107 protein-coding genes (1 of these 107 running past the window's edge) are annotated in these 115,343 nt (G+C 54.8%); 83 read left to right on the top strand and 24 right to left on the bottom strand.

Annotated elements, in window-relative coordinates:
- The 4 genes from CXF87_RS07710 to lpxC form a co-directional block, all read left to right on the top strand.
- Positions 1–713, top strand: the 3' portion of a protein-coding gene (locus tag CXF87_RS07710) for a cell division protein FtsQ/DivIB (RefSeq protein ID WP_101146220.1). Its footprint begins 1 nt before the window's first position; the window shows 713 of its 714 coding nt (coding positions 2–714); the start codon is cut by the window's left edge — 2 of its three bases fall inside, at positions 1–2; the stop codon is at positions 711–713.
- A gap of 314 nt (positions 714–1,027) precedes the next feature.
- Positions 1,028–2,317, top strand: coding sequence for a cell division protein FtsA (gene ftsA / locus CXF87_RS07705; RefSeq protein WP_101146219.1), 1,290 nt, complete (start codon positions 1,028–1,030; stop codon positions 2,315–2,317).
- A gap of 34 nt (positions 2,318–2,351) precedes the next feature.
- Positions 2,352–3,527 carry a cell division protein FtsZ gene (ftsZ, locus tag CXF87_RS07700; RefSeq protein WP_101146218.1) on the top strand — a complete coding sequence of 392 codons (1,176 nt, stop codon included), beginning with the start codon at positions 2,352–2,354 and terminating at the stop codon, positions 3,525–3,527.
- Between the two features lie 133 nt (positions 3,528–3,660).
- A complete protein-coding gene (gene lpxC / locus CXF87_RS07695) occupies positions 3,661–4,572 on the top strand; it encodes a UDP-3-O-acyl-N-acetylglucosamine deacetylase (RefSeq protein ID WP_101146217.1) in 912 nt (303 codons plus the stop codon).
- 182 nt (positions 4,573–4,754) lie between these two features.
- Here lpxC and CXF87_RS07690 read toward each other — a convergent pair whose 3' ends face one another.
- Entirely contained in the window at positions 4,755–5,219 is a 465-nt protein-coding gene (locus CXF87_RS07690; RefSeq protein ID WP_101146216.1) for a DUF721 domain-containing protein, read from the bottom strand.
- Positions 5,220–5,331: 112 nt separating this feature from the next.
- On the opposite strand from CXF87_RS07690, the gene CXF87_RS07685 reads away from it, so the two are divergent.
- The 4 genes from CXF87_RS07685 (at position 5,332) to CXF87_RS07670 (ending at position 10,887) form a co-directional block, all read left to right on the top strand.
- The gene (locus tag CXF87_RS07685) at positions 5,332–5,694 is read left to right on the top strand and encodes a hypothetical protein (RefSeq protein WP_101146215.1); all 363 of its coding nucleotides are present in this window, start codon (positions 5,332–5,334) and stop codon (positions 5,692–5,694) included.
- A 104-nt stretch (positions 5,695–5,798) separates the two neighbouring features.
- Positions 5,799–8,525 carry a preprotein translocase subunit SecA gene (gene secA, locus CXF87_RS07680; protein ID WP_101146214.1) on the top strand — a complete coding sequence of 909 codons (2,727 nt, stop codon included), beginning with the start codon at positions 5,799–5,801 and terminating at the stop codon, positions 8,523–8,525.
- Between the two features lie 54 nt (positions 8,526–8,579).
- Entirely contained in the window at positions 8,580–9,809 is a 1,230-nt protein-coding gene (gene argJ / locus CXF87_RS07675) for a bifunctional glutamate N-acetyltransferase/amino-acid acetyltransferase ArgJ (protein WP_101146213.1), read from the top strand.
- Between the two features lie 121 nt (positions 9,810–9,930).
- Positions 9,931–10,887, top strand: a complete 957-nt coding sequence (locus CXF87_RS07670) for a Nudix family hydrolase (protein ID WP_101146212.1) — start codon at positions 9,931–9,933, stop codon at positions 10,885–10,887.
- A 92-nt stretch (positions 10,888–10,979) separates the two neighbouring features.
- On the opposite strand, the gene CXF87_RS07665 is transcribed toward CXF87_RS07670, so the two are convergent.
- Both CXF87_RS07665 and CXF87_RS07660 read right to left on the bottom strand, forming a co-directional pair.
- Positions 10,980–11,882, bottom strand: coding sequence for a carbon-nitrogen hydrolase (locus CXF87_RS07665; protein WP_101146211.1), 903 nt, complete (start codon positions 11,880–11,882; stop codon positions 10,980–10,982).
- Between the two features lie 10 nt (positions 11,883–11,892).
- On the bottom strand, positions 11,893–12,960 hold the full coding sequence (locus CXF87_RS07660; RefSeq protein ID WP_101146210.1) for an agmatine deiminase family protein: 1,068 nt from the start codon (positions 12,958–12,960) through the stop codon (positions 11,893–11,895).
- 180 nt (positions 12,961–13,140) lie between these two features.
- Here CXF87_RS07660 and CXF87_RS07655 point away from each other — a divergent pair, with 180 nt between their 5' ends.
- Positions 13,141–14,382, top strand: a complete 1,242-nt coding sequence (locus tag CXF87_RS07655) for a lipoprotein-releasing ABC transporter permease subunit (RefSeq protein WP_101146209.1) — start codon at positions 13,141–13,143, stop codon at positions 14,380–14,382.
- 25 nt (positions 14,383–14,407) lie between these two features.
- Positions 14,408–15,136: an ABC transporter ATP-binding protein gene (locus tag CXF87_RS07650; RefSeq protein WP_101146208.1), complete on the top strand. Its 729-nt coding sequence runs from the start codon at positions 14,408–14,410 to the stop codon at positions 15,134–15,136.
- Between the two features lie 23 nt (positions 15,137–15,159).
- Here CXF87_RS07650 and CXF87_RS07645 read toward each other — a convergent pair whose 3' ends face one another.
- Positions 15,160–15,711: a DUF2062 domain-containing protein gene (locus CXF87_RS07645; protein ID WP_008956819.1), complete on the bottom strand. Its 552-nt coding sequence runs from the start codon at positions 15,709–15,711 to the stop codon at positions 15,160–15,162.
- A gap of 97 nt (positions 15,712–15,808) precedes the next feature.
- On the opposite strand from CXF87_RS07645, the gene CXF87_RS07640 reads away from it, so the two are divergent.
- From CXF87_RS07640 to murB, 7 genes are read left to right on the top strand one after another with little or no spacing between them, the layout of a single operon-like run.
- Complete coding sequence (locus CXF87_RS07640; protein ID WP_101146207.1) at positions 15,809–18,076, top strand: DNA internalization-related competence protein ComEC/Rec2; 2,268 nt, start codon at positions 15,809–15,811, stop codon at positions 18,074–18,076.
- Positions 18,077–18,132: 56 nt separating this feature from the next.
- A complete protein-coding gene (gene msbA, locus CXF87_RS07635) occupies positions 18,133–19,869 on the top strand; it encodes a lipid A export permease/ATP-binding protein MsbA (protein WP_101146206.1) in 1,737 nt (578 codons plus the stop codon).
- Positions 19,866–20,894 carry a tetraacyldisaccharide 4'-kinase gene (lpxK, locus tag CXF87_RS07630; protein WP_101146205.1) on the top strand — a complete coding sequence of 343 codons (1,029 nt, stop codon included), beginning with the start codon at positions 19,866–19,868 and terminating at the stop codon, positions 20,892–20,894. The genes msbA and lpxK overlap by 4 nt, the downstream gene beginning before the upstream one ends.
- A 13-nt stretch (positions 20,895–20,907) precedes the next feature.
- A complete protein-coding gene (locus tag CXF87_RS07625) occupies positions 20,908–21,153 on the top strand; it encodes a Trm112 family protein (RefSeq protein WP_101146204.1) in 246 nt (81 codons plus the stop codon).
- On the top strand, positions 21,153–21,929 hold the full coding sequence (gene kdsB / locus CXF87_RS07620; RefSeq protein ID WP_101146203.1) for a 3-deoxy-manno-octulosonate cytidylyltransferase: 777 nt from the start codon (positions 21,153–21,155) through the stop codon (positions 21,927–21,929). Before CXF87_RS07625 ends, kdsB begins: the two co-directional genes overlap by 1 nt.
- Positions 21,930–21,947: 18 nt before the next feature.
- Positions 21,948–22,412: a low molecular weight protein-tyrosine-phosphatase gene (locus tag CXF87_RS07615; protein WP_101146202.1), complete on the top strand. Its 465-nt coding sequence runs from the start codon at positions 21,948–21,950 to the stop codon at positions 22,410–22,412.
- Between the two features lies 1 nt (position 22,413).
- The gene (gene murB / locus CXF87_RS07610; RefSeq protein WP_232774781.1) at positions 22,414–23,442 is read left to right on the top strand and encodes a UDP-N-acetylmuramate dehydrogenase; all 1,029 of its coding nucleotides are present in this window, start codon (positions 22,414–22,416) and stop codon (positions 23,440–23,442) included.
- Between the two features lie 103 nt (positions 23,443–23,545).
- Here the strand turns inward: murB and rne are convergent, their stop codons facing one another.
- A complete protein-coding gene (rne, locus tag CXF87_RS07605; RefSeq protein WP_101146200.1) occupies positions 23,546–26,809 on the bottom strand; it encodes a ribonuclease E in 3,264 nt (1,087 codons plus the stop codon).
- A gap of 732 nt (positions 26,810–27,541) precedes the next feature.
- Between rne and CXF87_RS07600 the strand changes: the two genes are divergently transcribed.
- The 3 genes from CXF87_RS07600 to sppA are packed head-to-tail and all read left to right on the top strand — an operon-like array spanning position 27,542 to position 30,315.
- Positions 27,542–28,483, top strand: coding sequence for an RluA family pseudouridine synthase (locus CXF87_RS07600; RefSeq protein WP_101146199.1), 942 nt, complete (start codon positions 27,542–27,544; stop codon positions 28,481–28,483).
- Between the two features lie 35 nt (positions 28,484–28,518).
- Positions 28,519–29,172: an HAD family hydrolase gene (locus tag CXF87_RS07595; RefSeq protein WP_101146198.1), complete on the top strand. Its 654-nt coding sequence runs from the start codon at positions 28,519–28,521 to the stop codon at positions 29,170–29,172.
- A gap of 24 nt (positions 29,173–29,196) precedes the next feature.
- Positions 29,197–30,315 (top strand): signal peptide peptidase SppA, encoded by a 1,119-nt coding sequence (gene sppA, locus CXF87_RS07590; RefSeq protein ID WP_101146197.1) that lies wholly within the window; start codon positions 29,197–29,199, stop codon positions 30,313–30,315.
- 42 nt (positions 30,316–30,357) lie between these two features.
- On the opposite strand, the gene CXF87_RS07585 is transcribed toward sppA, so the two are convergent.
- Positions 30,358–30,975 carry a Maf family protein gene (locus tag CXF87_RS07585; RefSeq protein WP_101146196.1) on the bottom strand — a complete coding sequence of 206 codons (618 nt, stop codon included), beginning with the start codon at positions 30,973–30,975 and terminating at the stop codon, positions 30,358–30,360.
- A gap of 231 nt (positions 30,976–31,206) precedes the next feature.
- Here CXF87_RS07585 and CXF87_RS07580 point away from each other — a divergent pair, with 231 nt between their 5' ends.
- The 15 genes from CXF87_RS07580 to CXF87_RS07510 all read left to right on the top strand — a co-directional run bounded on the left by CXF87_RS07580 (position 31,207) and on the right by CXF87_RS07510 (position 44,352).
- Positions 31,207–31,737: a YceD family protein gene (locus tag CXF87_RS07580; protein ID WP_008956806.1), complete on the top strand. Its 531-nt coding sequence runs from the start codon at positions 31,207–31,209 to the stop codon at positions 31,735–31,737.
- Between the two features lie 36 nt (positions 31,738–31,773).
- Positions 31,774–31,944, top strand: a complete 171-nt coding sequence (rpmF, locus tag CXF87_RS07575) for a 50S ribosomal protein L32 (RefSeq protein ID WP_008956805.1) — start codon at positions 31,774–31,776, stop codon at positions 31,942–31,944.
- A gap of 43 nt (positions 31,945–31,987) precedes the next feature.
- The gene (plsX, locus tag CXF87_RS07570; protein WP_008956804.1) at positions 31,988–33,040 is read left to right on the top strand and encodes a phosphate acyltransferase PlsX; all 1,053 of its coding nucleotides are present in this window, start codon (positions 31,988–31,990) and stop codon (positions 33,038–33,040) included.
- 108 nt (positions 33,041–33,148) lie between these two features.
- Positions 33,149–34,108: an ACP S-malonyltransferase gene (fabD, locus tag CXF87_RS07565; RefSeq protein ID WP_101146195.1), complete on the top strand. Its 960-nt coding sequence runs from the start codon at positions 33,149–33,151 to the stop codon at positions 34,106–34,108.
- 58 nt (positions 34,109–34,166) lie between these two features.
- The gene (gene fabG, locus CXF87_RS07560) at positions 34,167–34,910 is read left to right on the top strand and encodes a 3-oxoacyl-ACP reductase FabG (protein ID WP_101146194.1); all 744 of its coding nucleotides are present in this window, start codon (positions 34,167–34,169) and stop codon (positions 34,908–34,910) included.
- A gap of 124 nt (positions 34,911–35,034) precedes the next feature.
- A complete protein-coding gene (acpP, locus tag CXF87_RS07555; protein WP_008956801.1) occupies positions 35,035–35,268 on the top strand; it encodes an acyl carrier protein in 234 nt (77 codons plus the stop codon).
- A gap of 192 nt (positions 35,269–35,460) precedes the next feature.
- Complete coding sequence (fabF, locus tag CXF87_RS07550; RefSeq protein ID WP_008956800.1) at positions 35,461–36,699, top strand: beta-ketoacyl-ACP synthase II; 1,239 nt, start codon at positions 35,461–35,463, stop codon at positions 36,697–36,699.
- A 6-nt stretch (positions 36,700–36,705) separates the two neighbouring features.
- Positions 36,706–37,518: an aminodeoxychorismate lyase gene (pabC, locus tag CXF87_RS07545; RefSeq protein WP_101146193.1), complete on the top strand. Its 813-nt coding sequence runs from the start codon at positions 36,706–36,708 to the stop codon at positions 37,516–37,518.
- Positions 37,519–37,565: 47 nt separating this feature from the next.
- Positions 37,566–38,573 (top strand): endolytic transglycosylase MltG, encoded by a 1,008-nt coding sequence (gene mltG, locus CXF87_RS07540; protein WP_101146192.1) that lies wholly within the window; start codon positions 37,566–37,568, stop codon positions 38,571–38,573.
- A 58-nt stretch (positions 38,574–38,631) separates the two neighbouring features.
- The gene (gene tmk, locus CXF87_RS07535; protein WP_198556023.1) at positions 38,632–39,285 is read left to right on the top strand and encodes a dTMP kinase; all 654 of its coding nucleotides are present in this window, start codon (positions 38,632–38,634) and stop codon (positions 39,283–39,285) included.
- Positions 39,276–40,262 (top strand): DNA polymerase III subunit delta', encoded by a 987-nt coding sequence (locus CXF87_RS07530; protein WP_101146190.1) that lies wholly within the window; start codon positions 39,276–39,278, stop codon positions 40,260–40,262. Before tmk ends, CXF87_RS07530 begins: the two co-directional genes overlap by 10 nt.
- Before the next feature lie 43 nt (positions 40,263–40,305).
- Complete coding sequence (locus CXF87_RS07525; RefSeq protein WP_101146189.1) at positions 40,306–40,641, top strand: PilZ domain-containing protein; 336 nt, start codon at positions 40,306–40,308, stop codon at positions 40,639–40,641.
- A gap of 69 nt (positions 40,642–40,710) precedes the next feature.
- A complete protein-coding gene (locus tag CXF87_RS07520; RefSeq protein ID WP_101146188.1) occupies positions 40,711–41,541 on the top strand; it encodes a TatD family hydrolase in 831 nt (276 codons plus the stop codon).
- Positions 41,542–41,578: 37 nt separating this feature from the next.
- Positions 41,579–42,142: a DUF1285 domain-containing protein gene (locus CXF87_RS07515; RefSeq protein ID WP_101146187.1), complete on the top strand. Its 564-nt coding sequence runs from the start codon at positions 41,579–41,581 to the stop codon at positions 42,140–42,142.
- The gene (locus CXF87_RS07510; RefSeq protein ID WP_101146186.1) at positions 42,139–44,352 is read left to right on the top strand and encodes an ATP-dependent helicase; all 2,214 of its coding nucleotides are present in this window, start codon (positions 42,139–42,141) and stop codon (positions 44,350–44,352) included. Before CXF87_RS07515 ends, CXF87_RS07510 begins: the two co-directional genes overlap by 4 nt.
- Positions 44,353–44,457: 105 nt before the next feature.
- Here the strand turns inward: CXF87_RS07510 and CXF87_RS07505 are convergent, their stop codons facing one another.
- Positions 44,458–46,122 carry an electron transfer flavoprotein-ubiquinone oxidoreductase gene (locus tag CXF87_RS07505; RefSeq protein ID WP_101146185.1) on the bottom strand — a complete coding sequence of 555 codons (1,665 nt, stop codon included), beginning with the start codon at positions 46,120–46,122 and terminating at the stop codon, positions 44,458–44,460.
- A gap of 473 nt (positions 46,123–46,595) precedes the next feature.
- Here CXF87_RS07505 and CXF87_RS07500 point away from each other — a divergent pair, with 473 nt between their 5' ends.
- From CXF87_RS07500 to CXF87_RS07425, 17 genes are all read left to right on the top strand, one after another.
- Positions 46,596–47,345, top strand: a complete 750-nt coding sequence (locus tag CXF87_RS07500; RefSeq protein ID WP_101146184.1) for an electron transfer flavoprotein subunit beta/FixA family protein — start codon at positions 46,596–46,598, stop codon at positions 47,343–47,345.
- 56 nt (positions 47,346–47,401) lie between these two features.
- The gene (locus CXF87_RS07495) at positions 47,402–48,328 is read left to right on the top strand and encodes an electron transfer flavoprotein subunit alpha/FixB family protein (protein ID WP_101146183.1); all 927 of its coding nucleotides are present in this window, start codon (positions 47,402–47,404) and stop codon (positions 48,326–48,328) included.
- A 201-nt stretch (positions 48,329–48,529) separates the two neighbouring features.
- Positions 48,530–49,141 (top strand): superoxide dismutase, encoded by a 612-nt coding sequence (locus CXF87_RS07490; RefSeq protein ID WP_101146182.1) that lies wholly within the window; start codon positions 48,530–48,532, stop codon positions 49,139–49,141.
- 253 nt (positions 49,142–49,394) lie between these two features.
- Positions 49,395–49,616 (top strand): glutaredoxin-like protein NrdH, encoded by a 222-nt coding sequence (gene nrdH, locus CXF87_RS07485; protein WP_008956787.1) that lies wholly within the window; start codon positions 49,395–49,397, stop codon positions 49,614–49,616.
- 9 nt (positions 49,617–49,625) lie between these two features.
- Positions 49,626–50,060, top strand: coding sequence for a class Ib ribonucleoside-diphosphate reductase assembly flavoprotein NrdI (gene nrdI, locus CXF87_RS07480; protein ID WP_083832196.1), 435 nt, complete (start codon positions 49,626–49,628; stop codon positions 50,058–50,060).
- On the top strand, positions 50,042–52,222 hold the full coding sequence (nrdE, locus tag CXF87_RS07475) for a class 1b ribonucleoside-diphosphate reductase subunit alpha (RefSeq protein ID WP_269801094.1): 2,181 nt from the start codon (positions 50,042–50,044) through the stop codon (positions 52,220–52,222). Before nrdI ends, nrdE begins: the two co-directional genes overlap by 19 nt.
- Positions 52,223–52,302: 80 nt before the next feature.
- Positions 52,303–53,274, top strand: coding sequence for a class 1b ribonucleoside-diphosphate reductase subunit beta (nrdF, locus tag CXF87_RS07470; RefSeq protein ID WP_035566164.1), 972 nt, complete (start codon positions 52,303–52,305; stop codon positions 53,272–53,274).
- A gap of 138 nt (positions 53,275–53,412) precedes the next feature.
- Positions 53,413–54,000: an HNH endonuclease gene (locus CXF87_RS07465; protein ID WP_101146181.1), complete on the top strand. Its 588-nt coding sequence runs from the start codon at positions 53,413–53,415 to the stop codon at positions 53,998–54,000.
- A gap of 90 nt (positions 54,001–54,090) precedes the next feature.
- The gene (locus CXF87_RS07460; RefSeq protein ID WP_101146180.1) at positions 54,091–54,285 is read left to right on the top strand and encodes a hypothetical protein; all 195 of its coding nucleotides are present in this window, start codon (positions 54,091–54,093) and stop codon (positions 54,283–54,285) included.
- Between the two features lie 4 nt (positions 54,286–54,289).
- Positions 54,290–54,490: a hypothetical protein gene (locus CXF87_RS21560; RefSeq protein WP_157826476.1), complete on the top strand. Its 201-nt coding sequence runs from the start codon at positions 54,290–54,292 to the stop codon at positions 54,488–54,490.
- A gap of 118 nt (positions 54,491–54,608) precedes the next feature.
- On the top strand, positions 54,609–55,013 hold the full coding sequence (locus CXF87_RS07455) for an NUDIX hydrolase (protein WP_101146179.1): 405 nt from the start codon (positions 54,609–54,611) through the stop codon (positions 55,011–55,013).
- Between the two features lie 209 nt (positions 55,014–55,222).
- A complete protein-coding gene (locus CXF87_RS07450) occupies positions 55,223–56,005 on the top strand; it encodes a DUF3450 domain-containing protein (RefSeq protein ID WP_101146178.1) in 783 nt (260 codons plus the stop codon).
- A complete protein-coding gene (locus CXF87_RS07445) occupies positions 56,002–57,348 on the top strand; it encodes a MotA/TolQ/ExbB proton channel family protein (RefSeq protein ID WP_101146177.1) in 1,347 nt (448 codons plus the stop codon). The genes CXF87_RS07450 and CXF87_RS07445 overlap by 4 nt, the downstream gene beginning before the upstream one ends.
- Position 57,349: 1 nt before the next feature.
- Positions 57,350–57,892 (top strand): MotA/TolQ/ExbB proton channel family protein, encoded by a 543-nt coding sequence (locus CXF87_RS07440; RefSeq protein ID WP_101146176.1) that lies wholly within the window; start codon positions 57,350–57,352, stop codon positions 57,890–57,892.
- Positions 57,885–58,292, top strand: a complete 408-nt coding sequence (locus tag CXF87_RS07435) for an ExbD/TolR family protein (RefSeq protein ID WP_101146175.1) — start codon at positions 57,885–57,887, stop codon at positions 58,290–58,292. Before CXF87_RS07440 ends, CXF87_RS07435 begins: the two co-directional genes overlap by 8 nt.
- The gene (locus tag CXF87_RS07430; protein ID WP_101146174.1) at positions 58,289–59,062 is read left to right on the top strand and encodes an energy transducer TonB; all 774 of its coding nucleotides are present in this window, start codon (positions 58,289–58,291) and stop codon (positions 59,060–59,062) included. The genes CXF87_RS07435 and CXF87_RS07430 overlap by 4 nt, the downstream gene beginning before the upstream one ends.
- A gap of 4 nt (positions 59,063–59,066) precedes the next feature.
- Positions 59,067–60,128 (top strand): hypothetical protein, encoded by a 1,062-nt coding sequence (locus CXF87_RS07425; RefSeq protein WP_101146173.1) that lies wholly within the window; start codon positions 59,067–59,069, stop codon positions 60,126–60,128.
- A gap of 149 nt (positions 60,129–60,277) precedes the next feature.
- On the opposite strand, the gene xthA is transcribed toward CXF87_RS07425, so the two are convergent.
- Positions 60,278–61,105, bottom strand: coding sequence for an exodeoxyribonuclease III (gene xthA / locus CXF87_RS07420; RefSeq protein WP_101146172.1), 828 nt, complete (start codon positions 61,103–61,105; stop codon positions 60,278–60,280).
- Positions 61,105–61,359 (bottom strand): hypothetical protein, encoded by a 255-nt coding sequence (locus tag CXF87_RS07415; RefSeq protein ID WP_101146171.1) that lies wholly within the window; start codon positions 61,357–61,359, stop codon positions 61,105–61,107. The genes xthA and CXF87_RS07415 overlap by 1 nt, the downstream gene beginning before the upstream one ends.
- 144 nt (positions 61,360–61,503) lie before the next feature.
- On the opposite strand from CXF87_RS07415, the gene rhlB reads away from it, so the two are divergent.
- Both rhlB and dinG read left to right on the top strand, forming a co-directional pair.
- The gene (rhlB, locus tag CXF87_RS07410) at positions 61,504–62,778 is read left to right on the top strand and encodes an ATP-dependent RNA helicase RhlB (RefSeq protein WP_232774769.1); all 1,275 of its coding nucleotides are present in this window, start codon (positions 61,504–61,506) and stop codon (positions 62,776–62,778) included.
- Between the two features lie 5 nt (positions 62,779–62,783).
- Positions 62,784–64,913, top strand: a complete 2,130-nt coding sequence (gene dinG, locus CXF87_RS07405) for an ATP-dependent DNA helicase DinG (protein WP_101146169.1) — start codon at positions 62,784–62,786, stop codon at positions 64,911–64,913.
- A 56-nt stretch (positions 64,914–64,969) separates the two neighbouring features.
- On the opposite strand, the gene CXF87_RS07400 is transcribed toward dinG, so the two are convergent.
- Entirely contained in the window at positions 64,970–66,046 is a 1,077-nt protein-coding gene (locus CXF87_RS07400) for a 3-deoxy-7-phosphoheptulonate synthase (protein ID WP_101146168.1), read from the bottom strand.
- A 389-nt stretch (positions 66,047–66,435) separates the two neighbouring features.
- Here CXF87_RS07400 and rpoE point away from each other — a divergent pair, with 389 nt between their 5' ends.
- From rpoE to CXF87_RS07375, 5 genes are all read left to right on the top strand, one after another.
- The gene (gene rpoE, locus CXF87_RS07395) at positions 66,436–67,035 is read left to right on the top strand and encodes an RNA polymerase sigma factor RpoE (protein WP_008956771.1); all 600 of its coding nucleotides are present in this window, start codon (positions 66,436–66,438) and stop codon (positions 67,033–67,035) included.
- A gap of 297 nt (positions 67,036–67,332) precedes the next feature.
- A complete protein-coding gene (locus CXF87_RS07390; protein WP_101146167.1) occupies positions 67,333–68,058 on the top strand; it encodes a sigma-E factor negative regulatory protein in 726 nt (241 codons plus the stop codon).
- Between the two features lie 55 nt (positions 68,059–68,113).
- Entirely contained in the window at positions 68,114–69,151 is a 1,038-nt protein-coding gene (locus tag CXF87_RS07385; RefSeq protein ID WP_101146166.1) for a MucB/RseB C-terminal domain-containing protein, read from the top strand.
- Positions 69,135–69,635, top strand: coding sequence for a SoxR reducing system RseC family protein (locus CXF87_RS07380; RefSeq protein ID WP_332870628.1), 501 nt, complete (start codon positions 69,135–69,137; stop codon positions 69,633–69,635). The genes CXF87_RS07385 and CXF87_RS07380 overlap by 17 nt, the downstream gene beginning before the upstream one ends.
- 133 nt (positions 69,636–69,768) lie before the next feature.
- A complete protein-coding gene (locus CXF87_RS07375) occupies positions 69,769–71,181 on the top strand; it encodes a DegQ family serine endoprotease (RefSeq protein WP_101146164.1) in 1,413 nt (470 codons plus the stop codon).
- Positions 71,182–71,321: 140 nt separating this feature from the next.
- Here the strand turns inward: CXF87_RS07375 and CXF87_RS07370 are convergent, their stop codons facing one another.
- On the bottom strand, positions 71,322–71,822 hold the full coding sequence (locus CXF87_RS07370; RefSeq protein WP_101146163.1) for an MgtC/SapB family protein: 501 nt from the start codon (positions 71,820–71,822) through the stop codon (positions 71,322–71,324).
- 284 nt (positions 71,823–72,106) lie between these two features.
- Between CXF87_RS07370 and lepA the strand changes: the two genes are divergently transcribed.
- The 7 genes from lepA to acpS all read left to right on the top strand — a co-directional run bounded on the left by lepA (position 72,107) and on the right by acpS (position 78,432).
- Positions 72,107–73,921 carry a translation elongation factor 4 gene (gene lepA, locus CXF87_RS07365; RefSeq protein WP_101146162.1) on the top strand — a complete coding sequence of 605 codons (1,815 nt, stop codon included), beginning with the start codon at positions 72,107–72,109 and terminating at the stop codon, positions 73,919–73,921.
- A gap of 15 nt (positions 73,922–73,936) precedes the next feature.
- Positions 73,937–74,740 (top strand): signal peptidase I, encoded by an 804-nt coding sequence (lepB, locus tag CXF87_RS07360; RefSeq protein WP_101146161.1) that lies wholly within the window; start codon positions 73,937–73,939, stop codon positions 74,738–74,740.
- A gap of 67 nt (positions 74,741–74,807) precedes the next feature.
- Positions 74,808–75,500, top strand: coding sequence for a ribonuclease III (rnc, locus tag CXF87_RS07355; RefSeq protein ID WP_101146160.1), 693 nt, complete (start codon positions 74,808–74,810; stop codon positions 75,498–75,500).
- On the top strand, positions 75,497–76,396 hold the full coding sequence (gene era, locus CXF87_RS07350; protein WP_101146159.1) for a GTPase Era: 900 nt from the start codon (positions 75,497–75,499) through the stop codon (positions 76,394–76,396). Before rnc ends, era begins: the two co-directional genes overlap by 4 nt.
- 8 nt (positions 76,397–76,404) lie before the next feature.
- Complete coding sequence (recO, locus tag CXF87_RS07345) at positions 76,405–77,100, top strand: DNA repair protein RecO (protein ID WP_101146158.1); 696 nt, start codon at positions 76,405–76,407, stop codon at positions 77,098–77,100.
- Positions 77,101–77,152: 52 nt separating this feature from the next.
- The gene (gene pdxJ, locus CXF87_RS07340; RefSeq protein ID WP_101146157.1) at positions 77,153–77,989 is read left to right on the top strand and encodes a pyridoxine 5'-phosphate synthase; all 837 of its coding nucleotides are present in this window, start codon (positions 77,153–77,155) and stop codon (positions 77,987–77,989) included.
- A gap of 62 nt (positions 77,990–78,051) precedes the next feature.
- Positions 78,052–78,432 carry a holo-ACP synthase gene (gene acpS / locus CXF87_RS07335; protein ID WP_101146156.1) on the top strand — a complete coding sequence of 127 codons (381 nt, stop codon included), beginning with the start codon at positions 78,052–78,054 and terminating at the stop codon, positions 78,430–78,432.
- A 54-nt stretch (positions 78,433–78,486) separates the two neighbouring features.
- Here the strand turns inward: acpS and CXF87_RS07330 are convergent, their stop codons facing one another.
- On the bottom strand, positions 78,487–81,219 hold the full coding sequence (locus CXF87_RS07330) for an ATP-binding protein (protein WP_101146155.1): 2,733 nt from the start codon (positions 81,217–81,219) through the stop codon (positions 78,487–78,489).
- A gap of 91 nt (positions 81,220–81,310) precedes the next feature.
- On the opposite strand from CXF87_RS07330, the gene cysM reads away from it, so the two are divergent.
- The 8 genes from cysM to CXF87_RS07290 all read left to right on the top strand — a co-directional run bounded on the left by cysM (position 81,311) and on the right by CXF87_RS07290 (position 91,488).
- Complete coding sequence (cysM, locus tag CXF87_RS07325; protein WP_101146154.1) at positions 81,311–82,219, top strand: cysteine synthase CysM; 909 nt, start codon at positions 81,311–81,313, stop codon at positions 82,217–82,219.
- Between the two features lie 2 nt (positions 82,220–82,221).
- Complete coding sequence (gene rlmD / locus CXF87_RS07320; RefSeq protein ID WP_101146153.1) at positions 82,222–83,625, top strand: 23S rRNA (uracil(1939)-C(5))-methyltransferase RlmD; 1,404 nt, start codon at positions 82,222–82,224, stop codon at positions 83,623–83,625.
- A gap of 77 nt (positions 83,626–83,702) precedes the next feature.
- The gene (gene relA / locus CXF87_RS07315) at positions 83,703–85,979 is read left to right on the top strand and encodes a GTP diphosphokinase (protein WP_008956755.1); all 2,277 of its coding nucleotides are present in this window, start codon (positions 83,703–83,705) and stop codon (positions 85,977–85,979) included.
- Positions 85,979–86,818: a nucleoside triphosphate pyrophosphohydrolase gene (gene mazG / locus CXF87_RS07310; protein ID WP_101146152.1), complete on the top strand. Its 840-nt coding sequence runs from the start codon at positions 85,979–85,981 to the stop codon at positions 86,816–86,818. Before relA ends, mazG begins: the two co-directional genes overlap by 1 nt.
- A 38-nt stretch (positions 86,819–86,856) precedes the next feature.
- A complete protein-coding gene (ppc, locus tag CXF87_RS07305) occupies positions 86,857–89,505 on the top strand; it encodes a phosphoenolpyruvate carboxylase (protein WP_101146151.1) in 2,649 nt (882 codons plus the stop codon).
- Positions 89,506–89,548: 43 nt separating this feature from the next.
- Positions 89,549–90,088, top strand: coding sequence for a DUF924 family protein (locus CXF87_RS07300; RefSeq protein ID WP_101146150.1), 540 nt, complete (start codon positions 89,549–89,551; stop codon positions 90,086–90,088).
- A gap of 36 nt (positions 90,089–90,124) precedes the next feature.
- On the top strand, positions 90,125–91,186 hold the full coding sequence (gene rluF / locus CXF87_RS07295; protein WP_101146149.1) for a 23S rRNA pseudouridine(2604) synthase RluF: 1,062 nt from the start codon (positions 90,125–90,127) through the stop codon (positions 91,184–91,186).
- A 26-nt stretch (positions 91,187–91,212) separates the two neighbouring features.
- Positions 91,213–91,488: a DUF1294 domain-containing protein gene (locus tag CXF87_RS07290; protein ID WP_101146148.1), complete on the top strand. Its 276-nt coding sequence runs from the start codon at positions 91,213–91,215 to the stop codon at positions 91,486–91,488.
- Between the two features lie 30 nt (positions 91,489–91,518).
- Here CXF87_RS07290 and CXF87_RS07285 read toward each other — a convergent pair whose 3' ends face one another.
- Genes CXF87_RS07285 through CXF87_RS07275 form a run of 3 tightly spaced genes read right to left on the bottom strand, consistent with a single transcriptional unit; the run spans position 91,519 to position 93,907 of the window.
- Positions 91,519–92,199: an anthranilate synthase component II gene (locus CXF87_RS07285; protein WP_101146147.1), complete on the bottom strand. Its 681-nt coding sequence runs from the start codon at positions 92,197–92,199 to the stop codon at positions 91,519–91,521.
- Positions 92,196–93,614 (bottom strand): anthranilate synthase component I family protein, encoded by a 1,419-nt coding sequence (locus tag CXF87_RS07280; protein WP_101146146.1) that lies wholly within the window; start codon positions 93,612–93,614, stop codon positions 92,196–92,198. The genes CXF87_RS07285 and CXF87_RS07280 overlap by 4 nt, the downstream gene beginning before the upstream one ends.
- Entirely contained in the window at positions 93,611–93,907 is a 297-nt protein-coding gene (locus CXF87_RS07275) for a Trp family transcriptional regulator (protein WP_101146145.1), read from the bottom strand. The genes CXF87_RS07280 and CXF87_RS07275 overlap by 4 nt, the downstream gene beginning before the upstream one ends.
- A gap of 126 nt (positions 93,908–94,033) precedes the next feature.
- Here CXF87_RS07275 and CXF87_RS07270 point away from each other — a divergent pair, with 126 nt between their 5' ends.
- Positions 94,034–95,926, top strand: a complete 1,893-nt coding sequence (locus CXF87_RS07270; protein WP_101146144.1) for a monovalent cation:proton antiporter-2 (CPA2) family protein — start codon at positions 94,034–94,036, stop codon at positions 95,924–95,926.
- On the opposite strand, the gene CXF87_RS07265 is transcribed toward CXF87_RS07270, so the two are convergent.
- The 9 genes from CXF87_RS07265 to CXF87_RS07225 form a co-directional block, all read right to left on the bottom strand.
- Complete coding sequence (locus CXF87_RS07265; protein WP_101146143.1) at positions 95,923–96,486, bottom strand: hypothetical protein; 564 nt, start codon at positions 96,484–96,486, stop codon at positions 95,923–95,925. The two genes, CXF87_RS07270 and CXF87_RS07265, sit on opposite strands and share 4 nt — an antisense overlap.
- Before the next feature lie 60 nt (positions 96,487–96,546).
- On the bottom strand, positions 96,547–97,371 hold the full coding sequence (locus CXF87_RS07260) for a class I SAM-dependent methyltransferase (RefSeq protein WP_101146142.1): 825 nt from the start codon (positions 97,369–97,371) through the stop codon (positions 96,547–96,549).
- A gap of 6 nt (positions 97,372–97,377) precedes the next feature.
- Positions 97,378–99,081 carry an AMP-binding protein gene (locus tag CXF87_RS07255; RefSeq protein ID WP_101146141.1) on the bottom strand — a complete coding sequence of 568 codons (1,704 nt, stop codon included), beginning with the start codon at positions 99,079–99,081 and terminating at the stop codon, positions 97,378–97,380.
- Positions 99,082–99,170: 89 nt separating this feature from the next.
- Entirely contained in the window at positions 99,171–100,076 is a 906-nt protein-coding gene (locus CXF87_RS07250) for a hydroxymethylglutaryl-CoA lyase (RefSeq protein WP_101146140.1), read from the bottom strand.
- 10 nt (positions 100,077–100,086) lie between these two features.
- Positions 100,087–102,168 carry an acetyl/propionyl/methylcrotonyl-CoA carboxylase subunit alpha gene (locus CXF87_RS07245; protein WP_101146139.1) on the bottom strand — a complete coding sequence of 694 codons (2,082 nt, stop codon included), beginning with the start codon at positions 102,166–102,168 and terminating at the stop codon, positions 100,087–100,089.
- Positions 102,165–102,989 (bottom strand): enoyl-CoA hydratase/isomerase family protein, encoded by an 825-nt coding sequence (locus CXF87_RS07240; protein ID WP_101146138.1) that lies wholly within the window; start codon positions 102,987–102,989, stop codon positions 102,165–102,167. Before CXF87_RS07240 ends, CXF87_RS07245 begins: the two co-directional genes overlap by 4 nt.
- Before the next feature lie 12 nt (positions 102,990–103,001).
- Positions 103,002–104,609: a carboxyl transferase domain-containing protein gene (locus CXF87_RS07235; protein ID WP_101146137.1), complete on the bottom strand. Its 1,608-nt coding sequence runs from the start codon at positions 104,607–104,609 to the stop codon at positions 103,002–103,004.
- Positions 104,610–104,619: 10 nt separating this feature from the next.
- Positions 104,620–105,789 (bottom strand): isovaleryl-CoA dehydrogenase, encoded by a 1,170-nt coding sequence (locus tag CXF87_RS07230; RefSeq protein WP_101146136.1) that lies wholly within the window; start codon positions 105,787–105,789, stop codon positions 104,620–104,622.
- Between the two features lie 87 nt (positions 105,790–105,876).
- A complete protein-coding gene (locus CXF87_RS07225; RefSeq protein ID WP_008956736.1) occupies positions 105,877–106,344 on the bottom strand; it encodes a MerR family transcriptional regulator in 468 nt (155 codons plus the stop codon).
- A gap of 351 nt (positions 106,345–106,695) precedes the next feature.
- Here CXF87_RS07225 and CXF87_RS07220 point away from each other — a divergent pair, with 351 nt between their 5' ends.
- The 8 genes from CXF87_RS07220 to mmsB all read left to right on the top strand — a co-directional run bounded on the left by CXF87_RS07220 (position 106,696) and on the right by mmsB (position 115,026).
- Positions 106,696–107,502 (top strand): ABC transporter ATP-binding protein, encoded by an 807-nt coding sequence (locus CXF87_RS07220; protein WP_101146135.1) that lies wholly within the window; start codon positions 106,696–106,698, stop codon positions 107,500–107,502.
- Complete coding sequence (locus tag CXF87_RS07215; RefSeq protein ID WP_008956734.1) at positions 107,499–108,242, top strand: ABC transporter ATP-binding protein; 744 nt, start codon at positions 107,499–107,501, stop codon at positions 108,240–108,242. Before CXF87_RS07220 ends, CXF87_RS07215 begins: the two co-directional genes overlap by 4 nt.
- 170 nt (positions 108,243–108,412) lie before the next feature.
- Positions 108,413–109,636 (top strand): ABC transporter substrate-binding protein, encoded by a 1,224-nt coding sequence (locus CXF87_RS07210; protein WP_101146134.1) that lies wholly within the window; start codon positions 108,413–108,415, stop codon positions 109,634–109,636.
- A 90-nt stretch (positions 109,637–109,726) separates the two neighbouring features.
- On the top strand, positions 109,727–110,614 hold the full coding sequence (locus CXF87_RS07205) for a branched-chain amino acid ABC transporter permease (RefSeq protein ID WP_101146133.1): 888 nt from the start codon (positions 109,727–109,729) through the stop codon (positions 110,612–110,614).
- Positions 110,615–110,616: 2 nt separating this feature from the next.
- Positions 110,617–111,609, top strand: a complete 993-nt coding sequence (locus CXF87_RS07200) for a branched-chain amino acid ABC transporter permease (protein ID WP_101146132.1) — start codon at positions 110,617–110,619, stop codon at positions 111,607–111,609.
- A gap of 185 nt (positions 111,610–111,794) precedes the next feature.
- Entirely contained in the window at positions 111,795–112,949 is a 1,155-nt protein-coding gene (locus CXF87_RS07195) for an acyl-CoA dehydrogenase family protein (protein ID WP_101146131.1), read from the top strand.
- 17 nt (positions 112,950–112,966) lie between these two features.
- Positions 112,967–114,082 (top strand): enoyl-CoA hydratase/isomerase family protein, encoded by a 1,116-nt coding sequence (locus CXF87_RS07190; RefSeq protein WP_101146130.1) that lies wholly within the window; start codon positions 112,967–112,969, stop codon positions 114,080–114,082.
- 35 nt (positions 114,083–114,117) lie between these two features.
- The gene (gene mmsB, locus CXF87_RS07185) at positions 114,118–115,026 is read left to right on the top strand and encodes a 3-hydroxyisobutyrate dehydrogenase (RefSeq protein WP_269801096.1); all 909 of its coding nucleotides are present in this window, start codon (positions 114,118–114,120) and stop codon (positions 115,024–115,026) included.
- Positions 115,027–115,343 lie beyond the last annotated feature (317 nt).

The raw sequence follows: 115,343 nt of genomic DNA, 5'->3' as shown, positions 1-115,343 counted from the left end.
TGAAAAGGCGTAATGCTTGGTTGGGCGTTATTCTATTAGCCTTGCTGATGGGCGCCGGTGGCCGGGCGCTTTGGCTGTGGCTAGACCGCCCGATTGAGCGGGTTTCAATCCGCGGTGAATGGGAGTATGTCAGCGCTGACTATCTGCGTACCCAGCTGGCGCCCTTGGTGGTCGATGCCACTTGGCTTTCGGCGGATCTGGGTGAGCTGCGCGACCGCGCTCTAAAAGTGGGCTGGTTGAATGAAGTGCGTATTACCCGTGAGTGGCCCAATGCACTAGTCTTTGAACTAATTGAACAACAGCCGGTCGCACGCTGGAATGATGATTTTTTACTTAACCCAGAAGGGGAGCCTTTCGCATTTGCCCCCTTAAACCCGCCCTCAGGTTTGCCTGATCTGGCTGGCCCCGGCGGTAGCAGTGAAGAAGTGTTAACCTACTATCATCGGCTTAAACGTCACTTTGAGCAGCTATCACTTGAGCTTACACAACTTCGTTTAGAGCCGCGCGGCGCATGGAGGCTGCAGTTAAACGAAGGCGCTTGGGTGATGTTAGGACGTCGGCAGCATGAAGTCCGTTTGGCACGTTTATCGGCGTCATGGCAACGCGAGTTGAATTCGCTAAGCGAGCAAATTCGCTATATAGATCTGCGTTACCCTAATGGTGTCGCTGTTGCTTGGCACGGAGAAAGTGAATTTGCTGTGCAAGATGAGTAACTCTTCTATTACTTGACGCAAATAAGGTGTAAAAGTGAGTGACTGCCATCGTTGAAAAAGCCAGTAATCGGCTTTAAATTGCTTTCTATGCCTATTATTGTGGGTTCGTGCTAGTCGTATTGCGACTATTGTTTCTATACTATGGGCCAGACGCTGGTTAAGTGGTTTTTAATTTCAGCTATTTGTACTTAGTGAGTGTCAGAAAACAACCACTGTTTATTTTGGATAGCACGCTTTCAATGTTAAGCGTTGGATTAAGCGGCTCCCAATTAATATTTATTTTTTAACAATGACGCAAGGAGATTTCCCGACTCATGGCAGGCTCACCCAACGCATCCAATATGGTGGTCGGGCTGGACATTGGAACGTCCAAGGTCGTCGCGATAGTCGGTCAACCCACCGATGACGGCGGAATTGAAATTGCCGGTATTGGTTCGCACCCTTCGCGCGGTATGAAGCGTGGTGTTGTAATCAATATTGAATCAACGGTGCAGTCTATCCAGCGCGCAGTTGAAGAAGCCGAGTTGATGGCTGGCTGTGATATCCATTCAGTGTATGTTGGCGTGGCTGGTAGTCATATCAGTTCAATGAACTCTGACGGTGTTGTGGCTATTAAAGAGCGTGAAGTGACACCTTCTGATATTGAACGCGTTATTGATTCTGCTCGGGCGCGTGCTATTTCTGAAGGCCAGCGTGTATTGCATGTATTGCCTCAAGAGTTTTCGATTGATGCTCAAGGGGGGATACGCGAGCCACTAGGCATGTCTGGGGTGCGCTTGGAAGCTCAAGTGCATTTAGTGACGGCCGCCTTAAACGCGGTGCAGAATATAGAAAAGTGTGTACGTCGCTGTGGGCTGGAGGTAGATGCTATTATTTTAGAGCAGCTAGCCTCAAGCATGGCGGTGCTGACCGAGGATGAGCGTGAGCTGGGCGTCTGTATGGTGGATATTGGCGGCGGCACTACTGATATGGCGATTTTCAGTGAAGGCGCCATACGTCACACGGCGGTTATACCTATTGCCGGTGACCAAGTCACTAACGATATTGCCATGGCCCTGCGTACGCCGACCCAACACGCTGAAGAGATTAAAGTTAAATACGCTTGCGCGCTCACTCACTTAGCGTCAAGCGATGAAATGATTAAAGTACCTAGCGTAGGTGATCGACCTGCGCGTGATCTATCGCGCCAAGCACTGGCTGAAGTGGTAGAGCCGCGCTACGAAGAACTGTTTACGCTAGTAAGAGATGAGTTGCGCCGAAGTGGCTATGAAGACATGGTGGCTGCTGGGATTGTGCTTACCGGTGGAACCTCGCGCATGGAAGGGGTTAGTGAATTGGCGGAAGAGATTTTTCATATGCCAGTTCGCATCGCATGTCCACAGAATGTAAGAGGTTTGGCGGACGTCGTACGCAACCCAATTTATGCGACGGGCGTTGGGCTGCTGCATTATGCCTTGCAAGAAACGCGTCATGGGCAAGGCCTAAAAAGCCACGGGGGAGTGGTTGCTGCCCATAAGGGCCGCAATGAGCTTGCCCGGCGTGATATCAAGGAAGACCATTCGGCGCTAGCTAGAATTAAAGGCTGGTTCAAAGGAAATTTCTGACAGGGCCGCAAGCGCGGTTCAGGAGACGGGGCTTATGTTCGAATTGGTAGATAACGCACCCTCGAGCAGTGCGGTCATCAAAGTGGTTGGTGTTGGCGGCGGTGGCGGCAATGCTGTTAACCACATGGTCGAAAGCAATATTGAAGGCGTTGAGTTTATCTGCGCTAACACTGACGCCCAGGCGCTTAAGCGCTGTTCAGCAAAAACCGTGTTGCAACTGGGTAGCGAAATCACTAAAGGATTGGGCGCAGGTGCCAATCCCGACGTGGGTCGTCAGGCAGCAATGGAAGACCGCGAGCGTATTGCGGAATTGCTGGTAGGCGCTGATATGGTGTTTATCACTGCCGGTATGGGCGGTGGGACCGGCACCGGTGGTGCTCCTGTAGTGGCACAGGTCGCCAAAGAGCTAGGGATTCTCACCGTCGCGGTGGTGACTCGCCCCTTCCCATTTGAAGGGCCGAAGCGAATGCGTGCCGCCGAGGAGGGTATGAAAGAACTCTCCGAGCATGTTGATTCGTTGATCACGATCCCCAACGAGAAGCTGCTTTCTGTGTTGGGCAAAAACGCCACACTGCTAACGGCTTTCAGTGCGGCTAATGACGTGCTGCTAGGCGCTGTACAAGGTATCGCAGAGCTGATTACCAGCCCAGGTATCATCAACGTCGATTTTGCTGATGTGCGCACCGTGATGTCTGAAATGGGCATGGCGATGATGGGTACCGGTGGGGCGACGGGCGAGAATCGTGCTCGTGAAGCTGCCGAGAAGGCCATCCGCAGCCCGTTGTTGGAAGATATCGATCTTCATGGCGCGCGGGGTATTCTGGTCAACATCACTGCTGGTCCTGATTTGTCCATCGGCGAATTCAATGACGTCGGTGCCACTGTTCAAGAGTTTGCGTCTCCGGATGCGACTATCGTGGTGGGCACCTCCATTGATATGGAAATGTCCGACGAGCTGCGTGTGACCGTTGTGGCTGCTGGTTTAGATGGGCAAAAACCTAAGACGGCCGCGCGCGAGCCTGCCCGCCGGTCAGCTGCAGAATCCTCGGATTACCGCAAGCTGCAACAGCCAACGGTAATGCGTCAGCAGGCGACAGCACGCGCTGAAGCAACCGAAACAGCCGCTAAACCTCGTCCTGAAAAGCGTCGCTCTACTGAAGCCGATGACTATTTGGACATCCCCGCGTTTTTACGCCGTCAGGCGGATTGATTCTACAAAACAGCTTTATTGCAACAGTCGGCGAGCGTTTTATTGGCTAAAACGCTCGCTTGCTGTTAAAGTGAACACTGTTTGATAACTTTTTTCTACGGTCACTACCGTCACCAGAGTACGATTACTGCCCATGATCAGACAACGCACCCTACAAAACGTCATACGCGCCACCGGAGTGGGCCTGCATTCTGGCAAAAAAGTCCACTTAGCGCTGCGTCCGGCGCCCGCCAATACTGGGATTGTGTTTGTTAGAACCGATCTGGATCCTGTCGTACACGTGCCAGCGCGCGCTGAATTGGTTGAAGATACCAAGCTATGCACAGCACTCTCCAGTAACGGGGTTAAGGTCGCTACCGTTGAGCACCTTATGTCGGCTTTTGCAGGGTTGGGCATTGATAACGCTTATGTGGACGTAAGCGAACCTGAAGTGCCGATTATGGATGGTAGTGCTAGTCCATTTGTTTTTTTGATTCAGTCAGCGGGTATTTTGGAACAGAATGCCGCGAAGAAATTTATTCGCATCAAGCATCGTGTAGCCGTTACCGATGGTGATAAAGAGGCCGTTTTCTTGCCCCATCAAGGGTTTAAAGTCTCGTTTGCGATTGATTTTGACCACCCCGTTTTTGAACAGCAGAAACAGACGGCGTTGATCGATTTTTCGACCACATCTTTTGTCAAAGAAGTGTCACGTGCGCGTACCTTTGGTTTTATGCGTGATTTAGAGTTTTTACGCTCTAACAATTTGGCATTAGGCGGTAGTTTGGATAATGCGATCGTGGTAGATGATTACCGCATTGTTAACGAAGGTGGTTTGCGCTACGAAGATGAATTCGTCAAGCATAAAGTATTAGATGCCATCGGGGATTTATACCAGTTGGGCTATAGCTTGATTGGCGAGTTTCGTGGTGTTAAGTCAGGTCATGCGCTGAATAATCAGCTGTGCCGTGAGCTGATGGCTCAGCCTGACGCTTATGAAATAGTGACGTTTGAAGAAGATAAGGCCGTGGCGCCGATTTCTTATGCTGCACCCGCAATGGCATAGTACAGCCGCTAATAGACAAGCTGTTATTGGCTAATAGGGCAGACCGAAGGGTTGTCGTAGCAATGGTAATATCAATAAAGCATCGCTTAGGCGGTGCTTTATGCATTTTGCCGCCAGCATTCACTTTACGCCTAGAGCGTTAATAGCCGGTAAGTTTGTTTGCCTAACCCTTATGGCAGCTATTACTCGTTGGGTGGCCGAGCATGAGAGGCAAGCCGTTCAAGGGCGCGCTTTAACGTGGGATTGGTCGTATCTTCAGCGCATTCAGCCAGGGTTTTGCCTGCATCTGCTGAAAGACTGCGTGTATTACGTGGCGGGGCGACGATAGGGTGCACAGGGCGCACTTTAAAGGTAAAACCGCTCACGCTTTCAAAGCCAGGCAACTGATGAAGCAGCTCTAATAGGCGACGCTGCTCAAAACGTAACCAGGTTAGCCAGCCCGCTTGACCACTGATCAATGTTAAGCGACCTTCGCGAAAGCCACCGACAAAAATATGTTCTCGCATCTCTTCGGGCAGATGCGCGCGAAGATGCTGCTGCGCCTGGTCAATTAAACGAGATAGGCGCATTAACTGACTAATATCGCCCGACTTTGAGAGTAGGCGGGCAATGGGCTGTGCGCGAGAACGCTTAACCTTTATACTCATACGCTTAATTCCTAGGGCACCGCTATCCTAGGGTGCCGCTAATGATGATGTCGGAGACATTAATCGATCTCACTTTAGCAGATTTTACCACGCTCAGGAGCCGGTCTACAGCATGTCACCTACGCTTGATGTTCAATCAGCTTTGCCGCGGCGCCATCGCCGGTATGGCTTAGCGCGTTGGTGGCTGGCCGGCTTATTAGTAAGTTGCCTATTACCCGCGAGTTTAAGCCCTGCGGATGCTTTTCGCAGTGGCGAACGCAGCGTTACTATCTGTTTATGGGTACCCGCGATTTTACGTGCGCAGTCGCACTGGATTGCTAAACGGCAGCGCGCTCTGCGCCGTTGGGCTCAACGCCCTAGGCGCTTTGCCCCGATGCGGCGTCTCAGCAGTTGGCTTGCGCCGATGGCCCTGCTGGTGGCGGCGCGTGATGTTTTGACCCAGCGCGGCCCTCCTGCCCATCAAGTATGCCGTTAAGATACTTACTTTGTCCCTACGCTGGTAGGTAGAAGACCTGCAGAAAAAGGTCTGCCGTATATAGGCAAAGTCCGATGGGTTGTTCGTGAATACTTGGATATTTCATGCTTAATAATTTATTACGCAAAGTCGTTGGTTCTAAAAATGACCGCGATGTAAAACGCATGCATAAAAATGTGCCTCAGATTAATGCCCTAGAAGCAGAATTTGAGGCATTAAGTGACGCTGATTTGCAGCAAAAAACAGCGCAATTGCGCGAACGTCTCGCGTCAGGTGAGTCCCTAGATGCGCTGTTAGCTCCCGCCTTTGCAATCGTCCGAGAGGCCAGTAAGCGCGTGATGGGCATGCGTCACTTTGACGTGCAGATGGTGGGTGGTATGACCCTGCACCGTGGCCGTATTGCAGAAATGAAAACCGGTGAAGGTAAAACCCTGGTGGCAACGCTGGCGGTGTATCTGAATGCGCTAACGGAGAAAGGCGTTCACGTGGTGACCGTGAACGACTATTTGGCCCGTCGTGATGCTGAGTGGATGCGCCCGCTGTATGAATTTCTAGGCCTTTCCATTGGTGTTATTTTCTCCGGTCAGTCTGGCGAAGAGAAGCGCCATGCCTATCAGTGCGATATTACCTACGGCACCAATAACGAGTTTGGCTTTGATTATCTACGCGATAACATGGCGTTTTCGTTAGAAGACAAAGTGCAGCGTGGCCTGCATTTTGCGATTGTCGATGAAGTTGACTCGATTCTTATCGATGAAGCGCGTACACCGCTGATTATTTCGGGCGCGGTAGACGAAAATACGGATCTCTATAAAGTCGTTAATCAGTTGGCCCAGCAGCTTGAGAAAGGCGAAGAGAGTGAAGATGAAGATGCCCCGGTGGTCGGCGACTTCTTAGTTGACGAAAAGCAGAAACAGGTAGAGCTAACGGAGCAGGGTCATAACAAAGTTGAAGAGCTAATGCGCGGCGAGGGTTTATTGGGTGATGAAGAATCACTCTATGCCGCACAAAACCTCAATTTGCTCCAGCATATGCATTCGGCCCTGCGCGCCCGCTACCTCTATAATCGTGATGTCGATTACATCGTTTCTGAAGGTCAGGTAGTCATCGTCGACGAACACACTGGCCGTTCGATGCCAGGGCGCCGCTGGTCGGAAGGCTTGCACCAGGCTGTAGAAGCCAAAGAGGGCGTTACGGTACAGCGCGAAAGCCAAACGCTTGCCTCCACCACCTTCCAGAATTATTTCCGTCTGTATGAGAAGTTAGCCGGTATGACCGGTACAGCGGATACTGAAGCCTTTGAATTTCGTCAAATTTATGGCCTCGACGTGGTGGTTATTCCTACCAACCGTCCATTGGCACGTAAAGACCTGAACGATCTAGTCTATTTGAGCGCTGAAGAAAAATACGAAGCGATCATTAAAGATGTCAAAACTGAGACGGAAGCTGGGCGCCCTGTGCTGGTTGGTACGGCCTCAATTGAAACATCGGAGTACCTTGCCAATCTGATGCGAGAGGCAGGCCTCGCGTTCAACGTGCTTAACGCCAAACAGCACCAGAGTGAAGCCGAAATTATCGCTCAGGCAGGCCGCCCAGGGGCAATTACCATCGCCACCAACATGGCTGGACGGGGTACCGATATCGTGCTGGGCGGCAATTGGGAGGCTGAATCGGCCAAGCTACAAAACCCAAGCCAAGAGCAGGTTGATGCGTTAAAGGCTGAGTGGCAGGCACGCCACGATGCTGTGTTGGCCGCCGGCGGCTTACATGTGGTGGGGTCTGAGCGCCATGAGTCTCGGCGTATCGACAATCAGCTGCGTGGCCGTGCTGGTCGCCAGGGCGACCCTGGCTCCACGCGGTTCTTCTTGTCGCTTGAAGACAGCCTAATGCGTCTGTTTGGCTCTGATCGCGTTAAACGCTTGATGCAGGCGTTAGGGCTTGAGCATGGTGAAGCCATTGAGCATAAAATGGTCTCCAATGCGGTTGAGCGTGCCCAGAAAAAAGTCGAAGGACGTAACTTCGATATTCGTAAGCAGCTGCTTGAGTACGATGACGTTGCCAACGACCAGCGACGGGTGATCTACGACCAGCGTAATGAAATTCTCGCCGCAGACGATGTGGCTGATGCCGTTATCGGTATTCGTGAAGAGGTAATGGAAACGGCAATTAGCAGCTATGTTCCTCCTCAGAGCCTGCCCGAGCAGTGGGATTTGCCCGGTTTGGAAGCGCACCTGAAAACAGAGTTTAATCTTGATGCGCCCGTGGTTAAGTGGGCTGCTGAGGATGATCGCTTTAGCGAGGAGCAGTTGCGTGAGCGGCTGCAGACCATGCACCGTGAAGCCTATGCGGCAAAAGTGGCTGCAGCGGGCGAGAAACTGATTCGTCGCTTTGAGAAGCAAGTCATGCTGCAGGTGCTGGATACGCGTTGGAAAGAGCACCTTCAGTCAATGGATCATCTACGCCGTGGTATTCACCTGCGTGGCTATGCCCAGAAAAACCCCAAGCAGGAGTACAAGCGTGAATCGTTTGAGCTCTTCCAACACCTGCTTGACCATATTAAAGAAGATGTAACGCGCATTCTGAGCCACGTTCAGGTTCGCCAGCCCGAGGAAGTGGATGCCCTTGAGCGTCAACGCCGAGAAGCGCTGGAGCGTGAAACCGCCGCCAGCCGCCATGACGCCCCGGCCCCTGAGCAATCTGAGAGCGATCAAGAAGCGCCTGGCAATGAAGGGCGTCCAGTGCGCCGCGAAGGCCCCAAAGTGGGCCGTAACGATCCCTGTTTTTGTGGTTCAGGTAAAAAGTACAAGCAGTGCTGTGGAAAATTAAGCTAACGGCGATTGTGTCTGAGATAACGTCTGATCAAGGTTTGCCTAAAGGAGAGAATCATGGCGGTGGGAAATACTCCCTTTCCAGAGTTGCCACCCCTGCAAGGGGTGCGCCTTGGGGTTGCAATGGCGGGTATCAAAAAGCCGGATCGCCGTGATGTGGTGGTGATTGAACTGCCCGACACAGCGACGGTATCGGGGGTTTTTACCCGTAATGCCTTTTGTGCAGCGCCGGTAGTAGTGGCCAAGCAGCACCTTGAACAGTGCCGTGCGGAGCACCGCTCGCCGCGTTATTGGTTGATCAATACCGGCAACGCGAACGCGGGCACTGGCGAGGCAGGCTTGCGCGATGCGCGGGCATGCTGTGCTGAGCTTGCCAAACAGGTTGGAGTTGCGGCTGAAGATATAATGCCATTCTCAACCGGTGTGATTGGTGAACCGCTGCCAATGGAAAAACTGCTAGCGGGATTGGCACCGGCGCTTGAAAGTTTGTCCAGCGACAGTGTTGCCTGGGAACACGCAGGCCAAGGCATTTTAACCACCGACACCCGGGCCAAAGGGGCCAGTGTCACGGTTGAAATAGGTAATCAGCAGGTAACAATTAACGGCATCACGAAAGGGTCTGGCATGATCAAGCCCAACATGGCGACCATGTTGGGCTTTGTGGTGACCGATGCAGCTATCGAGGCACCGCTACTGGATCGGCTACTGCGTGAAACCGTCGATCGCTCTTTTAACTGCATCACGGTGGATAGCGATACCTCTACCAATGACGCCTGTATGTTGGCGGCGACTGGTACAGGTCCTCGAATCGCCGATGAAGCGCAGATAGCCGCGTTCAGTAACGCTTTACAACGGGTAATGACCGAGCTGGCGCAAGCGATCATTCGCGATGCTGAAGGGGCGACTAAGTTCGTTACTCTGCAGGTTGGCGAAGCGCAAAGTCGTCAAGAAGCACTTGATGTAGCCTTCACCGTTGCTCATTCGCCCCTGGTCAAAACAGCGCTGTACGCTTCTGATGCCAACTGGGGGCGAATACTAGCAGCCGTCGGGCGGGCGCCAGTGAACGATTTTGACGTTAACCGCGTGGTGATTGATCTGGGCGATGTGCGTTTAGTCGAACAAGGCGGGCGCGCGGCTGGCTACACTGAAGCAGCGGGAAGTGCTGTGATGGCACAGTCAGAAATTACCATTCGCATTAGCTTGGGGCGCGGCGAAGAGAGTGCCACGGTGTGGACCTCTGACCTCTCTCATGACTATGTGTCTATCAACGCGGATTATCGTAGCTAATCAGTCGCTCTCAGTTGGGGGCGTTGGTTGGTAGGGGTAATGGACACACGCAGCGAGATAGCGCCGATGGCAGAAGCGTTGGTGCGCGCAGTGGATCAAGACGTAACGAGTATATGAGTATATGAACATAAAGGTAAAACGACGGGTTCATGTCGCGGCAGCTGCGATTATCAGCGCCGATCAACAGCAAGTACTGATCGCTCGTCGGCCGTCAAACGTTGATCATGGCGGACTGTGGGAGTTTCCGGGTGGCAAACTAGCACCTTATGAGACCGGTCTTGAAGGATTAAAACGTGAACTGCATGAAGAGCTAGGCGTCGAGATTGTTTGTGCTCAGCCATTGATTCGCGTTCACCATGAGTATCCTGACAAGCATATTCTGCTTGATGTGTGGCAGGTGCATGAGTTTGCCGGAGAGCCTTTTGGCCGTGAAGGTCAGGCCGTGCGCTGGGTGCCTATGAGCGAACTCTCCAACTATCCTTTCCCGGCAGCAAATTTACCGATACTGCAGGCAGTAAGGTTGCCTACCGAGTATTTGATCACCGGTGAAGAGACTGATGAAGCGCGTTTTGATGCGTTTCTGGAGCGCGCGCTGCGTGAAGACAAGATTCGCTTGGTGCAGCTGCGTGCCAAGCAGCTGGACGAAGCGGCTTATCTCGCCCGTGCTCGGCGAGCTCTGACGCTATGCCGTGAGCACGGCGCACGGCTGCTGCTTAATGGTGAACCCACCCTGCTGGATCATATTGACGCTGATGGCATTCATTTGACCAGCGAGCGTTTGATGCAGCTTGAGCGTCGTCCGATTGCTGAAAATAAATGGCTTTCCGCATCGACGCACAACCAGAAGCAGCTTACCCAAGCAGCCGTATTAGGCTGTGACTTTGTCAGCCTGTCGCCGCTGCGCACCACGCCTTCACACCCTGAAGTCGCTCCGCTCGGTTGGCATGACTTTCAACAGTTGGTCGAACGTGCCGGTATGCCGGTGTTTGCATTAGGCGGTATGACGCGCTTTGATGCCAATCACGCCCGTGCCGTAGGCGCTCAAGGGATCGCCTCCATTCGTGATTTCTGGAAGTAATACGCTGCGTTAATCGGTCGTGGGTCATCAAAAACGCCTGCCTGAGTATTTATCCCAGGCAGGCGTTTTGTTTTCTTGGGGGGGATGGGGGGTTAGTCGCGGTAACGACGAGTTAAGTCCCCATAGGCATCTACTCGACGATCCCTCAGGTAGGGCCAAATGCGGCGGGTGTTTTCACTGCGCGCCATATCAAGCTCAACGACTAACTGCTCGGTCTCTTCCCCCGCATGGGCCAATAGCTCACCTTGCGGCCCACAGACAAAACTACCACCCCAGAACTGAATGCCATCGCCGACTTCGGAGTGATCCGCCTCAAAACCAACCCGGTTAGCCACCAGCACAGGTAAGCCGTTGGCGACACCGTGGGCGCGCTGAATCACCGTCCAGGCATCTTTCTGACGTGCCTTTTCAGCGGCATCGTCATTGGGATCCCAACCAATCGCAGTGGGGTAGAGCAGTAAGTCCGCACCGGCCAGGGCCATCAGCCGGGCGGCTTCTGGATACCACTGATCCCAGCAGACCAGCACGCCGAGACGACCTACGGATGTCTCAATGGGCGTAAAGCCTTCTCCGCGGGAGCTGTCATGATCGCCTGGCGTAAAATAAAACTTCTCATAAAACCCAGGATCATCGGGGATATGCATTTTACGGTACTGCCCAACGCGCCCTTTGGCGCGGTCATAGACCACAGCGGTATTGTGGTAAAGCCCCGGTGCGCGACGTTCAAACAGTGAACCGACCAGGACAATGTCCAGCTCCTTAGCGAGTGCTGCAAGACGCTGCCCGGTCGGGCCATCCAACGGCTCTGCTAGATCAAACAGCGAAGGGTCTTCGAACTGGCAAAAGTAGTGAGTGGCATGCAGTTCTTGCAGTAGTACCAACTGAGCGCCTTGTTCAACGGCACTGCGGATACCTGCTTCACTGGCGGCTAGGCTTTGCGCTTTATCAGGCCACGCGGGTTGCTGCACAACAGCGACGGTTAGCGTTGTCGACATGGTGACTCCTTTAGCAAATAGCGGTCGCGGAAAGCGTACCCTGGGTAAGCGTGCCTTGTGGAAGCTGCATCGTTAAGCAGTGCAGGCTGCCATGTTGGCGAATAACGCTAACGCACTCAATCGGAATTAGGGTGTGTTCTGGAAATGCACTTGCCAGTGCGCGTAGCGCGGTGACATCCGCCGGGTCGCCGTATGTAGGGACTAGTACGGCTTGATTGATGATCAAAAAGTTCGCATAGGTGGCGGGTAGGCGGTGGCCGTCATCAGGGTCGAAGCAGGCCTGGGGCCAAGGCAGCGCGATCAAACGGTAGGGTTCACCATTGCGTTGTCGAAACGCCTGTAACTCCTGCTCCATCGCCGCCAGTGCCGGATAATGAGGATCATTGGGATCATCGCAGCGTACATAGGCGATGGTGGTTGGGTCGCAAAAACGGGCAAGCGTATCGATATGGCTGTCGGTATCGTCGCCTTCTAAATGCCCATTGGCCAGCCATAATACGCGGTCAACGCCAAAATCTTGGGCGAGCTGTACTTCTATATTCTCTCGCGATAGCGTGGGGTTACGGTTGGGATTAAGCAGGCATGCTTCTGTAGTGAGTAGTGTGCCTTCTCCGTCGGTTTCGATACCCCCACCTTCCAGCACTAAATTCCGTGTCGCTACCGGGCAAGCCCAAACGCCCGCCTCGGCAAGCCACTGGGTAAGCCGATTATCACGCTCAGCGGGGAACTTACCGCCCCAGCCGGTAAAAGTGTAATCGAGCATCATCATCTGGCCCTGCTCATCGATAACACTTATCGGGCCATGGTCTCTCGCCCAGGTATCATCAGTGGGTGCGACAATAAGCTGCAGCCGGGAAGCAGGCACGCCGTAAGCGTCAAATGTAGTGGCTAAGCGTTGTTGTGTTGACTCATCGGGCACGCAAATCAGCACGCGCTGAAAGCGTGTCGTGGCGATCACAATACGTTCCAGGGTGGCTTCGATGCGAGCAAGCATGGGCGCCCAATCGCCATCAGGCCGCGGCCAGGTCAACTGTATCCCGTCTTGGGGATACCATTCGGGTAGCAAACGATAAGTCATAAAAGCGCAGGCCCACGGTCAGCAGTAAATCGGCGCAATGTAGGTGGTGGCGGGGCAAGTTGCAAGCGTAACGTTTTTAATCTGAACGCTCGCAGGGCTGATCGCTCTAATGGCCGTTTGGAACATGCAGTGAGACTAAAAAAACCGTACCATGAGCGCTTATTGATAAGGAATGACGCCATGCTTGATCGTTTGCCTTTTCTGGTGGGGCTGCGCTACGTGCGCGCTAAACGCCGGAACCATTTTATTTCGTTTATTTCGCTTACCTCAATGCTGGGGTTAATGTTAGGGGTCGCCGTACTTATTCTGGTGTTGTCGGTAATGAACGGCTTTGACCATGAGCTGAGGACGCGCATTTTAGGCATGGTTCCCCACGCTAAAATTGAGTCCCGTGTGGGAATGGTCGAATGGGAGTCTCTGGCCGAAGAGTTGATGCAGCGAGAGCGGGTCATTGGCGCGGCGCCTTTTGTCGAACAACAGGGCATGTTCTCGGTCGGTGGCCGCAATCAGGGGGCCATGGTTAATGGCATCAACCCTGACTGGGAAGACCGAGTCTCTATCATTGGCGAACACATGACGCAGGGGGAGCTAGCTGATCTCGTACCCGGCGAGTGGAATGTGGTGCTGGGGTCGATGTTGGCGCGCAGCCTGGGCGTTGGGGTTGGGGACCGGGTGACGCTTTTGGTGCCTGAGGCTTCGATTACCCCGGCGGGGGTGTTTCCTCGCTTAAAGCGCTTCACCGTGAGCGGTATTTTTAGCGTCGGCGCTGATTTAGACGCTAACTTGGCCTATGCCAATATAGAAGATATGCAGACGCTTGCCCGCTTGGGCGAGGCCATTGGCGGGCTTCGCCTTCAGCTCGACGACCTGTTTGCTGCTAGTAGCGAAACTCAGGCCATTCTCAACGAACTTGGCCCTGAGTACCTCGGCAGCGACTGGACGTTCTCTCATGGCAATTTGTTTCAAGCAATACAGATGGAAAAGCGCATGATTGCGCTGCTTTTAACCGTCATTATCGCCGTGGCAGCATTTAATATCGTCTCCACGCTGGTCATGGTAGTGACTGACAAGCGCGCCGATATCGCTATTCTGCGCACCATCGGGGCCACGCCGCGCTCTATCATGGGCATCTTTATTGTTCAGGGCATGGCCATTGGCTTGATTGGCATTGCGATTGGTGTGGCGGTGGGCGTGCTGCTGGCACTCACTATCGCTGATCTGATTGGCTGGGTCGAAGGGACATTGGGCATTCAGTTCTTGGATGCTGGGGTTTACTTCATTAGCGATTTACCTTCTCGCTTACAGTGGGATGATGTTAGCCGTATCGTATTGGCAGCCTTTGGGCTGACATTCCTGTCCACGCTCTATCCTGCTTGGCGTGCGGCGCGGGTTCAGCCAGCGGATGTATTGCGCTATGAATAATGGCTTCAGGAATAAGGATGACATGATGTCTACGAATACGGTGTCTACCCACGCACAACCAGACGCAGCCATTATGCTCGATTGCCAAGCGCTGACTAAGACTTACAGCGAAGGCCCACAGGATCTAACGGTGCTCGATAAGCTCAGCCTGCAAGTGCGCGCTGGAGAGCGGGTGGCTATCGTCGGCAGTTCGGGCTCCGGTAAGACCACATTGCTGAATCTGCTGGGAGGGCTCGACCGCCCCAGCGAAGGCAGTGTGGTGATCGCTGGTGAGCCGCTATCGGGTTTGAATGAAGCGGCGCTGGGCAGCTTTCGGAACCGCTACATTGGGTTTGTGTATCAGTTTCACCACCTGCTGGCGGAGTTCACCGCCGTAGAAAATGCGGCGTTGCCGCTGATTATTCGCGGCCAGTCGAAAAAGGCGGCCGAGCAGCGGGCGATGCAGATATTGGAGCGAGTGGGCATGCAGCCGCGTGCCGACCATAAGCCAGGTGAGCTTTCTGGTGGTGAGCGTCAACGCGTGGCGATTGCCCGGGCACTGGTTACCGACCCCAGCTTGGTGCTGATGGATGAACCCACGGGCAACCTTGATCAGACCACTGCAGCGACTATTTTGGCGCTGATGGATGAGCTGGCCAAAGAGAGCGCCTGTGCCTTTGTGATTGTGACCCACGATGTGAGCCTTGCCGCTCATCAGGATCGTGTGCTTAAGCTGGATGCAGGTAGGTTGGTCGAGCAAACGCCAGCGCGTTAACGATGGAGATAGGCTCTTAAAGCTTAATCATCAAATTCTGCTTCAATCTGCGCACGCCGCTGCCGACGTTTTTGGCGGCGGCGTTTCCAATTATGGGAGACGTGCCAGCGCCAGATTAAGCGGATACCGATATTGACGACGATCGCTAATATCAACGCTGTCACCAGCGAGCCAACGATCAGAGGCGGCATAATGTCGTGCATCTGTTCGGCAATCCAGCGCGTTGAAATACGCGAGGGGGCTTCTCGTACAGGCGCACCGAGTATGAAAGTGCCAATCCGATAATTGCCGTAAAAAATGAGCGGCATTGTTAAAGGGTTAGTGATCCATACCAAACCGATTGAAAGGGCTAAGTTGCAGCGCGTTAAGCGAGCACCCAGCGCAGCGACCACCATCTGAAAAGGGATGGGGAGCATGGCGCAAAACACACCCACGCTAAACGCATTGGCAACGCTTCGGCGAGTTAGTAGCCACAAACCCGGGTCTGCAATCAGCGGTGCCATAAAGCGTAGCGAGCGCTGTTTTCTGATGGTGTCGGGTTTGGGCATGTAGCGCTGCAGGAACCTGCGCGGCATGACGGATACTCTTACCTATCGATGCTGCCCATTATCCATATAGCGCTGCCCTTCGGCTATGCTAGGCCATCAATGAACATTCGCCAGGGAGAGTTCTATGCGGTTAGGGGTCGCCATGCCCGCTGCACTTGCAGCTCTCGCTGGAGGGATTTTGGCATGGTACAGCCATGCTGTAGGGATGACCTCAAATGCGTTTGGGTGGGTGCTGGTCGCCGCGTTGTTGATAGTGGCGTGGCAACCCCGCCGAGGTATATGGCTACTGATGGGTCTATGGGTATTTGCAGGCGTTCAGCATGAATGGGCGAGCCGTTTGCCGACAGGCCTGAGTGGTGAGGATATAGTCGTTGAAGCCACTGTGCTGAACGCTCAGCCGTCGGGAGACGCAACGCGTCTGATGCTGCGTGTTGATAGCTGCCAAGGCCCGGCACAACGACCACGTTGCTCGGTGATAAACAAGGTGCGGGTAACGGCTTATAGCGATGAAGCTTTTTATCCCGGTGAACAGTGGCGAATGACGCTACGTTTGCGGCCTCCCAGTGGTTTTGCCAACCCCGGTACGTTTGATTATGAGCAGTGGCTATGGCGTGAGGGAATTCACGCCACTGGGTATCTGCGCCAAGATCCACCGCCGGTTCGGCTAGCTTCCGCCGGGCCATCGCTGCGTCAGTTGGGGGTGGGTTTTTTAGCCCGGCAGGCGCTGGATGAGCGCACTAAACGCTGGTTGGCGGCGCTGACACTGGGTGATAGCGAACAGCTTACCCAAGATGACTGGTCATTGTTGAATGCGACCGGTACAACCCATCTGGTCGTTATTTCAGGCTTACATGTTGGGCTGGTGACATCATTTGTATTGATGCTTGCCAAGCTCGGAGCGCGCTTAACGACGCCTACCAACTGGCGCATGCGCGCTTGGCCTTGGTGGGTGGCGGCGGTAGCCTGCATCAGTTACGCCACGCTTGCCGGGATGGCACCGCCCGCTATGCGTGCCATGGTGATGACGTTGATTGGCCTGTGGGTGCTTAGTGGTCGACATGCACCAAGCCCATGGCAAGGATGGTGGCTGGCCATTGCGCTGGTGCTTCTCGTTGATCCGTTGGCTCTGTGGCGGCCCGGTATGTGGCTTTCCTTTTTGGCGGTGGCATGGTTAATCACTATTTGGCAGGGGCGGCGGCGGCCCCAGGGTATTAAAGGCTGGTGTTGGGCGCTGGTCAGATCGCAGTTGCTGCTTGCACCGCTAATGGCCGCCGCTGTGCTGGTAGCATTTGGGCGCATAGCGCCCGCCGCTCCACTGATTAACCTGGTGGCCGTGCCGTGGGTGAGTTCCATCATGGTGCCTACGGCGTTACTGGGTTGGTTATTATCGCCGGTGCCTTTTCTAGGTCATGCTTTGTGGTGGCTGTTTGAGGCCGCACTTAATATTTTCCATTTACTGTTGAGCCTCTCTGTTCAGCATTGGCCGCTATGGGAGCCTGATCGGCCATTAACCTATCCGCTGGCCTTTGCGCTGTTGCTACTGTCACTCTGTTGGGGATTGCCTGCGGTGCTGCCGGGGATGCGGCTAGCCGCTACAGCATTGGTGGTGGCGCTGCCTTGGTGGTCGCTATCGTCGATGACTCCCCAGCAGGGGCTTCGAGTGAGTGTGCATGATGTGGGGCAAGGGCAGCTGATAGAGCTGCGCAGTGAACATTATCGACTGCTTTATGACACTGGACCGCGCTTTCGCGGCGGTTTTATGCCGCTGGAAACGCTGTGGTCGCCGGGTCAGCGCTTTGATCAGGTGATCGTTAGTCACGCCGATAACGACCATGCGGGTGGCGTTAATGCGCTATTAGCGGAGCATCAGGTTACTCAGTGGACTGCCCCTGCGGGTGAAACGCTGCCAATAGCGAGTCGGGCGTGCCAACAAGGTCAAACTTGGCAGCGTGATGGTGTTAATTATCGCTTTTTATGGCCGCCAGCAGGCGCTAATGCGTTATCACCCAATGATCGATCCTGCGTATTGGAAGTCAGTGTAGGCGAGCATCGGCTGCTCATCACGGGGGATGTAAGTACCGAGATAGAGCGACGCTTTTTGCTAGAAGTGGATTCGCCTGTTTCTATGCTTGTCGCGGGGCATCACGGCAGTGGAACGAGTTCGGGTATTCAGTTCGTACGTCATACCGCCCCTGAACATGTTGTTTTTAGCGCAGGACGTGATAACCCTTTTCAGCATCCGGTAGATGCCGTCGTGCGCCGTTTTCGTGATCAGGAAAGCTGTTTGTGGAGTACGGCTCAAGACGGCGCACTGCGTTTCTGGCTGGAAGCTGCTCGTCCTTTAGAGGTTAGAACGACGCGACCAGGGTCAAGTCGACGCAATCGGTGTTGAACCACGTCGCCATCAGGTAGAATTCACCGCATTGCACACTATTGCCGGGAGCGCGTGTGGCTGATTCAAGTTGGGGTATTTACAAGCGGTTATTGGGCTATGTTAAGCCACATTGGCGCGCGTTTTCGTTGGCGCTGGTGGGGTTTGTGGTATACGCCGCGTCGAGTACCGCACTGGCGGAAATGATGAAGCGGCTGATTGATGGCATTCAAAACCCGGATGCGGCCTTCCGGTTCTTCTTGCCACTGTTTGTCATTATTATGTTCTCCGCCCGCGGGGTAGGTACTTTTTTAAGTACTTACTTTATGGCTTATGTGGGTCGCTACGTGATTCATACTCTGCGCTGCGATGTATTTGCTCATCTTCTTCATCTGCCTGGCCGGTTTTTTGACCACCACTCCAGCGGTCAACTGGTATCGCGGGTGACCTACCACGTCGAGCAAGTGGCAGGGGCGGCCACCAAGGCGGTGACGATTATTTTGCGTGAAGGCTTGTTCGTCGTCGGCCTGGTGCTTTATCTGCTCTGGACCAACTGGATGCTCACGCTACTGTTTTTAGGCGTGACGCCGATTATTGCTGTCGTAGTGAGTTACGTCAGTAAGCGCTTTAGGCGTATCTCCAAGCGCATTCAGCACTCTATGGGCGATGTGACCCATATTGCGTCGGAAGCGTTGTCTGGCTATCGCGTAGTGCGCACCCATGGCGCAGAAGATTATGAAAAGCACCGCTTTGAGCGAGTGAGTGAAGAGAATCGTCGCCAAAGTATGAAAGAGGCCATGACCCGGGCGGTTAGCTCGCCGGTAATTCTGATGCTGGTGGCGATCTCAATGGCGCTGCTGGTATGGCTGGCGATGGCGCCCTCCCTGATGGAGAACATGACCCCCGGTGAGTTCGTCGCCTTTATTACGGCCGCCGCCCTGATGATCAAACCGGTGCGCCAATTGACTGAGATTAACGGTGAGATTCAGAAGGGGTTGGCGGCAGCTTCAGAGCTTTTTGGTCTACTGGATATGACGCCGGAGCAGGATAACGGTAAGCGTATTGCCAGCCGTTTAAGCGGTGAGGTCGTTATCGATAAGGTTAGCTTCCGCTACGCCGACGACCAACCCGAAGTACTGCATGAAATTAATCTACGGCTGGCGCCAGGTGAGCTGGTGGCGATAGTCGGTCGCTCGGGAAGTGGCAAATCTACGCTGGTGAGCCTATTGCCGCGCTTCTACCGGCCTAGCCAAGGCATTATCACCATTGATGGCGTCAATGTTGATGAGTACGCGCTTGGGCCGCTGCGCCAGCAGATTGCCTTGGTCTCCCAGCAGGTGACGCTATTTAATGCCTCAATTGCCGATAACATTGCCTATGGGGTGGCTAATCCTGACCCACAGGCTATTCAAGCGGCGGCTGAAGCGGCCTATGCCCACGAGTTTATCGATAAACTACCCGATGGTTATGCGACCACCGTAGGCGAAAACGGCGTGATGCTCTCGGGTGGGCAACGTCAGCGGCTAGCGATTGCCCGAGCTATCTTCAAAGATGCACCGCTGCTGGTACTGGATGAGGCCACCTCGGCGCTGGATACGGAATCCGAGCGCTATATTCAGAAAGCGCTGGAACGCGTTTGTGAGGGGCGCACTACATTGGTGATTGCCCACCGCCTGTCCACCATCGAACGGGCCGACCGGATCGTGGTGATGGATCAGGGGCGTATTATTGAAGAGGGCACCCATCAGGCCTTGTTGGATGCCGATGGCGCCTATGCAGCGCTGCATCAGTTGCAGTTTCAAGAAGCATTATGACCTTGCCTAAAAAAGGGCAACAGAGCCGGACACTGGCAGAGCGTTGGCTGCAAGGAGCCTATCAGGGCAGCCGTTGGCTTTGGCCGCTGAAGCCCTTAGGGGCGCTTTATCAATGGGGAATGGCCCGCCGTGAACAGGCCTACCAGCGTGGTAAGAAGGCTACGTGGAAGGCCCCCGTGCCGGTAATTGTGGTCGGCAATATTACCTTAGGCGGGACCGGGAAATCGCCGTTAGTGGCGTGGTTGGGCAATTGGCTGGTGGCGCAGGGCTGGTCGCCAGGTATTGTTACCCGCGGCTATGGCGGAACATCCTCGCACTATCCCTTGTTTGTCACCGCCGCCACTAATGTTACCGAAAGCGGCGATGAACCCTTGATGCTCGCGCAGCAGACAGGGCTACCGGTAGTGGCAGACCCCAAACGGTCACGCGGCGTGCAGGCGCTAGTGGCGGCGGGTTGCGATATTATTTTGAGCGACGATGGCTTGCAGCACTTGGCACTGGCGCGGGATATTGAGCTAGTCGTGGTTGATGGTGCCCGCGGTTTAGGTAATGGTCGCTGCTTACCCGCCGGGCCGCTGCGCGAATCGCCCAGCCGGTTGCAACGCGTTGATGCCGTGATTGTCAATGGTGATTCACAGCAGGCGTTGCCGGTTGGCTCTGTTACCACTATGCAGTTAGCACCGCGATATTGGCGCCGCTTAGATGACGGTGCTCGGTTTTCGCTAGCGCCGCTGCCGTTTACGCTGCCAGTGCACGCAGTGGCGGGGATTGGCAATCCCGGGCGTTTTTTTCGCACGCTTTCCAATTTGGGGGTCAGTGGTGACTGGCACCCGTTGGCCGATCATCAGCATTACAGCGCTGACGCGCTAAAATTTGCAGATATCCGTCCGATTATCATGACAGCCAAAGATGCCGTTAAATGTTATGCCCTGGCACCGCCGAATAGTTGGGTACTAGATGTGGAAGCAGCGCTTCCACCCGAATTTGAACACTGGCTGGCAGCGCGGCTGTCGGCACTTTCCTAAAGGAGTCACGCGCATGGATAAGGAACTGCTGGCAATGCTGGTCTGCCCGTTGTGTAACGGCAAGCTGAAATATGACCGCGATGCCCAAGAGTTGCGTTGCCACTACGATGGCCTGGCCTATCCCATTCAAGAGGGGATTCCCGTCATGCTGCCGGAAGAAGCCCGTGCCATGGATGCCGATGAGAAGCTGCCTACTTCCCCTGGTCGCGCGCCAGGGAGCGCTTCGGGACGCGCTTCAGGACAATCCGGAGGCGTTTAATGGCTTCTTCTGACGTCGCCGTACCTGAATTTACGGTTGTAGTACCCGCACGCTATGGCTCCACCCGCTTGCCCGGCAAGCCGCTGTTAGAAATTGCCGGTGAGCCGATGGTCGCCCACGTATGGCGTCGCGCATGCCAAAGCCATGCCAGCCGGGTTGTGGTGGCCACGGACGATAGCCGCATTCGGGATGCCATGCTGCCCTATGGTGCTGAGGTGATCATGACGCGCGACGATCATCCTTCGGGCACTGACCGCTTAGCCGAAGTGGCTGATATCTTAGCGCTAGCGGATGACGCTCTGTTGGTTAATGTGCAGGGCGATGAGCCTTTGATTCCGCCTGCCTTGATTGATCAAGTGGCCCTTCGCTTGGCCGATGACCCCGAGGCATCGATTGCCACGCTGGCGGAGCCGATCAACGATGTCGACACGCTGTTTAATCCCAACGTGGTCAAGGTGGTGCGCACCCTGCAGGGTCGAGCGCTGTATTTCTCGCGTGCACCCATTCCCTGGGATCGGGAGCATTTCAAACAGGCGCCCACGCTACTGGCGACCGATGCTTGGCTGCGCCATATCGGCCTCTATGCATACCGCGCGGGTTTTCTAGCGTCTTACCGTGACTGGCCCGCCTCTAGCCTGGAGCAACTTGAACAGCTTGAGCAACTGCGTGCGCTACAAAACGGCCACGCGATACAGGTAGCCTTAGCCTGTGAGGTAAATCCCGCGGGTATTGATACTGCCGGGGATTTAGCCCGTGTGCGTGCGCTGTTTGTCTAGCGCCTAAGGAGATTTGTTGTGAAAGTGTTATTTGTGTGTCTAGGCAATATTTGCCGTTCGCCCACCGCAGAAGGTGTTTTTCGCCGAGCCCTTGAGCAAGCAGGGCTAGTCGACGACGTTGAAATAGACTCCTGCGGGGTCGGCAGTTGGCATGTTGGCAAAGCGCCGGACTCGCGCGCCCAGCAAGCGGCCTTATGCCGTGGTATCGATTTAAGTGGCCTGCGTGCCCGCCAGTTAAATGTACAGGATTTTGCTGAATTTGATTACGTGCTGGGTATGGATCAGAACAATTTGCGAGCCATACTTGAACTGAAACCCGCCAATAGCCAGGCTCATGTCGGCCTGTTTTTAGATTTTGCCGGGACGCCTGGTACAGAGGTGCCTGATCCTTATTATGGCGGGGATGAGGGCTTTGAAAACGTTCTAAATATGATTGAAGCCGCATCAAACGGGCTCATTCAACACCTCAAACGTGAGCGCTGAGGTGGCGGCTTTTAATCTGCAGACCAATATTGATTTAACCCTTGCCAATACGCTGCGGCTACCTTGTCACGCCGAGCACTATGCAGCGCCGGGCACGCTGTCAGCACTGCGCACTGCACTCGCTTATGCGCACGCTCAGGGCTGGCCCGTGACGTTGCTGGGCGGTGGCAGCAATGTACTGCTGCCTGAGCAGTTGCCGGGCCTGGTGCTACGCCCAGCCTTAAAGCAATGGTGGTTGAGACATCCAAAAGGCGCTCAACAAGGGGATGTGTTTGCCCAAGTGGGCGCTGGGGTTAATTGGCACGCCTTAGTCATGGCGACTGCCGCACGGGGGTTGTGGGGAATCGAAAACTTGGCGCTAATTCCTGGTAGTTGCGGGGCGGCACCGGTGCAAAATATTGGCGCCTACGGCGTTGAGCTTGCTGACACGCTGCAAGCGGTGCAGGTCATGGAGCTCGCCACTGGACACTGTTATTGGTTAAGTACTCAAGAGTGCGCGTTTGCTTACCGGGACAGTATCTTTAAAGGCGAGTTAGCCGATAGTGTTGTGATTACCCAGCTAATATTGCGTTTATCACGCATGCCAGCGCCGCAACTGAATTACGGCGACCTTGCCGCGCGGTTATCTGCCACACCCTCGCCGCTTGAGGTTGCTGAAGCCGTTTGTGCTATTCGCCGCGAGAAGCTACCCGACCCTGAGGTGCTTGCCAACGCGGGAAGCTTCTTCAAAAATCCTCTAGTAAGTGATGAGCAGGCAGCACAGCTTTCGCGTCAGTATCCTGCGATGCCCCATTTTCCCCAGGCGGGAGGGCAAACAAAGTTAGCGGCAGGTTGGTTGATCGACCAGTGCGGTTTAAAAGGAATGCGCGACGGCGCCTTTGGCGTACACCAGCATCAAGCGCTGGTGCTGGTGCATTTTGGTGGCGGTGATCGCCTCGGCTTGATGAAAATCGCCAACTATATCGCCGCTCAAGTAAAAACACGCTTTGGCGTGCTGTTAGAACCCGAGCCACGTTTTATTAATCCTTAACACCCTTTTCCAGCGAATCCTTCTGCCGTTTTTAAAAGGCGTCTCCTAAACAGCAAAATCCCCGCTTAAGCGGGGATTTTGCTGTTGCAACACGCTACCGATTTTACTCGGAGTGGGTGTCCTGTTGCGCCTGTTTACGCTTTTCACGCGGATCGTTGTGAGCCCGTGTGCGACGGCGACGTGGCTTAGGTGTTTCTTCAGTGACTGCGTCTTCAGCGGGTGCTTCGCTAGCAATCGGCTGAGCAGGCTGAGGCTCTGCTTCAGTCGCCTCTAGGTCGCCGCTATTCTGTGCGACGCTCTTTTCTTCCTCGTCTTGCTTTTCCTCAGCTTGCTTTTGCTCGCTGCTGGATGGCTCTTCAACTGAAGAGGCCGCATCGTCACGCTCAGAAGCGCTCTCAGAAACGCTTGGTGTTACTGCTTCCTGGCGAGTTTCCTGGGCGTAAGTTGACGCTTCAGGCTGGCGCTGTTCGCTGCTTTGATCCGTGTCAGCGCTACTGAGAGGCTCAGCGGCAGCTTCTTCAATAGAGGCCGCCGGATCGACCGCGTTGGCCGCAGGCGGTTCGATAGCTTCAGGTGCTACCGATTCGCTAGCACTTGGCTGGTTATCAGCAGTTTGCTCAGTTTCAGCAGGCTCCGAGTTAGCTTCGGTTGTTTCTGAGTTCACCTCAGGTGGCGCTGATGTAGTCTTACGCTCTTCAGAATGAGGTTCCGTTGTTTCAGAGGCAGCAGCAGGTGCGGGCTCTTCGCTGGTGACGGGTTCACTCGGCTTGGCAGCGGCTTCCTGCTCAGCGGTCTCAGAAGCAGGTTGAGTGGATTCATCGGCAGAGGCGGCGACGTCAGCATTCTGTGTCTCGGCAGTTGGTGCTTCTAAAGCCGGTTTTTCTGAAGCTGGTGCTTCTACTTCCGGTGCCGAAGCTTTCGCGTCTGACGCTTCGGTTGTCGGTGCGACAGGCGCTTCATCCGCAGGTTCAGCGGTTTCTGGCGCTTCATTTGCCACTTCTGCCTGCAGCTTTAACTGCTCGGCTTCTGCTTTTGGGTTGATCGCCTGGGTACGTGTGCGGTTACGCGGGTTGTTACGCGTACGCTTCGGCTTGCCGTCATCCTGCTTGGCTTCTGGCTGTTTGGCAGTTTCATCGGGTTGGCTGTCTTGGCTAGCCTCGCGACGCGACTCTTTCGGCGCTGCACTTTTGCCGTTATTGCTCTTTTTAGAGCTGTCTTTTCCAGAACTGTCTTTGCCAGAGCTATCTTTGCCAAAACTATCCGACTGGCTCTCTTTACGAGGCGCTTTGTTGGCCGACTCTTCGGTGGCATCGTCTTGCTGGGGATGACGACGACGATTGCGGGTGCGGCTGGGGCCGCTGCGCTTGTCGCTGTTATCGTCACCGGCAGGACGCGGAGCAGTGGTGCGTTGCTCGCTTTTTTGCTCGGCTTTTTGTTCAGTTTTTGGCTCAGACCGGGCGCTGTTATCGCTGCGCGACTCGTTACGGCTAGTGTTGTCGCCGCGCTCATTGCGTGAGGGCTTCTGCCGCGACTCGCTGCTGCGCTGATTGGTTTTACGCTCGCTTGGCTTGCGCGGCGCCGGGGTTTCAGTTTTGGGCTCTGGCGTAGCTTCAGCATTACTTTCGTCGCTGCCTAGCAACTTAGCGAAGCCACGGATAAAGCGGCCAATGACGCTGGGTTGCTCGCTGGTCGTCGGTGCTACTTTCGCCGCCGGGGCAGCAGCAGGCGCTTTCTCTTCGGTTTGCAGCGATGCCGGCGCGGGGGCGTTATGCGTAACGCTTTTTACCGCTGCTTCAGCGCGTTGAGCGGGCGGTACGAAGCTGGGTGTCGGCTCTTTACCAACTTCGGTATCCGTGGAGAGTTCAAAGCTCGAAAGGCTTTGAGTGTCATCCTCGTCTAAATGATCATCTCGTAGGCGCTGAACGTCGTAGTGGGGCGTATCCATATCAGGATTGGGTAGCAGAACGACGCGAACATTTTGGCGGGACTCGAGATCCGCCAGTACGCTGCGTTTTTCATTGAGCAGATACGTAGCGACGGGTACCGGCAGAATAGCGCGAATCTGCGCGCTGTTCTCTTTCATCGCCTCTTCTTCAATCAGGCGCATGATGGACAGAGACAGCGAACGTACATCGCGAATAGTGCCTTGGCCGTTACAGCGCGGGCAGACCACGCCGCTGGTTTCACCCAGTGAAGGACGCAGGCGCTGACGGGACATTTCCATTAGGCCAAAGCGTGAGATGCGACCAATCTGCACCCGCGCGCGGTCTAGCTTAAGCGCATCGCGCATGCGGTTTTCAACTTCACGCTGGTTGCGCGCTGGCCCCATGTCGATAAAGTCAATGACGACTAACCCGCCGATGTCGCGCAGGCGAAGCTGGCGGGCGATCTCGTCGGCGGCTTCAGAGTTGGTCTGTAGGGCGGTTTCTTCGATATCGCTGCCGCGGGTGGCGCGGGCCGAGTTGATATCGATGGAGACCAGTGCCTCAGTGTGATCGATCACAATCGAGCCACCGGAAGGAAGCTTTACTTCGCGCTGGTAGGCCGTTTCGATTTGCGATTCGATCTGAAAGCGCGAGAACAGCGGTACTTCATCAGCATAAAGTTTAATCTTCTGCTGATACGAGGGCATGACCTGGCGAATAAAGCCCAGCGCTTCGGCGTGAATCTCAGGGCTGTCGATCAAGACTTCGCCGATGTCCTGGCGCAAGTAGTCGCGCATGGCGCGAATGATGACGTTGGATTCACGGTAGATCAGGAACGGGGCAGGGCGCTTAGCGGCTTCGGTGGTAATGGATTCCCACACCTGAACCAGGTAATCCAAGTCCCACTGCAGCTCTTCTGGGTTACGGCCAATGCCAGCAGTGCGCACGATCAGGCCCATTTTGTCCGGCACGGTCAATTGACCCATGGCATCTTTGAGCTGACTACGCTCATCGCCTTCGATACGGCGAGAAATGCCACCCGCACGCGGGTTGTTGGGCATCAATACCAAAAAGCGGCCAGCCAGGCTGACGAAGGTGGTAAGCGCGGCGCCTTTATTGCCACGCTCTTCCTTGTCGACCTGAACGATGACTTCTTGGCCCTCTTTGAGTACTTCTTTAATGCTGGGACGTCCGGAAACGTCTTTTACAAAGTACTCTTTTGAGATCTCTTTGAGCGGCAAAAAGCCGTGGCGGTCCGCGCCGTAATCGACAAAGGCAGCTTCAAGTGAGGGCTCTACGCGAGTGATTTTACCGCGATAGATATTGGCTTTTTTCTGTTCTCGAGCGCCGGATTCGATATCTAAATCGTAAAGGCGTTGTCCATCAACTAAGGCGACGCGCAGCTCTTCGGGCTGTGTCGCGTTAATAAGCATCCGTTTCATGTTGTCTCGCATAGCGTTGCGTACCGGCGAACTGCCTATGGGGTGACGTAGGCGAACCGCTGGGTGCTGCGTGCTTGTGCTCGGCGCATTGCAATGCTGACGCGTCAAGCCGGGAAGGCATCATAGCCAACCCGGCCAGTAGGGCGTTGAGTACGTGGCGGAGGCAGGACGTGTTCCGGTGGTTGTCACATCCATCCGGCCCTGCTGACACCGCCGACACCTGGCATTCATCGATTCACCAACGCCGGCCACCGGCACAGCGTTGAACTTGTCGCCCGGAGTCAGCCAGCGCCTTGTGACGAGAAAGGAGGGGGCTGCTCAGGGCGTGGCGTTGTTAAGTTACTGCCTGCCGTTAAGGGCTAGGCTTACCTTCATCTGCCGGCATAAAAAACGGGCGGCAGATTTACTGCATTTTTTTAGATCAGATGTTGATACTGGAAAAACGGGCAATGCGTACACTGGCGTCGTTTTTCGTGTTCAGGCCTGCGTGTTAGTCGGGCAGGCGCATTAACCGAGCTCAGCGTTGACGTTTTCTGCTAACCAAATTAACGAATTAGCTATCTATTAGCTAGGTCACTAGCGGTAGACAAGAAAGCTTTCTGTGCTTGGCTGGTGAACGTTTTGGAATATAACAGTAAAGACAACGACCAGCAATTGACGCAATGCCCTTGGGTCTACGCTAGAATGCCGTTTTTAGCTGATGTCACCGAATTACAGCAGGAGCAAGCGGCAATGTCCGAAGGGCGTGAAGTACAGTGGGTGGATATTGCCCCAGAGCAGGCTGGGCAGCGAATTGATAATTTTCTCATGACGCGGCTCAAAGGAGCGCCACGGGCGCTTATCTATCGCATCGTGCGTAAAGGCGAAGTGCGCGTTAATAAAAAGCGCGTAAAGGTGGATTACCGTTTGCAAGCGGGCGATTTAGTTCGTGTTCCACCGCTGCGCTTGGCGCCCCGTGAGGCGGTCAAGGAAGTGAGTGATAATTTACGCGACCTGTTAGTGGGCAGCGTTATCATGGAAGGCCCTGATTGGATGGTGCTCAACAAGCCTTCAGGCTTGGCGGTGCATGGTGGTAGCGGGGTTAAAATCGGTTTGATCGAGGCACTGCGCCAGGTGCGCGATGATTTGAGCTTCCTGGAGTTGGTTCACCGTTTAGATCGCGATACGTCTGGTTGCTTGTTGCTGGCCAAATCCCGCGATTCGTTGGTGACGCTTAATGAGTCACTGAAAAAACACGGCATGGATAAGCGCTATCTGGCCTTGGTGAGCGGGCGCTGGCCAGCGCGTAAAACCTACGAAAGCGCGCGTTTGGATCGCTTTGATGCGGGCAATGGCGAGCGTCGGGTAAGGGTTGATCCCAATGGTAAAGTGTCGCGTACTCATTTCTCGGTGGTCGAGACGTTCGAAAAAGCCACCTTGATTGAAGCCGAACCAGTGACAGGGCGCACCCACCAGATTCGTGTGCACGCTGCCCATGCAGGCCATGCACTGCTGGGCGACGATAAATACGCCACCCGTGAAAGCGGTTTTCTTACCAAGCAATTAGGGCTGGGGCGTTTGTTTCTGCATGCGCGTGCGCTTACCTTTCCCGAGCCCACCAATGGTCGACCGGTGACCGTCAAAGCGCCACTGCCAGAGGCGCTGGAAGAAGCGCTTAAGCGTGCTCGCCAATAAGCCGTTTACTAATCCGCCCTTGATAAGGAGCTGCCATGCAGTACGAGCTGATTATATTTGATTGGGATGGCACCTTGATGGACTCGGTGCCGCGGATAGTGTCGTGCATGCAGGCGGCTGCGCTGGAGGCCGAGTGGGGAGAACTCTCTGCGGCGGAGGTGGAAGATATTATTGGGTTAGGGCTGCCTGAGGCCATTGCCCAGCTTTGCCCAGGTATTTTACCAGCTCAGGCCGAACGCCTACGTGAGCGTTATTCGCACCATTTTGTGACGGCGGATGCGACGCCGATGCTGTTTTTTGCCGGGGTTGAGGCGCAGATCGCCCGTTTGCGCGGTCGTGAGCAGCAGCGGCTAGCGGTAGCGACCGGCAAAAGTCGCCGTGGCCTCGACCGCATTTTTGCTGAGACCGACAGCGGTGCCTGGTTTCACGCCAGCCGCACGGCGGATGAAACCCGCTCGAAGCCACATCCTCAAATGCTTACGGAGCTGTTGACTGAGCTTGAAGTGCCCGTCGAGCGAGCGGTGATGGTCGGCGATACAGAATACGACTTGGAAATGGCGCGAGCGATTGGCATGGATCGAATAGGCGTGACTTACGGTGTGCATACGCCAGAGCGTTTGGCACTGAGTCGCCCCAAATGGATTGCCCATAGCATCGATGAGCTTTTTGATCGGTTGTACAGTGAGTAGCCAGCGTTTACATAAGGACATTTTATGAGCGACGACCCAACCCGCCCCGGTGGCACAAACGACGGACGTGACGGCCCGACCAATGATGATCGCAATGAGGTGAGGGAGGATCGTTGGACACAGGGATCAGAAGTGCCTCCTAGTAAGGGCGCTAAGCCGATGTCGGGTGCGCCAGACGATGATGCCGAAACCCTGCGCGAACGCCAACGGCTGGCGCAGCTGGAAATGATGGATCACTGGATAGGCGGCGTGTTAACGGAACAGCGACGCACTCGCCGCTGGAAGCTGTTTTTCCGCCTGATGATGCTCACTATTGTGTTGGTGACGCTATTTACCATCCTTTATAGTCTGTTTTGGGATTCGCCTAGTGCTACCGCGCCCACACAGCGACACTTAGGGATTGTGGAGGTCAGCGGGGTAATTGCCAGCGATTCGCCTGCCAATGCCGAGCGTATCATTGAGGGGTTGAATAACGCCTGGGAGGCGGAAGGCGCTTCCGCTGTGGTGCTGCACATTAATAGCCCTGGTGGTAGCCCGGTGCAGTCTCAGCGTATCTATGCAGAAATTATGCGTCTACGCGAGCAGGGCGATAAGCCAATTATCGCAGTGATCGAAGATATCGGTGCCAGCGGCGCTTATTATATTGCGGCGGCGGCGGATGAGATCGTTGCGTCGCCGGTGAGCCTGGTGGGTTCTATTGGCGTTATTTACGCGGGCTTTGGTTTTGAAGAGGCAATAGCGCGTATTGGTGTGGAGCGCCGCGTGCTGACTGCTGGTGAAAATAAAGCCTTTCTTGACCCGTTTAAGCCGCTGGATGAAGAGGCGGAGCAGTTTTGGCAGGGAGTGCTCAGCCAAACTCACCGTCAGTTTATTGATGATGTGCGTGCGGGAAGAGGTGAAAGGCTTAGCGACAGCCCCGATATATTTTCAGGCCTGGTCTGGAGTGGTGAGCAGAGCGTTGATCTAGGCTTGGTTGACCAGTTAGGCAGCCTTGAGCAAGTGGCGCGTGACCGAGTGGGTGACACCCATTGGGTCGATTATACGCCGAGTCTTGATCCATTTGAGCGCCTGACGCGCCGCTTTACCCAGGTCGTCGCTGAGGTGGTAGGCGTCAGAGCGCCCGCTACCCCGCTGCGCTTCTAAGCGCTTAGTTGTCAGGCCCTTGGTTGTCAGCTCTATTGATAATCAGGAGGCGCCAAGCGGGTCTAAGCCCGCTTGGCGCAGCATGTCGCAAAGCGCAATCAGTGGTAACCCAATCAATGCGTTAGGATCGCGGCCTTCAAGCTTCTCAAACAGCGCTATGCCTAAGCCTTCCATTCGAAAGCTGCCAGCGCTGTCGAGTGGCTGTTCTTTGGCGACATAGTTTTCAATTTCCTGGGTGCTCAAGTGGCGGAAAACCACCTCGAATGGCTCGACGTGTACCTGATGACGCTGGTGGCGTGTATCCAGCAGCGCTAAACCGGTCAAAAAAGTGACACGCTGGCCGGAAAAGCGGCTTAGGTTAGCGCGTGCCTTGCCTTCCGTATGCGGTTTGCCAAGAATGTCGCCTTCAAATACTGCTACTTGGTCAGAGCCGATAATGCAGTGGTGGGGGAAATGGTGCGCAACGGCGTTAGCTTTGCTGAGCGCTAGTCGATGGACCAGAGCGTGGGGTGTTTCGCCACTATGGGGTGTTTCATCAATATCCGGCGAATAGCATTGGTAGGGGAGCTGCAGTCGATCCAGCAGCTCGCGTCGCCAACGCGAGCTGGAGGCCAGTACCAGCTCGGTCGTTGATGCCTGACTGCTTGATGGCTCGGTCATTGCGGATGAAGTCACAAATAGCTCCTGGCTGGGTAGTGGCGCATGTCTAAGGGATGTGTGTGCAACGTGGCGCAAATGCAATTTCAAAGCAGTAGAGTGTAGCGAAAGCAGCTAAACCTGCCTATGTTGGCCGTTTATTGAGGCCGCGGTTGGTTATTTATTGAGGAAGGCATGAAGAAATATACCGACAGCTTTGACACCAGCAGGGGGAGTGCCTATCATTGCGCGCCTATGTTGACCTCACAACTCCCCAGTCGGGTTGAGCCTTATAAGCTCGCAGCCCGCCACGAACGAATCGAAGGCTTGGTAGCGCTGGATAAACTGCCACGTCTTGCCGAAGAAGCGGGTGTCCAAACCGGCGACTGTCATGTCGTGCTTGAGTTTGGCGTCGATGCTCAAGGTCGTCGTGAAATTCGTGGCCACTTGCAAGCGACGTTGGCGCTTGCCTGCCGACGCTGCCTGGTGCCGCTGCCTCAAGAGGTGAGCAGTGACTTTTTGCTTGGAATGGTCACTGACGAAGCCTTAGCGGCCGAGTTGCCTGCTAGTCATGAACCGGTGCTGGTGGAAAAGGAACAGCTGGATCTTTTGACGGTGGTTGAGGATGAATTGATTCTTAGCCTGCCTCAAGTGGTCTATCACGATGAAGCCGAATGTCATGTCTCGGCGGAGCAGCTGGTCAGCAAAACAGAAGGCGCGGCGGCAGAAACAACGCCAGCGACGAATCCATTCGCGGTGCTCAATGTCTTAAAAGGCAAAAAATAAGCACCCTTTACCTTAAATACCTTGGAGTAAACACCCATGGCAGTTCAACAGAACCGTAAAACTCGTTCCAAGCGCGGCATGCGTCGTAGCCACGATGCACTGACCGCTCCGACGCTGTCTCAAGACAAAGAAACCGGTACGACTCACCTGCGTCACCACATTTCTCCAGACGGTTTCTACCGTGGTCGTAAAGTGATTGAGGTATAAACCTCAATTGCGTTATTAAGCGGCTAAACGGACTCAGTGCGGTATGCGCCTAGCGATAGATGTGATGGGGGGTGACCAAGGCCCTCATGCGATTATCACAGGTGCTGCAAAGGCAGTGGTGGAACACCCAGACCTTGAGCTGATTCTGTTTGGCCCGCGTCAGCAGATTCTTGCTGAGCTTTCACGCTTGCCGCAGCCTCTGGCTGCGGCAACGTCACGTTTGGTGGCGCGTGAAGCACCTGACTGCATTATGCCATCGACAACCGCTGCCTGGGCGCTGCGCAGGGGGCAGGCGACCAGTATGGTGCGCATGCTGCGAAGTGTCGCCCAGGGCGAGGCGGTTGCCGGTGTAAGTGCGGGTAATACGGCAGCGCTTGTGGCATTAGCAAGGCGCGAGCTGGGGATGGTCGAGGGTATTTCTCGGCCAGCGATCAGTACCGCGATTCCAGCGCGCCAAGGGCGTCGCTGTTATTTGCTGGACTTAGGCGCCAATGTGGACTCTCCCGCTCATCGGCTGGTGGATTTTGCGCTAATGGGCGCGGCGATGGCGCAGTGTGTCGATGGCACGGCTATGCCACGTGTCGCGCTGCTCAATGTTGGTGCTGAGGCTACTAAAGGATGCGCCAGCGTTCGCGAAGCTGATCGTTTGCTGCGCGAGCATGCCAATAGTGGTGCTTTTGATTATCAAGGTTATGCCGAGGGTGGTGACCTGTTTAAAGGCCAGCTTGACGTAGTGGTATGCGATGGCTTTGTGGGTAACGCTGTGCTCAAGGCAAGCGAAGGGTTGACAAGTATGTTGGTTGAACGCGTGCAGATGGCGTTTGAATCGCGCTTAAGTGGTCGTCTAGCAAGCCTACTGGCCAAGCCTGTGTTGAGGCGTTTAAAGCAGGAGTTAGATCCTGTGCGCTATAACGGGGCCAGTTTGTTGGGGTTGCGCGGTATCGTGGTGAAAAGTCACGGCAGTACCCATGCCGATGGTTTCTACTACGCTATCCAGCGTGCTCTTCAGGAAGTAGAACATAATTTACCTGCGCGGATCGCAGGCCGTTGGCAGGCGCCATTAAGTGAAGCAGTGGCACCTGCGAGCCATGATTAGATAATAAATAGTTTATTTTTTGCGAGTTTATAGGTGGCATCAGGATGTGCCAATAATCTCGCCTATCGCTCATATGAGCAAATGCCTACAAGTGCAAAGGTGAACGACATGTCTCAACCCCTTGCCCTCATTTTCCCCGGGCAAGGCTCTCAGCAGGTTGGAATGCTGCGAGAGCTGGCCGAGCGCTATAGTGTGGTGGGAACGACATTTGAGGAAGCGTCGGATGCTTTGGGCTATGACTTATGGAAAGTCGTCCAAGAGGGTCCTGAAGCATCGCTTAATGCAACCGCGTGCACCCAGCCCGCATTACTTTCTGCCAGCGTCGCTATTTGGCGCGTTTGGCAGGAGCTAGAAGGGCCTCGGCCTACTGTAATGGCGGGCCATAGCTTGGGCGAATACAGCGCGATGGTGTGCGCTGGCGTCATGAGCTTTGCCGAAGGCGTTAACTTAGTGCGTCTGCGCGGTGAGGCCATGCAGGAGGCCGTTCCCGCGGGTGAAGGTGGTATGGCAGCCATCCTTGGTTTGGCAGACGAGGCGGTTGAAGCCGCCTGTGAAAAAGCCGCCCAGGGCGACGTGGTGTCTGCTGTCAACTACAACTCCCCTGGGCAGGTCGTAGTGGCAGGCTCAAAGGCGGCCGTGGAGCGGGCTATCGTTGCCTGCCAAGAAGCGGGGGCCAAGCGCGCTATGTCATTGCCCGTTTCCGTTCCTTCGCATTGTGCGTTAATGCGCCCGGCCGCCGAGCGTCTAGCGGAGGCTATGCAGGCGATTGAATTGCGAGCGCCACGCTATACCGTGATTCAAAATGTTGACGCCAAGGCGCATGCTGATACCGCTACACTGCGTACACGCCTCATCGAACAGCTTTATCAGCCAGTGCGCTGGAGCGCCTGCGTTGAGGCAATGGCCAGTCAAGGTGTTGAAGTATTTATTGAGTGCGGGCCTGGAAAGGTGTTGACCGGTCTCAATAAGCGTATCGTGAAGGGTAGCAAGGGGTTGGCAGTGAATGATCCTGACAGCCTGAATGCTGCGCTTGAGCTGGCGCGTGAAACGTTAGCTGATAAAGCGTGACCAAGGGTTGTGTTATTCCGCTATCCTTGCTTGATTACACGGTTAGAGGCAGAACGTTATGACCCAAGAAAGTAGAGTTGCCCTGGTAACAGGGGCCAGTCGCGGTATTGGCCAGGCCATTGCTCGTGAGCTAGGCCGTCAAGGCCGTATCGTCATTGGCACAGCGACCAGCGAATCCGGTGCTGAGAAAATTGATGCTGATTTAAAAGAGAATGGCATTGAAGGCGCAGGTCTGTGTCTTAACGTGACCGACCAGGCCAGCATTGACAGCGTATTGAAAACCATCACTGAGCGCTTTGGTGCGCCGACCATTTTGGTTAACAATGCCGGTATCACGCGAGACAATTTGCTGATGCGTATGAAGGAAGATGAGTGGGACTCCGTGATGGATACCAACTTAAAATCTGTCTATCGTGTTAGTAAGGCGTGTTTGCGGGGTATGACCAAGGCGCGTTTTGGGCGTATTGTGTCGATCAGCTCTGTAGTGGCAACCATGGGCAACCTGGGCCAAACTAACTATGCTGCAGCAAAAGCGGGTATGGAAGGTTTTAGCCGTGCTTTAGCGCGTGAGGTGTCTTCTCGCGCCATTACGGTTAACGCGGTGGCGCCGGGTTTTATTGCCACCGATATGACCGAGGCGCTGCCCGAAGCCCAGCATGAAATGTTACTTAAGCAAATTCCGTTGGCTCGCTTAGGGGCGCCGGAAGAGATCGCCGCAGCGGTTGGCTTTCTGACCAGTGATGCAGCCGGTTACATCACCGGTGAGACGCTTCACGTGAATGGCGGCATGAATATGCGTTGATGGCCTTGGGGATGGCGGTTGCGTCGACCCAAGGGCGTCTATAAACTACCCCGCAGCTTTTGGCTTGCGGTTTCCAAATAGCTGGTTATCAAAAACGGCTAATGTGAACGACTGGAGTACGTTAATGAGTACTATTGAAGAGCGCGTTAAGAAAGTGGTAGCAGAGCGCCTGAACGTTAAAGAAGAAGACATCCAAAACAGCTCTTCTTTTACAGAAGACTTGGGTGCTGATTCGCTCGACACCGTTGAGCTGGTCATGGCTTTGGAAGAGGAATTCGATACTGAAATTCCTGATGAAGAAGCTGAGAAAATCACCACGGTTCAAGAAGCCATCGATTACGTGAACGCCCACCAGTAAGGGCTGCGTCGATGCATCGAACCAGGGTGGGGTGCTAGTCACCCGCCTTAAGAGCCGTCCTTTCGCAGGGCGGCTTTTTTGCTTTGCTGCCACAATGCTTATAACGTTCAATCTCCGTTATACTGTTGACCAAATTTAAGCAGCGAATGACCCAAGTGGGTCGCGTCACCATGGATGCCTGGAGGAAAGCTAATGGCACGGAAAAGGGTAGTGGTAACTGGGTTAGGCCTGGTGACCCCAGTGGGCAATAGCGTAGATGAATCGTGGGCCAACATTGTTGCTGGTAAAAGCGGTATTACGCCTATTGAGCATTTTGACACCAGTGGCTTTAACACGCGTTTTGGTGGGTCGATCAAGAACTTTGATATTAGTCCGTACCTGAATCCTAAAGATGCTCGCAAGATGGATCTCTTTATTCAGTACGGTATGGCGGCGGGCGCTCAAGCGGTTGAAGATTCCGGTATCGAGTGCACTGAAGAGAATGCGGATCGTATCGGTGTGGCTATCGGTTCAGGCATTGGCGGTCTACCCATGATTGAACATAACCACAACGCGCTCAACAAGGGTGGGGCCCGTAAGGTGTCGCCGTTCTTTGTGCCGGGTTCCATCATTAATATGATTTCGGGCAATATGGCGATTCAGCACGGCTTTAGAGGGCCGAATATCGCGATTACCACTGCCTGTACCACCGGTACCCATAATATTGGCTACAGTGCGCGCACGATCGCCTATGGCGACGCAGACGTCATGGTCTGTGGTGGTGCCGAGATGGCGACAACCCCGCTAGGTCTGGGCGGCTTTTCAGCTGCACGCGCGCTCTCAACGCGTAATGATGACCCTCAGGCGGCCAGCCGCCCGTGGGATACTGATCGCGATGGCTTTGTGTTATCGGACGGTGCGGGTGTGTTGGTGCTAGAAGAGTATGAGCATGCCAAAGCGCGCGGCGCTCACATCTATGCCGAGCTGGTCGGTTTTGGCATGAGTGATGATGCTTACCACATGACATCGCCACCGGAAGACGGCCGTGGTGCAGCGCTCTCAATGCGCAATGCGATCAAAGATGCCCAGGTTGACGTTTCTGAAGTGCACTATATCAATGCCCATGGCACTTCAACCGCGGCAGGTGACCTGGCAGAAAGTCGAGCCATTGAGAACGTACTGGGTGATGCAGCCAATAATGTGGCCGTGAGCTCTACCAAGTCGATGATCGGCCACCTGTTGGGTGCCGCTGGTGCGGTAGAGGCAGTGTTCAGCATTCTGGCAATTCGTGACCAGATCGCACCGCCGACCATCAACCTGGATAACCCGCAGCCGGGTTGCAATCTGGATTATGTGCCGCATACCGCGCGGAACATGCGGATTGATATGGCGCTTTCCAACTCCTTTGGCTTTGGTGGTACTAACGGTTCGCTGTTATTCAAGAAGGTGTAATTGACGATGTTGCCGCCCGCTTTATCTGACGAACAAACTGTGCCGTTTGATGATCGCGGGCTAGCGTATGGCGATGGTCTCTTTGAAACGGTACTGTTGCGTGCAGGTGCACCGGTGCTGTGGCGCTATCACACAGACCGTCTAGCGAAGGGGTGTCAGCGCCTAAATATACCGTTACCTTGCCAAGCAGCACTAGATGCCACGTGGCAGGATGATTGCACCGCTGAGCTTGAAGTCCTCAAGCTTATCCTGACGCGTGGCAGTGGCGGGCGGGGTTATGCGCAGCCGGATGAAGTAACACCGCGTTTACTTAGTCGTCGAACGCCATTTCAGCCCTCGATCCACCGCTGGCAGCAGGGGGTAACGGTGCGGCTTTGTGATTTGCGTCTTAGCCGCCAGCCGCGGCTGGCCGGTATTAAACATCTTAATCGGCTGGAGAACGTACTGGCCCGCCAGGAGTGGAGCGATCCCTCGATCGCCGAAGGTGTGCTCGCTGATAGCGAAGACGGGGTCATAGAAGCCACCAGTATGAATATTTTTTGGCAGGAGGCGGGGCAGGTGTTCACGCCTTTTGTTGACCAATGCGGCGTAGCAGGCACACTGCGCGCTGGATTAATTGATCAAGGTGTCGCTGCCCAGGGGGCGCTGTCGCTGGATCGCCTTGCAGAGGTAGAGCGGCTATGGGTGGCAAACTCTGTTCAGGGAGTGTGGCCTGTGACGACGCTGCTAGCAGCGGATGGTTCGTTGCTGCAGCGCTGGGCTGTGAGTGACTCTGATCCCTTCCAGCGCTTGGCCCATCAGTTGTTAGGCTTTGCCTAAACGTCAACCTTTGTATCAATATCGCCCCGCAATTATTTTGAGGTGTCATGGTGAAACGGTTATTAACCGCTTTGTTAGTCGTAGTCATAATCGGGGCTGCCGGTGCAGCAGGCGGTTATTTTTATTGGCAGAGCCGCTTAGAGGCACCGCTAGCGCTTGATGAGCCAACGCTTTACCAAGTGCCTTCTGGTGCGGGGTTTAATCAGGTGGTGGCGGAGTTGGAATCCCAGGGCATACTGGAAGATGCTTGGGCGTTTCGCTTATTAGCGCGGGTGGAGCCTGCGCGCGTGCCGCGACTGCGTACTGGCGAATATCAGCTTTTGCCGGATATGAGCGGGCTGGAAATGATGGCGCTGCTAGGTAGTAATAACGTTGTCACCTATCCGCTGACGATTCCTGAGGGGTGGACCTTTCGTCAAATGCGCGACTTGCTCAATGCCGCGCCAAAACTTGACCATCGCACGGCTGATTTGAGCGACGAAGAGGTGATGACGCTACTTGATCGCGAAGGCACCTTTCCTGAAGGATGGTTCTTTCCCGATACTTATCGCTACCACCTGGGAATGAGCGACGTCGATCTACTACAGCAGTCGCTTGAGCGTATGGAACGAATTCTGGACAGTGTCTGGGAAGAGCGTGCCGACGACCTGACCATTGAGTCACCCTATGAGGCGCTTATTATGGCCTCTTTGATTGAGCGCGAAACGGGGGCGCCGGAGGAGCGTCGTGAAATCGCCGGGGTGTTCAAGCGACGCATGGAGCAGGGCATGCGCTTACAAACTGATCCGACGATTATTTATGGCATGGGCGAGCGCTATGAAGGTCGCATCACCCGTGCTGATCTACGTGAAGCGACGCCCTATAACACTTATGTGATTGATGGCATGCCGCCCACGCCGATCGCTTTGCCGGGGCGTGCGTCATTGGAAGCGGCGGTAAACCCGCTACCCGGCGAAACGCTCTATTTTGTTTCCCGGGGTGATGGCACGCATCACTTCTCGCGTACATTACGGGAGCATAATAATGCCGTTAATCGCTATATTCGCAACCGGTAATCGCCATGACCTATCATCAACGTCATCACCACATTGATCACCACAGTAAGGGAGCATGATGAGTAAGCGGGGACGCTTCATTACGCTGGAAGGCGGCGAAGGCGTGGGAAAGTCTACCAATGTGGGCTTTGTCGCCGAGTGGTTGGAAGCCCAGGGGCTGGAAGTGGTGCGCACACGTGAGCCGGGGGGGACTGAGCGAGGCGAAGCTATTCGAGCACTGCTGCTGGACCCCGCCCCCCAAGAGCCGCTGCATGTGGACGCAGAACTGCTGCTTATGTTTGCCGCTAGGGCGCAGCATTTAGCGGAGAAAATTCTGCCTGCCCTGGCAAGAGGGGCTTGGGTCGTGTGTGATCGTTTTACTGACGCTACCTTTGCCTATCAGGGCGGTGGCCGAGGCGTTGCCAAGGAACGTATTGCCGTACTGGAAGATTTTGTTCAGCAGGGATTCGCGCCCGATTTAACGCTTTTGCTCGATATGCCCAAAGAGGCGGCCAAGCAGCGGTTAGAAGCCCGCCTGCGCGATCGTCACGAGCAGCGTGACCGTTTTGAGCAAGAGCAGGCCGATTTTTTCCAGGCTGTACGCGACGCCTATTTGGCGCGAGCGGAAGAAGACCCCGAACGTTTTGCGGTGATTGATGCTCAGCATCACCTTGAAGAAGTACAAGCGCAGCTTCGTAAGACCCTTTCGGCGCGAGTAACCGCATGGCGTTAAGCGGCGTTATGCCGTGGCACCTTGCCACTTGGCATCAGCTAACCCGTCTGGCCGATGGAGGGCGGATGCCCCATGCGCTGCTCATTCATGGCGCCCATGGGGTAGGTAAGCAACAGTTGGCGGAAGCGTTAATCGCCCGGACACTATGCGCCGCCCCCGCAGACCAGGCCTGCGGGCATTGCCATAGCTGCGCGATGTTGGCATCGGGATACCATCCTGATTTGCTGCGGGTCTCGCCGGAAGATGGCAAGCGCCAGATTCGTATTGACCCTATTCGCGAGGTTAACCGCTTTGTTTCACAAACGGCTCAGCAGGGGGGATACCGGGTCATCGTCATTTCACCGGCTGAGGCAATGAACGTTGCCGCTGCTAATGCGCTGCTCAAAAGCCTTGAAGAGCCCGGCGATAAGACGCTATTTATCCTACTTTCTGATGTGCCTTCACGGATGCTGCCAACGATCCGCTCGCGCTGTCAGCAGTGGTCCCTGCCCAGTGTTGCCTTTGAAGCGTGTCGTGGTTGGCTGATTGAGAAACTCAACAGTGCCGACGAAGCCTACTTCTGGTGGCAGGTAGCGGGTGGCCTGCCGCTACTGGCGGTGGAATTGGCCGCGCCCGAAGAGCGCGCTTTGCGCCACCAAATTCACGACAGTTTTGAGCAGTTGGTGCGTGGCGCAGAGCCTGTCTCTGAGGCCGCGCGGCTGGATCGCCAGGCGATTGATGCCATCTTGTGGTACGGTATCGCCTGGCTGGAAGACCTGATTCGTCTCGGTTTATCCGGTGAAGCAGCAGTGCTGCACAACCCCGATCTTGAGCCGCTTTATCGCCAGGCGGTCAAAAATGGCCGGGTGCAGGATTGGTTTCGCCTGCTGGATTATGCCCGTGAACAGCGGCGTCTGTTGGCGGTGGGAGCTAACCCAAATCCCCAGTTGGTGCTTGAGGCGTGGTTGGTTCGCTGGGCGGCTCTGCTGCGCTCCTAGCGGAATGTGTTCTCCCTATTTACAGCAATCTAGCGAGGTTGTTATGGCAGCCCAAAAAGCGCTCTCTCTTAACATTCCCGATGTGCCGACACTGCTCTCCGCCTATATGCCATTTCTGGACCGTGGGGGGATTTTCGTGCCCACTCAGACTCCCTATGCACTGGGCCAGCAGGTGTTTTTACTGCTGACGCTGCCGGGTGAAAGCGAACGTCTTTCAATCACCGGCCAGGTGGTGTGGGTCTCGCCTGAGGGTGTCAGCGGCCGCCGCATACCTGGTATTGGTCTACATTTCAGCCAGCAAGATTACCCTGTGCGTGACCGCATTGAGACGCTGCTTGCCGGACAGTTGGATAAGGCAGCCCCGTCGTTCACGCTCTGATTAAACCGTCGTTGATACCTTTAAAGTAAGCACCATGGTGTTAACGGCCTACCCGTTGTCGAGACCTGCATGTTTGTTGATTCGCACTGTCACCTAGATCGTTTATCTGACCAGACTCACGGGGGCGACCTCGCTGCCACGCTGATGGCTGCGCGCGCGGCCCACGTTAGCCAATTTCTTGCGGTCGCCGTCACTTTGGAGGAGTTGCCGCAACTCGCAGCCATTGCTCGAGCGCATCACGATGTGGCGATCTCTGCTGGTTTGCATCCTTTGCATCACAGTGAGAGCGAGCCCAGCGTTGAGGATATAAAAGAGGCTGCCGAGCAGTATGACGTGGTAGCCATTGGTGAAACCGGACTGGATTATCACTATCGAGACAGCGTGCCGGTAGATGTGCAACACGAGCGTTTCAAGCGTCATTTGATCGCCGCGCGTGAGTTAGAGCTGCCAGTGATTGTACATACCCGTGAAGCCAAAGAAGAAACACTGGCGCTGCTGCGTGAATATAGCGACCCTCGCGTGGGCGGTGTATTACACTGTTTTACTGAAGACTTAGCGATGGCCCGTGAAGCCGTAAGACTGGGCTTTTACATTTCGTTATCGGGGATTATCACCTTTCGTAACGCTGCACCGCTGCGCGAGCTAGCCCGCCAGCTGCCGCTGGATCGCTTGCTAATCGAAACCGATAGCCCTTACCTTGCTCCTGTTCCTTATCGCGGCAAGCCCAACGAGCCGGCCTGGGTAGTGGAAGTGGCGGAGTGCATCGCTAACGAGCGGGGGATCAGTGTTGACGAGGTCGCCATGCAGACCACAGCCAACTTTTATCAGCTCTTTCTTGCCGCCGCGCCTGATGCTCCGCACCATGTCAAAGAGGCGTTAGAGCAGTCTGGACTTCTATAACCGTGTGAGTTGAATGCGCTTAAGCAAGGAGGGCGAGATGAATATCGATAGATTGCTGCTGCAGCGTGACGAAGTGGGAGGCACTATTCCTCCCCTTGACCAATGGCAGCCTCCGCTCTCTGGAGATATGAACCTGCGTATTCACGCCGATGGCAGTTGGTGGCACGAAGGGCGGACCTTTGCCCGTCCCAAGGTGGCGCGTTTATTGGCCACGCTGCTACGCCTTGACGAAGATGGTTACTGCTTAGTCACGCCGGTAGAGCGTTGGCGGATAGAGGTGGAAGACCTACCGCTGGTCGCGGTAGAGGCTGACTTTCACGACGATGCCTGGTGGTTCACCACCCAGTTTGACGATGTCGTTCGCTTGGATGCTGAGCACCCGCTTTCCGTCACTTTAACGCCTCAAAGCGAGGCAGTCCCGCAACTGCCGGTACGCTTTGGGCTGGCCGCCAGGCTGCACCGTAATGTGTATTACCAGCTTGTTGACGCAGCCGAAGCCCGTGAAAACGACAATGGCACTACTGAGATTGGGTTAATGAGTGCCGGTCAGTGGTTTGCGCTCGGTCAGCTTGACGATGAAGCATCAGGCGAGACGCCGTGAAGTTAACTGCTGAACAGCAGGCCGTTGTGAATCATACCGCCGGTCATGCGCGGGTGGCGGCCGTCGCAGGCGCAGGTAAAACCACCACTATGGCCGCTCGGGTGCTACACCTGTTGGCCAGTGGTGTGCCGCAAAAGCGCATTCTGGTGTTGATGTTTAACCGTTCCGCCAAGGATGATTTTCAGCGCCGTTTAGCGTCAATGGCGCCTGCCGGGCAGGCGCTGCCGGATGTGCGCACGTTTCACTCGCTGGGCCACCGCTTAACCCAAAGCCTATGTCGCTGGGGGGCGCTTGCGCCTCGTCAGCTATTATCCGCCGATTGGCAATTAGAGAGGCTGCTTCGTCAAGCGAGCCTTAATGTGCTGCGCGACTCGGTTGAGCGCCGCGATGCTGCTCTTGAAGGTGATAGGCTTGAAACCTTGGCCCACTTCTGCGGCTTGGTTAAAGCAGAGATGATTACCCCTGAATCGCTCCATGAGCGACTCAATTTTGACCCGGATACCGACTATTTTCCGGCCGCTTTTGCCGAGGCGGAGCGGCTACTAGAGTCGGAAGGGGTGATGACCTACGCTGATTTACTTTATCGCCCTTTGCAGGCGTTAGAGGAAGATAGCGCCCTGCGTGGTCGCGTCGAGGGGTTTCTGGATCATGTCATTATTGACGAGTATCAAGATATTAATGCCGCTCAGCAGCGTCTTTTATCTGTGCTGGTGGGCAGCCGTGCCGAGGTAATGGCGGTCGGCGATGCTAACCAATGCATCTATGAGTGGCGTGGCGCCAAACCCGATACGATGCTGGAAAATTTTACCGCCACCTTTGGCGAGGCCACCGACTACCCGCTATCTACCACGTTCCGTCATGGCCATGCCTTGGCGCTTACCGCTAATCATGCCATTGCCGCCAATCAGCGCCGCCCCAATCAGCTGTGTCTGGCCGCGCCCAATAACCCTGAGACGCGCGTTTCGGTAGGGCAGGGCAGTCGGCTGTTACTGGATGCCCTGATGGATTGGCAGGCCCAAGGACGTGCGTTTAACGAGGCCAGTTTACTGGTGCGTAGTTGGGCGCTATCGGTGCCGTTTCAACTGGCGCTTTTGCAGGCGGGCATTCCATTTCGACTTCAGCGTGAGGATCGTTTTGTCTTTCGTCTGCCGTTGGTACAGGCACTCGCCGGGTACTTGAAGCTGTCGCGTCGTCCCGATCTGCTACGCGATCCACAGCAACTATTACTATTGCTTTCCCAGCCGACTCCCTTTGTTGCTCGTGAGCGACTGCAGCGATTAGCCTATCAGCTGGCGACTACCCAGCAGTGGCCTGAGCGGCATGACCCTATGTTGACGGCATTAAAGCCGATCCAACGGCGTACGCTTAAAAAACGCTGGTTGCTGCTATGTGAATTGCCGCAGCTGAGTGCATGGCCGCCCGCCAAGCTGTTAAGGCATGTAGTGGAAACCATTGAGGCGGAAAAAACACTTAAACGGGCAGCGGCGCGGCGGGATAAAGGCGAAGAGGATGTACGCTTACTTGATGTATTAATCGAACAAGCCCAAAGCGTTCAAGATCCAGATGCCTTCATCGAGCTGCTGGAGCGTCCGGTTGAAAACCAGGCGGGCGGCGTGCTGATTAGCACAGTGCACGGTGCCAAAGGGCTTGAGTGGCCACTGGTCGCAGTAGCCGGTGTCAATGAAGAGGATTTTCCCCACTACAGCCGCGATAATCCGCTTAGCGATGAGCGCTTGGAGGAGGAGCGGCGGTTGTTCTACGTAGCCATCACTCGTGCCCAAGAACAGCTATTAGTGCTCCATGACGGGGGCGCGCATCGTCCTAGTCGCTTTATTGCCGAAAGTGCCTGGCAAGACAGTATGCGTGTGGCCTCTTGTCTAGCTAACCCCAGTGCACCAGAAGCATCGCTGCAAGTGACATCGGTGGGACTAGTTGAGCGTTATCTGGCGCGTTTAGGACGTGAAGACATTGTGCTTGCAGCGGCACACGTGGAAGAGTATAAGGCAACTTATTCGGCCGATACGCGCTTTTATCCCGGTCAGCGTCTGCACCATGCGGTATTTGGTGAGGGTGAAGTGGCGGCAGTAGAGGGAAATGCGAGCGACCCAGTGATTGATGTGCGCTTTGATCAGGCTGGCCGACGCAGGCTTATTGCCCGCCGAGCGCCCATTCAGCTATTGGAAGGCTCACAAAGCGCTATTCTCTCGTAGCGTATAAGTTGAATGTGAAAGGGGGGATGCTACGGCCAGTAGGAATGCTTGCTCCCTTCTAGCCGTAACATTCATGCGGCTGACTTACATATTAGAGTGGTTGGCTTACATATTAGGATAGTTGGGGCCGCCGCCGCCTTCCGGTGCTACCCAAGTGATATTTTGCGCTGGGTCTTTAATATCACAAGTTTTGCAGTGTACGCAGTTCTGGAAGTTAATCTGAAAACGCGGCTGTCCTTCGCTATCTTCAATCACTTCGTACACACCCGCCGGGCAGTAGCGCTGTGCTGGTTCTGCATATTTAGGCAGGTTCTCACGGATCGGTAGCTCCGGATCTTCCAGGCGTAAATGGCACGGCTGGTTTTCTTCATGATTGGTATTCGACAGAAACACTGATGACGGTTTGTCGAAGGAAAGCTTTCCATCCGGCTTGGGATAGTTAATCTTTTCAAACTCGTCCGCAGGCTTCAGGGCGCCGTGATCGGTAGTGGTGTCATGCACGTTGGGTAACTTGTTGCCCAGCAGCTGGTGGGCAAAGTTATACGCGCCGCCACCGATGGTGCCATATTTATGGATAGCCGGACCGAAGCTGGCGCTCTCTTTAAGCTCTTGATACGCCCAGCTGGCTTCCCACTTCTGATTAAAGCTTGTCAGTTCCTGAGCGCCCTCATCACCTCCTTTAATTGCCTCAAACACGCTCTCGGCAGCTACTAAGCCCGACTTCATAGCGGTGTGTAAGCCCTTAATTTTGGAAAAGTTGAGCGTGCCCGCATCGCAGCCGACCAGCAAACCGCCGGGAAAGGTCATTTTTGGCAGGCAGTTGAAGCCACCTTTGGTAATGGCCCGGGCGCCGTAAGCAACGCGTTTGCCGTCTTTAAGGTATTGGCTAATAGCCGGATGATGTTTCATGCGCTGAAATTCATCAAACGGTGAAAGCCACGGGTTTTGGTAGCCAAGATCCATAATAAGACCCACCACCACCTGCTGATTTTCCGCATGGTATAAAAACCACCCGCCGTGGGTGTTTTTATCTAAAGGCCAGCCTGAACCGTGAACTACCAAGCCAGGCTCATGCTGCTCGGCAGGTACATCCCACAGCTCTTTGAGGCCAATACCGTAGTGCTGGGGGTCGCGACCTTCATCCAGCGAGAAGTCTTTAATTAAGCGCTTCCCAATATGGCCGCGCGAGCCCTCAGCAAATAGCGTGTATTTGGCACGCAGTTCCATACCCGGCATGTAGCCATCTTTGGGTGTACCATCGGCGGCGACGCCCATATCACCAATCAGAATGCCGCGCACAGCGTTGTCTTCAATGATAACGTCCTGGGCGGCAAAGCCTGGGAAGATTTCAACGCCGAGTGCTTCTGCCTGCTCAGCCAGCCAGCGGCAGAGGTTACCGGCACTGATCACGTAACGTTGCTGATCGCCGCTGGTGTTGTGCATACTTTTCGGCACAAGTGCGTTAGGCACTTTTTGCGCTTTTTCAGCGTCCTTAAGTAAAACAACGTCATCGCGAATGGCGGGCGTATTGAGCGGCGCGCCGCGTTCTTTCCAGTCAGGGAAGAGTTCGGTCAGTGCGCGGGGCTCAAAAACCGCTCCTGACAAGATATGAGCGCCAACTTCTGAGCCTTTCTCAACCACACAGACCGTTAACTCTTGCTCCGCCTCGTTAGCTTGCTGCATGAGTCGGCAGGCGGCGGAAAGCCCGGATGGGCCAGCGCCGACAATGACGACATCAAAGTCCATTACATCGCGTTCAACAGTTTCCACCCGGCTTCTCCTTATTCTCTTTAAGCGCCAATATCTGCAAAAGCTAGTGAATGCCTACGTTTTAGGTACTAGCTTATAAACAGATGGCCTTAATTTAAAACGGTCGTTTGCTTCTGGTTATGCCCCATGATAGGCATAATACCTGTGTCAGGTCACGCCTACGATGGTGCAAACCGCATTTCTTGGCTGTATGTGTTGCTAGCGATAGATCAATGCTAAGACCAAGGCAGTAGCTAGCAAGTATTGTCACTAACTGGCAGGCTATGGCAAATTGATAGGGTTTTTCAATCAGGTACCTATCAAACGCTTGAATGAATTTGACGGCACTGCCAATTTGGGCAGTGCCCAAGCAAGACTTTTTGCTCATAACGTATGCAGTAATTCTATTATTAGTCGCTATTTAATAAGGGGTACTCGCGAAGCGGGTGCCGTCCCAGGTTAACGGCTTTTATTACAAGCCAAGCGAGGAACCTATGAAAGTACTCGTCGCGGTGAAACGCGTCATCGACTACAACGTCAAAATCCGCGTGAAAGCGGACCACTCCGATGTGGACTTGACCAACGTCAAAATGGCCATGAACCCTTTCTGCGAAATTGCTGTGGAAGAAGCGGTGCGCCTGAAAGAGAAGGGCGTGGCGACCGAAGTCGTCGCCGTCACGGTCGGCCCTAAAGCCGCCCAAGAGCAGCTGCGCACCGCGCTGGCGCTGGGCGCGGATCGCGCCATCCATATTGAAACCGACGAGCGCGCCGAATCGCTGGCCGTGGCCAAACTGCTGGCGAAGGTAGTGGATGAAGAACAGCCCGGTCTGGTGATTCTCGGCAAGCAAGCCATCGACACCGACAACAACCAGACCGGCCAGATGCTTGCCGCGCTGACGGGCCTGCCACAAGGTACTTTTGCCTCGGAAGTGGCGGTGGACGGGGAGAAGGTTAATGTTACCCGTGAAATCGACGGCGGCCTGCAAACCATCGCTCTCACGCTCCCGGCGATTGTCACCACCGACCTGCGCCTGAACGAGCCGCGCTACGCCAAGCTGCCGGACATCATGAAGGCCAAGAAAAAGCCGCTGGATGTAAAAACTCCTGCCGACTACGGCGTGGAAGTGGCCTCTAAGGTGAGCCTGCTCAAGGTGGAATCCCCTGCCGAGCGCAAAGGCGGTGTCAAAGTGGCCTCGGTCGACGAGCTGATCGACAAACTGAAAAATGAAGCCAAAGTTCTTTAAGGTCGGTTCTTGACTCTCCGTACTTTGAGATAAACGCTTTGAAAGGAGCTGATGCTATGAGCATTTTGGTACTTGCCGACCTACATGAAGGCCAACTGGCTGGCGCCACCGCCCACGTCGTGGCGGCCGCCCAGGCCATTGGTGGCGATATTGATATTTTGGTCGCCGGTGAAGGCGTTCAAGCGGCAGCAGACGCTGCGGCGAAACTCGACGGCGTTAATAAAGTACGCGTGGCGGACAACGCTGTTTACGCCCACCAGCTTGCCGAGCCCATGGGCGCGCTGCTGGTAGAACTGGCCGATGGCTACAGCCACGTACTGGCCAGCGCTTCTACCACCGGCAAGAACGTTCTGCCGCGCCTAGCCGCGCTAAAAGACGTCAGCCAGCTATCGGATGTGCTGGGTGTCGAGAGTGCCGATACCTTCCTGCGTCCGATTTACGCCGGTAACGCCATTGCAACGGTGAAAAGCGATGATGCGCTGAAAGTGATCACCATTCGTACCACCGGCTTTGATGCCGTCGGTGAAAGCGGCAGCGCCACGATTGAAGCGGTGGATTTTGTCGCCGAAAACAGCCAATCCAGCTTCGTCAAAGAAGAGCTGGCCCAGAGCGACCGTCCAGAACTAGGCGGCGCCAAGGTGGTGATCTCCGGAGGCCGCGGCATGGGCAACGGCGAGAACTTCAAGCTGCTGGACGGCATTGCCGACAAGCTGGGCGCTGCTATCGGCGCCTCCCGTGCAGCGGTAGACGCCGGTTTCGTACCCAACGACATGCAGGTGGGTCAGACTGGTAAGATCGTCGCACCCGACCTGTACATTGCGGTGGGTATTTCAGGCGCGATTCAGCACTTGGCGGGCATGAAGGACTCCAAAGTCATCGTCGCTATCAACAAAGACGACGAAGCACCGATCTTCCAGGTGGCCGACTATGGCTTGGTGGGGGATCTGTTCGAGATCCTGCCGGAGCTTGAGAGCAAGTTGTAAGCATTTGAATGATCTATAAACATTGAGCCGACTTCGCCAGAAGTCGGCTTTTTTGTGATGGGTACATTAGGTAAACTGCCAATAGTTGACTAAAGTACTGGGGCAAAGGGTAAGAAAAACCACCCCGGTGGTTGAAAAAGCTGCGGGCTGACCGCACATAGGTAAATGAACGCAACGAAAGCCACTCAAGGAGATGATGATATGGCACATACACTACCCGAACTGCCGTACGCATATGACGCTCTCGAACCACACATTGATGCAATGACGATGGAAATTCACCATTCTCGTCACCATCAAACCTACATCAACAACCTGAACGCCGCGCTGGAAGGCACAGGTCTTGAAGATGTACCTGTCGAAGAACTCATCGCTAATCTGGATCGTGTTCCGGAAGCCAAGCGTCAAGCCGTTATCAATAACGGCGGTGGTCACGCCAACCACTCCATGTTCTGGCAGATGATGTCGCCCAACGGCGGTGGTAATGCTCAAGGTGATGTTGCAAAAGCAATTGATGCCGAGCTCGGCGGCCTTGAAGCTTTTAAAGAAGAATTCAAAAAAGCGGCCGTTGGTCGTTTTGGTAGCGGTTGGGCATGGCTCTCCGTTACACCTGAGAAAAAGCTGGTCGTCGAAAATACCCTGAACCAAGACAGCCCGCTGATGCACGGTAATACGCCGCTACTCGGTTTGGATGTTTGGGAACATGCGTACTACCTGAAGTATCAAAACAAGCGTCCTGACTATATTGCTGCGTTCTTCAACGTGGTCAATTGGGAAGACGTAGAGCGTCGTTATCAGGCAGCGATTAGCTAATACGGCTATGACCCGCTAATGGCGCCAGTTCTAGCGCTGTGAAAAAAACCGCCCGCTTTTTTAGTGGGCGGTTTTTTTATTGACTGGGATAGCCTTGGGCATTAGCTGTCAATATCCTGTGGGTAAAAAAATACCACATATGCTTGAATTGATTTTCCAATGGTCTATATATAGTATGCGTTGTGTCTTTTAGTGAGGGCGGGCACTAGATGTGCTCTACCCGAAAAATGCCGCTATGAAAAGGGAATTACCCATGGAAATTCAGATTTATAGCAAGCCAGCTTGTGTTCAATGCACCGCTACTTACCGTGCGCTCGACAAGCAGGGGCTCGATTACACCGTTATCGATATTACCGCAGAGTCCGGTGCCCAAGAAGAAGTAGAAGCGCTGGGCTATCGGCAGCTTCCCGTCGTAGTCGTCGGCGAAGATCACTGGTCGGGTTTCCGTCCGGATCGTATTCAAGCCCTGGCGTAAGCCGACAACATGCTGGCAAGTTGCTCACACACACCGATGGCCGGCAATTTGGTGTACTTCTCTACTAAATCAGGTAACACCCATCGTTTTGTAGAAAAGCTTGGTTTTGTCGCGACGCGGCTGCCGCTAAATCGAGATGAGCCTGCGCTACGTGTTTCCCAGCCTTATATTTTAGTTACCCCTACGTATGGTGGGGGAAGTTCACAGGGTGCCGTACCCAAGCAGGTCATTCATTTTCTCAACGACACGCATAACCGGAACCTCCTGCGGGGAGTCATTGCTGCGGGAAACACCAATTTTGGCGAAGCATATGGTCTTGCTGGCCGCATCATTGCGAAAAAATGCCACGTACCGCTGCTGTATCGATTTGAATTATTTGGCACTGACGATGACGTGGTCAACGTGCGCAAAGGAGTAGAAGAGTTTTGGAAACGACTAACGTAGCTACCCAGAATGTGTCAGAAACAAAACGGCCTGCGGCGGCTCCTGAGGCGCGTACGCTGGATTACCACGCCCTCAATGCCATGCTCAATCTATACGGGGCCAACGGCGAGTTACAGCTGGATAAAGATCGCGAAGCGGCTCGCCAGTACTTTTTACAGCACGTTAACCAGAACACGGTGTTCTTCCACTCGTTAGAAGAGAAGCTCGATTACCTCGTGGAAGAGCAGTACTACGAAGCGGAAATGCTGGGCCAGTACAGCTTTGCCTTTATCAAAGCGTTGTTCGAGCAGGCCTATGCGTATAAATTTCGCTTCCCAAGTTTTTTGGGCGCTTTCAAATACTACACCAGCTATACGCTGAAGACGTTTGACGGCAAGCGCTATTTAGAGCGCTATGAAGACCGTGTCTGCATGGTCGCGCTGACCTTGGCGCGGGGCGATGAAACGCTGGCCAAATCACTGGTCGATGAAATCATCTCCGGCCGTTTTCAGCCTGCGACACCGACCTTCTTGAACTGTGGCAAACAGCAGCGCGGCGAACTAGTATCTTGCTTCCTGCTACGCATCGAAGACAATATGGAGTCGATCGGTCGCTCCATTAACTCGGCGCTTCAGCTTTCCAAGCGGGGCGGTGGCGTTGCCTTCCTGCTCTCCAATATTCGAGAGTCTGGCGCGCCCATCAAGCGCATCGAAAACCAGTCCTCGGGCATTATCCCGATCATGAAACTGCTGGAAGACGCGTTCTCCTACGCGAACCAGTTGGGCGCACGCCAGGGCGCGGGTGCGGTCTACTTGAATGCTCACCACCCGGACATTCTGCGCTTTCTCGACACCAAGCGGGAAAATGCCGACGAGAAAATTCGTATCAAAACGCTCTCATTGGGCGTGACGATTCCGGATATTACCTTTGAACTCGCCAAGCGCAACGACGACATGTACCTGTTCTCGCCCTACGATGTCGAGCGGGTTTACGGTGTTCCGTTTGGTGATATCAGCGTTACCGAGAAATACCAGGAGATGGTCGCGGATGCGCGCATTCGCAAGCACAAGATCAATGCGCGCGCCTTCTTCCAAACGTTGGCAGAGCTGCAGTTTGAGTCGGGTTACCCGTATATCATGTTTGAAGATACGGTAAACCGCGCTAACCCGATTGCTGGCCGTATCAATATGAGCAACCTGTGCTCGGAAATCCTCCAAGTCAACACACCGACTGAGTATGACGACGACCTCGGTTATCGCCATATCGGCCAGGATATCTCCTGTAACCTGGGCTCGATGAACATTGCCAAAGTGATGGACGCAGGGGATATCGGTACCAGCGTGGAAATTGCCATCCGCGGTCTTACCGCTGTTTCGGAAATGAGCAACCTGCGCAGTGTGCCTTCTATTGCCGAAGGCAATGCCCAGTCGCGGGCGATTGGCCTTGGCCAGATGAACCTGCACGGCTATCTGGCGCGTGAGCACATCTACTACGGCTCCGACGAGGGGTTGGATTTTACCAATCTCTACTTCTACTGCGTTGCCTTTCATGCGATCCGTGCGTCGAACCGCTTAGCGATTGAGCACAAGGAGTCGTTTGCGGGCTTTGCAGATTCTACCTACGCTTCGGGTACCTTTTTCGATAAGTACACCGACCAGGCGTGGCTGCCGCGCACCGATAAAGTACGTGGGCTGTTTGAGCGCAGCGGTATCGCGCTGCCGACCCAGGATGATTGGCAGGAGCTGAAAGCCTCGGTCATGGCCCACGGTTTGTATAACCGTAACCTGCAGGCAGTGCCGCCGACGGGGTCGATCTCCTACATCAATAACTCCACCTCCAGCATTCACCCGGTGGCGGCGAGAATCGAGATTCGTAAAGAGGGCAAGTTGGGGCGTGTTTACTACCCGGCGCCTTTTCTGGATGAAGCGAATTTTGACTACTTCCAGGACGCCTACGAAATCGGTCCGGAAAAGATCATCGATACCTACGCGGAAGCCTCGCAGCACGTCGACCAAGGCTTATCGCTAACGTTGTTTTTCCCAGACACCGCAAGCACGCGCGATATCAATAAAGCGCAGATTTACGCCTGGCGCAAAGGTATCAAAACGCTTTACTACATTCGTCTGCGCCAGAGTGCGTTAGAAGGTACCGAGGTAGAAGGCTGCGTTTCTTGCACGCTGTAATCAGCAAGCGCTTTGTAACTGTTATTGAATGCCCGGTGTTGATCGCCGGGCATTGAACGCTACGTTTTGAGAGCAATGCCATGAACACCATGCAACGTTTATCGCGAGTAGATGCGATTAACTGGAATCGACTCCAGGATGATAAAGACCTGGAAGTGTGGAACCGTCTGACCAGTAATTTTTGGCTACCCGAAAAGGTGCCCTTGTCTAATGATATTCAGTCCTGGAACACCCTGACTGAAAAAGAAAAGCAGCTGACGATTCGTGTGTTTACGGGGCTAACGCTGCTGGACACTATTCAAAGCAGCGTGGGCGCGCCGGTATTAATGGAAGATGCGCGCACTCCCCACGAAGAGGCTGTTTACACCAACATCGCCTTTATGGAGTCGGTGCATGCGCGCTCCTACAGCTCGATTTTCTCGACACTCTGCACCACACGTGATGTAGATGATGCCTTTCGCTGGAGCGAAGAGAACCCTACGCTGCAGGCAAAATCGCAGCTGATCTTAGAGCGCTATCGCTCTGATGATCCACTGATGCGCAAAGTGGCCAGCGTTTTTCTTGAGTCGTTTCTGTTCTATTCCGGCTTCTACCTGCCGATGTACTGGTCAAGCCATGCCAAGTTGACTAACACCGCCGACCTGATCCGCTTGATCATTCGTGACGAAGCTGTGCATGGCTACTATATTGGCTACAAGTTCCAACAGGCACTGGCGGAAGCGACGCCAGAGCGGCAGCAGGAAGTCAAAGATTACGCCTACGAGCTGCTACTAGAGCTTTACGACAACGAAGTGCGCTACACCGAGTCACTGTATGACGAAGTTGGCCTAAGTGAAGACGTGAAGAAATTCCTTCACTACAACGCCAACAAAGCGCTGATGAACCTTGGCTACGAGCCACTATTTCCCAGCAGCGTTACCGATGTGGATCCAACTATCATGGCGGCGCTTTCACCCAACGCCGATGAAAACCACGACTTCTTCTCCGGCTCCGGCTCTTCCTACGTGATCGGCAAAGCCGTCGCCACCGAAGACGACGACTGGGCGTTTTAAGGTAAATATAGTTTATTACCATTAAGCGCGGTGAGAGGGGTTTACTCATCGCGTGCTTTAAGACTGCTTAATCAGATGACAGATTTATTCAATATTAAATTTTTTGTCTAGCTTGCTGTTACTGATAAGGAGATTCGTATGCCTCGAGAATCAATTCCTAAAGGCCTGAGGGAAAAGGTTCTTAATGAATACGATCATCGGTGTGCATTTTGTGCAGGTGATAGGCCTCATCTGCATCACGTTGATGAGGATGCGACAAATAATACACAAGAAAATCTCCTTCCTCTTTGTCCGAATTGCCATCTCAGAGATCAGCACAACCCAACAAGAAAAGTTGATATTCCGAAGTTAAAGCTATTCAGGGAGCATAAAGATCCGAGTATTCTTAAGCCACAGTTTCATCCAATATATCTTCGTCAGGCGTTCCTAGATGATATTCAGATCAATATTGACTCTGTCGATTCATTGGAGAAGAAGGCAGGTGAGTTGATTGAATTTGTGGCAACTTTGGAAATGGGAGGTTTCTATAGTAAGCGTTTAAATGAATTAATTGGGCGACCAAGTATGGCCTTTATGTTTAGTCTTTCTAGTGGTCATAATCCTGAGTTTGAACGACAGATGAACAGATCTAGGGAGAGCTACCGAAAGCAATTGGTAGAAAATAATAAACATGCAAAGAAGCTTTTGATTGAGCTTTTAAGATATCAGTCGTGGGCAAATGGTTAACGATATTAACTGCATGGAATTTGTTCATTTGACTCTGTATTCTAGCAAGATATATGTGATGGCTCAGTTAAGAGCTATCGGGGGCCACTCATGAATAGATTTGATGTCGAAATTGAGAAAGACGGAAAATTCTTCATAGGGCAAGCATCCATTTTAGGGGGAATATTGACTGTTAACTCTATTGAGCTTGGCTCAAAGTCAGCGTCAATATCTTCAAATAATGAGTTTTTAGCTAAAATTCTCTTGTATGAGCTACTGAATAACACACTCAATAAGGGTTGGTAATGTTATGTCTGCAGAAATAACAAATCTAGAAAACCTCATCAAGAAAAAAGAAGCAGATCTCAGTCGTGCGGAAGGTGAAAGCCAGTCACTTAGTTTCGGAAAGTACAAGTCTTCATCAAACTCAGCAATATCAAAAATTCTTGTTAATTCTCTGCGTAGAGAAATCAACGATCTATATAAGCAGCTTGAGGAATTGAGGGTTTAAATATTGTTAATAAAGGTAGGTGCAATCAAACTCCTCACCTCCTAAACGTTAAAAACGTACTCGGTTTTCCAATGTGTGCTATAGGATGCTAAATTTATCAGGAAGAAAAGGAATATGTATGACAGCCAACCCTGCTAACGTATTGAAAATTGCCGCTGCTGTGGTGAGTGACCCAGATGGGCGCTTGCTATTGGTGCGTAAGCACAATACGTCTTTCTATATGCAGCCAGGCGGCAAAATCGATGCAGGTGAGAGCGCGCTAGAGGCGTTGTGCCGCGAGCTGCAAGAGGAGCTTGGCTTGCATGTTAGCGAGGATCAGCTGATACCCCTCGGAATGCATTCCGTGCCAGCGGCTAATGAGCCGGACGTGATGCTTGAAGCGCATCTGTTTAGCCTTGTTATTGACGAGCCTGTCGAGGCGGCCGCTGAAATTGCCGAAGCAATATGGGTGACCCGTGAAGAGGCTTGGCAGCTTCCGCTAGCGCCGCTGACGAAAGAGTATGTAGTGGCAAAGCACACATAGTGATGTTTGTGATGAAAGGGCGCTGATAGGCGCCTTTTTTTATGCGCGCTCGATGAGAGATAACGCCTGATTGTTAATGATAAATATTGTCATTTATTATATTAGTGGTAGGCTAGACGCGTAAAAGTTAAACGCAAATCGTTCTAATACCTAATTAGTTTTTAGCCGGGCGGTGACAGCCGCTGGCTACTCAGTGACGGAGAGTCGACGTGCTGAACAGGCCTTTTTTTGCCTTGCGTGGATGGTGGCTGGCGGGGGTGCTGGCCAGCGGCACGCTGCTGGCAAGTGAACAAGCAGTGGCTCAAGCGGCCGAAAGTGTAGAAGCCCAGCAAACCCAGGCCGCACTTCAGGCGCAAATTGATGCTGCCGATGAACAAACGCGTGAGCAACTGCAAGAGCTACGCCGCTTAGAGCGCGAAACACGCCAGTTAGACGCTGAAAATGCCTCACTGTCCGGGCGCTTGGCGGAAGAAGCCGAACGCCAGCAGCGTCTGGCGACTGCCCTGAATACGCTTGAAGAGACGCGCGCAGCGCTGCCTGTGATTGAACAAAATATGTCTGTTCAGCTCAGTCAATGGATTGAACGTGACTTGCCGTTTCTACGCGAGGAGCGGCTGGCACGGGTTGAGCGTCAGCCTGAGGAACAGGGCGAAAACACCATTGAACGCATTAATGGGCTACTCGAAGCCTGGCGCGTCGAGCTCGATTATGGCCGTGAGATGGATAGCTGGCGGGGTCGTTTAAGCCAGGATCGCCGCGAACGTGAAGTGGATTTTTTACGTGTGGGTCGTATCGGTTTTTATTATCTAACCCCTGATGGGCGTGAAGGTGGGGTGTGGAATGCTGAAAGCGGTGGATGGCAGCCACTTGATGACGAATACCTGCGTGAAGTGCGCAATGGGCTGCGTATGGCGAAAGATCAGCGCGCGCCGGATTTATTAACCTTGCCGCTCTCAATCAGTGCGAATGACCAGCAGGGAGAGCAACCATGAGTCGACCAACTCTCCGTCAACTTTTTTATGCCTGCTTGATGTTAGGGCTGGTAGCGATCAGTGGCGCATCAATGGCACAAACTGAAAGCGCAACGTCGCTGCGTGAAGCACGAGAAGCGGCTGAAGCGCGTGACCAGCAGCGTCTAATGGGCTTTTTAGACGACCAGCAAGCATTAGAGTCTGCGCTGGAGCAAGCCCGCACTGATCACGAAGAGGCTCAGCAGCAGCACGAAGCGTTAGAGATCCAGCAGGCAGAGCAAACCGATCAAGCCAGCGAGTTAAGCGAGCGTCAGGCGGAGCAGGGCGAGGCACTGACAGGGCTGCTGTCTAACCTTGCCCGGCATAGCTCAGAAATTCGCAATGCACTGGGTGAAGAGAGTTTGCTTTCCCTAGAAGAAGGGTCGCTGCCGCCACGTTTGGATGAAGTCGAAGTGCTCGAACGCCATCAATTGGAAGAGGTGGTGGATCGCTTGGCGGCATTAACGGCGCGTACGGGCCGCGCTGAGCGCCTTTCACTGCCCGTCGCCGATGCTAACGGCGAAGTAGCCGCCCGTAAGTTGGTGCGGCTTGGAGATTTCGCGGCTTTTACTGAAAACGAGCTTTTAGAGCGCGGAGAAAATGACGGCAACCTAGTGGTATTGCCGCGTACACCTGATGCCATTGGTGGGTTGCTAGCGGATTACTACCAGGGCGAGAGCCATGTCTTCGCTGTTGATCCTACTCAGGGCAGCGTGCTGGAAGCCCTAGCCCAGCAGCCCAGTCTGTGGGAGCGTTTCCAGCAAGGCGGTTATGTCGGCTATGTGGTCGTTGCATTAGGCATTTTAGGCCTGATCATTGGGTTAGGGCAGTACCTCTATTTAGTGCTCGTTAGCCTGCGTGTTAATCGACAGCGTCAGTCGCTCAGCCAGTTAAAACCTAACAATCCACTAGGGCGTGTATTGCTGCGTTTTGAAGGCATGGATAAACACCAGACCCCTGAAGCGTTGGAAGCACGATTGGACGAGGCGGTACTGGCTGAGCTGCCAAAACTGGAGCGTAGCCAGCCGATGGTCAAATTGCTGGCCGCGATTGCGCCGTTGCTTGGATTGTTGGGTACGGTCACCGGCATGATCGTAACTTTCCAGGCGATTACCGTGTTTGGCACCGGCGACCCGCAACTGATGGCGGGCGGTATTAGCCAAGCACTGGTAACCACTGTACTCGGTTTGATTACCGCCGTGCCGCTGCTGTTCGTGCAGACAGCCCTGTCGGGTCGTAGCCGCTATTTGACCCATGTGATTGAAGGGCAGGCGAGCGCGACATTAGCGGATCATCTCGAATCTCACACGCCCGCGGTGAACTGATATGTCCACTCTTCCTCTCTGGCTCGAACCCGTTGAGCGCTTAGTGGAAGCGGGTGGCGCGGTATTGGTCGTGCTGGCAGTGGTGGCTGTGCTGGTATTTGCCATGGCCATGGAGCGCTGGTGGTACTACCGAATTACCTGGCGTACCGCGCGGCGTCAGTTATTGCGACGTTGGGCGGCGCGCAGCGACCACACCAGTTGGAGCGCCCGTACGCTTCGTCATGTGTGGGCGGAGGCGCTGGTCGCTAGACTGCGTAAGCCCTTGCCATGGCTGAAACTGCTGGTCGCGCTGTGCCCTTTATTGGGTTTGTTAGGCACGGTGACTGGCATGATTAGCGTGTTCGATAGCCTCTCGCTAAGTGAAACCCATCAAGCGCGCGCCATGGCGGACGGTGTCGCCCGAGCGACGCTGCCGACCCTAACCGGTATGGCCATTGCCGTGGTGGGGCTTTTATTTATTAGTCGTTTAGAGCATGTCATTCGTCGTGAAGACCAGCGGCTGCAAGATCGCTTGGCGCGGGCACTGGAGGAAAGTGATGCGTAGACGCCGTTCTATAGAAGCTACTGCAGAGAGTAATGAGGTGAATCTTACCCCCATGCTCGACGTGGTATTTATCATGCTGATTTTCTTTATCGTCACTACTAGCTTTGTTAAAGAGAGTGGCGTGGAGATTGATCGCCCTGAATCCAGCGCCGCGACGCCGCGCCCAGACGCCCAGGTGCTCGTGGCAATTTCCCCAGAAGGCGCCGTATGGGTGGATGGTAGTCCGGTGGATACTCACCGGGTTGGCCAACAGGTCGCCGATATGCTCAGTGACGATGGCTCGGTGGTTATTCAGGCGGACCGTGAATCCACCACGGGCCTGCTGATCGAGGTAATGGATCGCCTGCGTGAAGCGGGCGTTGAGCAAGTGGCGGTGGCGGCGAGTCGGAGCGGGTCATGATGCGCCACCTGCTGTCGTTATTGGGAGGCGTGGTGCTAGCGGTGGGCTTGTTCTGGCTGCTGGCGCAGCTGGTTGCGCCCCCCGAGCGGGAGCCCGAAGAGCTGACCATGAGCATGGCGATGACGATGGTTGAAGCGCCGGAGGTCGCCCCTGAACAAGAGGCGCCTACGCCTCAACCTGTAGAAGCAGCGCCACAGCAAGCGCCGCCTCCTATGCCCGCGCCAGAGCCGCCTCCGGTAGCGGAAAGCACGATTAGTTTACCGGAAGTAGAACTGCCGGATGAGCCCGTTGAGCCTGTCGAAATGGACAGTGAGCTCCCCGAACTTACCGAAGTTGAGCCGGAACCTGAGCCACAGCCTGAACCTGCTCCAGAACCAGCCCCAGAGCCTGCGCCGAGAGAAGCGCCTGCCGAGCCAGCCCCTGCGGCAACCACTGCTGCGCAAAGTGAACCTGCCGTGCGTGAAGCTGCGCCACAGGCTGAGCCAGCGCCCTCTAACGAGCCGGTTAGTGTAGGTCAGGCGACCCCCACCAGCCGGGTAAATCCAAGTTACCCTGCGCGCGCTCAGCGCCGTGGCATGGAAGGGTTTGTAGAGGTCGCCTTTATGATCCGGCGTGATGGCAGTGTGGATGCTTCTTCAATACGGATTACCAATGCGCAGCCGCGTCGTGTTTTTGACGATGCCGCACGGGATGCAATTAGCCAGTGGCAATTTGAACCCAGTGATCGGTTACGCAATGCCACCCAGCGGATCGAGTTTCAGTTGAGGTAGCAATATGAAGCGTCTTTTAATTTTATTGCTAAGCGTCTGGTCGTTTTCAGCGCAGGCGAGTCCCGCATTGCCTGGGGATATTATTGCCGACCTCAACGCGCTGCAGAGCCAATTGCAAGAGGGGGAGCTAAGCAGCGTTGTCGAGCGTGCCACCGCCCAGGCTGAGCGGCTAGCCTCGGGTAATCAATCGGATCAATGGGCTAGTGCGCTCTATCAACAGCTGGCTGCAGGCGCCTTGGCGCGCCAGGATCAGCCTGCTGCGGCAGCGGATCGGCTGGCGATTGCCCGTGGCTTAGACGGTGTCGATAGTGCCCAAGCAGCCCGTTGGCTACGTGAGGAGGCCTCGCTGCGCCGTGCTGCCGACCAGCATGATCAGGTCATTGAGCTACTCAGGGAGTGGTTAACCAATCAGCAGGATATCGATACGACTTGGCAGTTAATCCGCTTGCTGGCGCAACAGGAGCATTGGGAAGAAGCCGCCGACTGGCTTGAGCAGGCGCTTGATGAGACGCCAGAACTCAACGAAGCACAGCAGACGCTGGCGCTTGCTGTGTATCGCAATGCAGGGCAAGGCGATCAGGCGTTGGGCTGGCTGCTAGATGGCTTGAGTGCGCAAAGCGACGCTGCCGATTGGCGCCAAGCCGCCGGGCTTGCCCAGCAGGCTGGTCAGGCAGGGGTGGCTGCTGGGCTGTGGGAAACGGCGTGGCAATTAGGCAAATTAACCGAGCAGGAAGATTTTTGGCTGTTGATTCAGCTTCATCTCGCTGGCGGAACCCCCGCTAGAGCAGCAGAGCATCTAGAGCGGGCTCTAAATGAGGGCGATATTGTCCGCGATGAAACCCACCAGCGTTTGCTTGCCAATGCCTGGCGGCAGGCTAAAGACGTTGAGAAGGCTTTGAATGCTTGGAAAGCGTTGGCGCTGCATACGCAGACAGCCGCCGACTGGCGAGCCTATGGTCAGCTCGCTTACGCCTGGGGTGAGGATGAGCAAGCGAAACAAGCCTTTGCCCGCGCCTCGTCGCTAGGTGATAAGGAGGCGGAGCAGTGGCTGGTCAGCTTTAATTAGTCAATTTAACTTAGGAAAAACACGTTTGTTCAGTTCCATGAGTCGGCGATAGGGTAGAGCGAGGGTCTTTTTCCAGGGATGGAAAAAGTAGCGCCCATGGATGGGTTTACAGCGCCCTCGCGGCGCCCTAACGCCGCAGGCAGGGAAGGCTAGGTTTTAAGCGCAATATCAAAGTCACTCCAGGTAGGCGCGTGATCAGAGGGGCGTTCCATGCCGCGCAGATCGTAGTCGATACCCGCGCCGGTGGTCTGATCGGCTAACGCCTTGGTGACGAGAATATAGTCAATGCGCAGGCCGCGCTTGGGCTCCTGGTTAAACCCTTTTGAGCGGTAGTCAAACCAGCTAAAGCGGTCATCGGTTTGTGGATAGCTGAGGCGATAGCTGTCGGTAAGCCCCCACGCTTTGACCCCTTCGAGCCATTCGCGCTCAATGGGTTGAAAGCTGGTTTTACCTTCGCGCAGCCAGCGCTTGCGGTTGGCCTCGCCGATGCCAATGTCCTGGTCTTCTGGCGATATATTAAAATCGCCCATGATAGCGAGCCGCTCGTCAGGGCGGTACTGCTCGTTGAGCAGCCGCGCTAGCTGACCATAAAAGCGCTCTTTGTTTGGAAACTTAGTGGGATGGGTGACGTTTTCGCCCTGAGGGAAATAGCCGTTCCATACCGTCACGGCTTCCCCATCTTCCGCGAGTAGGCGAACGCCGATCATACGGCACTGGGCATCTTCTTCATCATCGGGGAAGCCATAAAACACTTCTTGAGGTGCCTGACGGCACAGTAGGGCAACCCCGTAGTGGCCTTTTTGGCCGTGATAAAAGACGTGGTAGCCCATGGCTTCCACGTCAGTAATCGGGAACTCGCTATTCTGAACCTTGGTTTCCTGAAGCCCAATCACGTCCGGCTGCTGAGTGTCGATCAACGCCTGTAATTGGTGAAGCCGTGCTCGGATGCCATTAATGTTGAACGAAACCAAACGCATTATGAATCGCTCCCCTTGGGATTGTTGGATTCACTGCCTTTGTCAGGGTGAATGGCAATATCCTGCCCACTCTGCTGGCGAGCGAGTTTTCTCACTGCCTGGAGTTTGCGCTGCTGTTGCTTTTTTGCCACAAAGCGGCGCGATGGAGCCACTTGGTCAGGGTTGTCGTGGCGCCATTTTTTATAATCTTTACGCCGGCCGGTACGAATAGTTACTTTGTCGGCCAGTGAACGAGTTTTTTTCTTACGCGTCATGTCGCGCTCCTTACGTCGATTTGACGGCTATTCTAACAGGCCTTGGGACTCCTTCGACAGCAGGACGCGCTCTTATCGCCAAGCCCTGGTACAATGCGCACGTCAAGAAGCCAACTTCCACAGCAATGGACAGATAGACAGCCTATGAGCGAGTCGGAACAGACCACAGCCCCGGCCCAGAATCGCAAGCCAAAACGCCGCCGTCGTAAACCGCGTCGTCGCCAGTCGAACTGGGATCTTCGTCAGTTTCAGGTGCCCGCCGTGGCCGGCAAGTGGCGCTTTCATGACTTTGATCTGCCGCTGCCATTAATGCGCGCTATTCACGCCCAAGGGTTTGAATACTGCACACCTATTCAAGCCGAGGCCCTGCGCCAAACGCTATTAGGTGGCGATATTGTCGGCAAGGCGCAAACGGGAACCGGTAAAACCGCGGCCTTTTTGATCTCTGTGATGGCCTACTTCCTGGAAGAGCCAGCACCCAATGGTCAAAAGCCAGGTGCACCGCGCGCCTTGATTATTGCGCCTACTCGCGAGCTGGCGCTGCAGATCGAAAAAGATGCTAAAGCGTTAGCACGATTTACCCAGCTCAATGTGGCGAGTGTGGTCGGCGGTATGGACTACCAGAAGCAGCGTGAAAGTCTGGGCAGCAAGATCGATATTCTAGTAGCAACGCCAGGGCGCCTGCTGGATTTCCATCAGAAGCGTGATATCGACCTTAATGAGGTTGAAGTATTGGTGTTAGATGAAGCCGACCGCATGTTGTCGATGGGCTTTATTCCCGACGTGAAGCGGATTATTCGCTACACGCCGAAAAAAGAGGAGCGCCAGACCTTCCTCTTTTCGGCCACCTTTACTGACGACATCTTGAATCTCGCCAGTCAGTGGACGCTTGATCCTGCCCACGTCGAGATCGAAGTGACCGTCGAGAATCAGGCGGATATCGATCAGCGTGTGTATTTGGTGTCTGATGACGATAAGCAGCGCTTGTTGGTGAATCTACTCCAGCAAGAGAGCTTTGAGCGCGTTATGGTCTTTGGTAACCGCCGTGACTTGGTGCGCAAGCTTGACGATCTACTCAAAAAAGCTGGCGTAAGCGTGGCGATGCTGTCGGGTGATGTGCCTCAGGGGCAGCGTATCAAAACGTTGGAAAGCTTCCGCGAAGGCGAAATCCAGGTGTTGGTCGCGACTGACGTTGCTGGACGTGGGATTCACATTGAAGACGTCAGCCACGTTATCAACTACACCCTGCCGGAAGACCCGGAAGACTACGTACACCGTATCGGTCGTACCGGTCGAGCTGGCGCTAAGGGTGTCTCGATTAGCTTCGTTGGCGAAGAGGATGCGTTCTCACTGCCGGAAATCGAGCGCTATATCAACGACAAGCTGCCCTGCGTGCATCCGCCGGAAGGTATGCTCTAAGCCGCATGCTGGATGATGCCCTCAAAAGCGAGATTCAAGACGCTTACCGTCGCGTGGTGGATACCCTTGAGCTAACACCACGCTACGGCCAGCGCATGATGATCGCCGAAATCGCCAGGACCCTCGGTAATATCGAGAGCGACAGCGAAGGTAAGCGCACAAGCGATACCCACGTGTGTGTGCTTGAAGCGGGCACCGGCACTGGAAAAACGCTGGCCTATCTAATCGCCGCCTTGCCCATCGCGAAAGCGCGCGGCAAACGGCTGATTATTTCCACGGCCACGGTCGCTCTCCAAGAGCAGGTGCTGAATCAGGACTTACCCTCGCTGGCTAGCCACAGCGGCATTCCCTTTCGCTACGCATTAGCCAAAGGGCGTGGTCGCTATGTGTGCGTGGCGCGTCTGGATCAGGCCCTCGAAGGCACTGAACCCAACCCAACGCTCTCGTTGTTTGAGCAGTCGCTGCAAACGCAAAGTAGTGACTTTACGGTCATTGCCAGCGATATGGCGCAAGCTTATGGCCAGGGCGAATGGGAAGGGGATCGCGATAATTGGCCAGAGTCGATAGACGATGCGCACTGGCGAAGACTCACAGTAGATCATCGCCAGTGTACGGGCAGGCGCTGCGGCCACTTTGGTGCCTGCGCGTTTTTCCGTTCCCGTCGTGAGCTTGAGAATGCGGATGTTATCGTCGCCAATCACGACCTTGTGCTGGCTGACTTGGCTTTGGGTGGCGGCGCTATTCTGCCCGACCCGGCGGACTGCATCTTTGTGTTTGACGAAGGCCATCACCTGCCCGAGAAGGCGCTTTCCCACTTTGCCCACCGCTTTGCGGTGCACGGCTGCTTGCGCTGGCTGAAAACGTTGAGAAGCAGTTTGACCGACCTTCACCAGGCGTTGGCTATACAGCCAACGGTGTCGCGGCTTTTGGTCAGCTTGCCAGAGCTGATTCATAACCTGGAACCCGCACTAGGCGATGTGTTTAGCATGGGTCATCAGTTGGCGGAGCGGCCAAATGGTTTGGCTGACGAAGAGGCCACTCATCAATCGCGTTTTGAGAAGGGCCAAGTGCCCGACGCTCTGCGGGAACAGGCGCAGCAATTGTTGGTGATGTTCGCCTCGCTGTCGCGCTGCTTGGAGAGCATTAGCGACATCCTGCGTGAAAGCCTTGATCCTGATAAGCAGACCGGCCTTGATCGTGAGCAGGCAGAAACTTGGCTGCCGCTCGTCGCGTTGCTTCATGGGCGTGCCTTAGAGGCGCATGCGTTGTGGCAGGTGTTCAGCGAGCAGGATATTGCTAACGAGGCGCCCAGCGCCCGCTGGATTACCCTAAGCCGTGTAGCGGGGGAGCCGGAGGTTGAGTTCTCGGCCAGCCCCGTTTCAGCCGCGCACACGCTTGCCAAGCATTTATGGGGGCGCTGCCATGGGGCGGTGGTCACCTCTGCAACCCTGACGGCCCTGGGGCGCTTTGAGCGCCTGCAAGAGCGGGCAGGCTTGGCCAATCGCTATCGCTATCAGGCGTTGCCGAGCCCCTTTGATTACGCCAATGCGGTGCTGCGCGTACCCAAAGAGGCCACCGACCCTGGGGACAGGGATGCCCACGAGCGGGCGATCGTGACTTTTGTATCGCAGTTGGCTGATAAAGAGGCGGCGTTAGTGCTGTTCTCTTCTCGAGCTCAGTTGCGGGCGGTTGATAAAGCACTGCCAGCTAGTATGAAAGAACGGGTGCTCGCTCAGGATGCACTGCCAAAGCGCGAGTTGATTGAGCGCCATCGGGCGGCGGTGGATAGGGGTGAGGGCAGTATCATCTTTGGCTTGGCGAGCTTTGCCGAGGGCATAGATCTTCCCGGCGACTATTTGACGCACGTGGTGATTACGCGGCTACCCTTTGCGGTACCCGATGACCCAGTGGGCGCTACATTAGCAGAATGGATAGAGAGCCAGGGTGGTAACGCGTTTATGCGCATTAGCGTGCCTGATGCGTCTATTAAACTGGTGCAGGCCTGCGGGCGCTTGATTCGTAAGGAGAGTGATCGGGGGACGATCACCTTGCTGGATAAGCGGGTGATTACCCGTCGATATGGGCAAGCGCTGCTGGACGCACTGCCACCATTTCGGCGTGAAATTAGTCGCTAACGATTATCCAGTGTACTGGGAAACAATAAAAACCCCGCCGAAGCGGGGTTTTCGACCTACTTGGCGATGCGCTTGGCTAGCGTGGCGGCAAGTTTATCGTTCATGCGGTTGAAGGTTTCCACCGTGGTGTCCCAGTCGATGCAAGCATCGGTAATCGAGACGCCATACTGCAGCTGGCTAAGATCCTGCGGCAATTTTTGATTGCCCCAGCCAATGTTGGATTCAACCATCAGACCTATGATGGAAGTGTTGCCTTCCAGGATTTGGTTGGTAACGTTTTCCAATACTAACGGCTGTAGCGCTGCGTCCTTGTTGGAGTTGGCGTGGGAGCAGTCGATCATAATGTTGGGCGAGAGCTTGGCTTTCTCGAGCTCTTTCTCCGCCAGGGCAACGCTTACGCTGTCATAGTTGGGCTTGCCGTTGCCGCCACGTAGAACAACGTGGCCGTAGGCGTTGCCTCGGGTGCGAATAATGGCCACCTGGCCTGCTTGGTTAATCCCCAGGAAATTGTGCGGGCTGGCCACGGACTGAAGCGCGTTAATCGCCACGTCCAGGCTGCCGTCGGTACCGTTTTTAAAGCCGACCGGGCAGGAGAGGCCGGAAGCCATTTCCCGGTGAGTTTGCGACTCGGTCGTGCGGGCGCCAATCGCTGACCAGCTAATGCAGTCTTGCATGTACTGGGGAGAGATGGGATCGAGTGCTTCGGTAGCGAGCGGTAAGCCCATTTCAGCGAGGTCGACCAGCAGTTTTCGGGCGATGTGCAGGCCTTCATCGATCTCAAAAGAGTCGTTGAGGTGCGGGTCGTTGATCAGGCCTTTCCAGCCCACCGTTGTGCGCGGCTTTTCGAAATAGACGCGCATCACGATATACAGGCTGTCGCTAACTTGATCGGCAAGTTTGCGAAGACGGCGGGCATAATCAAGCGCTGCTTCCACGTCGTGGATAGAGCAAGGGCCGACCACTACCAACAGGCGTGGATCGCTGCCATCCAGGATGTTCTGGATGGTTTTACGCCCCTCTATTACGGTGCGCTCTGCTGCCTCCGTTAACGGTATGGCATTCTTGAGCGCTTCTGGCGTTGTGAGAACGTCTTGAGCGAGGACGTTAAGGTTATTAACCTGCTGTTCTGACATCTTGCTACCTGTGCTTGCGTAATGGCTGAAAAAGTAAGGACGATAAAAGTGGCGTCTACTATCGCTTGCCGGGGAGGTAAAAATCAATTGTTGTGGAACTATAGCAGCATTAAAAGTGTCAGCCGCTGGGTTTTGTGAAAGGAGCTAAGTGCTTGATGCCCTGCACGGAACGCGCAACACTGAGGCTCTGTTTTAACTGGGCCCTGTCTTTAAAATTCGGTACCGTTATAAAATGCAACAACATATATGGGCGATGTATTCGCTCTTTTATTCACTCTATTATTAATTAATGCCCAAGGGACGCTATGCTGCTTGCTGTGAACGCCCACTTGTCAGGGCTAATAGGAATGGGGCTCGGCGCACGCCGTACGAGCTGGAGGAGCGTGTGAATGGGCACTCGGGAAACAGACCAACAGCTTGTGGAACGTGCCCAAAAAGGCGATACGCGCGCTTTCGATTTGCTGGTAAAAAAGTACCAGCACAAAATTATCGGCCTGATCGGTCGTTACGTTCATGATCACTCTGAAGTGCAGGATGTGGCTCAGGAGGCGTTTATCAAGGCGTATCGCGCCTTGGGCAAGTTTCGCGCCGAAAGCGCGTTTTATACCTGGATGTACCGTATTGCTATCAATACTGCCAAAAATTATTTGGTCTCGCGAGGCAGGCGTCCCCCGGGCAGCGATCTAGATATTGTTGATGCTGAAATTATCGATCAAAGTGGCCGATTGGCCGATTCAGAATCGCCGGAAGCGGCCATTGCCAGAGATCAGCTTGAAGCAGCGGTTTACCAAGCTATTGCCAATTTGCCTGATGATCTGCGCACGGCGATAACCTTGCGAGAACTGGATGGTCTTGCTTACGAAGATATCGCTCAGGTAATGCAGTGTCCGGTGGGTACCGTTCGCTCACGAATTTTCCGCGCTCGGGAAGCGGTTGATGAGCATATTCGTCCGTTAGTATCGACGGCCAGGAACAGTCGCGATGAATAACGGTCACTAATAAAAGGGCTAGGTGATTGCTTTGAATCGCCATCACAATAAATGAAGGTTTTACTTTTTTTGTGAACTGTCTGGCACGTTTAGCGTCATAAAGCATGACTATCTTGATGAGCACAATGGTTGTATCAATGTGCAAAGCGTCATGAGCTTAGCGTTGTAACCTGGTTAGGTAGATAGCCTAAGTAGTGTGTAACGGAGTCTTGGCCTTGGAAGTCGTCGGCGTGATGGTGCTTGTTCTGAGTGGCCACTATGCCAGTACTTCTTTTAAACAGTGTGAGGGTGTGAAGTATGAGTCAAAACACACGGGAATCACTTTCGGTGTTGATGGATGGCGAAAGTGATGAGCTAGAGCTTCGCCGAGTGTTGAAGGCGCTGCCTAACGATGATGACGCCGCCGATACTTGGCGCCGCTATCATCTTGCGCGCAGCATGATGCAACGTGAGCAGGGTGTCGATGTAAGCGTTGATCTTTCTGCTGGCATCATGGCCCGATTGCTTGACGAGCCTGCTCCCATAACGCAAGGCTCAGACCAAGTGGCCTATCGCACTGGAGGGATATCGTTTGCCCGTGGTGCTGGCGTTGCTGCTGCTGTCTCCTTGATGGTTATTACAGGTGTGCAGTTCTTTGGCAGCGATTCGCCGGTTGGTCAAGGTGGCGACATTGCAACGACTGCTTCCAGTACTAATGGGGGGACTCAAGTGCAACCCGTTAGTTTGGCGTCTCAGCCGGCAGTTGCTGGGCGTGCAGATATGCCGATGTTTGAACCTACGCCGTTTAGGCTTAGCGGGCAGTCAGGTCAAAGTGGTTTGATGAATATTAGTGAAGCTGGCTTCTCAGCGCAGGCTCCTCAGGGAGTCACCGCTTCACAAGGCACTAACATTGATGTTGATCAGATCGGCTTATTGCAATCTTACTTAAAACAGCACACCCAAAGTGCCGCTTACGGCAGTGGTGACAGCTGGATGCCGCTGATGCGTCCTTCTGCAGTAACTGAGCCACTAGGGCAGCGCTAAGCCTCAATGACGGGCTTTTTCATAGCGCCTATTAGGTGAGCAGGGAGTGCGCGAGATGGAAGTGCGCAATATGATGTTTGCCCTGCGGACTAAGCGAGCATGGGGGCTAGCAACTGCAGCTGTGGCTTGTATGCTCTCTTTTGATGTCTATGCAGAGAGCATAAATAAACAATCAGAAAGCCACGCTGGTTATGAATGTGCAGCGGTTTCGCAGCAGGCGCCTAGCAGCGCAACACAGTGGCTTGAGCGTGGTTTGTGGGCCAGCCACTGTTACGCCTTTCAAGCAAGAGCCGTCGCTATTGATTCAATCGGGGTTCGCACTCTTGCGCTTTCGCACCGAATTCAAGACGGTATTCGACAGCAGGTAGTTCAGTATTTAGATGGTCCCTCTGTCAGTATCGAGCGACGCTCGCCAGTCGGGCGGTTAGCCTGGACAGAAGAGGACAGCACTGGTGAGCTGCCTTCTCCAGCGCGGTGGGCCGCTCACCTTGAGCAGTTCTATTCCATTGAGCTTGAAGATAACGCGCGTGTTGCTGGTCGTGAAGCGGTTAAACTAATGTTTGAGCCTCGCGATCAATGGCGTTTTTCCCATGAGTGGTGGCTAGATCAAGACACTGGCCTGTTGCTGAAGCATGTACTCATTGACCAGCAAGGGCGAATCATAGAAACTTTTCAAATCACTCAGCTTCAATCGCCTCGAAAGTATACTGGAATCGTTAGGGTAGATGGTTCAAAGGTCGTGCTGGGCACTCCCTGGCAAGTTACCTGGTTGCCCGAAGGTTTTGTTACTCAACCGATTAATTTTACCGGCAATGATCGGCATCAACGAGTTTATAGCGACGGTTTAGCGACGGTAAGTATCTTTGTGGAACCTCTTTCCTCTGATGCTACTACCGCTTTAAAAGAAGGCGTCCAGCAACTGGGTGTTTCTGCTGTCGCCATTGAGCATACAATGAGCGCTAAAGGTCGTTGGCAGGTGGTGGCCATTGGTGAGCTGCCTGTAGCAACACTCCAACGGATCGTCCGCTCAATCAATTTTGATTTGCTTGAATCTCAGACCAGTAGTGATAGCCACGATGAGGATGAGCCTTAGTGTTTTCGTTTTACGTATGTCAAGAAATGAAATGACGGCCTCTACTGCATGCTCCACTCTGCTGCGCACTGGCACTGTTGTAGGGTTTAAGCCCCAGCATCTTATTATAGAAATGTCTGCCCAAGAGAATTGTGAGCAGTGCGCGCAGGGAAGAGGGTGCGGTTTAGGATTGTTATCGCGTCGGCGCAGCCAGCACATTGCTATAGCACTTCCTGAGTCAGCCCTAGATATTGAGCAGCGCTATCCATTAGGGAAGTTGGTCACCATAAGCTTGCCAAGTGCGTCCGTCACGCTACTCGCTTTTTTTGTTTATGGGCTCCCTTTACTGCTAGCGCTGTTGCTATCCGGCATAGTCTCGCGTGTTAGTGATTTAATTTGGCTGCCGCCACTGATCTTTTTTATCGCCTTGGTGGGCGGTGCGCTAAGTATTAACTCCCTATTGCGTGGGCGAGGGGAACGCTTTCGTCCACGCTTGGTCAATTAGAAGGTTAATTTAGTTCTCCGGCACTTTTCAATGAACTGTTTCTATAAAAAATTTCTATAAACAGTTTCTATGAACGTTGCTGTGAGTCATTGATCTGCCTTCGATTACTATCACCTTAAGTAGGAGCTCTTGCATGAAGCGCTTGATTCTCCCCTCCACCCTATGGGTATGTGTGGTGGCATTGCTAACCTTTGGCCAAGCGGCCAGCGCACAGGGTTTGCCTGATTTTACCGAGCTGGTAGAGGATGCCGCCCCTGGGGTGGTGAATATTTCTACCAGTAGAACGGTTCAGCGTAGCAGTGTCCCTGGTTTTGAAGGGTTCGGTGGTCAGGAAATCCCAGAAATTTTCCGTCATTTTTTTGGCGATAGCTTCCCCGCGCCGCCTAGCAATGGACAAGGACGTAGTGAGGAGCGTCAATCCTTAGGTTCTGGATTCGTTATTAGCGAAGATGGCTACGTGATGACTAACGCACACGTTGTTCAAGACGCTGATGAAATTCTTGTGCGGCTCAATGATCGACGTGAGTTGAGTGCCCAAGTGATTGGTAGTGACCCACAAACCGATGTGGCACTCCTTAAAATAGAGGCCAATGACCTACCAACATTGACGCTGGGCGATTCTGACGACCTCAAAGTTGGCGAATGGGTCGCTGCGATTGGCTCGCCTTTCGGTTTTGATCACTCCGTCACGGCGGGTATCGTCAGTGCAATCAATCGCACATTGCCGCGTGATGCGTATGTTCCCTTTATTCAAACGGACGTGGCGATCAACCCCGGTAACTCCGGTGGTCCGCTGTTTAATCTTGATGGCGAAGTGGTCGGCATCAACTCACAAATCTTTACTCGTAGCGGCGGTTTCATGGGTGTCTCATTCGCGATTCCCATCAACGTGGCCATGGATGTGGCCGAGCAATTGCGTGAAGATGGCCGAGTTAATCGCGGCTGGTTAGGTGTCATGATCCAGCCGGTCTCCGAAGATTTGGCTGAGTCGTTTGGCATGGAGAGTGCGATTGGTGCGCTGATTGCTGACCTTGATCCCGAAGGCCCTGCCGCGCAGGGCGGCCTCCAGGCTGGTGATGTCATTCTTGAAGTCAATGGTGAAGAGGTCGAGCGCTCAAGCTCACTGCCGCGTCTAATTGGCAAAGGTGCGCCCGGTACCGAGGTAGAGCTTACCTTGATGCGTGATGGCGAACAGCTGACCGAATCAGTAGAGCTGGGCAGTTGGCCCGACGCCGAGCAGCAAACTGCTCAAGCCACTAGCGAAAACCAAACACGTCTTGGCGTAATGGTGGCTGAAATTGATGATGCTATGCGTGAGCAGCTGAATATCTCAGGTGGCGTGGTTGTTCGCCAAGTTGAGTCAGGTAGCGTGGCAGCTAAAGCAGGAATTCGGCCTGGGGATGTATTGGTAAGTATCGATCATCGCAGCGTCTCTTCTTCAGAGGAATTAATGAGCATTGTCAAAGAGTTGCCTACTGATCGTGCCATTCCGTTGCGCCTGTTCCGCGAGGGTCGTTCGCTGTTTGTAGCGCTTCGCCTAGAATAATCCATCTATTGTTACCCATAGTCCGGCGGTTCTCGCCGGACTATGGCTGCTAGCCTGCCTCACTCGATAATTAAGCTCGCTAGGCTGTATTTCCTACCTCTATTTCCTCCGACCACTTTATTTCCTCTTGCCTCTTTTGATCACTCCTCATTCTTTTTTTCACGTTCTTTACTCTTACCTTTTTTATCAACAAGGTTCTTTATAATGTCGTGCTCGAATCGGCCTAACATCACCATGATGATTAATCCCAAAATAGTGACCATAACGGCTAATGGGAAATTATTGATGCCTGCGGCAACGCCAACGGCACCGGCCAGCCAAATCGAGGCGCCAGTGGTAATCCCTTCGATGTGGGCGCCACTGCGAATAATACTGCCAGCACCCAAAAAACCTATGCCACCAATGACGCCCTCAACAACACGATTAGGATCGATACTTGCCGCGTGATCCCCTTCACTCGTGGCAAATAGCACGCTCATGCCAACAATGATAAATGCAGACGAGCCAAGTGACACCAGCATATGGGAGCGGAGCCCCGCGGGTTTGCCACGAAGCTCCCGTTCCAAGCCAAGGCACAGGGCCAGGCCGGAGGCAACAAGCAGGCGGGCTAGCATATCCAGGATGGGGATTTCGGTTTCCATGACATTCCTTTTCAAGCTCATCCAATAAAAAAACCTAGTATAGGAATAAGCAAATACCATGAAATAGTTAAAGTTGGCTTGCCCCTATGCCTGCACAAGGGGTGAAAAATAGTACGTGTAGAACCTTAGTAAGGTGATTAGGTAGCGGTTATTTTTGGCATTTTTTGATGAACATAGCACCGGAACCCCGCTAACGGTACAATGACACCAAATTTCGACTGCGCATTTCAAGGTACTTTTTTTAATCGTACTCGATTGCCTACATACCCGGATTAAATCGGCAAATGACCCAAGAAAACGATAGTAAAATCAAGCATATACGAAATTTCTCTATTATCGCACATATTGACCATGGTAAATCGACGCTCTCTGATCGTTTGATTCAGACCTGTGAAGGGTTAACGGAACGTGAGCTTAAAGAGCAAGTGCTCGATTCCATGGACATTGAGCGCGAGCGTGGTATTACCATCAAGGCCCAGTCGGTGACGCTGGATTATACGGCTGCCGATGGCCAGGTTTACCAGCTCAACTTTATCGATACGCCGGGGCACGTTGATTTCTCTTACGAAGTGTCGCGTTCGCTCTACGCCTGTGAAGGTGCACTGCTGGTAGTCGATGCAGCACAAGGCGTGGAAGCCCAGTCGGTGGCCAACTGCTATACCGCGATTGAACAAGGCCTGGAAGTTCTGCCGGTACTTAACAAAATCGATTTGCCGCAGGCAGATTGTGACAAGGTTTCTCAGGAAATCGAGGAGATCATCGGGCTTGATGCTACCGATGCCTGCCGAGTGTCGGCTAAAAGCGGTATTGGAATTGACGCCCTGCTGGAACGCTTGGTGCGTGATATTCCGCCACCCAAAGGCGATCCCGATGCACCCCTGCAAGCGCTCATTATCGACTCCTGGTTTGATAACTATCTCGGCGTAGTCTCACTGGTGCGTCTATTTGATGGGACGCTGCGCAAAGGCGATAAGATCCGTATTAAATCGACGGGCCGCGACTGGGGCACGACAGAAGTGGGTATTTTTACCCCCCAGCGTAAACAGACTAATATCCTGCGTGCCGGTGAAGTTGGTTTTATTGTCGCTGGCATTAAGGAGATTCACGGGGCACCGGTGGGCGATACGATTACCCATACGAAAACCCCTGACGTCGCGCGCTTACCTGGTTTCCAAAAAGTGAAGCCACAGGTTTATGCCGGTATGTTCCCGGTCAGCGCGGATGATTACGAAGACTTCCGCGATGCGCTAGAAAAACTGGCGCTTAATGATGCTTCGCTTGAATATGTGCCAGAGAACTCCGATGCCCTTGGCTTCGGTTTCCGTGTGGGCTTTCTTGGCACGCTACACATGGAAATTGTGCAGGAGCGCCTGGAGCGTGAGTATAATATTGACCTACTCACCACGGCGCCAACGGTTGTTTATGAACTAGCGATGAAAAACGGCGACGTTAACTACGTCTCCAACCCCTCCAAACTGCCTGACATGGCCGACGTAGATGAAATGCGCGAGCCGGTTGTCCGCGCCAGCATCCTGGTTCCCCAGGAGTATGTAGGCAACGTGATTACCGAGTGTGAACAGCGCCGGGGTACACAGCGGGATATGCAGTTCTTAGGCAACCAGATTCAACTGGCCTATGAGCTACCCATGTCAGAAGTCGTCATGGACTTCTTTGATCGTTTGAAGTCCATCTCTAAGGGATATGCGTCGCTGGAGTACAACTTTGAGCGTTTTGAAGAAGCCAAGTTAGTGCGTCTAGACGTGCTGATTAACGGCGATAAAGTCGATGCGTTAGCCGTCATTATCCACCGTGACCATGCCCACACTCGTGGCCGTTTGCTGGTGGAGAAAATGAAAGAGCTGATTCCTCGGCAGATGTTCGACGTGGCAATCCAGGCGGCTATCGGTGGCCAAGTGGTGGCGCGCTCAACGGTGAAGGCATTACGTAAGAATGTCACGGCCAAGTGTTATGGCGGCGATGTCAGCCGTAAGAAGAAACTGCTCGAGAAACAGAAAGCGGGTAAGAAACGCATGAAACAAGTGGGGCGTGTGGAAATTCCCCAGGATGCCTTCCTTGCTGTGCTCAAGGTTAACGACTAGGAACGAACGCCACTCATGGATTTTTCATTACTGCTGGTACTTGCCGTTGCGCTTTCGGGCGTTATTTATCTTTTGGATGTGCTGTTGCTCAAGCCCAAACGCCGTCAGCGATTTGCTGCAGCGGAGGCCAATACCCACGAGGGGCTTGACCCAGTAACCAGCGAAAAGCTGCTCAAAGAACCTTGGCCCGTTGACTACGCGCGTTCGTTCTTTCCGGTGCTATTAGTGGTGCTGGTAGTGCGTAGCTTCATCATTGAACCCTTTCAGATCCCTTCGGGCTCAATGCGGCCAACGCTGGAGGTAGGCGACTTCATATTGGTGAATAAATTTGCGTACGGTTTACGTTTACCCGTGGTAAACACGCGTTTCATCGAAATAGATGACCCTGAACGTGGCGATGTGATGGTGTTTCGCTTCCCCGATGAGCCTTCTGTGAATTTCATCAAACGGGTTGTCGGTATGCCAGGCGATCGTATTCGCTATGAAGGCAAACAGCTGTATGTCAACGGTGAGCCAGTAGCGAAAGAGTTGATTGAAGAGGGCCCCAGCGGCTCTCCCCAGCAGCTATTATTAGCAGAACGCCTTGGCGATGCTGAGCACTTTATCTATAACAACCCCCGCGACCCTGGCCCACAAATGCGTGAAGTAGAAGTGCCTGAAGGGCACTATTTCATGATGGGTGATAACCGTGACCACTCCAACGACAGCCGCTATTGGGGCTTTGTGCCGGAAGAGAATATTGTTGGTCGTGCATTTGCAGTGTGGATGCATTGGGATGGTGGGTTGCCGAGTTTTACCAGCGTGCGTCGTATTGAATGAAGCACCTACTTAGATTGTGGTTAGTCAGTTATGTCACTTTAGTTAACGTCAATGACGTAGGAGAGCTGTGAGTAATTCCTTGAACGCTTTTTGCCGACGAATCGGCCATACCTTTGGCGACGATACGTTATTGGAATTGGCCTTGACCCACCGCAGCTTCGGTGGTCGTAACAATGAGCGCCTGGAATTCCTGGGTGACTCCATTGTCAATTTTGTGATCGCCGAGGCGCTGTTTCAGCGCTTCCCCCAGGCTCGTGAAGGTCAGCTTTCACGCCTGCGTGCGCGGTTGGTGAAAGGCCAAACGCTGGCGGAGCTTGCCCGGGAAATGGAGTTCGGTGAGTGCTTGCGGCTAGGCTCTGGTGAGATGAAAAGCGGTGGGCATCGCCGTGAATCGATCCTGGCGGACGCGGTTGAAGCCATCATTGGGGCTATCTATCTGGATGCTGGCATGGATGTGGTGCGTGACCGTGTATTGGATTGGTATGCAGAGCGATTGGAAAATATCTCGTTGCAAGATACCCAAAAGGACCCCAAAACGCGTTTGCAGGAGTTTTTGCAGTCGCGTCAAGCCGCTTTGCCGCGGTATGAAGTTGTCTGCGTAAAGGGGGAAGCACATGCCCAGACCTTTACCGTGGAGTGTTACATAGACCTGTTGGTTGAGCATACCACTGGTAAAGGCCCTAGCCGCCGTCATGCAGAACAGCAAGCGGCTGAAGAAGCGCTGTCGTACCTTGAAAAAAGTCCTGGAGACAAATCATGAGCCAAACCTGCGGATTCGTTGCCATCGTCGGCCGACCCAACGTGGGCAAATCGACCCTCATGAACCGTATTCTGGGGCAGAAAATATCGATTACCTCGCGGCGTCCGCAAACCACGCGCCATCAGGTCATGGGTATTAAAACCGTTGAAGAAACACAGTTTATCTATGTCGATACCCCAGGCATGCACATCATGTCCAAGGATCGCAATAAAGCGATTAACCGCTTTATGAACCAGGCCGCTACCCAGGCCCTGCGCGACGTAGATTGTGTGGTGTTTATTATTGACCGCACCCGCTGGACGGAAGAAGACCAGGCTGTGTTAAAGCGCCTTGAGCACGTTAAGGCGCCAATAATTCTGGCGGTCAATAAAGTCGACCGTCTAGGCGAAAAGGGCGATTTACTGCCTTGGCTAGCGGATGTCGGCGCTCGCCGTGACTTCGCCGCGATCATACCGATTTCAGCTAAGCATGGGACTCAGGTAGACACCCTGGAAGAGGAAGTGGCCAAACACCTTCTCGAAAGCGTTCACTTCTTCCCTGAAGACCAGATTACCGATAAAAGCCTGCGTTTTATGGCGGCTGAACTGGTACGTGAAAAGGTCATGCGCCAGTTGGGCGATGAACTTCCTTATCAGATGACCGTTGAAATTGAAGAGTTCCGCGAGACCGAGCGTGTTACGCATATCAGCGCGCTCATTCTTGTTGAGCGTCAGGGCCAAAAAGTCATTTTGATTGGTGAGAACGGCGATCGACTCAAAAGTATTGGTCGTGAAGCGCGCCTGGATATGGAGCGCGCGCTGGGTACGAAAGTGATGCTCAATTTATGGGTGAAGGTGAAACGCGGCTGGTCGGATGACGAGCGCGCCCTGAAAAGCTTAGGTTACGACCTCGATTGAAGGTAGCGATGTCGCCAGAGCCGGCTTTTTTACTCCACCGTCGGCCTTATCGTGAAACCAGTGCGCTGGTGGATCTATTAACGCTTGATCATGGCAGAGTGCGTGCTGTGGCCCATGGAGGTCAGCGGCCTGGTTCAAAATCGCGACAGCGCTTACAGCCCTTCACGCCGCTATTCGTGAGTTGGCAAGGCAGTCGTGATTTAAAACGGCTCACGCTAATGGAGTCGCGCGGCCAGACGGCACTATTAGCGGGTGAAGGCTTACTTTGTGGGCTTTACGCCAATGAAATCGCCACCCGGCTACTGCCGCTTGAGTTGCCAGCCTCTGATGTATTCGCCTTTTATACAGCGCTACTGGAAGCGTTGCCAGCGCCCGCTGAGAGGGCGTTGGCATTGCGCCGTTATGAGTGGGCGCTGCTAGAAGCGCTTGAAGCAACGCCGCAGTTTACAACACCGGAGGGCAGCGTTTTGGACCCCCAACTGCGCTATCGTTTTGATGCAGCGACGCGCGCTTTTTCCCCGGCCGAACGCGGTTTAGATGGCCGCACGCTGCGCTATATTGAACAGGGTGACTGGCAGCATGAAGGGCTCGCTAACGCTTTGAAGGCGGTGATGCGTGCCGCACTGGCACCGCACCTGGGTTCCACCGTCTTACGCTCGCGAGAATTAATGCTCGATTTAGCGCGACGTCGCCATCGTCCCTAATGGTTGAATTTCTTGCTCACAAACTCTTTCTTATCGCTGCGCTGGAGGCATTATGCACCCCCCTCGGATACTGTTAGGCGTCAATATTGACCACATTGCGACACTTCGCCAAGCCCGAGGTACCCGCTACCCTGATCCTGTTCAAGCCGCGCTAGTGGCTGAAGAGGGGGGCGCTGATGGTATTACGGTGCATTTGCGTGAGGACCGTCGTCATATTCAGCCTCGTGATGTGCGCATTCTGGCCGAAGTGCTTAATACCCGCATGAACCTGGAAATGGCGGTTACCGAAGAGATGCTGGCGCTGGCTGAAGAAGTGCGTCCAGCCCACGTTTGTCTGGTACCTGAGAAGCGTGAAGAACTGACCACTGAAGGTGGCCTGGATGTGGTCGGCGGCTTTGACGTTATTGCCAGCGCCTGCCAGCGATTGAGCGCAGCGGGCTGCGACGTCTCTCTGTTTATCGATCCTGACGTAGAGCAGATCGATGCTGCCCAGCGCGCCGGGGCTCCTACCATCGAGCTGCACACAGGCGCTTACGCAGAAGCTCGACCAGGCAGCGATGCGGCGAATGCGGAGTATCACCGCTTAACAGCTGCCGCCACGTATGCTGTCTCACTAGGATTGGTGGTCAATGCCGGTCACGGCTTGCACTACCATAACGTTGAAGCCATTGCGGCATTGCCAGGCATCAACGAGCTTAATATTGGTCATGCCATTATTGCCCGTGCGCTGTTTGTTGGCCTGAAAGAGGCCGTACAAGAAATGAAACGCTTGATTATCGCAGGCCAAGAGGCGGGGTTAATGGCAGCTCTCGATGCCCACGATCATGAGCACGACCATGAACATGAACATACAGAAGATCATGTGCATAACGGATGCTGCGGGCATTGATCAGAGATTGACTCTTTAGAGATTGACTATTCAGGAGTCCCTACCAAGAGGTTTTTTAGGCGATGATTGTGGGTATTGGCTCCGATATAGCGCGTATTGAGCGCTTTACGCGGGCCGTGCAGCGGCACGGCCCGCGCTTTGCGCAGCGAATTTTAGGGCCTGAAGAGCATACGCTTTGGCTCCAGAAATCCCAGCCTGCCGCCTTCCTCGCCAAACGTTTTGCTGCCAAGGAGGCGTTTGTTAAAGCGCTAGGGCTTGGTCTGCGCCACGGAATGCAGTGGTGTGATATCCAGGTGCTTAATGATGCCTTGGGTAAGCCTTACTTCGTGCTTGACGGTAAAGCAGAGCGGCTACTCCAGGCGGCAGGCGTCACGGCGAGTCATATCACCTTGAGTGACGAAGCCGAGTACGCGGTTGCTTTTGTGGTGTTGGAACGCACATAGCCAGCCAAGATCGGACGAAGATTTGTTTTTGGTCTTTAGGTATTAGTTATTGGCTTAGGACCTGAGTAAAAACGGGCGGTGTGCTTTTAGTCGTGCCATTGCACGATATAAGTCCTCCAGTAGCCCCTCTACATGGTCTAAGCCGCTGGTCCGCAGCCGTGTCTCCAATGTCTCTACCAGCAATGCCAGTTCCGGCGCGCCGCAGTAGCGGCTGGCGCCATTCAATCCATGGACCCAATCGAGCAGCATCGGCAAATTTTGTTGCGCAAAAGCGCTACGCATATGTTGTTCGCTTTCGTCCAAGCTGTCGATCAAACGTTTTAGCTGCTCCCGTGCGAGGTACTCTTTACCGCCTGCTAGGCGTGCGCCTATCTCAAGATCCACAACGGGTAGCTTGGCGGGCGTCGTGTGGCTAAATGACTTAATAGTGGCTTTGCTACTGCTCGTTGCAGAAGGCGCTGCATTGCTGTCGGCTAGCCGATGGGTAACCCCCAAAAAGCGATGAAGCAGTTGATGCAGCTGTGCCTCATCAATGGGTTTTATCAGGACGTCATCAAGGCCTTCGGCGAGCCACTTTTGGCGTTCACTGCTGAGGACATGAGCGGTGACCGCTATAATGGGGCAGCGAGCCCATGTACTGCTGAGTCGGCGCAACGCTTGGGTGGTTTGTACACCATCCATGCCAGGCATACGAATATCCATCAGCACCATATCTACGTTGCTGGTTCGCGCAAACTCTAGTGCTTGGTGGCCACTTTCTAATGCCGTGATATGCAGGGCGGGATCTTCAAGCATATTTTTGAGCAGCTCGCGGTTCGGCGCATTGTCATCCACAATCAACAACTTGACGGGTTGAGACGACGCTGGCAGAGCGGCTAACGGCCCAGGCTTCTTATCGGACACAAACGCCGGCAGCAGTAATTGCTTAAGCGATGCCACCAATTGAGCGCGTGAAAAGGGTTTGTAAAGCGTTTCACCGCCCTGGGGTAATCGTAAAGGGGGCAGGTCAAAACTGTTGCCGTTGGCTAAAATCAATACAGGGCAAGGCGTTTGATCAATGGCTTTTTGCCAGTAGCGGTGGCGCTCGGGCGTATAATCACTGTGCTCCAACCCCAATATCAGCAGTTGTGCCGGCTCAGGGGCATCAAACGCAATCGGTTGCGCTTCCCAGCGCTGCAGCAAATGCTCCAACACATGGCGAGTAGGCGCATGTGTTTCATAGAGGCAAATAGTGGGGTTGGCTAGGCTAATCTCCGCTGGTCGTTCGATTGCTTTGTAAGCCAGCAGGGGCAGTGTAAAGGAGAAAGTGGTGCCTTGGCCCAGTACACTCTCCAGCTCAATCTCGCCGCCCATGCGCTCAATGAGCTGGCGGCAGATAGTAAGCCCCAGGCCACTGCCGCCAAACTCGCGCGAATGGCTGGGTTCAGCCTGGGAAAAGGCGCTAAATAAGGCCTTCTGATGGGCATCGCTAAGACCAATTCCGGTGTCACTAACGCTGAGGTTAAGCACGACATGCTGGCCTTCCTGGTTATCCAGCATGACACGCACAATCACGTCACCTTCATGAGTGAATTTGAGCGCATTACCAATCAAGTTATTTAACACTTGATGAATACGCAACGGATCACCGCTCAGTGGTGTAGGGACATCGTCATACACCATCGCCACTAGGTGTAACTGCTTGCGCTGGGCTTCAGGCGCGTGAAGCCCTATCACTTCATCAACCAGTGCGACGATATCAATATCCGCTTCTTCGAGGGTAAGGCGATTGGCCTCAAGCTTGGAAAAGTCGAGCACGTCGTTAACCAACATAAGCAGGTTGTCGCAAGCGCGATGCACGTGCTGCAACCATTCCTGCTGGCGGGTATCCAGCGATGAACGGCCCAGCAGTCGGCAAAACCCAATAATGCCGTTGAGTGGGGTGCGAATCTCATGGCTCATGTTGGCTAAGAATTCGGATTTCACCGCATTCGCCCGCAAAGCGCTGCGGTGGGCCAAATCGAGCTTTATATTCTGCTCCTCAATGGTTTCCATGGATTCTTGCAGTTCGCTGGTGGCCTGCTCAATTTGCGTTTGCATATCACGCTGGGCCTGCTGAAAGTGTTCAGCGAGGGTATTAATGTGGCTAATCAGGTGGTTAAGTTCCGCCGCATTAGAAGGCATCAGATGTAGCCGATAGTCACCGCGGGATAAACGATAAAGTGCTTGGTTAGCTTCTTCGATAGGGCGGGTGGCATAGCGACTGATGGCGAAGGCGATTAAAAACATCAGCAGGCCAAGCAACATGCCGCCTAAGCTAAGACTAGCAATCAATTTATAACGGCCCAGGGTGAGCGCTCGGGTGTCCATTTCAATAACCAGCCAGCCTGCGCTACTACTGACCGCACTGACTAAGCTTGTATTGGGCTGGGTAACCGCTAACGGTAAGCGCAGTCGCCAAGCCTCTTCTTCCATGAGCAGTTGGCTGCTAGCTGGCGCTTCCAGGGTGGGTTGCGCAGCGTTGCCCAGTAATAAAAGACGGTCGCCTTGCGCATCAAAAAGCGCAACCGCCCGCAATCCTCTCATGGTGAGAAGTTGGCGGGCCAGGGCCTCAAGACGCTGAGAATCACTCTGTGCGACTGCGTCAGCAAAACTGGGCAACAGCAGCTCGCCAGCATTTTCCAAGCGTTCTTGCTGTGCCGCCTGAGCTTCCGTATCACTATGTATGACCAGTAATACAGCCATCATGGCGTACACCAGGAGCGGAAAACCGAGTAGGGCAAATAGAAGACGGGTATTCAATGACATGAAAAGAAGCTCGCTGATTCAATGAGGTTGCCTGTCCAGGTCAAGGCAGCACCGATATAATGCAGCATAACGGTTACGATAAGGAGTTTTCATGTACGATCTTAAGGGCTATCCCACGTTGGAAGAGATTGTTGGCAACACGCCATTAGTGCGCCTGAAGCGCATTAGCGCCGGTCGCAACAATACCCTGCTGGCCAAGCTTGAAGGCAATAACCCAGCGGGTTCGGTCAAGGATCGTCCCGCACTCTCCATGATCAGCGAGGCGGAAGCCCGTGGTGATATTACCCCCGGCGATACGCTGATTGAGGCAACCTCAGGTAATACCGGTATTGCGTTGGCTATGGCGGCGGCGATCAAAGGCTACAAAATGGTACTCGTGATGCCGGAAAACGCCTCGGAAGAGCGTAAGCAGGCGATGGCAGCCTATGGGGCCAAACTCATTTCGGCCAGTAAAGCCGGTGGCATGGAGGAAGCTCGGGATATAGCGGATGACATGATCGCCAGTGGCGAGGGAAAACCGCTCAATCAGTTCGCCAACCCGGATAACCCGTTGGCGCACTATCGCACCACCGGCCCTGAAGTATGGCAACAAACCGGTGGCGAAGTGACTCACTTTGTAAGCTCAATGGGCACCACGGGCACCATCATGGGCGTGTCGCGCTATTTAAAAGAGCAAAACCCGGCTATTCAGATTGTCGGCTTGCAGCCCGCCGATGGCGCCAGTATTCCCGGTATTCGTCGCTGGCCAAAAGAGTACCTTCCCGCCATCTTTGAAGCGCCCCGGGTGGATGTCACGCTTGATATCGGCCAGCAAGAAGCCGAAGAGCATATGCGTCGTCTTGCCCGCGAAGAGGGTATTCTGGCCGGAGTTTCATCAGGTGGTAGCTTGGCAGGCGCGCTGCGCATTGCCGAACAAACTGAAAATGCGGTCATTGTGTTTATTGTCTGTGACCGCGGTGACCGCTATCTCTCTACTGGCCTATTTGCCCCAGGAGTATAACCATGGCCATGTTGGGAAAAAGGCGGCCGTCTAGGCCCGCATCCGGTCACTCTGGGCTTGCTGGCACGCCAGGCGGCAAAACGCGTCATACGGCTACAGATAATGATACGTCGCCCTTGGTGATTGAGCGCTTAGCGCACGATGGCCGTGGCGTCGCCCACTCAGCCAACGGTAAAACCGTGTTTGTTGATCAGGCGTTGCCCGGTGAACAGGTTGAGGTGGCGACTCATCTGACGCGCAAACGCTTTGACGAAGCGCATATTAAATCACTGCTAACGTCCTCTGATCAGCGTGTTAAGCCCCCGTGCCCGCATTTTGGCCACTGTGGCGGCTGCGATTTACAACATTTAAATATTGATGCCCAGCGCACCCACAAGCGTGAGGTGGTGCGTGACCTGTTTGCGCGTCAAGGCATCACACTAGGCGAGATTGGCACGATTCAGGGCGATGACCAGGGCTATCGGCGTCGTGCACGGCTAGGCGTCAAGGTAGATAGTCAGGGCAATACCCGTCTGGGTTTTCGTGCCGCCCATAGCCACCGGCTGGTGGACATCGAGCGCTGCCCAGTGCTGGTAGATTCCCTACAACAGCTGCTAACGCCACTGCGCGAATTACTGGTAACCCTAGAAGCTCCGCGGCAGGTAGGCCATATCGAGCTGCTGGCAACGGCGACTACCCAAGTGGTGCTGGTGCGCCAACTGAAAGAGCACCAGCAGGATGCCGAGCGCTGGCAAGCCTTTGCCCAGCAGCATCAAGTGGCCTTAGGCACCTGGTTGGGGCGTGAAACACCCACGCTGCACTGGCATGGCGCGCCCCCGGTGCTGGAAGAGTCGCTAACACTCAACGACCAGCCACCGCTAACACTGAGTTTTGCCCCAGGCGATTTTTTACAGGTCAACGCCCAGGTTAATCAGCAAATGGTTGCCCAAGTGATGCAATGGTTGGCGCCCAAGCCAGGGCAAAAACTGCTCGATTTGTTTGCAGGTATCGGGAATTTCAGCCTACCCATCGCCGCGGCGGGTGCTGAAGTGCACGCGGTGGAAGGCAACCCTGCCATGGTGGCGCGGATTGCGATAAATGCTAAGCACAACGCGCTGATGGTCAGCGGCCAACAAGCCGATTTGAACGACCCCGCCAGCGTTAAAGAGCTGCTATCTGCTCATCGCGATAGTGATGCGCTAGTGCTTGACCCGCCGCGCAACGGTGGGGAAGCAATTTGTCAGTCGCTGGCGCGCCACCCGGTGCCCAGGGTGGTCTATATTTCCTGTGACCCCGCAACGCTTGCACGGGATGCGGCACATCTTGTGCATGCGGGTTACCGGGTTAAGCAAGTAGCAGTGGCAGATATGTTCCTTCACACTGCGCATATGGAAACACTAATGTTGTTTGAAAATGATGCTGTTTGAAGCTGATGCAGCTAAATGCGTCAAGCCACGGTGACAGCCGTGTGGAGATCGTCCCCCAGAATGGATGAGTGATAGTCATGGTAAAAGTGCGTGAAGACCAGCCGCTAACCGCTAGCGGAAAGGTGGATATACAACAATGGTTAACGCGCCTGCAAGAAGATGTGCGCCTACGTGATCCCGAGCGTTTAGTCGAGGCCTGTGAGCTTGCTGAAACGTTAGAACTAGAAGCCCCTCGCACGCATCGTGTATGGCTTTCGCCGGGTTCCAGCTTCCGCATGGGCCTGGAAATGGCCGATATCCTTGGCGATTTGAAGTTGGATCAGGCCACGCTGGAAGCCGCCGTTCTCTACCGTGCGGTGCGGGAAGGCTTACTGAGCCTTGAGGCGGTGACAAAACGCTTTGGAGAAGAAGTCGCGAGCCTGATCGATGGCGTTCTGCAAATGGCCGCGATCAGCTACCCGTTAGCGCCTGACCATGGCATGGGCCAGCATAATCAGCAGGAAAACCTGCGCAAGATGCTGGTCAACATGGTGGGCGATGTACGCGTCGCCTTAATCAAAATTGCCGAACGTACCTGTGCGCTGCGTCAGGTAAAAGATGCTCCTCGGGAAAAATGTTTACAGGTGGCCAGAGAGGTCGCGGATATTTACGCACCCCTGGCTCACCGTTTGGGTATCGGTCAGCTCAAGTGGGAGCTGGAAGACCTATCGTTTCGTTACTTGCACGAAGACGAATACAAAGCGATTGCCAAGCTGCTGGCGGAAAAACGTCTCGACCGCGACCGCTATATCCACGATGTGGTAGAAACCATCAAGGGCTTGATGGAGGCCCAGCATATTCACCGCTACGATGTGGATGGGCGGGCCAAGCATATCTACTCGATCTGGCGCAAAATGAAGCGTAAGCGGATCGATTTTTCACAAGTTCACGACGTGCGCGCAGTGCGGATTCTGGTGCCGGAAGTGGCCGACTGCTACACCGTGCTGGGCATCATCCATTCGCGCTGGCACCACGTGCCGAACGAGTTTGATGACTACATCGCCAACCCCAAGAAAAATGGCTACCAGTCACTGCACACTGCCGTGATGGGGCCGGAAAACAAGGTGCTCGAAATCCAGATTCGCACCTTTGCCATGCACGACGAAGCTGAACTGGGCGTCTGTGCCCACTGGCGCTACAAGGGCCACGATACCAACGCTAAAAGCCGTAGCTATGAAGAAAAAATCGCCTGGCTGCGCCAAGTGTTGGAGTGGCAGGACGAAGTGGGTGGCTTTGGTGATCTGCGCGAAGGGCTCTCCAGCGATGTCGCGCCTGACCGCATCTATGTGTTCACCCCCGATGGCCATGTGATCGATTTACCGCGGGTTGCCACGCCTATCGATTTTGCCTACCGAGTGCATACCGAAATTGGCCACCGCTGCCGGGGCGCTAAGATCAATGGGCGCATTGTGCCGCTCACTTATAAGCTCAAAACCGGCCAGCAGATCGAGATACTGACGGCCACCAAAGGCGGGCCAAGCCGCGACTGGTTAAACCCCAGTTTGGGCTATGTGCGCACCTCCCGGGCGCGGGCCAAAATTCAGGCGTGGTTCAAGCACCAGGCGCGGGATCAAAACCTGGATGAAGGGCGCGCGCTGTTTGACCGCGAGATGCGCCGCCTGGATGTCGAAGGGCTCGACCTGCCCAAGCTGGCCAAGGCAGTTAACTACCTCAACGCTGACGATATGTATGCCGCCATTGGCGCCGGTGATCTGCGTATTGGCCAAGTGTTGCATCAGGCCCAACAGCTGTTCGGCGAAACCGACGACCAGGAGCAGCTGAATCGCCTGCTAGCCAAGCCTCAGCGGCAATCCAGCAAAGCCACCAAAAGTGATATCACGGTGCTCGGCGTCGGCAATCTGAAAACCAGTATGGCGAACTGCTGTCGGCCAGTGCCTGGCGAACCGATCATCGGCTTTATCACCCAGGGGCGTGGCGTCACCGTGCATCGCCAGGACTGTAGCAATATTCTGCAATTGCGCCTGGACGAACCCCAGCGCATTATCGAGGTAGAGTGGGGCGAACGTGCCCAGACCCGCTATCCGGTGACCATTGAGATTCAAGCCTGGGATCGCTCCGGGCTACTGCGCGATGTGACAGGGCTGCTCGGCAATGAAAAAGTCAACGTACTCGCCGTGAACACATTGACCGATACCGACGAGGGCATCGCCCGTCTGCGCATTACCTTGGAAGTCGACGGCCTGGAATCCCTGGGGCGCCTGTTCTCCCGTATCCAGCAGTTGCCAAACGTTACCGAAGTGCGCCGTTTGCGCAATGCAGACCCGGAAAAGCAAACGCGTAAGGGAGGGGAATGATGCGCCATGGTATGGACGACCTGCTGACCATGATGCAAGTGCTGCGTGACGCCGAGCAGGGCTGCCCATGGGACTTGCAGCAGGACTGGGACAGCATCGTGCCCCACACACTGGAAGAGGCTTACGAGGTCGCCGATGCCATTGAGCGTCGCGCCTTCGATGAGTTGCCCGGTGAGCTGGGCGATCTGCTCTTTCAGGTGGTCTACTACGCTCAGTTTGGTGCCGAAGAGCGGCGCTTCGACTTTGCCGATATTGTCGATACGCTGACCGCAAAAATGCTGCGTCGTCATCCGCACGTGTTTCCGGATGGCACCCTGGCCTCGCGCCGCCCGCCTGGAGTGAGTGCCGAAGAGGTGAAAACCCAGCAGGTGAATAGCCGTTGGGAGTCGCTAAAAGCGGAAGAGAGAGCCGAACGAGCTGTCGCTACGCCGTCGGTATTAGACGATGTGCCACGCACGCTGCCAGCGCTCAGCCGGGCCGCCAAGTTATCGAAACGCGCAGCGCGGGTAGGGTTTGATTGGCCAGATGCCAAGGGCGTGGTAGCGAAAATTCGCGAAGAGCTGGCCGAAGTCGAGGAGGCGCTCGCCGCCGGTGATCAACAGCACGCCCAGGAAGAAGTTGGCGATCTGCTGTTTGCAGTCACCAATCTTGCCCGCACATTGAACGCTGACCCAGAGCAGTGCCTACGCGCGACCAATGCAAAGTTTGAACGCCGCTTTCGCTACGTCGAAGGCGAGCTTAACGCTGCCCAGCGACCGCTGGCGGAGGCCTCGTTAGACGAGATGGAAACCCACTGGCAGGCAGCTAAAGCAGAAGAAAAACAATCTACCCATTCCTGATCTAATTATTACGCGACGCCTGCAAGGAGGCCATGCCAATGAGTCACGACCTACACGAATCTCTGCGCGATAATGTGCGTATTCTGGGTGATAGCCTGGGGCGAACCATTGCCGACGATTTGGGCCAAGCATTTGTCGATAAGATTGAAACCATCCGTGCTCACGCCAAGCGCGGGCGCCAGGGCGATTCTCTGCAGCAGCGCGAATTGATCGAGTACCTGCGAGATCTGCCTGAGAAAGACCTATTGCCGGTCACCCGGGCGTTTAACCAGTTTTTAAACCTCGCCAACATTGCGGAACAGCACTACCGGGCACGCTTTCGCCGCGTAGAGGATTACAAGCCGGGCTCCCAACCGGTGCTTGGTGAACTGCTTAAGCGCGCTCAGCAGGCGGGTAACTCACCGCGTAAACTGGTTGAGACCCTCGCCAATATGCGCGTTGAGCTGGTGTTGACCGCCCACCCCACGGAAGTTATCCGCCGCACGCTGATTCAGAAATATGACGCCATTGATGAGTGCCTGACTGCCATTGAAAGCTCCGAAGATTACCCTGAACGCGGCACTCGCGCCCAGGGGCGTCTGGAAGAACTGATCAGCCAGGCATGGCACACCGATGAGATTCGCCACGAACGCCCCACGCCGGTTGATGAGGCCAAGTGGGGCTTTGCCGTTATTGAAAACTCACTCTGGCAGGCAGTGCCGGACTTCCACCGCGATTTGGATAACCTGCTGCTGGATACCGCCGGTGAGCGCTTACCCCTGGATGCCGCGCCGATTCGCTACGCCTCCTGGATGGGTGGGGATCGCGACGGTAATCCCAACGTGACCGCCCGGGTCACCCGCGAGGTATTGCTACTGGGCCGCTGGATGGCCGCCGATCTTTACCTGCGCGACCTGGATCAGTTAAAGACTGAGCTCTCCATGTGGAAGGCCAACAGCGCGCTTAAAGCCGAGGCGGGCGATGTGGCCGAACCGTATCGCGAAGTGCTAAAGCGCCTGCTGACAAGAATGGAGTCAACCCGGGATTGGGCCAAGGCCGAGCTTGAGGGGCGTAACTATGACGGCGGGCCGATTATTGAAACCCGTGATCAGCTCTATTCCCCGCTGCTCGGCTGCTACCGCTCACTTTGCGATGTTGGTCTCGACACCATCGCTAACGGCGCGCTGCTGGATACCTTGCGCCGGGTCGCCGTATTCGGCGTTACGCTGACCAAGCTCGATCTGCGCCAGGAGGCCAGCCGCCACGCACAGGTGATTGAAGAGCTGACCAGTACGCTTGGCCTTGGCCACTACCGCGAATGGGATGAAGCCCAGCGTCAAGAGTTCCTGCTGGCCGAGTTGGCTTCCCGTCGCCCGCTGATTCCGCGCCGCTGGGAGTGTTCTGCCGAGACCCGGGAAGTGCTGGATACCTTTAAGGTGATTGCCCAGGAACACTCCGAAGCGCTGGGAACCTACATTATTTCCATGGCCGCTGAACCGTCGGACGTGCTCACCGTGGCACTGCTGATGAAAGAGGTAGGAGGGCAGGTCACGCTGCCTATCGCACCGCTGTTTGAAACCCTCAACGACCTGGATCACGCAGGCGATGTGGTGGACCAACTGCTGGCGATACCGAGCTATCGTTCGCTGATTGATGATCGCCAGGAAGTGATGATCGGCTACTCAGATTCAGCCAAAGATGCCGGTCAGTTGGCCGCCGCTTGGGCGCAGTACCGGGCCCAGGAGTCGCTGGTCAATGTGTGTAACCGGCACGGTGTTGATCTAACCCTGTTCCACGGCCGCGGTGGCACCGTAGGCCGTGGCGGCGGCCCGGCCCACGCGGCGATTCTTTCCCAGCCTCCCGGCTCGGTGAACGGCAGCCTGCGGGTGACCGAACAGGGCGAAATGATTCGCTTCAAGTTCGGCCAGCCCGATATTGCGCTACGTTCTATGGAGATTTATGCCTGCGCGGTACTGGAAGCCACACTGTTGCCGCCTCGCGCGCCGGAACCGCATTGGCGTGAAGAGATGGATCAACTCGCCAAGGTAGCGCATGGTGCTTATGTCGGCGTGGTGCGGGAAGACCCCGATTTTGTCCCTTACTTCCGGGCGGTAACGCCGGAGGGCGCTTTAGGAAGGCTGCCGCTAGGCTCACGTCCCACCAAGCGCCGCCAGGATGGCGGCGTAGAAACCCTGCGCGCCATTCCATGGATTTTCGCCTGGACACAGATTCGCCTGATGCTGCCGGCCTGGCTGGGCAGCGGTGAAGCTTTCTCAACCCGCTTAGAGCAGCCCGGTGGACGCGATGTGCTGCAAGAAATGCGCACTGAGTGGCCCTTCTTCGGCACTTATCTCGACATGCTTGAGATGCTGTTGGCCAAAGCCGACGTGGCCATTGCCGCCTACTACGAGCATCGCCTTGTCGATGAGCCATCGCTAAAGGCGCTGGGCAAAAAGCTACGTGAGCGTTTTGCGCGGCTTGAGGAGGCGGTGCTCGATATTCTCCAACAGGATAAGCTGCTGGAGAACACGCCGTTGATTCGCCAGGCGATCGATGTACGCAATCCGTACATCGACCCGCTGCATGGCCTTCAAGCGGAACTGCTGCAGCGCAACCGCGATGCGGATGGGGCGATCAGCGCCGATCTGTCGCGCGCGTTGATGGTGACCATGGCGGGTATAGCCGCTGGCTTACGCAATACAGGCTAGTTTCTTTAATTGCCGAACGTTCTACTACAACAGGGAGGCGTCAATGTCCTCAGGTGCTCAAGCGGTACTCGACTTTTGGTTTGAGGAGTTGACGCCTGCTCAGTGGTTTAAAAAAGACCTTGAGATGGATCGCAAGATCCAGGCGCGCTTTGGCGAACTGCACGCCCAGGCCGCCCGGTGTGAGTGCTACCCATGGCGGAAAACGGCTGAAGGGCGGCTGGCGGAAATCATCGTGCTGGATCAGTTCTCGCGCAATATCTTCCGCGATGATGCGCGCGCTTTTGCCACCGATGCGCTGGCTCTAGCTCAGGAGGCAGTGGCTGCGGGTGCCGACGCTGAGCTAACCCCTCAGCAGCGGGCATTTTTGTATATGCCCTATATGCATAGCGAATCTGCCGCCATTCATGCCTTGGCGATGAAATTGTTCGACCAGCCGGGATTAGAGAATAATCTCGATTTTGAAGTGCGTCACAAGGCGATCATTGATCGCTTCGGGCGTTACCCGCACCGCAATGCACTGTTGGGGCGGGCCTCTACCGACGAGGAGTTGGCTTTTCTAAAGCAGCCCGGCTCCTCTTTTTAACTTTTTTGTTCACTCCTTTTAGCCACATGGCGTTTTATGTCGTTACGAAAATCTACCCGTATCAATAAATACATTAGTGAAAGTGGAATGTGCTCTCGCCGTGAGGCTGACCGCTTTGTGGAGCAGGGCAACGTGTGGATTAACGGTCGCCGCGCCACTACCGGCGACCAAGTGGTAGCGGGGGATCTGGTCAAGGTCAATGGCCAGGAGATCGAGCCACAGGAAGAGGAAGATCTGGTTCTTATTGCGCTGAACAAGCCGGTGGGCATCGTTAGCACCACCGAGTCCAGCGAAAAGGACAATATCGTTGAGTTTGTAAAACACGGCACGCGCATTTTTCCCATCGGTCGGCTCGATAAAGACTCCCAGGGGCTGATTTTTTTAACCAATAACGGTGATTTGGTTAATAAGATTCTGCGTGCCAATAACAACCACGAAAAAGAGTATCAGGTGACGGTGAATAAGCCGATCACCGACGAGTTTATCGAGGGCATGCAGGGCGGTGTGCCGATTCTTGGCAAGGTGACCAAGCGCTGCAAAGTGCAAAAAGAGTCCACCTTTGTGTTCACTATTACCTTGGTGCAGGGACTCAATCGGCAAATTCGCCGTATGTGCGAATACTTCGGCTATGAAGTTACCCAGCTTATTCGCACGCGCATTATGAATGTGCCCCTTAAAGGATTAGCCCTGGGGGATTGGCGCGATCTCACCCCTAAAGAGATTGACACCATTATCGCGCTGACCGAAAAATCAGAAGCCGTGCCAGAGAAGAAGAGTAAAGCTAAGCCTGAAAGGCCCAACTACAGCTCAGGCGCTGGCAAGGCAAAGCCGCCCGCTGCCAACAAAGGGCGCCCGAAACCGGCCAAAGCGGGCACCAAAGCCACCGGGGCTAAACCTAAACCACTTCCCAAAGGTAAAAAGGCCGCTAGTGGAAAAGTTAGCACCGGCCCGAAAAACAGTGCTGGTAAACCTCTCCCCAAGGGTAAAGCGCCCGGCAAGCCCAGTGTTAAAAGCAAGCCTAGTGCAAAAGGTAAGCCCGTTGGCAAAGGCCGCGGTAAGCTAGCGGTTGCGGGCAAGCCTTCTCAGCGACGCAAGTAGCTCCTCCTCCTTCAAGAGTCCTTACTGTGATCCCAATCGTCGCTTTTTATGCTGTGATTAGCATGCTCGCTTACATTACCTACGCCATCGACAAAAAGGCGGCTATCAATAACCGCCGTCGAGTGAGCGAGAAAACGCTACATCTGCTTGGGGTAGTGGGTGGCTGGCCGGGTGCGTTCCTGGCTCAACAGCGGCTGCGGCATAAAACTCAGAAAACCGCCTTCCAGGTTACGTTCTGGCTGACGGTTATTGTAAATCTGGCCTGTGCGGGGTGGCTAACTGTTTCATTGAGTCTCATTTAGCCACCCGTTTAGCCACCCTATGCTGCGTGCCTACGCTCTGGCTTGATCGTTGGGCGCGAAAAGAAAGTTGGCTATCAACTCCTTACCGCCTTCGGTCGCGAATGATTCGGGGTGAAATTGAATGCCGTGAATCGGGTATTCCCGGTGTTTAACGCCCATAAGCTCGAATTCACCCATTGCCTGCCAGCGGCTGCGCTGCTCAAAATTATCCGCTTCCAGGGCACCCACGGTGGCGGTTACTTCCAGGCACTCGGGTAAAGTGGTCGCATCGGCAATCAGTGAGTGATAACGCATCACCTCAAGCTGGTCGGGCACGCCGTTAAACACCGAGCGATTGTCGTGGTTGATTGGGCTGATCTTGCCGTGCATGGGTAGCGGCGCTTTAACCACCTTGCCGCCGAACACATGCACGATGCCCTGCATGCCCAGACAAACCCCTAGCAGCGGGGTGGTCTTACCCAGTTTTTCAATTACCTCGGCGCACACGCCAAAGTAGCGTGGGTCATCCGGCGAGCCGGGGCCGGGGGAAATAATGATGCGATCCGGCGCCAGAGCCTCAATGGCGTGGTAGTCGATTTGGTCGTTACGTTTAACGATGATCTCAAAATGAGGCAACCCGCCGCGATTCTTCTCCGTGGTCAAGATTTCACCAATAAACTGGTAAAGGTTATAGGTGAAGGAGTCGTAATTATCGATGATCAGCACCTTCATGCGGGGCTCTCCATATCCGTGCTCATAAAAGGGGCCAGGGCCTTGCGAGTGCCAGCGAACTTGCGGCGAATCTCTTCGTACTCATCCTCGGCGTTGCTATCGAATACGTTGCCGCCGCAGGTTTGTACGTAGGCGCGCTCGCCGTTCACAAACACCGTGCGAATGGGGATGGCAAAGGTGCAGTCGCCGTTAAACGAGAACTGGCCCACCGCACCGCCGTAGGGGCCGCGCCCGTCGGTTTCTAGGTCATCGATGATTTTCATCGCTTCAATCTTGGGTGCGCCGGTTAGCGTGCCCGCGGGGAAGTTACTCGCCAGCGCCGTAAACATGTCTTCGCCTTCGGCAATAATCCCGACAATTTCGCTGGAGATATGCTGTACGTGGCTAAAGCGCTTGATATCCATCAGGCTGCGCACTTTTACTGTGCCAAACTGGGCCACCCGGCCAATATCGTTGCGGTGCAGATCCACAATCATATTGTGCTCGGCGATCTCCTTGGGGTCGTTGAGCAGCGCCCGGGCTAGCTGGGTGTCTTCCTGGGGCGTTTGGCCGCGCAGGGTGGTACCCGCCAGCGGGAAGGTTTCCATCTCACCCTGGCGCAGGCGGAACAGTAGCTCGGGGCTTGCGCCGATCAGCTTCTGCTTGCCGAATTTGACGTAGTACATCTGGGGCGACGGATTGATGGTGCGCAACTGATCATAAAGGGCCAGCGTATCGCCCTCAATCTGAAAGCGCTTTTTAAAGCCGACCTCGCACTGAAACACCTTGCCGTCGATGATGTCCTGCTTCACCTTAGCAACCGCCTCGGCGTGCTCGGCTTTGCTCATTGTGTCGCCCAGCGCGGTGATGTGCAGTGGGCCTGCGGGTTTTTCGTCGGCGTCGATCAGTGTCTGCAGAAACTCGTAACGACTATTGTCGTAATAGAAGTAGGTAACCTCCCCGGTCATCTTGTCGAGGATCAGGCCATCTTTGTAGAGCCCAAAGCGGAAGGTATCGAAGTCGTCGCTGGCTTTTAGGGTCAACGAGGGCTCGAAGTACTGCATGGCATCGTAACCGAGGTAGCCGCTTAAGCCACCCGCGTACTTACGCGAAATAATATTTTGGGGGATCAGGCTACGCAGTAGTTCATAAGGGTTATCGCTTGGGTACTCGTTTGCATTGCCGTCACGGTCTTCGATAGTTAGCGTGTTGCCATTGGCATACAGCGTGTATTCGGGGTCAAAGCCGATGATCGAATGGCGTGCAATATGGCTATCTTCGCCAAGCGACTCCAGCATGTAGCAGGTATCAAACTGCCGCTCGATTTTTTGAAACAGGGCAAAGAAGTCGCAGTCCGCCGCCAGCGTCACGTAGTGAGGTTTGCGTGGCAGCGTAAACGGCTGCGGGCCCGAAGCATGCGTATTGGCAATGGTCATGGTGCATCATTCCGTGAAGAAGCTTGTGAAGAGGGTAGCGGTGTTGAAGCGTGCAAGGTGGCCAGCGCGCGCGAACCGCGGGAAACCGTGGCGATACCCACCCCTAGAGTTTCGGCAATTTTGCGGTGCGGCACTCCTTCACGCAGCAGTTTAAAAATCTGTAGTCGTTTACTGATTTCTTGATACTCTGCGGGAGTCAATAGGTCGGCCAGTGCTGCGTCCATTGCCTCGGGTGAGTCTATGGCGAGCAAGTGGCTAATAAGCTCAGCCTGGTAGTGATCGTTTGCTGTCATGTTGTAAAGATACGTTTTGAAACCATCGAGGGATGCCATCGGTTAAAAAGTAATGTACTAGCGTACTAGTACGCTACATTATTGCTCAGGGAAGTCAAGCAGCTCGTTCTATTTTGAGGAAACACGATGACTGGCTATTTTATTCAAGCCTTTATTTATCTTGTCGCCGCGGTAATTGCGGTTCCCCTTGCCAAGCGTTTTGGACTGGGCTCAGTGCTGGGTTATTTGGTCGCCGGGGTAGTGATTGGCCCGATCCTGGGGCTGGTGGGCCAGGAAACCACCACTATTCAGGATTTTGCGGAATTTGGCGTGGTAATGATGCTGTTTTTGGTCGGCATGGAGCTTGACCCGAAAGGGTTATGGGCGATGCGCGTGCGGCTGCTAGGGCTGGGTGGGCTTCAGGTAGTGCTAACCGCTGCTGCAGGCACTGCTATTGCTTTGTGGCTAGGGCTAGTGATGCAAACAGCCCTGGCGGTGGGGCTCATTTTTGCGCTCTCTTCCACGGCGATTGTGCTGCAAACGTTGAACGAGAAGGGGCTTGCCAAAACTGAAGGGGGCCGCAGCGCCTTTTCGGTGCTGCTGTTCCAGGATATTGCCGTTATTCCCATGCTGGCGCTAATTCCGTTGCTGGCACTTCCCGAGTTAATGGGCGACGTTAGCGATGATGGCCACGCCAGCTTAAGTCTGGTCGCACACTTGCCCGGCTGGGCACATGCCTTGGTGGTCGTGGCGGCCATCGCGAGCGTGATAGCGGCAGGCTACTATTTAATGCCCCTGCTGTTTCGCTATGTGATTAGTTCTGGTCTGCGCGAAGTATTTACCGCCACCGCCCTGATGCTGGTCATCGGCATTGCCGCGTTAATGAGTTTGGTTAATTTATCGCCTGCCCTCGGCGCGTTCCTGGCCGGGGTGGTACTTGCCAACAGTGAGTTCAAGCATGAGTTGGAAGCCAATATTGAGCCCTTTAAAGGACTGCTGTTGGGGTTGTTCTTTATTACCGTGGGGGCAGGTATTAACTTCTCGGTGCTGGCGGCGGAGTGGGGCACGGTTCTCTCGTTAGGTGTGGCCGTGATCGTGGTAAAAGGCGTGATTCTGCTCGGCTTAGCACTGCTGTTTCGGGTGCGTGGCAGCAATGGCTGGCTATTCACCCTGGGCCTTGCCCAGGCAGGTGAATTTGGTTTTGTGCTACTGACCTATAGCGTTCAAAACAGTGTCATTCCAACCGACATCTCCCAGGTGCTCTCACTGGTTGTGGCGCTCTCGATGTTTTTAACACCGCTACTGTTTATTGCTTACGACCGGTTGGTTCTGCCGCGCTACCGCAGTGCCAAGAACGACGACCGGGAAGCCGATACAATAGAAGAGCAGGCCCCGGTGATCGTTGCGGGCGTAGGCCGGTTTGGGCAAATTATTTGTCGCCTGCTGCGCGCCAATAATATTCCCATAGTGGCGCTGGACCATGAGATCGAACAGATTGAAAACCTGCGCAAAATTAACATCAAAAGCTACTTTGGTGACGCCAGCCGTTCCGACTTGCTCGAAACCGCTGGTATCGAACATGCCCGGTTAATCGTTATTGCCTTGGACGACCGCGACCGCGCTGTGCACATGGTCAAGCATGTGAAGCAATACTATCCCCATGTTTGGGTGCTAGCCCGCGCCTTTGATCGCGGCCATGGCTATCAACTACGAGAAGCAGGCGCTGATGACGTCGTCAGTGAAACCTACCACTCCGCATTGGAACTGGGCGGCGATGCGCTAACGGCGATGGGTGTCCACCCTATGCGGGCCAAGCAAATGACCTGGGCATTTGTGCAGAACGAAGATGCCCATGAGGATGAACTGTTTGAAGCCTGGAAGGAGATCGAGGGGAGTATTAGCTTCAGCCCCCGCTATGGCGAGCTGTTTATGAAGCTGGAAGAAGCGCTGAATAGTGCGATGCAACAAGAGTGGCACGAGCCCCAGCGGGAAGACGTGCCGATCTGGACGCCTCCCGACCAGCACCGTGATAACGTTTAAAAGGGAATATGCAACGAGGCGCTTAGCATAGTGAGGTGTTCAAGGGTGGGGGAGTTGATACGTTCGTATTCCAGTCGGCTAACAAGCCGATTGACCGTTACGGTGGCACCGAAGCCTTGCAGCATCGCGGTGCCACTTTCATCGGCACCTTCCACATCGCTTTCACCGCGCCATTCGGTGATGCCGGACTTCGCATAGACGCTAAAGGCGCCCATGCGAACACCGGCGACAATGGCGCCGCCTAAACTTAAGGTATCCATAATCAGCGGATTGACACTGGACGAGGTGGAGATTTCTTCGCTTTCCCGGTAGGCGATTTCCGCGCCAATATCCAGTTGAGGAAGCCGCCAGGGGCTAAAGCCCGCTGTTACGCGAAAGCCGCTGGAGTAGTTGTCCAGGCTTTGCAGGTCGCTACCTTCCAGGATAACGCCGTTTTCAAGCTGCATGAGTTCGCTATCGGGGGCGGTATAAGCCATCACCGGCGGCTTATCATCGGCGTAGCTGCTAAACCAGGGAACAGCACAGCACAGCAGAGTGATTGCCAAGCGTTTCATTGGCATTTCTCGTACACCTATTGTCGTATACGTATGGGTAGAGAAAAAAAGCTATTCCTAATCAGGTTAGCAACTGACTTGGATTTCCACCACTTTAATTGCGCCGTTGGCTAGGTTATCGACTAAATTTTTTCCCATGGTGGTAAAGCGCTCGCCGAACACCCACTTGGGGGAGAGCACCGCTTGGCGTGGCGTCTGTTCTTTTTGGCGCTGACGTTGGCGCCACTCTAAGGCTATTTCGCTCCAATCTTCAACATGTTCAAGCACAAAGCCGCCCGTTTCGAGCAAATGGGTTAATGACGTTAAGGTCAGTAGATGCGAGTGCTCAGGAGAAGCCGCCCATGGCACTGGGTAGTGAAGCTGTACCACGTGGGGGCCGCTGACAACCTCATGCATGACTAGCTGCCCGCCTGGGCGCAGAACCCGTCGGCTTTCTGCGGTTACCCTGGCTGCGTCAGGCATATTCATCAGGCTGTGTTGAAACAGCACGGCATCAAAACTGTTATCCGCAAACGGCAGGGCACTGGCACTGCCGGTGACCCAGGCAAGTGGTGGTGCGTTAGGTTGGTTAACTCGTGAACTCAGCGCTCTATTTAACGCACTAAACCCATGAGTAATATCCAGCCCGGTCATTTGAAAGCCGAGCATTGCGCCCTGGCGCATCAATCCTCCCAGCCCCGCGCCGATATCCAGCACCTTGCTATGAGTGGCTGGATTGAGCCGTTCAAGCAGTCGTGTGGAAGCCGCTACGCCGCCGATATGCAGTTGATCCAGCGGCGCCAGTTGGTAAAGCGTTGGGCCGTCGGGGTAGTGGGCGTCAATCTGCGCCAACACATTATCAGCGCGTAGGCCGCGCTGATAATGGTCTGCCAACGGATGGGATGTAGGCATGGTCAGTTACGGCTCTTGATCCAGGCCTAGCTCCTGAATCGAAATTTCGCGCATCTTGAATTTCTGAATCTTGCCGGTGACCGTCATCGGGAATTCGTCAACGAACTTGAAGTAGCGCGGAATTTTGAAGTGGGTAATTTTGCCTTTGCAGTACTCGCGCAACTCTTCTCCGGTCACATCACCCGCCGTGCTGTTGAGTTTCACCCAAGCAATCAGCTCTTCGCCGTACTTCTTATCCGGCACGCCGGTGACCTGTACTTCTGAAATCGCCGGGTGGGCATAAAGGAACTCCTCAATCTCTTTGGGGTAAACGTTCTCACCACCGCGTATCACCATATCTTTGATGCGCCCCACGATCTGGATGTAGCCCTCTTCATCCATAGTGGCCAGGTCGCCGGTGTGCATCCAGCCTGCTTCGTCAATCGCTTCAGCGGTGGCTTTGTCGTTGTTCCAGTACTTCAGCATCACGCTGTAGCCGCGGGTACACAGCTCACCGATTTCACCTCGAGGAAGAATACCGCCATTGCCGGGGTCGACGATTTTATTTTCCAGGTGCGGTTGGGTGCGTCCCACGGTAGAAACGCGCTTCTCGATGCTGTCGTTAGCGCCGGTCTGGGTAGATACCGGGCTGGTTTCCGTCATGCCGTAGGCGATCTGCACGCCCTTCATGTTCATCTTGCTGATCACCTGCTTCATAATTTCAGCGGGGCAGATTGAGCCCGCCATAATGCCGGTGCGCAGTGAAGAGAGATCGGTGCCAGGGAAATCCGGGTGATCAAGCTCAGCGATAAACATGGTTGGCACGCCGTAAAGGGCGGTAGCTTTTTGCTCGTGCACCGCCTTGAGCACCTTGCCGGGATCAAAGCCTTCATCCGGGTAGATCATGGTGGCGCCGTGGGTCATACAGCCCAGGTTGCCCATGACCATGCCAAAGCAGTGGTAAAGCGGCACGGGGATCACCAAACGGTCTTCGCTGGTGAAACCCATGCTTTCCGCCACAAAAAAACCGTTATTGAGAATATTATGGTGGGAAAGCGTCGCCCCTTTGGGGAAACCGGTAGTGCCGGATGTGTACTGAATATTGATGGCGTCGTCGAACTGTAGCGTTGCCTGCAGGTCGTCCACGTCGGTCTGGCTGACTTTGTTGGCCTCCGTCATCAGATCGGCCCAGCGCCACATGCCATTCAACTTTTCGTGACTCAGGTTTATCACGCACTCAAGGTCGGGTAGCTTCTGGGATTTCAGCTTGCCCTCGGCGCAGGCTTTTAATTCGGGTGCCAATTCGTAAAGCATGCCGCTGTAGTCAGAGCTTTTGAAACTGTTGGCAGTAACCAGAAAGCGTGCACCTGACTGATTTAGCGCGTACTCCAGCTCATGAGTACGGTAAGAGGGATTGATGTTGACCAGAATGGCGCCAATTTTGGCGGTGGCAAATTGTGTTAACGTCCATTCGCTGCAGTTAGGTGCCCAAATGGCCACCCGGTCGCCTTTTTGAACGCCGATCGCGAGCAGGGCGCGGGCGCAGCGGTTGACCTCTTCCTGAAGCTGCCGGTAGCTCCAGTGGATATTCTGATGCAGCACAATCAGCGCGTCGTTATCGGCATATTGCGTGGCGATCTGGTCGAATTTGTCGCCAATCGTCATGCCCAGCAGCGGCTTGTCCGCCGTGCTGCTGGTGTAGCTGGGTAGAGTCAGTGCGTGTGAAGACATTTCAGGTCTCTCCGATATTTTTCTTGTCTGAACATGATGGCAGAGAAGGTTGAGCTACTTGGCTTCTTTCTTATTATTGATGACGCATTTTATCGGCTAGCGCCCAGTGCTAGAGCAACTTTGGAACTGGGCTTGCGGCCTAGCTCCTGTGTAATCCAATAACCGGTATCGATGACGGCCTGCAGGTCGATGCCTGTCTTGATTCCCAGCCCTTCAAGCAGATAGAGCACGTCTTCGGTGGCCACATTGCCGGAAGCGCCCTTGGCATAGGGGCAGCCGCCGAGACCAGCGGTGGCGGCATCGATGATACTGACGCCTTCTTCCATCACCGCGTAAAGGTTCGCCAGCGCCATGCCGTAGGTGTCGTGAAAGTGAGCGGCCAGAAACTCAATGGGCACTTGTTGGCTCGTCGCCTCAATCATCCGTTTAGCAGCCAGCGGCGTACCGACGCCAATCGTGTCACCTAGCGACACTTCGTAGCAGCCCATCTCATAAAGCGCTTTGGCCACCTCAGCCACTTTGGCGGGGGCGATCTCGCCTTCATAAGGGCAGCCCAATACGCACGAAACGTAGCCGCGTACGCGCACGCCAGCCTCACGGGCGCGCTCTAACACAGGCTCAAACCGTGTCAGCGACTCGGCAATCGAGCAATTGATGTTCTTTTGCGAGAAGGCTTCTGATGCCGCGCCAAATACCGCGACCTCTTCAACGCCCACCGTCAGGGCGTTTTCAAGCCCTTTTAAATTGGGCGTTAGCGCGGAGTACACCACGCCTGGCTGACGCTGAATGCCGCCCATGACCTCAACGGCGTCGCCCATTTGCGGTACCCATTTAGGCGAGACGAAGCTGGCCGCTTCGATATGGGTGATCCCCGCGTTGGCAAGCCGCTCGATCAGGGCGATCTTGGTCGCGGTGGGCACCATCGCCCCTGGCTCGTTTTGCAGGCCGTCCCGAGGGGCCATTTCAAATAACTTGACGGACGTAGGCAGTGCCATGAATGAGCTCCTATTCGCTGGGGGCAAAGTCGAGAAGGATAGCGCCCTGGCTGACCGTCTCGCCCGCCTGGAAATGGAAGGTTTCCACACTACCGTCAGCCGGGGCGGTCATGGTGTGCTCCATTTTCATCGCTTCCATCACCATCAGCGGCATGCCTTTCTCAACATTAACGCCGGGCTCCACCAGTAGAGCCACCACCGTGCCATTCATGGGGGCAGTGAGAGTAGATTCCGCTTCGTGGTGGCCATGATCAATGGCATCGATGCGCCGCCAGAACAGACGGGTTTCACCGCTGGGATCGGCCATCACGACCACATGACCATCGCGGCGCGCCTGCAAGCGGCGGCGGTGGCCATTCAAGGTAATGGCAACCGCGTCGCCGGTGAGCGGCTGCAGGCTCGCGGTTAGCGTTTTATCGCCGATGGTGAGGTTCCAAAGTGATTCGCCCGCGTTGCGTTTACCTTCGACGATCACTACCGCGTCATCGCTGTCAGCGGCTTGAACATTCGTAGGGTCACACAGCGCAATGCGAATGGTGTGTGGCGCATTCAAGCGGAAGCCGTCGTGGCGATCCCAGGGCGAGTCGCTTTCGCACTCTTGAGCAAGTTGATTCAGGCCAATCAGCGCCGCGCTGGCGTAGGCTTCTGTGCTGTAAGTGCGCGGTGCAAACAGCGTCGCTTCATTGCGCTCGATAAAGCGGGTATCCAGCTCCACGTTCTTAAAGCCGGGGTGGGTCGCCAGGCGCATTAAGAAGGCGCGGTTAGTCACTACGCCTTGTACGTCCAGTGCCGCTAAGGCGCGGTTAAGCGTTGCCAGCGCTGCATCGCGGTCGGCACCATGAACGATTAGCTTGGCGAGCATGGGATCGTAGTGCATCGATACCGCGTCACCACTCTCTACACCGCTATCTAAACGCACCTGATCACTGCTTAGACCAGCGCCTTCTAAATCCAGCGCAAAGCGGTTCAGTAGGCCGGTAGCAGGCAGAAAATCCTGCTCCGGGTCTTCGGCGTAAATGCGTGCTTCAAAGCTATGGCCGGTAATCGTCAGCTCATCCTGGGTGCAGGGCAGCGGTTCACCCATGGCCACGCGTAGCTGCCACTCGACCAGATCCTGGCCGGTGATCATCTCGGTCACCGGGTGCTCGACCTGGAGGCGAGTGTTCATCTCCATAAAGTAGAACGAGCCATCCGCATCTAGCAGAAACTCGACGGTGCCTGCGCCCACGTAGCCGATCTCCTGAGCGGCGCGTACGGCAGCATCGCCCATGGCGCAGCGCAGCTCCGCTGTCATGCCGGGGGCGGGGGCTTCTTCGATCACTTTTTGATGGCGGCGCTGAACGCTGCAGTCCCGCTCGAATAGATAAACGCCGTTGCCATGGCGGTCGCAGAATACCTGCACTTCCACGTGGCGTGGCTGCACTAGGTATTTCTCGATCAGCATGCGGTCGTCGCCAAAGGCGGCCTTTGACTCACGGCGGCAGCCATCTAACGCGGCCTGAAAACCATCACTTGATTCGACCACGCGCATGCCTTTACCACCGCCACCGGCGCTGGCTTTTAACATTACTGGGTAGCCAATTTTGTCGGCTTCGCTGCGCAGCAGAGCGTCGTCCTGGTTATCACCATGGTAGCCGGGCACTAGCGGCACGCCCGCATTGGCCATCCGTGCTTTGGCGGCGGATTTATCACCCATGGCAGCAATGGCTGAAGCCGGCGGGCCAACGAAGGTGATGCCCGCTTCTTCAAGGGCTTTGACGAAGGTACCGTTTTCGGAAAGAAAACCGTAGCCGGGATGAATAGCGCCGGTGCCGGTACGCTTGGCAGCTTCGATGACTGCATCGATATTAAGATAACTTTCCCGCGCGGCGGCGGGGCCTAAACGCACGGCCTCATCGGCTTCACGCACGTGGCGTGCGCTGGCATCGGCGTCAGAGTAAACCGCGACGGTTTTCAGGCCCATACGGCGCGCAGTGCGCATCACCCGGCAGGCGATTTCACCGCGGTTGGCGACTAGAAGCGTGTCAAAAGGCGTCGTGCGAGCGGCTTTTTCGGCTCTTTCGTTTTTTTCAATAGGGGGTGAATGACTCATGAGCGACGCTCCGAAGCGTGGGGTGTGTTATTAGACTCGGCCCAGACGGGGCGGCGCTTTTCAAAGAAACTGGACAAACCCTCTTGCCCTTCTTGGCTTACCCGCAGCTTGGCGATCACCTGGCAGGTATGCTCGCGGGTCTCGTCACTGTCAGGCGCTTTAGCAACCGCGGCCATCAGCGCTTTGGTGGCGCGCTGGGCCTGGGGCGAGCCGGCCAATAGGGTGGCCAGCAGGGTGTCCACTTCGTCGTCTAGCTTGTCGTGTTCCACCACCAGATGGACTAAACCCAGCGCGAGCGCTATTTCGGCGTCCATTACTTCTGCGGTTAACGCATAGCGGCGCATCTGTCGCTCGCCCAGGGCTCGCTGCACGTAAGGGCTGATGACCGCGGGCGATAGGCCGATTTTGACTTCCGAAAGGCAGAATTTGGCTTTACCCGAGGCGATTACTATGTCGCAGCAGGCGGCCAAGCCCACCGCACCGCCAAAGGCTGCGCCTTGCACGCGGCAGACGGTCGGGCAGGGCAGTGTATCCAGGCCGTGCATCAGGGCTGCCAGCTTGCGGGAATCGGCGACATTATCGTCAAGGTCGTAATCGACCATGCGCTTCATCCAGTTCAGATCGGCACCGGCCGAGAAGCTTTTGCCTTCTGAACCCAGCACTACCGCGCGCACTTCGCCCGCTTCGGCTTGCCTATGCAGTGCTTCAAGGTGTGCGTTTAGCTCGGCAATCAGGCCGTCGTCAAAGGCGTTATGAACCTCGGGGCGGTTTAAGGTCAGACGGGCGACGCCGCCTTCAATGATCAGTGTTGAGTAAGCCATGGTGATTGCCCCTTACATCCGGAACACGCCGAAGCGCGTCTCTTCGATTTCTGCATTCATCGCGGCGGCAAGTGACAGGCCGAGCACATCACGGGTTTGCAGTGGATCGATCACGCCGTCGTCCCACAGTCGCGCACTGGCGTAGTAGGGGTGGCCTTGGTGCTCGTACTGCTCGCGAGTGGGCTGCTTGAAGGCTTCCTCTTCCTCTTTGCTCCACTCGCGGCCTTCGCGCTCATGCTGCTCGCGCTTAACCTGCGCCAGTACCCCCGCCGCCTGTTCGCCGCCCATCACTGAAATACGCGCGTTGGGCCACATGAAGAGCAGGTTAGGATCATAAGCTCGCCCACACATACCGTAGTTGCCGGCGCCGAAGCTGCCGCCAATCAGTACGGTGTATTTTGGCACCTTGGCGCAGGCCACAGCGGTCACCAGCTTGGCACCGTGCTTGGCAATACCTTCGTGTTCGTACTTGGAGCCGACCATAAAGCCGGTGATGTTTTGCAGGAAGATCAGTGGAATCTTGCGCTGAGCGCAGAGCTCGATAAAGTGCGCGCCTTTCACCGCACTTTCTGAAAACAGCACGCCGTTGTTGGCTACGATGCCTACCGGGTAACCGTGAATATGCGCAAAGCCGGTGACCAAAGTTTCACCGTAGTAGCGCTTGAACTCATCAAAGTCGGAGTCATCGACGATGCGGCCAATTACTTCGCGCACGTCATAGGGCTTTTTAAGATCCGTTCCCACGATGCCATACAGCTCGGCAGGGTCGAGCTTGGGTGGTTTGGGCGCCTGCATGGCCAGTTGGCCGCGCTTTTGCCAGTTCAAGCGGGATACACAAGCGCGGGCAAGCTGCAGCGCATGAGCATCGTTTTCCGCGTAGTGGTCGGCCACACCGCTGACTTTGGCGTGCACATCGGCGCCGCCTAAATCTTCCGCACTAATGCTTTCGCCGGTGGCAGCTTTTACCAAGGGCGGGCCACCCAGGAAAATCGTGCCCTGCTCTTTAACGATGATCGACTCGTCTGCCATGGCGGGCACGTAGGCGCCGCCCGCGGTGCAGGAACCCATCACCACGGCAATTTGCGGAATGCCTTCAGCCGACATGGTCGCCTGATTATAAAAGATACGCCCGAAGTGGTCGCGATCGGGAAATACTTCGTCCTGGCGGGGTAGGAAGGCGCCGCCTGAATCGACCAAATAGATGCACGGCAGTCGATGCTTGCGGGCGATCTCCTGGGCGCGAATATGTTTTTTCACGGTGAGCGGGAAGTAGGTGCCACCTTTCACCGTGGCATCGTTGGCGACAATGACACACTCGACGCCGGAAACACGGCCAATACCGGTGACCACACCAGCGGCGGGAATCTCGCTATCGTATATGTTGTGGGCCGCCAGAGCGGAAAACTCTAAAAACGGTGAACCTTCATCAATCAGGTGATCAATGCGGTCGCGGACAAATAGCTTGCCCCGGCTTTCGTGGCGCTCGCGGGCTTTGGCACCACCACCTTGGGCAACGGCGGCGGTCAGTTCACGCAATTTATGTACTTCACCAAGCATTGAGGCTTCGTTGGCTTGAAACACATCGCTGCGCGGGTTGATCTGAGTGGAAATGGAGCTCATGACAGGACCCTTACTTACTTTCGGTGAAGAGTTCGCGGCCAATCAGCATCCGGCGTATCTCGCTGGTGCCCGCACCAATTTCATACAGCTTGGCGTCACGCAGTAGGCGCCCGGTGGGGTACTCGTTGATATAGCCGTTGCCGCCGAGCAGTTGAATCGAATCCAGTGCCACTTGAGTCGCTTTTTCGGCACAGTAGAGAATCACTCCAGCGGCGTCTTTACGCGAAGTCTTGCCACGATCACAGGCTCCCGCTACGGCATAAAGGTAAGCGCGGCAGGCGTTCAGGGTGGTGTACATATCCGCCACTTTGCCTTGCACTAGCTGGAACTCACCAATCGACTGGTTGAACTGCTTGCGCTCGTGGATATAGGGCATCACCACATCCATGGCAGCTTGCATGATGCCAATCGGGCCTGCGGCCAATACGGTGCGCTCGTAATCCAGGCCACTCATGAGTACGCGTACGCCTTTGCCTTCCCCACCTAGAATATTGTCAGCGGGAACGGCGCAATCCTGGAAGACCAGTTCACAGGTGTTGGAACCGCGCATGCCCAGCTTGTCGAGCTTTTGGGCGGTAGAGAAACCGGGCATACCTTTTTCGATAATAAAGGCGGTAATGCCTTTGGAACCCGCTTCAGGGTCGGTTTTGGCGTATACCACCAATACATCGGCATCCGGACCGTTGGTAATCCACATTTTGTTGCCGTTAAGGATGTAGTGATCGCCATTCTGCTTGGCACGCAGTTGCATCGAGACCACATCAGAGCCTGCGCCGGGTTCCGACATGGCCAAAGCGCCCACGTGATCGCCGCTGATCAGCTTGGGGAGATACTTGGCTTTCTGTTCGGGGGAGGCGTTGATCTTGATCTGGTTAACGCACAGGTTGGAGTGGGCGCCGTAAGAGAGCGCTACCGATGCGCTGGCCCGTGAGATCTCTTCCATGGCGATACAGTGGGCGAGATAGCCCATACCGCTACCGCCATCCTCTTCAGAGACGGTGATGCCGAGCAGACCCATATCACCAAACTTCTTCCACAGATCATTAGGGAACTCGTTATTGCGGTCGATTTCGGCAGCGCGGGGAGCAATCTCGCTGGCCGCAAAGGCGTTGACCTGCTCACGCAGCATGTTCAGCTCGTCATCGAGGCCAAAATTAAGTTCTGAATAGTGTGAAAACATGGTCAATCACCTGTTGCAGATTTTTGTATTAGCTTGTGTTAGCTATTTGTGTCGGCGAGTCGAGCTGGCGTTAGTTCGCGCGACGCGTCAATGCATAGTGGCGGAAGAGGGAGCAGACGCTTTGTCGGACGTACCCGTGCGCTCCTCTTCGTTCTGTTTTTCCTGGGGCTCTTTTTCTAGTAGTTCTTCGAGTGCCTGGCGGCAGCGAATCTCAGCACTTTCAAGCTCTAGCTGCACCATGGTGATGTCTTTCATTTGTTGGTCTAGCGCCGCACGGCGTTCGCCTATCTTGCTAAGCATTAGATGCAGCTGCTTTTTGCTGCCGCTGCGGGTTTCGTCCCAAAGCTCGAACAGTTCACGAATCTCTGCCAATGAAAATCCCAGCCGTTTGCCGCGAATGGTAAGTTTCAGCCGTACACGGTCTTTGCTGCTATAAACCCTGGTTTGCCCACGCCGAGAAGGGTGGAGCAACTCCTGATCCTCATAGAAGCGAATACTACGGGTGGTTAAATCAAACTCGTTGGCTAGTTCACTGATTGAGTAAGTTTTGCTCATGATGTCGTTCTCTCAAAAGGCATTGTTCTTAAGGACAGTTCCTAAGAATAAGTCCCAAGATATGACACCTATGGAACACTGCCACTGAGGCTAAAACAAGCTTACGTTAACGTAAAGCTATTGTTGTGAGCAGTTTAAAAGCGTTGAAATGATGTAAGTCACTGATATTTATCTTTTGAACGCAGTTGTTAATTCAGGATAATCTCGTCGATAGACCAAAGTTGTAATTGTATTGCTATACCGACAGTTGCTAGTTTGCACATACACCTTACGTTCAGGTAAGGCAGTAGCAGCCGCTTTTGCCATGCCTGTAAAGAATTAGCACAACAACAATAAGAGGCTTGCCACTCTATGAGTGCAAACGATGTCCTTCAGGGACCTGTCCTCGAAACCCGAGGGCTGACCAAAGAGTTTCGCGGCTTCACCGCCGTGGACGATGTCAATCTCCAGGTACAGGAAGGGCATATTCACGCACTGATTGGCCCCAATGGGGCGGGTAAAACCACCGTATTTAACTTATTGACCAAATTTCTGCCGCCTACCCGCGGCGATATTTTGTATCGCGGCAACTCAATCACCAGTAAAAAATCCAACGAAATAGCTCAGTTAGGGTTGGTGCGTTCGTTTCAGATTTCTGCGGTATTCGCCCATATGACCGCGTTGGAGAATGTGCGAGTGGCCCTGCAGCGCAAACTGGGTACCTCGTTTCACTTTTGGAAATCTGAAAAATCGCTGGATCACCTCAATGAGCGAGCGCTTGAGCTGCTAGAAGAAGTAGGACTGCGGGAATACGCCGACACCCTAACGGTTGAAATGCCCTATGGGCGCAAGCGGGCACTTGAACTTGCGACTACGCTGGCACTGGACCCGACCATGATGCTGCTCGATGAACCCACTCAAGGCATGGGGGCGGAAGATGTAGACCGCATCGTGGCGCTGATCAAACGCGTTTCACAAGGCCGTACGGTATTGATGGTGGAACATAACCTGAGTGTGGTTAGCCGCCTGTGTGACCGTATTACCGTGCTGGCGCGGGGCGCAGTATTGGCCGAGGGAGATTATGAAACTGTCTCCCGTAACCCTCTGGTGCGTGAAGCCTATATGGGCAGCGACGCCGCGGAAGAGGATGGTTCTGAAAAAGAGGGGGCGGCCGTATGAACATCGCTGAAGCCCAAACACCTGTTGAAAACAATCAAAGTCTGGAGATGTTGCGGGTGCAGGATCTACACGCCTTTTATGGCGAGTCGCATATTCTGCACGGGGTCAATTTTGATGTGAAGCGCGGCGAGCTGGTAACGCTGCTGGGCCGCAACGGCGCGGGGCGTAGCACCACGCTGAAATCGATCATGAACATGGTGGGGCGGCGTACCGGCTCAATCGTGATTAACGGTAATGAAACGCTGCACATGAAGCCGCACCATATTCCGCGGCTAGGGGTTGGCTACTGCCCAGAAGAGCGCGGCATTTTTGCCAGTTTAGATGTGCATGAAAATCTCTTGTTGCCGCCAACGGTGCGCTCGGGCGGCATGAGTCTCGATGAAATCTACGCCATGTTCCCCAACCTTTATGAGCGGCGCAGAAGTCAGGGCACACGGCTTTCCGGTGGCGAGCAGCAGATGTTAGCCATGGCGCGCATTCTGCGTACCGGGGCGCGCATGTTGCTGTTGGATGAAATAACCGAAGGGCTCGCGCCCGTGATCGTGCAGAAGCTGGCCGAAGTGCTGGTGAAACTCAAGGAGCGCGGCATGACCATTGTGCTGGTGGAGCAAAACTTCCGCTTTGCGGCCCCCTTGGCGGATCGCCACTTCGTGATGGATCACGGTCAGATTATTGAAGAAATCACCGCTGCACAGTTGCCATCGCGTCGTGAACATCTCAACTCAATGCTGGGGGTATAACACACGGTTTATAGACATTTAAAAGTTCATTACGCCAACAGTTTCGCTGCTCACAAAACAACAATATTAATCAGTAATTTGCAGTACGCACTTTCACGACAGCTCAACGACTACTCGACCACGAGTCAATAACTACACAACAACAAAGGCCTCCGGGCCAGGAGACGAACATGACCTTTCTGAAAAAAACGCTGGCTGCCAGCATCGCCGTTGCGGCAGCTTCAAGCCTTGCTGTGTCTACCGCTCAGGCTGATATGAGCGACGGTGAAGTACGCATTGGCTACCTAGCCGATATGTCCGGCACCTATCGCGACTTGGCAGGCCCAGGCGGCCTGACCGCGATGGAGATGGCGGTGGCCGATTTTGGTGGCAGCGTCAATGGTGCCCCCATCGTGATTTCCAGTGCGGATGACCGTAACAGCGCCGACGTAGGTGCCAATACTGTGCGCGGCTGGATCGATCAGGATAACGTCGACATGGTAGGCGGCCTGGTCGCCTCCTCGGTCTCGATTGCGGTCACCAAAGTGCTGGAAGAGAACAATGGCCTGGGTATCGTGTCAGGCTCTGCGGCGTCTAGCATTACCAACGAACACTGCACGCCCAACCACATCCACTGGGTGTACGACACCTATCCGCTTGCTAACGGTACCGCCAAAGCGGTCGTTGAGCAGGGCGGTGACAGCTGGTTTATGCTGACTGCAGACTACGCCTTCGGCCATGCACTTGAAGCCGACGTAACCAAGGTGGTGGAAGAGAGTGGCGGTGAAATTGTTGGCGGCGTGCGCCATCCGTTCCCTACCAATGACTTCTCCTCTTATATTCTCCAGGCTCAGGGCTCGGGCGCCAAGATCATTGGTTTGGCCAACGCTGGTTCCGACACCGTCAACGCGATCACCACAGCCAGCCAGTTTGGTTTGACTCAATCCGGTCAGCAGCTGGCGGGCCTGTTGATTTTCTTGAATGACGTTCATGCGCTTGGCCTGGAAGCCACCCAGAACCTGCTGCTTACTACCGGCTGGTACTGGGATATGGATGAGCAGTCTCGCGAATGGTCACAGCGCTACTTCGATGAAGTCGGCCGCATGCCGACCATGGTGCAAGCCGGTATCTACTCCAGCACCATGCACTATCTGAAAGCCGTGGAAGCCGCTGGCACCGACGACCCTGAAACCATCCGCGCTAAAATGGCGGAAGAGCCCATCAACGATTTCTTTGCCCGCAATGGCCGCATTCGTGAAGATGGCCGCATGGTGCATGATATGTACCTTGCCCAGGTGAAAACGCCAGAAGAATCCACCGGTGAGTGGGATCTTTACGAAATCCTCAGCACCATTCCCGCCGAAGAAGCCTACCGCCCGCTGTCTGAAAGCCAGTGCAAGCTGGTGCAGAACTGATTTTCGGACTCGCTAGTAATCGCAAGTAACGTTTAGTACCGGTTGGCGGCAAGTTGCCGCCAACTGTTTGATGGCGAGGAGAGTCGCGTTATGACGATGATATTCGGCGTGCCATTGGCCGTCTTCATGGGGCAGCTCACGCTGGGCCTTGTGAATGGGGCCTTTTACGCACTGCTTAGCCTGGGCCTGGCGGTCATCTTCGGCCTGTTGAAGATCGTCAACTTCGCCCACGGGGCACAATATATGCTGGGGGCTTTCGCCGCGCTGTTGGGCTTTCGTTATCTAGGCATTAATTACTGGCTGGCGCTACTGTTGGTGCCTTTAGTCGTCGGCGCCTTTGGTGTGCTGCTAGAGCGCTTTTTACTCCGCAGAATTGCCCATCTAGACCACCTCTATGGGCTACTGCTGACGTTTGGGTTAGCGCTGATTTTTGAAGGCACGCTGGTCAACTTCTTCGGCGTTTCCGGCGCGCGCTACGCAACGCCTGAGATTTTGCAGGGTGGTTTGAATCTCGGTTTTATGTTTCTTCCCACCTATCGTGCCTGGGTGCTGGTCGCTGCGCTGGCAATGTGTCTGTTTACCTGGTTTATGATCGAGCGTACGCGGCTGGGGGCTTACCTGCGTGCGGGTACTGAAAACTCGCAATTGATGCAGGCCTTTGGCGTCAATGTTCCGCTGCTGATCACCCTTACTTACGGGTTTGGGGTGGGCTTGGCCGCATTCGCTGGGGTGTTGGCTGCACCGCTCTATCCGGTATCACCTACCATGGGCTCCAGCCTCCTCATCGTCGTGTTCGCGGTGGTGGTTATCGGCGGCATGGGCTCGATTTTAGGCGCCATTATTACCGGTCTCGCCATGGGCATCATCGAAGGCCTGACCAAGGTGTATTACCCGGAGGCCTCCAATACGGTGATCTTCCTCGTCATGATCCTCGTGCTCATGTTGCGCCCCGTTGGGCTGTTCGGTAAGGAGGCATAGACATGGCAGAATCTCAATCAATAGCGGCCCCGTCTGCAGTGCTGGAACGCCAGAAGCGGGCCAAGTTTCGCCGCAATATGTTCTATCTGGCGCTAATCGTAGTGGGGCTGGTGGCGCCATTTTTGGCCTACCCCGTGTTCTTGATGAAAGTGCTCTGTTTTGCACTGTTCGCCTGCGCCTTTAACCTGCTGCTTGGTTATGCTGGGCTGTTGTCCTTCGGCCATGCGGCTTTCCTGGCCACCGGTGGCTACGTAACGGGTTACCTGTTGGCGAGCTACCCAGGGCTAACGCCTGAGCTGGGCATTATCGCTGGTACTATTCTGGCCACGCTGCTGGGGGTGGTATTTGGAGTGCTCTCCATTCGTCGTCAGGGTATCTATTTTGCCATGGTGACGTTGGCGATCGCCCAACTGGTTTACTTCATGTTTGTGCAGGCGCCGTTTACCGGCGGTGAGGATGGCTTGCACGGGGTTCCCCGCGGCGAACTGTTTGGGTTTATCAGCCTGAGCAGCAATCTAGCGATGTACTACTTCGTATTCGCAATCTTTATTTTTGGCTTCGCGCTGATTCAGCGCACGGTGCACTCGCCGTTTGGCCAAGTGCTGAAAGCGATTCGTGAAAACGAGCCTCGCGCGGTATCGCTGGGCTACAACACCGATGCCTATAAACTCGTTGCGTTTGTAATCTCCGCTGGTTTGGCGGGCTTGGCGGGTTCGACCAAAACCGTGGTCTTCCAGCTGGCCTCGTTGACCGATGCGCATTGGCACATGTCGGGTGAGGTGATTTTGATGACCCTGCTGGGTGGCGTGGGCACCTTGTTGGGCCCTTTGATGGGCGCGGGTATTGTGGTCAGCTTGCAGCATATCCTGGCGCAGTCGCCGCTGGGCAACTGGGTCAGCGTTATACTCGGTATCATCTTCGTGGTCTGTGTACTTAGCTTCCGTAGCGGAATAATCGGTGAGCTGGACAAGATGTATCGCAAAAACTTTAAGTAGCACCCTCCCTCTCTGTCCGATGTTGGGCGCCATTTGGCGCCCTTTTTTTGATTTTTTTATTAAAGGCCTACGGCTAAGGTCGCAAGCGTTAGCAGGTTGCTTGTAGCCTGTTAAATGGATAAGTTAACGTTAACGTCAATTATAACGACAACAGCAGTGCGCACGCGCATTCGCGGAGATACGCCATGAATTTTGAACTCAACGAAGATCAGGTCGCCTTTGCCGATATGGCACGGGCGTTTGCCCAAAACGAGCTAGAGCCCCATGCGGCTGAGTGGGATCAAACCTCGTTCTTTCCCGTTGATGTGATTCGCAAAGCCGGCGAGCTGGGCTTCTGCTCGTTATATGCCCCAGAAAGTGTAGGCGGGCTGGGGCTTTCCCGGTTAGACGCCAGCATTATTTTCGAGCAGCTCTCCATGGGCTGCACCTCGACTACCGCCTATCTCACTATCCATAACATGGTGACCTGGATGTTGGCAGATTTCGGCACGCCGGATGCAGTTGAGCAGTGGGGCGCAAGGCTGGCCTCGGGCGAGCTGCTTGGCTCTTATTGTTTAACCGAGCCCAACTCAGGTTCCGACGCCGCTTCGCTGAAGACCACCGCCAAGCGCGATGGCGACCACTACGTGCTGAACGGCAGCAAAATGTTTATTTCCGGCGCGGGCAGTACTGATTTTCTAGTCGTGATGGCGCGCACCGGCGGCGCAGGTGCCAAAGGCGTTTCCGCGTTTGCGGTCGATGCCAAGAGCGACGGCATTAGCTACGGGCGCAAAGAAGAGAAAATGGGCTGGAACAGCCAGCCTACGCGCACGATCACTTTTGAAGATGTGCGGGTGCCGGCCAATCATTTGCTCGGTAACGAAGGCGACGGCTTCAAAATTGCCATGAAAGGCCTGGATGGTGGCCGGATCAATATTGCTACTTGCTCGATCGGCACCGCTCAGCAGGCGATTAACAAAGCCCGTGAGTATATGCTGGAGCGTAAGCAGTTCGGCAAGCGCTTAGCCGAGTTTCAGGCGCTGCAGTTTCGCTTAGCCGATATGGTCACTGAGCTGGTCGCCGCGCGGCAGCTGGTGCGTATGGCTGCCACCAAACTAGACGCAGGCCATGCTGACGCCACCACTTATTGTGCCATGGCCAAGCGCTTTGCCACCGATGTGGGCTTCAAGGTGTGTGACGAAGCGCTTCAGCTCTACGGCGGCAACGGCTATATCAAGGAGTACCCCATGGAGCGTTACGTGCGCGATACTCGGGTACACCGGATTCTTGAAGGCACCAACGAAATCATGCGATTGATCATCTCCCGCCGGGTATTGGCGGACGGTGCCACCGAGCTGTAAAAGGATAAGGAAGGCCAATGAGCAGCGTACTGTTTACCGAACACCCCACCCAAGACGGCCACGTCATCGCCGAGATCAAGCTTAACGCTGAGCGTTCGCTCAATGCCTTAACGCTTGAGATGTGTGAAGCGATGTTGCCGCGTCTTCGCAACTGGGCTACCGACGAGCGCGTGGTGGCGATTTTGCTGGATAGCGCAGGCGAAAAGGCCTTTTGTGCCGGTGGTGATGTCGTCAACCTATATAAAACGATTACTGGGGAGGGTGATCCCAGCTTCCCTGAGCGCTTCTTTGAAACCGAGTATCGGCTCGATTTCCTACTCCATACCTACCCCAAACCGGTGATCTGCTGGGGCAATGGCATTGTGATGGGCGGTGGTATGGGGTTGTTAAGTGCCAGCAGCTACCGAGTAGTGACCGAAACATCGCGGCTGGCCATGCCGGAAGTCACTATTGGACTCTATCCGGATGTGGGCGCCAGTTGGTTCTTGAATCGCCTGCCTAACGGAACCGGGCGCTTTTTAGCCATGACCGGCTGCCAAATTAGCGCGCCGGATGCAGTACACCTTGGTCTGGCCGACCGCTGTATTGCCAGCCACCACCGTGATGCCTTGTTTCAGCAGTTGATCGATGCGCGTTGGGGCAAAGGCGCCAACACCGATGCCAACGGCGTGGTTAACCGCATTATGCGAGAGCTTGAGCAAACATCGCAGCCCGTGTTTGCTGAGCTGGAAGCACCCGTATATCAACACTCTCCGCTGATTCGTGAGTTGATGGACCACGACAGCGTAGAGCAAAGCGTCGCGGCCATTGCAGCGGTGCAAAGTGACAATAAATGGTTTAGCAAAGCCCAGAAAACGCTGGCTCACGGCAGCCCAGTCTCGGTGAAATTGATCGATGAGCAGCTAACGCGCGCCAAACATATGTCGCTGGCGGAAGTGTTCCAATCCGAGATGGCGCTTTCCGTTCAGTGCTGCCGCCACCGCGAGTTCCCCGAGGGCGTGCGCGCACTACTGGTCGATAAAGATGGCCAACCGACATGGACTTACCCCGATGTGGCCTCGGTCGAACAGAGCTTTATCGATGAGCTGTTAGCGTCGCCGTGGGATAAGAATCCACTTGCCGATTTAGGCTAAATCGCAGACCAAGATCAAATCCTCATAAACGAATAATAAGGACAACACTCATGACTACCGTCGCGTTTATTGGTTTAGGCAATATGGGTGGCCCGATGGCCGCCAACCTATCTAAAGCGGGTTTTAACGTTCGCGCTTTTGACCTTTCAGAAGACGCACTAGAAACAGCCAAATCCAACGGCTGTGAAGTCGCTTTTTCGGCCCAGGAAGCTGCCACTGGCGCGGATTTTGTCATCTCAATGCTGCCTGCAGGCAAGCATGTGCGCGGACTCTATGTTGAGGGCGATACACCGCTGTTCGAAGTGATCAAGCAGAGCGCGCTGGTGATCGACTGCTCCACGATTGATGCCGATACCGCCCGCAGCGTAGCCGCCGAAGGCGAGAAGCTGGGCATTGGCTTTGTGGATGCGCCGGTTTCCGGTGGGGTAGGCGGAGCCCAAGCGGGCACGCTGACCTTTATCGTCGGCGGCTCGGATGCTCAGTTCGAACAGGCCAAATTGGTGCTGGACGTGATGGGCAAAAACATCTTCCACGCCGGTGACCATGGTGCGGGGCAGGTGGCCAAAGTCTGCAACAACATGCTGCTATCCATCCTGATGGCGGGCACCTGTGAAGCGATCAACATGGGCGTCAAAAACGGTCTGGATCCCGCGGTGCTTTCGGAAATCATGAAGCAGAGTTCTGGTGGCAACTGGGCGTTGAATGTGTATAACCCCTACCCAGGCGTCATGGAAAATGCACCCGCTTCGAAAAACTACCAAGGCGGCTTCCAGGTAGACCTGATGATCAAGGATCTGGGCCTGGCCATGGATGTCAGCCAGCAAAGCGCCTCTGCGGTGCCCATGGGCTCCGCCGCCCGCTCGCTGTTTACCCTTCATAAAGCAAAAGGCAACGGCAAACTCGACTTCTCAAGCCTGATGAAGCTATATCAAGATGAGGCGTAAGAAGTAAGAGGATAGGGGTTGTAGCGCGCGGTAACGAATGTCGCGAGGAACGCGCGATATGAGGCACCCGCGATGGGCGGCAAAGCCGCCCCCTGCATCGCCCTCAAGCCAGCTCCAACTTGCCACCCAATCCCGCGCGAGGCAAACTCAGCCTCCTCACTCTGCTCAAACAAAAAGGATTGCCATGATTACGCTTTGGGGTCGCAATAACTCCACCAACGTCAAAAAAGTGCTGTGGGTAATGGAAGAGCTGGAACTGCCTTTCGAGCAAATCCAAGCCGGTCTTCAGCACGGGGTAAACAACACACCAGAGTACC

The organism is Halomonas sp. MES3-P3E (assembly GCF_002836035.1).
GTDB classification, from domain to species: Bacteria; Pseudomonadota; Gammaproteobacteria; order Pseudomonadales; family Halomonadaceae; genus Vreelandella; species Vreelandella arctica.
The sequence above is the reverse complement of the archived record's forward strand: the minus strand, read 5'-3'. Positions and strand labels throughout refer to the sequence as shown.

Bases quoted from the DNA above. Each gene is read 5' to 3' on its own strand.
- CXF87_RS07415 (WP_101146171.1), bottom strand. From the start codon at position 61,359: ATGACGCGTAAGAAAAAAACTCGTTCACTGGCCGACAAAGTAACTATT.
- CXF87_RS07515 (WP_101146187.1), top strand. From the start codon at position 41,579: ATGAATATCGATAGATTGCTGCTGCAGCGTGACGAAGTGGGAGGCACT.
- nrdH (WP_008956787.1), top strand. From the start codon at position 49,395: ATGGAAATTCAGATTTATAGCAAGCCAGCTTGTGTTCAATGCACCGCT.
- CXF87_RS07385 (WP_101146166.1), top strand. From the start codon at position 68,114: ATGGAAGTGCGCAATATGATGTTTGCCCTGCGGACTAAGCGAGCATGG.
- CXF87_RS07435 (WP_101146175.1), top strand. From the start codon at position 57,885: ATGCGTAGACGCCGTTCTATAGAAGCTACTGCAGAGAGTAATGAGGTG.
- CXF87_RS07375 (WP_101146164.1), top strand. From the start codon at position 69,769: ATGAAGCGCTTGATTCTCCCCTCCACCCTATGGGTATGTGTGGTGGCA.
- CXF87_RS07585 (WP_101146196.1), bottom strand. From the start codon at position 30,975: ATGACCGAGCCATCAAGCAGTCAGGCATCAACGACCGAGCTGGTACTG.
- CXF87_RS07580 (WP_008956806.1), top strand. From the start codon at position 31,207: ATGTTGACCTCACAACTCCCCAGTCGGGTTGAGCCTTATAAGCTCGCA.
- secA (WP_101146214.1), top strand. From the start codon at position 5,799: ATGCTTAATAATTTATTACGCAAAGTCGTTGGTTCTAAAAATGACCGC.
- CXF87_RS07215 (WP_008956734.1), top strand. From the start codon at position 107,499: ATGAACATCGCTGAAGCCCAAACACCTGTTGAAAACAATCAAAGTCTG.
- CXF87_RS07500 (WP_101146184.1), top strand. From the start codon at position 46,596: ATGAAAGTACTCGTCGCGGTGAAACGCGTCATCGACTACAACGTCAAA.
- pabC (WP_101146193.1), top strand. From the start codon at position 36,706: ATGTTGCCGCCCGCTTTATCTGACGAACAAACTGTGCCGTTTGATGAT.
- CXF87_RS07270 (WP_101146144.1), top strand. From the start codon at position 94,034: ATGACTGGCTATTTTATTCAAGCCTTTATTTATCTTGTCGCCGCGGTA.
- CXF87_RS07265 (WP_101146143.1), bottom strand. From the start codon at position 96,486: ATGCCAATGAAACGCTTGGCAATCACTCTGCTGTGCTGTGCTGTTCCC.
- CXF87_RS07525 (WP_101146189.1), top strand. From the start codon at position 40,306: ATGGCAGCCCAAAAAGCGCTCTCTCTTAACATTCCCGATGTGCCGACA.
- CXF87_RS07300 (WP_101146150.1), top strand. From the start codon at position 89,549: ATGTCCTCAGGTGCTCAAGCGGTACTCGACTTTTGGTTTGAGGAGTTG.
- CXF87_RS07205 (WP_101146133.1), top strand. From the start codon at position 109,727: ATGACGATGATATTCGGCGTGCCATTGGCCGTCTTCATGGGGCAGCTC.
- CXF87_RS07190 (WP_101146130.1), top strand. From the start codon at position 112,967: ATGAGCAGCGTACTGTTTACCGAACACCCCACCCAAGACGGCCACGTC.
- CXF87_RS07400 (WP_101146168.1), bottom strand. From the start codon at position 66,046: ATGTCAGAACAGCAGGTTAATAACCTTAACGTCCTCGCTCAAGACGTT.
- CXF87_RS07655 (WP_101146209.1), top strand. From the start codon at position 13,141: ATGCTTGATCGTTTGCCTTTTCTGGTGGGGCTGCGCTACGTGCGCGCT.
- nrdI (WP_083832196.1), top strand. From the start codon at position 49,626: ATGCTGGCAAGTTGCTCACACACACCGATGGCCGGCAATTTGGTGTAC.
- sppA (WP_101146197.1), top strand. From the start codon at position 29,197: ATGAGCGACGACCCAACCCGCCCCGGTGGCACAAACGACGGACGTGAC.
- CXF87_RS07670 (WP_101146212.1), top strand. From the start codon at position 9,931: ATGAACATAAAGGTAAAACGACGGGTTCATGTCGCGGCAGCTGCGATT.
- mazG (WP_101146152.1), top strand. From the start codon at position 85,979: ATGCGCCATGGTATGGACGACCTGCTGACCATGATGCAAGTGCTGCGT.
- CXF87_RS07690 (WP_101146216.1), bottom strand. From the start codon at position 5,219: ATGAGTATAAAGGTTAAGCGTTCTCGCGCACAGCCCATTGCCCGCCTA.
- CXF87_RS07465 (WP_101146181.1), top strand. From the start codon at position 53,413: ATGCCTCGAGAATCAATTCCTAAAGGCCTGAGGGAAAAGGTTCTTAAT.
- CXF87_RS07600 (WP_101146199.1), top strand. From the start codon at position 27,542: ATGTCCGAAGGGCGTGAAGTACAGTGGGTGGATATTGCCCCAGAGCAG.
- plsX (WP_008956804.1), top strand. From the start codon at position 31,988: ATGCGCCTAGCGATAGATGTGATGGGGGGTGACCAAGGCCCTCATGCG.
- CXF87_RS07460 (WP_101146180.1), top strand. From the start codon at position 54,091: ATGAATAGATTTGATGTCGAAATTGAGAAAGACGGAAAATTCTTCATA.
- lpxC (WP_101146217.1), top strand. From the start codon at position 3,661: ATGATCAGACAACGCACCCTACAAAACGTCATACGCGCCACCGGAGTG.
- CXF87_RS07220 (WP_101146135.1), top strand. From the start codon at position 106,696: ATGAGTGCAAACGATGTCCTTCAGGGACCTGTCCTCGAAACCCGAGGG.
- cysM (WP_101146154.1), top strand. From the start codon at position 81,311: ATGTACGATCTTAAGGGCTATCCCACGTTGGAAGAGATTGTTGGCAAC.
- CXF87_RS07260 (WP_101146142.1), bottom strand. From the start codon at position 97,371: ATGCCTACATCCCATCCGTTGGCAGACCATTATCAGCGCGGCCTACGC.
- CXF87_RS07210 (WP_101146134.1), top strand. From the start codon at position 108,413: ATGACCTTTCTGAAAAAAACGCTGGCTGCCAGCATCGCCGTTGCGGCA.
- CXF87_RS07425 (WP_101146173.1), top strand. From the start codon at position 59,067: ATGAAGCGTCTTTTAATTTTATTGCTAAGCGTCTGGTCGTTTTCAGCG.
- CXF87_RS07380 (WP_332870628.1), top strand. From the start codon at position 69,135: ATGAGGATGAGCCTTAGTGTTTTCGTTTTACGTATGTCAAGAAATGAA.
- relA (WP_008956755.1), top strand. From the start codon at position 83,703: ATGGTAAAAGTGCGTGAAGACCAGCCGCTAACCGCTAGCGGAAAGGTG.
- pdxJ (WP_101146157.1), top strand. From the start codon at position 77,153: ATGCACCCCCCTCGGATACTGTTAGGCGTCAATATTGACCACATTGCG.
- CXF87_RS07245 (WP_101146139.1), bottom strand. From the start codon at position 102,168: ATGAGTCATTCACCCCCTATTGAAAAAAACGAAAGAGCCGAAAAAGCC.
- CXF87_RS07250 (WP_101146140.1), bottom strand. From the start codon at position 100,076: ATGGCACTGCCTACGTCCGTCAAGTTATTTGAAATGGCCCCTCGGGAC.
- CXF87_RS07255 (WP_101146141.1), bottom strand. From the start codon at position 99,081: ATGTCTTCACACGCACTGACTCTACCCAGCTACACCAGCAGCACGGCG.
- ppc (WP_101146151.1), top strand. From the start codon at position 86,857: ATGAGTCACGACCTACACGAATCTCTGCGCGATAATGTGCGTATTCTG.
- ftsA (WP_101146219.1), top strand. From the start codon at position 1,028: ATGGCAGGCTCACCCAACGCATCCAATATGGTGGTCGGGCTGGACATT.
- dinG (WP_101146169.1), top strand. From the start codon at position 62,784: ATGCTGGATGATGCCCTCAAAAGCGAGATTCAAGACGCTTACCGTCGC.
- CXF87_RS07495 (WP_101146183.1), top strand. From the start codon at position 47,402: ATGAGCATTTTGGTACTTGCCGACCTACATGAAGGCCAACTGGCTGGC.
- kdsB (WP_101146203.1), top strand. From the start codon at position 21,153: ATGGCTTCTTCTGACGTCGCCGTACCTGAATTTACGGTTGTAGTACCC.
- acpP (WP_008956801.1), top strand. From the start codon at position 35,035: ATGAGTACTATTGAAGAGCGCGTTAAGAAAGTGGTAGCAGAGCGCCTG.
- rlmD (WP_101146153.1), top strand. From the start codon at position 82,222: ATGGCCATGTTGGGAAAAAGGCGGCCGTCTAGGCCCGCATCCGGTCAC.
- CXF87_RS07240 (WP_101146138.1), bottom strand. From the start codon at position 102,989: ATGGCTTACTCAACACTGATCATTGAAGGCGGCGTCGCCCGTCTGACC.
- lepB (WP_101146161.1), top strand. From the start codon at position 73,937: ATGGATTTTTCATTACTGCTGGTACTTGCCGTTGCGCTTTCGGGCGTT.
- CXF87_RS07490 (WP_101146182.1), top strand. From the start codon at position 48,530: ATGGCACATACACTACCCGAACTGCCGTACGCATATGACGCTCTCGAA.
- CXF87_RS07430 (WP_101146174.1), top strand. From the start codon at position 58,289: ATGATGCGCCACCTGCTGTCGTTATTGGGAGGCGTGGTGCTAGCGGTG.
- fabG (WP_101146194.1), top strand. From the start codon at position 34,167: ATGACCCAAGAAAGTAGAGTTGCCCTGGTAACAGGGGCCAGTCGCGGT.
- CXF87_RS07225 (WP_008956736.1), bottom strand. From the start codon at position 106,344: ATGAGCAAAACTTACTCAATCAGTGAACTAGCCAACGAGTTTGATTTA.
- CXF87_RS07455 (WP_101146179.1), top strand. From the start codon at position 54,609: ATGACAGCCAACCCTGCTAACGTATTGAAAATTGCCGCTGCTGTGGTG.
- CXF87_RS07530 (WP_101146190.1), top strand. From the start codon at position 39,276: ATGGCGTTAAGCGGCGTTATGCCGTGGCACCTTGCCACTTGGCATCAG.
- era (WP_101146159.1), top strand. From the start codon at position 75,497: ATGAGCCAAACCTGCGGATTCGTTGCCATCGTCGGCCGACCCAACGTG.
- CXF87_RS07595 (WP_101146198.1), top strand. From the start codon at position 28,519: ATGCAGTACGAGCTGATTATATTTGATTGGGATGGCACCTTGATGGAC.
- fabD (WP_101146195.1), top strand. From the start codon at position 33,149: ATGTCTCAACCCCTTGCCCTCATTTTCCCCGGGCAAGGCTCTCAGCAG.
- CXF87_RS07285 (WP_101146147.1), bottom strand. From the start codon at position 92,199: ATGAAGGTGCTGATCATCGATAATTACGACTCCTTCACCTATAACCTT.
- lepA (WP_101146162.1), top strand. From the start codon at position 72,107: ATGACCCAAGAAAACGATAGTAAAATCAAGCATATACGAAATTTCTCT.
- CXF87_RS07665 (WP_101146211.1), bottom strand. From the start codon at position 11,882: ATGTCGACAACGCTAACCGTCGCTGTTGTGCAGCAACCCGCGTGGCCT.
- CXF87_RS07370 (WP_101146163.1), bottom strand. From the start codon at position 71,822: ATGGAAACCGAAATCCCCATCCTGGATATGCTAGCCCGCCTGCTTGTT.
- acpS (WP_101146156.1), top strand. From the start codon at position 78,052: ATGATTGTGGGTATTGGCTCCGATATAGCGCGTATTGAGCGCTTTACG.
- mltG (WP_101146192.1), top strand. From the start codon at position 37,566: ATGGTGAAACGGTTATTAACCGCTTTGTTAGTCGTAGTCATAATCGGG.
- CXF87_RS07445 (WP_101146177.1), top strand. From the start codon at position 56,002: ATGAGTCGACCAACTCTCCGTCAACTTTTTTATGCCTGCTTGATGTTA.
- CXF87_RS07685 (WP_101146215.1), top strand. From the start codon at position 5,332: ATGTCACCTACGCTTGATGTTCAATCAGCTTTGCCGCGGCGCCATCGC.
- rne (WP_101146200.1), bottom strand. From the start codon at position 26,809: ATGAAACGGATGCTTATTAACGCGACACAGCCCGAAGAGCTGCGCGTC.
- CXF87_RS07330 (WP_101146155.1), bottom strand. From the start codon at position 81,219: ATGTCATTGAATACCCGTCTTCTATTTGCCCTACTCGGTTTTCCGCTC.
- tmk (WP_198556023.1), top strand. From the start codon at position 38,632: ATGAGTAAGCGGGGACGCTTCATTACGCTGGAAGGCGGCGAAGGCGTG.
- fabF (WP_008956800.1), top strand. From the start codon at position 35,461: ATGGCACGGAAAAGGGTAGTGGTAACTGGGTTAGGCCTGGTGACCCCA.
- CXF87_RS21560 (WP_157826476.1), top strand. From the start codon at position 54,290: ATGTCTGCAGAAATAACAAATCTAGAAAACCTCATCAAGAAAAAAGAA.
- nrdF (WP_035566164.1), top strand. From the start codon at position 52,303: ATGAACACCATGCAACGTTTATCGCGAGTAGATGCGATTAACTGGAAT.
- xthA (WP_101146172.1), bottom strand. From the start codon at position 61,105: ATGCGTTTGGTTTCGTTCAACATTAATGGCATCCGAGCACGGCTTCAC.
- CXF87_RS07230 (WP_101146136.1), bottom strand. From the start codon at position 105,789: ATGTTTTCACACTATTCAGAACTTAATTTTGGCCTCGATGACGAGCTG.
- CXF87_RS07520 (WP_101146188.1), top strand. From the start codon at position 40,711: ATGTTTGTTGATTCGCACTGTCACCTAGATCGTTTATCTGACCAGACT.
- CXF87_RS07390 (WP_101146167.1), top strand. From the start codon at position 67,333: ATGAGTCAAAACACACGGGAATCACTTTCGGTGTTGATGGATGGCGAA.
- CXF87_RS07660 (WP_101146210.1), bottom strand. From the start codon at position 12,960: ATGACTTATCGTTTGCTACCCGAATGGTATCCCCAAGACGGGATACAG.
- CXF87_RS07650 (WP_101146208.1), top strand. From the start codon at position 14,408: ATGTCTACGAATACGGTGTCTACCCACGCACAACCAGACGCAGCCATT.
- lpxK (WP_101146205.1), top strand. From the start codon at position 19,866: ATGACCTTGCCTAAAAAAGGGCAACAGAGCCGGACACTGGCAGAGCGT.
- CXF87_RS07275 (WP_101146145.1), bottom strand. From the start codon at position 93,907: ATGACAGCAAACGATCACTACCAGGCTGAGCTTATTAGCCACTTGCTC.
- CXF87_RS07195 (WP_101146131.1), top strand. From the start codon at position 111,795: ATGAATTTTGAACTCAACGAAGATCAGGTCGCCTTTGCCGATATGGCA.
- argJ (WP_101146213.1), top strand. From the start codon at position 8,580: ATGGCGGTGGGAAATACTCCCTTTCCAGAGTTGCCACCCCTGCAAGGG.
- CXF87_RS07640 (WP_101146207.1), top strand. From the start codon at position 15,809: ATGCGGTTAGGGGTCGCCATGCCCGCTGCACTTGCAGCTCTCGCTGGA.
- CXF87_RS07200 (WP_101146132.1), top strand. From the start codon at position 110,617: ATGGCAGAATCTCAATCAATAGCGGCCCCGTCTGCAGTGCTGGAACGC.
- CXF87_RS07235 (WP_101146137.1), bottom strand. From the start codon at position 104,609: ATGAGCTCCATTTCCACTCAGATCAACCCGCGCAGCGATGTGTTTCAA.
- CXF87_RS07440 (WP_101146176.1), top strand. From the start codon at position 57,350: ATGTCCACTCTTCCTCTCTGGCTCGAACCCGTTGAGCGCTTAGTGGAA.
- CXF87_RS07280 (WP_101146146.1), bottom strand. From the start codon at position 93,614: ATGACCATTGCCAATACGCATGCTTCGGGCCCGCAGCCGTTTACGCTG.
- recO (WP_101146158.1), top strand. From the start codon at position 76,405: ATGTCGCCAGAGCCGGCTTTTTTACTCCACCGTCGGCCTTATCGTGAA.
- CXF87_RS07645 (WP_008956819.1), bottom strand. From the start codon at position 15,711: ATGCCGCGCAGGTTCCTGCAGCGCTACATGCCCAAACCCGACACCATC.
- rpoE (WP_008956771.1), top strand. From the start codon at position 66,436: ATGGGCACTCGGGAAACAGACCAACAGCTTGTGGAACGTGCCCAAAAA.
- rhlB (WP_232774769.1), top strand. From the start codon at position 61,504: ATGAGCGAGTCGGAACAGACCACAGCCCCGGCCCAGAATCGCAAGCCA.
- CXF87_RS07625 (WP_101146204.1), top strand. From the start codon at position 20,908: ATGGATAAGGAACTGCTGGCAATGCTGGTCTGCCCGTTGTGTAACGGC.
- rpmF (WP_008956805.1), top strand. From the start codon at position 31,774: ATGGCAGTTCAACAGAACCGTAAAACTCGTTCCAAGCGCGGCATGCGT.
- rluF (WP_101146149.1), top strand. From the start codon at position 90,125: ATGTCGTTACGAAAATCTACCCGTATCAATAAATACATTAGTGAAAGT.
- ftsZ (WP_101146218.1), top strand. From the start codon at position 2,352: ATGTTCGAATTGGTAGATAACGCACCCTCGAGCAGTGCGGTCATCAAA.